This is a genomic window from Aestuariivirga sp. (assembly GCF_046294715.1).
Taxonomy (GTDB): Bacteria; Pseudomonadota; Alphaproteobacteria; order Rhizobiales; family Aestuariivirgaceae; genus Aestuariivirga.
This window is the reverse complement of the sequence record NZ_JBKBKI010000005.1, coordinates 109172-193486: the sequence shown is the minus strand read 5'-3', so window position 1 is coordinate 193486 and position 84315 is coordinate 109172. Positions and strand designations below refer to the sequence as shown.

The following is an 84315-nucleotide window of genomic DNA, read 5'->3' as shown; positions in this document are numbered from 1 at the left end:
CTCGATGCGGGTGACGATCTCGGAGGCCGGCGCCTTGAGGGCCGCCGCGGCGGCCTGCACGCGCCGGTCCTGCTCCTCGAGATAGGCGCGCGCGGCGGGGCCCGCCAGCGCCTCGATGCGGCGCACGCCGGCGGCGGAGGCGCTCTCGCTGACGACCTTGATGAGGCCGATGTCGCCGGTGCGCGAGACATGCGTGCCGCCGCAGAGTTCGAGCGAATAGGTGGGCCGGCCCGCGCCATGGCTGTTGCGGCCCATCGACACGACGCGCACCTCGTCGCCGTATTTCTCGCCGAACAACGCCATGGCACCTTCGGCGATCGCCGCGTCGACGCTCATCAGCCGCGTCTTCACCTGGTCGTTCTGCAGCACGATCTCGTTGGCAATCGCCTCCACCTGCGCGATCTCGTCATGCGACATCGCCTTGTTGTGGGAAATGTCGAAGCGCAGGCGGTTCGGCTCGACGAGCGAGCCCTTCTGCGCCACATGCGTGCCGAGCGTCAGCCGCAGGGCCTCGTGCAGGAGATGTGTGGCCGAGTGATGGATGCGGTTGCCGGAGCGGCGGGCATGATCGACGGCGAGTTCCACCGCGTTCCCGGGGGTGATCGTCCCCTGCTCCACTTCGCCGATGTGGACGATCACATCGCCCACGCGCTTCTGCGTGTCGGTGACGCGAAACACCGCGCCTTCCGCCGTGCGGATGACGCCGTGGTCGCCCGTCTGGCCGCCGGACTCCCCGTAGAAGGGTGTCTGGTTGACGATGAGCGCGCCCTTCTGGCCCTTGCCAAGGCTTTCGGCTTCCTTGCCCTCGACCACGATGGCGCGGACGATTCCCTCCGCCGTCTCGGTGTCGTAGCCGAGGAACTCGGTGCCGCCGAGCTTCTCGCGGAGTTCGTACCAGACGGTCTCGGTCTTGGCCTCGCCCGAGCCTTTCCAGGCCCTGCGGGCCTCCTCGCGCTGGGCGTCCATCGCCGCCTCGAAGGCCGCCGTATCGACCTTGATGCCGCGCGGCTTCAGCGCGTCCTGCGTCAGGTCGAGCGGGAAGCCATAGGTGTCGTAGAGCTTGAAGGCGGTCTCGCCGGAGAAGACGTCGCCCTGGCCGAGCCCCGCCGAGCCTTCGTCGAGCAGCCTCAGCCCGCGCTCCAGCGTCTTCTTGAACCGCGTCTCCTCGAGATAGAGCGTCTCGGTGATGAGCGCCTCGGCCCGCACCAGTTCGCCATAGGCCGCTCCCATCTCGCGCACCAGCGCCGGCACCAGCCGGTGCATCAGCGGCTCGCGCGCACCGAGCAGCTCGGCGTGGCGCATGGCGCGCCGCATGATGCGGCGGAGCACGTAGCCACGGCCCTCGTTCGATGGCAGAACGCCGTCGGCGATGAGGAAGGAGGAGGCGCGCAGGTGGTCGGCGATCACCCGGTTCGAGGCCTTGGCCTCGCCCTCGGCCGGAACGCCCGTCTTCTCGACGATGGCGGCGATCAGTGCACGGAAAAGGTCGGTTTCGTAATTGTCATGGGTGCCCTGCAGCACCGCCGCGATGCGCTCGAGACCCATGCCGGTGTCGATCGAGGGCTTGGGCAGTCGCACGCGCTCCTCCTTCGAGAGCTGCTCGAACTGCATGAAGACGAGGTTCCAGATCTCGATGAAGCGGTCGCCGTCCGCCTCGGCCGAGCCCGGAGGCCCGCCCCAGATCTTGTCGCCATGGTCGTAGAAGATCTCCGAGCACGGGCCGCAGGGGCCGGTATCGCCCATCGACCAGAAATTGTCGGACGTCGGTATGCGGATGATGCGGCTGTCCGGCAGGCCGGCGATCTTGCGCCACAGCGCATGCGCCTCGTCGTCCTCGGAGAAGACGGTGACGGTGAGCTTGTCCTTCGGCAGGCCGAACTCGCGCGTCACCAGCGTCCAGGCCCATTCGATCGCCTCGGCCTTGAAATAGTCGCCGAAGGAGAAATTGCCGAGCATCTCGAAGAAGGTGTGGTGGCGGGCAGTGTAGCCGACATTGTCGAGGTCGTTGTGCTTGCCGCCGGCGCGCACGCATTTCTGCGCCGTGGTGGCGCGGCTGTAGGGCCGTTTCTCGACGCCGGTGAACACGTTCTTGAACTGCACCATGCCCGAATTGGCGAACATCAGCGTCGGGTCGTTCCTCGGAACGAGCGGCGACGAGGCAACGATCTCGTGCCCCTGACGCCGGAAGAAGTCGAGGAAGGTGGAGCGGATCTGTGCAAGCCCTGTCATGTGGTGCCCGGCAATCTGATGGTTGAAATCGGGCGGTCTTTAATGGCGCCGGCGCGCCCTGTCCAGAATAAGGAGAGATCTGGGGCCAGAAGGCCCCTCATTCAACGGACGAGCGCCCTCCGTGGGGAAGCGGAGGGCGCCGTTTGCCAAGCGGTGTGGGGCACACCGTGAGCGTCCGGACGCCGGATTGGGCGGGTGGCGTCCGGAATCCTGGGGAAGATGTCACTCGTCCGCGGCGGAGTCGTCCTTCTCGGCGGCATTGCTGAGCGCCGCGGCGAGGATGCCGGCATTGGAGCGGATCGTCGACTCGATGGCATGTGCCATGTCGGGGTTCTGGCGCAGGAAGGTCTTGGCGTTCTCGCGGCCCTGGCCGATGCGCTCGCCATTGTAGGAGAACCATGAGCCGGACTTCTCGACCACGCCGGCCGTGACGCCAAGGTCGATGAGCTCACCCACCTTGGAGATGCCCTCGCCGTACATGATGTCGAATTCCACCTGCTTGAAGGGTGGGGCCACCTTGTTCTTGACCACCTTCACGCGGGTCTGGTTGCCCACCACCTCGTCGCGGTCCTTGATGGCGCCGATACGGCGGATGTCGAGGCGCACGGAGGCGTAGAATTTCAGCGCATTGCCGCCCGTGGTGGTTTCGGGCGAACCGAACATCACGCCGATCTTCATGCGGATCTGGTTGATGAAGATGACCATGCAGTTGGTCTTGGAGATCGAGGCGGTGAGCTTCCGCAGCGCCTGGCTCATCAGGCGGGCCTGTAGGCCGGGCAGCTGGTCGCCCATCTCGCCCTCGAGTTCGGCGCGCGGCGTCAGCGCCGCGACCGAGTCGATCACCAGCACCTCAACCGCGCCGGAGCGCACCAGAGTGTCGGCGATCTCGAGCGCCTGCTCGCCGGTATCGGGCTGGGAAATCAGGAGATCGTCCACCTTGACGCCCAGCTTGCGGGCATAGACCGGGTCGAGGGCGTGCTCGGCGTCGATGAAGGCACAGATGCCGCCACGTTTCTGGGCCTCCGCGATGGTCTGCAGGGCGAGCGTCGTCTTGCCCGAGGATTCAGGGCCATAGATCTCGATGATGCGGCCCTTGGGAAGGCCGCCGATGCCGAGCGCGATGTCCAACCCCAGCGATCCGGTGGAAATCGCTTCGATCTCGAGGGCCGTCGAGGCGCCGAGCTTCATGATGGAGCCCTTGCCGAACGCCCGCTCGATCTGGCTCAGCGCGGCGTCCAGAGCCTTGTTCTTGTCCATGGAATTCTCAACGACCCGAAGATTCGACTGCGCCATCGGTTTACTCCTTCATGTTCCCTGGGTCCACCGGAGGCATCTTCGGTGTCGCCGCGCCATCAGTGTTCGTAATATGTTCCATTTCCGTTCAGTCCGCAAGGGAAAAGTGGAACCCTCTTGCGCCATTGAAAACGCTGGCTTTTCATCCGCACGAAAGAGGAACGCACGGGAACGCGGGCTAACGCCGCTTCCAGGCCCCACGACACGGCGCACGCTTCCCGCCATGCGCGAATCGTCCGTCAGCTCCGGACCGTCGAAAGCACCTTTTCCAGGGCCGCGGCGACACCGAACAGGCTACGGTCGCGGCCCCAGGGTGCCATGGCCATGAAGCCGCAGGGCGCCTCCCCGGTTCCCCGCATCGGCAGCGAGATGGCGCAGCCATTGAGAAAGTTGCCCACGGTGGTGTTGCGGAGGCTCATGGCATTGAACTTCAGGTAGTCCCTGTCCTCCGCCAGTTCGGCGAGGGCGGGAGGGGTATTGAGGGTGGTGGGGAGGATTACCGCGTCCAGCCCCTCGAAGCGGCGCGCGAACAGACCGATCAGTTCCCGCCGCCGGGCGTGGTAGTCGAGGTAGTCCGCCGCGGTGATGCCTTGCGCCATCTCCAGCCTGGCCCGCACCCGGGGGTCGTAAGCCGCGCCGGCCCGGGCAATCGTGGCGCGGTGAAAGGCCCAGGCCTCGGAAGCCAGGATGCCGCCCTTGGAGTTCAGGACGGGGATTTCCTTCAGTTCCGGAAAGCCGATCTCGGTGATCCTTGCACCGGCAGCGGCAATTGCCTCGAGCGCGCTGCCGAAGGCCCTCTCGACTTCGGGCGACAGCCCGTCCATGACGAAATCCTTCAGCAGCGCGAGCCTGAGGCCCGAGGCCTCGCGCTCCGGCGCCTCGCCGTCCCAGTCGCCTGCCATGATGGCGTCCGCCCTGGCGCAGCAGGCGACCGTGTTCGCCAGCGGCCCTATCGAATCGAGGCTGAAGGACAAGGGATAGCAGCCGGTGAGCGGCACGCGGCCATGGCTCGACTTGTAGCCCACCACGCCGCAATAGGAGGCGGGCACGCGGCAGGAGCCGCCGGTGTCCGTGCCGATGGCGAGGCTCACCATCCCGTCCGCCACCGAAACGCCCGCTCCCGAGGAGGAGCCACCCGGGATGCGACCCGTGGCCCGGTCGTGCGGCGAGCGCGGCGTGCCGTAATGGGGGTTGAGGCCCACGCCGGAATAGGCGAATTCGGTCATGTTGGTGCGGCCGATCACGATCAGCCCCTGTGCCTTCAGTCGCGCGATCGCCACCGCATCGGCACCGGCCGGCGGCGCATCGGCGAGCACCTTCGAGCCGGCCCGCGTCACCTCGCCGGCGAGATCGAAAAGGTCCTTCGAGGAAAACGGAATGCCGGCCCAGCGCGAGACGGCGCGGCCCGCCCTGCGCTGCCGGTCGATCAGGTCGGCGGCGGCGCGCGCACCCTCCGCATCCACCGCGATGAAGGCCCGGGCCCCCTCGCCTGCCGGATCGGCGATGGCGGCAAGCGAGCGCTCGACGAGTTCGCGCGCGCTCACGCGGCCCGAGGCGAGGGCGGCCGCCAGCTGCTCCAGTGTGTGCATGTCCTTCATCCGGGCCTCAGCTCTCCATCGCTTCCTTGACCTTCTCGACCAGCTGCTTCAGCGAGAATGGCTTGGGCATGAAACTGAAGCCCGAATGGCCTTCGAGGTCCTGCTCGAACTGCTCGCCCGGATAGCCGGACACGAAGACGAACTTGGTTTCGATCCCGCGCTTGCGCAGTTCGCGCAGCAGCGTGGGGCCGTCCATCTCGGGCATCACGACGTCCGAGATGATCAGGTCGAAGCCGCGCTCGTCCCCGTCGATCTTCTCGATGGCGCTCTCGCCCGAGTCCGCCTCAACCACGGTGTAGCCGCGCGAGGTGAGCGCCCGGAGCGCGAAGGCGCGGACCGCGTCCTCGTCCTCCACGAGGAGGATCCGTTCCTTTCCGGTGTAGTCGGCGCGCTTGGGCGCTTCAGCGGGCTTTTCGTCCGCCGCCGGGGCCTGCGTCTCCTCGGGATAGTAGCGCGGCAGATAGATGCGGAAGGTCGTGCCCTTGCCCATCTCGCTGTCGCAGAAGATGAATCCGCCGGTCTGCTTGACGATGCCGTAAACGGTCGAAAGGCCGAGGCCCGTGCCCTTGCCCACTTCCTTGGTGGAGAAGAAGGGTTCCCATATCTTCTCGCGGATGTGTTCGGGGATGCCGGTTCCGGTGTCCTCCACCTCGCAGGCGACATATTCGCCGGGCGGCATGAGCGAGGGCATGATGCTGCGCGAGGCCTCGACCGGGACGTTGTAGGTTCGGACGGTGAGCGTGCCGCCGTTGGGCATGGCGTCGCGCGCGTTGACGGCGAGGTTGATGATCACCTGCTCGAACTGGTGGATATCCACGAGCACGAAGCCGAGGTCGCGGTCATGCGAGATGCGGAGCTCGACCTTTTCGCCCAGCACGCGGCCCAGGAGGTTGCCGAGGTCCGAGAGCGCTTCCGTCAGCACATGCACCTTGGGCTGCAGCGTCTGCTTGCGCGAGAAGGCGAGGAGCTGGCGAACCAAGTTGGCCGCCCGGTTGGCATTCTGCTTGATGTTCATCACATCGGCGAAAGCGGGGTCCGTCGGGCGCATCTTGGCGAGCAGCAGGTCGGCGAAGCCGATGATCGGGGTGAGCACGTTGTTGAAGTCATGCGCTATGCCGGAGGCCAGCTGGCCCACGGCGAGCAGCTTCTGGCTCTGCGCCAGCTGCACTTCCAGCGTCTTGCTCTCGGTCTTGTCCACCGCGAAGACCACGGCGGTGTCGTCCTCGGCCGCGAGCCTCGTGAAGGTGAAGAGCACGTTGCGGGGGCCGGGGCCCTCGACAGTGGCCTCGATGCGGTGAAGCGTGCCCTCGCCCGAAAGGGCCGCGGCGAGCGTCTGCTCGAGGCGGGCGCGCTCGCTCTCGACGATGGCGGACGCGAGGGCGGCACCCCGCCTGGCCTTCTGCGAAAGGTCGATGAAGGCGGCGTTCGCCATGCGGATCGTGCCGTCCTTGTCGACCTCGGCGATGCCGATCGGAGCGTTGTTGATGAAGCGCGAGAGGCGCGGAGCGGAGATTTCCGCCCGCCCGCCGTGGGCACCGGTGAGGCCGCGGGGGATGACGATGGTGCGCGAGGGCGATGCCTGCCCCTCGGCGTCGAAGTCGACGTGGTGGATGAGCTGCACCGGGATCAGCCGGCCGGTCGCGGCGTTCTGGATGTCGATGCTGAAGCTTTCGGTGACGGAGCCTCCCTTGCGCGCCTCGAGCCCGGAGAGGAGCCGGGCCGCGGTTTCGCCCAGCATGTCGGACAGCGTCAGATGGGCGTTCTGCGCCTCGGTGATGTCGATGCCCAGCCACTGCGCGAGGGTGGCGTTGATGTAGTCCACATGGCCGTCGCTGAGGGTGGAGAAGAAGCCGGCCGGCGCGTTGTCGAGATAGGTGATGATGAACTGCAGCCGCGAGAAGGCGAGCTCCTGGCGGGCGCGGTCTTCGCTGATGTCCTCGAGCCGCCAGACGCGGTAGCTGTTGCCCGCCACCACGGCGGGCCGCGCCGAGAGCCTCACCCAGACTGGCCTGTCCGGCGCGGCGCAGGGGGCGGGCGAGCCCGGCGGAACGCGCAGCTCGCGCATTTCGCTCTTTCCTTCCATCACCGCCTGGGAGAGCTGGTAGATGGGAACCGAGAACTCCGGAAAGCGGGTGAACAGCACGTCCATGCCCACGAGCCGCCCGTTGCCGGCGCGCTCGGCGAGCTTAAGATAGGCGGCGTTGGCATAGACGGCGCGGCCGCCGCTGTCGCTCACCACGATGGGATCGCCCAGCGCATCGGCCAGCGCGTCGAGGAAGGCGCGCTCGCCTGCGCCACCGCTCAGCCGGAACACGCCGGCCAGCAGACCGAACACGGCGAGGAGACCGAAGATCGCCAGCGCCCCGCCCCCCGCGGCGATCCAGATCGGATAGGCGGAAGCCACCGGCCTCAGCCCGAACACCACGACGACGGCGGAGAGGATGGCGAGCAGCAGCACGGCGAGCGTACGGCCACGCCCGCTGCCGGAGGCCGCCGGCACCGCAAGTTCGCCCCTGCCCGGCACGTTCCTGTCCGTCATCTCTGCCCACCCCGAATCATGGGCAGTATAGGCCAATCGCCTTGCATCGAAATCGCCCGAAGCTCCGCCGCCTCACTCCTTTACAAACCCGCAACCGGGCGTCAAAGTCCGAAATGATGCAGCTTTCGACATGCCTCATTCCCGGACGGCGGAACCTGCGCCCGTCTGGCACATTGGCTGAAGCGGGGAGAGGGTGCGCCCGATGGAGTTCCTGAACGAGAACATGCAGGTCATCATCGCCGCGGCGGTGGTGCTGGTGCTCATCTTCATCCTCATGGCGGTGTGGCGTTCGCTCAGCCCGCGCTTCGGCGGCGGCCGCCGCGGTCAGCGCCTCGGGGTCAGCGAATATTACGAGATGGACAAGACGCGCCGGCTGGTGCTGGTGCGGCGGGACAACGTCGAGCACCTCGTGCTCATCGGCGGCCCGCAGGACGTGGTGATCGAAACCAACATTTCTCAAGCGGCGATCACCGCTGCCTACTCGCCCTCACCCGGCTCGCCGGAGCAGCCCGCAACGCGCGCGCCGCCGCGGCCTCCGGTGTTCGGCGACCGGAAGCCACCGCCTTTCCGCCCGGCCGAGCCGGCTCCACCGGCCGCGCCCGTGCCGCAACAGAAGCCGCGCGAGGAGCCCGAACTCTGAAAACGAAAGAGCCCGGCCGGGGCCGGGCTCTCCGCTTCACTCATCCTGCGTCGCGCTTCAGGCGCGGGGAACGTTGCGTTCGGCCATGAAGCGGTCGAACTCCTCCTGGTCCTTGGCGCGGCGGACCTTCTCGACGAATTCGCGGAACGCCTTCTGGTCCTCCTCGAGCTTGCGGCGCTCTTCCTCGAGCCGGGCGAGCTGCTCGCGCTTGTAGGAGTCGAAGGCAGCGTTGCCGGAGCTGGCGAAGCCATAGGAGGAAGCATGAGAACGCCAGGAGGAGAAATCCGGCGCCTTGAAGCTGCCCGCCTTGAAGCCGGACCAGGGGGCACCCCCCTCAGCCGAGCCCCTCCACATCTCGCCGTTCTTCCACTTGAGGAAGATGGCGATAAGGCCGAGCGGCCAGAACACCACGAAACCGGCAACCATCGCGCCGATTTCCCAGGCCGACCAGCGCGAAAGCGTTCCGCCGCAGCGGCGCTCGCGGGTTTCCGTCCGCGGTTCGAAACCAGCAGAAGCCGTGTTTGTCATCTCAGAGCCTCACTCCCTTCAGGGTTGACGGGAATTGAGATAGGAATCGCCGGGCCTCCCTTCAATGGATTTCGCCGGGGTTGCCAATTCCCCGCGGAATGCTAACCCTCGAATTCCCTGTAATGCCGAGGAGTTGAGTGCCCATGTCCAGCCACCACAAGATCGCCATGCTCACCGCCGGCGGGCTCGCGCCCTGCCTCTCTTCGGCCGTCGGGGGCCTGATCGAGCGCTATTCGGAACTGGCACCGGAAGCTCCGATCATCGGATATCTCTCGGGCTACAAGGGTCTTCTCCAGGGCAATTCGATTCCGGTGACGCCGGAGGTGCGCCGCCGCGCCCATGTGCTGCACGCCCATGGCGGAACGCCCCTGGGCAACAGCCGTGTGAAGCTCACCAACATCCCGGATTGCGTGAAGCGCGGCCTGGTCAAGGAAGGCGAGGACCCGCTGAAGGTGGCGGCGAACCAGCTGGTGAAGGACGGCGTCACCATCCTGCACACCATCGGGGGCGACGACACCAATACCACCGCCGCGGACCTCGCGGCCTATCTCAGCGCCAACGGCTACCAGCTCACCGTGGTGGGCCTGCCCAAGACCATCGACAACGACGTGGCGCCGATCCGCCAGACGCTGGGCGCCTGGACGGCGGCAGAACAGGGCGCGCTGTTCTTCGAGAACGTGGTGAACGAACAGTCCACCTCCTCGCGGCAGCTGGTCATCCACGAGGTGATGGGGCGGAACTGCGGCTGGCTCACCGCCGCCACGGCGCGGGCCTGGCGCGAGCGCCTCGATGCGTTGGAGTTCCTGCCGGAGTTCAACCTCGACCGTCGCCACAAGGACATCGACGCCGTCTACATCCCCGAAATGCCGATCGACATCGAGGCCGAGGCGGAGCGGCTGAGGCGCGTGATGGACGAGATGGACTCGGTCTCGATCTTCGTGAGCGAGGGCGCGGGGGTGCACGAGATCCTCGCCGAGCTCGAGGCCAAGGGCGAGAAGGTGGAGCGCGACGCCTTCGGCCACGTGCGCCTCGACCAGGTGAAGGTGGGCGACTGGTTCGGCAAGCAGTTCGCCAAGAAGATCGGCGCGGACAAGACGCTGGTGCAGAAATCCGGCTACTTCGGCCGCTCGGCCGCCGCCAACAAGGCGGACCTCGAACTGATCCGCGCCATGGTGCACGTCGCCGTCGATTCCGCGCTGGAAGGAGTCTCCGGCGTAATCGGCCATGACGAGGAGAGAGGGGACGAACTGCGTGCCATCGAGTTCGCGCGGATCAAGGGCGGCAAGCACTTCGACCCGAAGACGCCATGGTTCGTTGAAATGCTGAAGGACATCGACCAGATCCCATGATGCGCGCCCTCCTCGCCCTCTTCCTCCTTTCCGGCGCCGCCTTGGCGGACGAGGCCCTGGAACAGGGCCGTGCGGATTTCGCGAAGCTCTGCGCCCCCTGCCACGGGCCATGGGGCAAGGGCGACGGGCCGCAGGCTTCCCACCTCGCGAAGAAACCCTCGGATCTTACTCTCGTCACGGCGCGCTACGGGCGCTTTCCGGAAGACCGGGTGTTCGAGACGATCGCCGGCATCGACATGCCGGAGGGCCACGGCACGCGCGAGATGCCTTCCTGGGGCGACGTGTTCGTGAGCGAGGGCGTCGGCAAGAGCACGAAGATCGAGGACGCGATGAAGGCCTCCGACGACGCCTCGCGCCGCATCGCGGGGCTCATGCGCTACATCGAGTCGATCCAGGCCGCGCCGTGACGGCCTTCCGGAGCGATCCGCGGCTGGCGCGGCATCACCTCAAGGCAAGGCCCCGGATCGATTCCCGATCGCCCATGGCCGCGATGTGGAACCGAATAGGTGGCCTTCTCGAAAGGGCCGGCCGCATCGCCGGTCTCGAGCCTGCCGCCATGCTGGCGGTGTGGACGGTCGAGTGCGGCGGGCTTGACTTCCGGCGCGGCCGGCCCGTGCTGCGCTTCGAGCCGCATGTGTTCTTCGCACGCTGGGGAACGGACAATGAAGAGGCGTTCGACGCGCATTTCCAGTTCGGCGGACGGATGGGCGTGGAGGGCGCAAGGTGGCAGGGCCACAGGTTGCGGAGCGGCGCCGACGGATGGCGGCGCTTTCATGGCGAGCAGGAGGGGGAGTATGAGGCCTTCGCGCTGGCCAGGCGCCTCGCCGGCGGAGAGATTGCCTGCCAGTGCGCGAGCTTCGGCGGGCCGCAGATCATGGGCTTCAATCACGCGCTGGTCGGCTATGACTCCGCCGAGGCGATGGTCCGGGCCTTCGGGCGCTCGGAGCGCTGGCAGGTGCTGGCCTTCTTCGATTTCTGCGCCGCAAAGGGAATTCTCGACACCCTCCGCACCCGGGACTGGAAAGGCTTCGCCACCGTCTACAACGGGCCCGGCAATGCCGAGGCCTATGCGGCGAAGCTTCAGGCGGCGCACGGCGAAGCCTTGGCGCTCTTGAGCAAAATGCAATAGTGTTATATTCATTGGAATATAACGCAAAGGAACACCCCGTGCTGACTCGCCGCCAGACGCTGCTGGCTGCCCTCTTTGGAGCAACGATGGCGCCGCCGGCCAGGGCAGCCGATGGCGTGACGGTATTCGCCGCCGCCAGCCTCAAGAACGCGCTCGACACGGTAGCGGAGGCCTGGCAGGCCGCAACGTCGAAGGTGGCGCGCATCTCCTATGCCGGAACCCCGGCACTGGCAAAGCAGATCGAGCAGGGAGCACCGGCCGACATCTTCTTTTCCGCCGACCTCGACTGGATGGACTATCTCGCACAGAAAAACCTGATCGACACGGAAAGCCAGACGCGTCTCCTGGGCAACGCGATCGTGCTGATCGCCCCGAAGGATTCAGCGGCCACGACCAGGATCGCGACCGGCTTCCCGCTCTCCGAACTCCTGGCGGGAGGACGGCTCGCCATGGCGGACGTCGAGGCGGTGCCGGCGGGCCGCTATGGCAAGGCGGCGCTCCAGCGGCTCCAGGTATGGTCTTCCGTCGAGAACAGCATCGCCCAGGCGGAGAACGTGCGCGCCGCGCTGAAACTCGTCGCCACGGGCGAAGCGCCGCTCGGCATCGTCTATGGGACCGACGCGCTGGCGGAGCCCTCCGTCAAGGTGATCGCGACGTTCCCGCCCGAGAGCCATCCACCCATCATCTTTTCCGTGGCGCGGATTGCCGCCTCCGAGAACCCCGATGCTGCGGCATTCCTCGCATTCCTGAAATCCCCCGCGGCGACGGAGATCTTCCGCGCACATGGCTTCACGGTTCCGGCAGGTCCATAGCATGGCGGACTGGCTCACCCTGAGCGGCGACGAATGGAGCGCCGTGCGGCTCAGCCTCAAGGTGGCCACGGTCGCCATGCTGGCGAGCCTGCCCGTGGCACTCGCCGCGGCCCTGCTGCTGGCGAGGCGGGAGTTCTGGGGGAAATCGCTGCTGAACGGGCTGGTGCATCTGCCGCTGGTGCTGCCGCCGGTGGTGACGGGCTATCTCCTGCTCCTCGGCTTCGGTGCGCGCGGTATCTTCGGAGAGGCGCTGGCGGAGGTGGGGATCGTCTTCTCGTTCCGCTGGACGGGTGCGGCGCTGGCTTCCGCCGTGATGGGCTTTCCACTCATGGTGCGGGCGATCAGACTGTCGCTCGAAGCGGTAGACAGGAAGCTCGAGGCGGCCGCCTCCACGCTCGGCGCCAACGGAGCGTGGGTGTTCCTCACCGTCACCCTGCCCCTCACGGCGCCCGGCATCATCGCCGGAATGATCCTGTGCTTCGCGAAAGCCATGGGCGAGTTCGGCGCGACGATCACCTTCGTCTCCAACATTCCGGGCGAAACGCAGACGCTCCCCTCCGCCATCTACAGCTTCACCCAGGTTCCGGGCGGCGACGCCGGCGCGCTGCGGCTCACCGCCATTTCGCTGGTGATCTCGCTCGCCGCGCTGATGGCCTCGGAACTGCTCGCCCGCCGCGCCGGCCAGAGGCTCGGCGCATGAGCATCGCCGTCGACATAAGCCACAGCTTCGGGCGCTTCGCACTCGACGTCCGCTTCGAGAGCGCGGGCCGCCTCACCGCCATCTTCGGCGCATCGGGCTCCGGCAAGACCAGCCTCGTCAGCGCCATCGCCGGGCTGCTCAAGCCGGAGCGCGGGCGGGTGAGCGTCGAGGGCAAGGTGCTGCTCGACACGGCGAAGGGCATCGACGTTCCGCCGCACCGCCGGCGCATAGGCTATGTGTTCCAGGACGCGCGGCTGTTCCCGCACCTTACCGTGGCGGGCAATCTCTCCTACGGCGAGTGGTTCACGCCTGCTGCGGAGCGCTATGCGGGGAAGCCGCAGATCCTGGAGCTTCTCGGCATCGGCCATCTCCTTGCGCGGCGCCCCGGCGAGCTTTCTGGCGGCGAGAAGCAGCGCGTGGCGATCGGCCGGGCGCTGCTTGCCTCGCCGCGCCTTCTCCTGATGGACGAGCCGCTTGCCTCCCTCGATGCGGCGCGCAAGGCCGAGATCATGCCCTATCTCGAAAGATTGCGCGACGAACTCCGCATTCCCATCGTCTATGTGAGCCATTCGGTGGCGGAGGTGATGCGGCTCGCCAGCGACATCGCGGTGCTGAGCGAGGGGCGCCTCCTCGCCTTCGGCCCCGCGGGGGAGATCGCCCAGCGGCTGGACCTCGTTCCGGCGGAGGAGCGCGAGGAAGGCGGCGCCATCATCGACATGACTGTGGCGGCGCATGACGAGACGTTCGGCATGACGCTCCTCGCCTCGGCCGCGGGCGAGATCCATGTGCCCGGCCGAATCGCTTCTCCCGGCGCGGCGGCCCGCGTCCGCATCAGGGCACGCGACGTGATGCTGGCGACGGCGGAACCGCAGCAGATCAGTGCACTGAACATTCTCCGGGGCACGGTGCGCGCGATCGCGCCGGCGGATGCCGCATCGGTGAACGTGACGCTCGATTGCGGTGGATCGGCCATCGTCGCGCGCATCACCCGGCAGTCCGCCGCGGCCCTCGGGCTGGAACCCGGACATGCCGCCTTTGCCGTGGTGAAGGCCGTGTCGGTCAGCGGACCCGCGGCGGAGGCGCGCTGACCGTTTTTCAATTTCGTGATGTTCGGTTGGCTATACCGCCTTGCGCCGGGCGCTGGCGATTTCCTGTTCCAGGGCGGCGAGGTGGGATTCGGTGGCGGCCGCGGCGGCGCGTTCCATCGCCCGGTAGCGCGAGATGAGGCTCAGGCCCAATGGCGTCAAGGTGGCGCCCCCGCCCTTCCTGCCGCCGCTCCGCGATTCCACGACCGGCCTTCCGAAGATGGTGTTCAACTCCTCGATCAGTTCCCAGGCGCGCTTGTAGGACATGTCCATGGCGCGGCCGCCCGCCGAAATGGAGCCGAGCGCCGCGACCTGCTCCAGGAGTGCGATCTTGCCGGGGCCCACCCTGAGATCGGGGGCGAAATCGATGCGGATGCTGAGCTGCGCCATGGAGAGGTGATCCCTTTTGGGGAACGATGATCGGCCAAAGCGAGTGCCAAATCCAGACCCGGCGCTTGACCTCGCCCGCCGGCCGGCCCGAAAAAGAGATGCCATGGCCCCCGTTCTCACCATCACCCTCAATCCCACCATCGACGTCTTCGGCGAGGCCGAAAAGGTGCGGCCCACCCACAAGGTGAGGCTCACCGATGCGACCTACGAGCCGGGCGGCGGCGGCATCAACGTGGCGCGCGTCATCTCGGCGCTTGGTGGCGAGGTCGAGGCGCTGTCGCTGGCGGGCGGCGAGATGGGTGCTTTTCTCGGGCGGCTGCTGATGGCGGAGAATGTTTCCCATCGTGCAATCCCCATCGCCGGCCAGACGCGCGTGGCGCTGATGGTGCGCGAGAAGGCGAGCGGGCTCGAATACCGGTTCCTGCCCGAAGGGCCCGAGGTGACCGCCGGGGAGATCGACGATTGTGCGGCGGAAGTCGCACGGCGGACGCAAGGCTTCGTCGTGGCGAGCGGCAGCCTGCCGCGGGGGGCGCCCGCCGACAGTTTCGCGCGCCTGGCGAAGGCGGCGCAACGGCACGCCCTGCCCTTCGTGCTCGACACGTCCGGCGCAGGCCTGAAGGCGGCGCTCGATCACGGCGGCATCTTCCTCCTGAAGCCAAGCCGCGGGGAACTGGAGAGCTATGCCGGAGGCGGCCTCGACGAGCACGGCCTCGAGGCGGCGGCGATGGCTCTGGTCATATCCGGCAAGGTGAAGATGGTTGCAGTGACGCTCGGTGCCGACGGCGCGCTGCTGGCGCGAAAGGAAGGCGTGCTGCGCCTGCCGGCGATCCCCGTACCGGTCCGCTCCGCCGTCGGCGCGGGCGACAGCTTTCTCGGCGCCATGGTGTGGGCCCTCAGCAGGGAATGGCCGCTCGAAGAGGCGTTTCGCCTCGGCATGGCTGCAGGCGCTGCGGCGACCAGCAACGCCGGAACAACGCTCTGCCGCAGGCAGGACGTGTTCCGTCTTTTCGGGGAAGCAGGCGGCAAGCATTCGCCGGAAGGCATGCCCACGCCACGGAACAAGGCATGATCTTTGCCATTCGTTCCATCTGAACGGAAATCCTCCATGCCCGCACTCCAGGGGGAACGATGACGCCGATGAGGCGTTGACCGCGGGCATGCTGCGCAAAGCCGCGCAGCCCAAGGAGGACTCACATGACGAAACTTCTTTTCGCAGCATCCGCTGCGGCACTGCTGACGGTTGCCGGCACAGTGCCGTCGATCGCACAGTCTACGACCGGCGCCTCGGCCGGAGCACCGATGATCACCTGCCGCGATCTCTCGACGATGGACCGCGAGACGGCGCGCAGCGTCGTGTTCTATTTCAGCGGCTATCAGACCGGCTCCGGCATGTCGATGTCGAACCAGGCCTCGTCTGCTGGCGGCGCTTCGGGCTCGACCGACACGTCCGGCACGGCAGCGTCCGGCACATCCTCGACATCCGCGGACGCGGGCAGCACGGGCGGCACGGCCTCGGGTTCGGACACCTCCTCGACGACGGCAGATTCGAGCAGCACGTCCGACACCGCTTCCGGCTCCGACACCTCGGCCACCACGGCTGACAGCGGCAGCGGCACGGCGTCGGGCTCCGACACCTCGTCCACCACGGCCGATGCCGGCAGCTCCGGCAGCGCAAGCACCGACACGACGGGCTCGACCTCGACTGCCGGTTCTTCCGACGCCTCGGGTGCCTCGGGCGGCGCATCCAGCGCGGTGACAGCCCAGCTTCCGGGTTTCAGCAATATCGACGTGGACCGCATCATGACAGAGTGCCAGAATTCGCCCGACCGGCAGCTGTCGGAGATGATCCAGTCCGGAGCCTCGGGCGCTTCGGGTTCGACCACCCCGTAAGGGGCGTTCATCCGTCTACGGATCTTTCACCTCTCAGGGAGCTTCAGGCCCGGACGCAATGTCCGTGGCCTGGAGCTTCTCGTGCGCCAGCGCGACCCAGAGATTGGGATCGGCAGCGGACTGGCGCTTGACGAACTTGTACCCCGTGGCCTGCCAGCTCAGGATCTCGTCGCGCCGGTTATCCAGAACAAGATCGCCGGACGTCGTCGGAATGGTCAGCACGGCGTGCCCCTCGCCATTCTCGTCCTGGACCACAGTGATGAGCAGCGACGACCGCGGAATGCCGGCGGCGGCGAGCCTCTGGCGCTTCAGGAGGACGTAGTCCTCGCAGTCGCCCGCATTGTCCGGCAGCGTCCAGAACTCGACACGGCCATAAAGCTCCTTGTCGGTCGTGGAGGAGATCTGCTGGTTTGTCGCGCTGTTGATTTCGGAGAGAAGGCGGAAGCGCTCAGAGGAGAGGATGAGGCGGCGAGACCCTGCCTCGAGCTTCTCGCAGAACGCAGGCTCCCTCGCACAGAGGTTCGCGAGGCCGCTCGGCATTTTTGCCTCTCCGAGTTCGGCGAGATCGGCCTCTCCCATATCGACGTCCGGCTCGCGGACGAACTGGTCGGCGGCCGCCAGCCCGCAAAAGCTCAAGCTCAATATCAGCAGTGCCGCCCGTGCTGCGTGTGCCCCCCGCATCAGGACCCCTCCCGGTTATTACCGAGATGTAAATAGCGCGGAGCATGCTGATTTGTCAAAAATCTTCGCTCGGCCGGACGAGGTCCGGCCGAGTTCGTTATGTCCAGTAGTAGACTAAGTTAGTTGACGCTCAACCTGCGAGTGCCAGCTTGCCTCCCTGGTGATCCTTCGGTTTTCCCGCCGGGGGCTTGGCGGGGGGCATTGCCTCCGTCCAATGCCAGTGCACCGGACCCTCCTGCTCCAAGGCCCAGGCAAGCCAGCGGTCGAACGAATGGCGCAGCTGCAACTTCGCCTCCGCCAGGGTTGAAGTCTCGCCGCACGTCTGCACGTCGGCGGGCCCGCAGTTGCAGTGAGGCCCGGTGAGGGACCACATCCAGGTGGATTTGCCTTCGCCATCCACGGCGTGGCTCACGCGGCCGATGCGCAGCCCGCCCAGAACCACGGCCGACTGGCCGCGGGCCAGGGGGCTCAGAGAGATTTCCTGAGCAACGAACCGATGAGGGTTGATCGTCGTCTGCAATTCCTGTCTCTCCTTCCAAAGGGGGTGTACCGCCCGGCAGGCGGCAGCGTTCCAGAACGGGGCAGAAGCGGGATTGTTCCTCCCGCCCTGGTGGTTGCGCTGGATCAAGGCGCCGAGGCTGCGGCGGCTCCACGTTGCACTTTCACGTCTTCGATGGAGGAGAACATGAACAGATCTGCATGGACGTCCCTCGCCACGGCCGCGGCGGTCATGGTCTGCCTTGCCGGCCCCGTCAGCGCCCAGGACCAGGACGGCGACGGGAACAGCTGGTGGCCGCGCTGGGGCATGGGCCAGGGGATGATGGGTGGCGGTTGGGGGCCGATGATGGGCTATGGCCCGGGCGACCTGCTCGACCGCATCGACGGCCGCCTGGCGTTCCTCAAGACCGAACTCAAGGTCACACCGGCGCAGGAGGCGGCGTGGAACGACCTCGCCACCGTGGTTCGCGACACGAGCGAGACCCACAACAAGCTGATGATCGAGACGCACAAGGAGATGCGCGACGGCAGCTTCTTCGACAAGCCGCTGCCGGAGCGGCTGCAGATCCAGCAGAGCCACATGGAAGCCCGGCTCGTGCAGATCAAGAGCGTGAAGGAGGCCGTGGACAAGCTCTACGCGCTTCTCGACGACGACCAGAAGAAGGTTGCCGACGACATCGTGCTGCCGATGATGGGCATGGGCATGGGGCGCGGCCGCGGCCGCATGGGCCCGGGCATGATGTTCGGGGACTGAGCAGTCTCAGAGCGAAATCATGCGGCGCGCCTCGGGGCTGCCGGGGGCGACAATGGCCGGCTGCTGCTTTCCGGGCAGCACCGCGATATCGTAGAGTTCCTGAACCACGCCTTCGATGGTGAGCGAGTGGACGATGGCGCCGCTGGCGAGATCGATGACGTAGGCGCCGCAGCGCGGCTCCACGTTGCGCTCCTCGAGAGCCGCGTCGAGAGCGAGACCCGAGAAGGTGCGGTTGCCGCGTGGGCGCGACAGGCCGGCGATCGCGCAGCCGCCGGCAAAATCGAGACCCCGCAGATAGCCCGGGCAGAAGGCCACCGGTTCGAAGCGGCTCCGGGCGGGATCGACGAAGCCGAACTCGCCCGTGCCTGAATTGTGCAGCCACAACCTGCCTTCGTGCCAGCGGGGCGAATGCGGCATGCTGAGGCCCGCGCAGACCGTCTCGCCCGTGGCGACGTCGATCACGGCGCCGCCGTCCTTCCGCCGGTCACGCCAGCCGTCGAACGTGTCGCTCAGCGCCACGACGGTCGCGAAGGCGGGCTTGCCGTCCCGCAGCGCGACGCCGTTCAGGTGGCAGCGGTCTTCGGCGGTGGTGCGCGAGATGAATTTCGGCTGCCAGAGGAGCTCGAAGCTTTTCACCGTGCTCGGGCGTGACAGGCCGTTGAACAGGGTGTTGGCGAAGACCGGCAGGCCGTCGCCGGCGATGGCGAGATCATGCGCGTCGACGTCGCCGGTGAAGTACGCGGCCTGCGGAACATAAAGGGCATCGTGACCTTCCGTGCTCGTCTCGCCAGGCGCCATGGCGTTCACGAACTTGAGGATCTGGCTGTCTCCTGCGACCCACATGTCCTCGCCCGTGACGGCGAGGCCGAGGCAGCGTCCGAGATTGCGGTTGAAGATCCACAGCCTGCCGTCCGGCCTGACGCCGAAGAAGAACAGCTTGCCCACCTGGTAGGTCGAGACGGCGAGGCTCAGGCGGTGCTGCCTCAGCCAGTCGGTGAAGCCGCGGGAAGTGGAGACGGAGAAGACGGCATCGCCCCCCTGCCCGCCCGCCGAGATCTCGGCATGTGTCTGTGCGTCCATGCGGAGCAACACTGCCGCTTGCGCCTTGCCCCAGGCTTGTATCCCGCCATGCGGAAATTGCACTGGTCAAGGCAGGCCGCGGAGGCTGGTATCCCAGACATGCGCCCTCCATCCCAGGATGAACTCGCCGCCATCGCCGGATCCTTCGGCCTCAAGCTCTCCGCGGCGGAGCTTGCCGACCTGACGCGGCTCTGCGCCGGCATGCAAGCTGCTTACGACTGCCTCGACAGGCATGAACCGGCCCGGCTTCCCGTGCTCTTCCCGCGGGACGGGGGCGAGCCTCCCCGGGGGAAAGACAACCCGTTCCATGCCTGGGCGTGGCTCACCGACATCCGCGGCGCGCCGGATGGCCCGCTCGCGGGACGACGCGTCGCCATCAAGGACAATATCGCGGTCGCGGGCGTTCCGATGCGGAACGGCAGCGCGCTGCTTGCCGGCTTCGTGCCGGATGAAGATGCGAGCGTGGTGAGCCGCATCCTCGCGGCAGGCGGCAGCATCGCCGGGAAAACGGTGTGCGAGGACCTGTGCTTCTCCGGCAGCAGCCACACCAGCACGCCTCTCCCCGTGCTCAACCCGTGGGACACGGCTCGCGCGGCGGGCGGCTCCTCCAGCGGCAACGCGGCGGCGATCGCCGCGGGCGACGTCTCGATGGCGGTGGGGGGTGACCAGGGCGGCTCGGTGCGCACGCCGGCGAGCTGGTGCGGCATCGTGGGCCTCAAGCCCACCCACGGCCTCGTGCCCTATACGGGTGCCTTCCCGATCGAGCCCTCCTTCGACCATCTCGGGCCGATGGGTGCCACGGTCAAGGATGTGGCGCTGCTCCTCTCCGTCATCGCCGGCCCCGACGGTCTCGACCACCGCCAGCAGGACGTGACGGTGCAGGACTATCTCGCTGCCGTGGATTCCCCCGTGGAAGGGCTCAGGATCGGCGTGCTCCGCGAAGGGTTCGGAAGGCCCGAGAGCGATCCGGAAAGCGACGCAGTGGTGAGGTCGGCGCTCGGCCGCCTCGCCGCGGCCGGCGCCATTCTCGAAGAGGTGTCCCTGCCCTGGCACCTCGATGCCTACCAGATCGGCTCCATCGCGATTTTCGAGGGGGCGGCGGATTTCCTCTATGCGGGCAACATCACGGGGAGCGGCTTCAACGGCCACGTCTCCGAGAAGATGGCGCGCCACTGGGCGGGGGCCTGGCGGGAGAACCCCGATGCCCTGCCCGCCATCGGAAAGTTCGCGCTGCTGTTCGGCGCCTATCTTCGCCAGAGCGGGCAGACCGGCAGCTATGCCAAGGCCCAGAACCTGCGGCGGGCGATCCGCGCCGCCTATGACGGCCTCCTCGAACGGCATGACGTGATCGCCATGCCGACCATGCCGTTTCCGGCTCCCCTCCTGCCCCGCCCCGGGGCAACGCTCGGGGAGACCGTGACGGCGGGCCTCGACATGGAAGGCAATACCGCCCCCTTCGACGCCAGCGGCCACCCTGCCATCACCGTTCCCTGCGGACTCTGCCGCGGCCTCCCCGTGGGGCTGATGTTCGCCGGCCGCCATTCCGACGAAAGAAATGTGTTGCGGGCAGCGGCGAGTTTCGAGAGGCTCGGCGACTGGAAGCAGTTCTGAAGACTAGCAAAACGCGAAAGCGACAACAGGGAGTGACGACAATGCTGCGACATCCTCACCCGCCCTTCTTCGGCATGAATCGCCGCCAGTTCATCGGCGGGGCCTCCGCGGCCGCCGCCTTCGGCGCCATGGGTGGGTTCCGCCCCGCCCTGGCGCAGGTCGAGCCGCAGCTCAGCATGATGGGCTGGGCGGACTACATCGCGCCCGAGAACATCCAGGCCTGGGAGCAGGCGAACAGCTCCAAGCTCGTCTACGACAACTATGCCTCCAACGACGAGATGTATTCCAAGCTGCAGCTCGCCCAGGGCAACAGCGGCTACGACCTCGGCATGAATACCGACTTCATGATCAAGCTCCTGATCGACAAGGGCCTGATCCAGAAGCTCGACAAGTCGCTCATCCCCAACATCGGCAACATCCTCCCGGATTTCGCCAAGCCCGATTTCGACCCGGAGAATGCCTACACCGTGCCGAAGAGCACGGGCTCGCAGGGCTTCATCTACGACAAGACGGTGATCACCCGACCGATGAAGAGCTGGGGCGATTTCCTCGAGGCGGTCGAGAACGAGGCCAGCGGCCAGACCTCGCTTCTCGACGACCCGCTGGCCATTGCGCCGCTGTTCTGGTCGAAGGGGCTTTCCTGGAACACCACGGAGGAATCCGCACTGAAGGATGCGGAAACGCGGGTCGAGAGCCTCGCCAAGCACATCAAGGCGTTCAATTCCTATCCAGTGCAGGAGGTGGCCTCGGGTTCCGTGATCCTGGCGCAGTGCTGGAACGGAAACGCCAAGCAGGCGATCGATTCCTCCGGAAACCAGAACCTGGTCTTCGTCTATCCCGAGCCCAAGTCCGAGCTGTGGCTGGACAGCTACCATATTCCGACGGGGGCCAAGAACCTGAAGGCCGCGCATTCCTGGATCAACTACGTGCTCGACCCGCAGGTGGCGGCGCGCGAGATCACCTACACGGGCTTCCTCTCCCCCGTCAGCGGGGCGGACAAGAACCTCGACGCCGCGGTGGCCTCCAGCCCGCTGATCTTCCCGCCGGCGGAGGCGATCCAGCGCGGCGAGCGCACGCAGCGCAACGAGACCTATGACCGGCGCATCGCCATCCTGACCAAGTTCAAGGCGGCCGCCGCGCAATAATCTTCCGCAACACGCAAGAGGATGCCGGACTTACCCGGCATCCTCTGCCCTTGAGGCCCTCGCGCTGATGGCAGCCGACGTCGAACTCGAGCGGGTGAGCAAGCTCTACGGCACGTTCAAGGCCGTGGACGACGTGACGCTGACCATACCGAAGGGATCCTTCATCTCGATCCTCGGATCGTCGGGGGCGGGCAAGTCCACCATACTTCGCATGATCGGCGGCTTCGAATATCCCGACTACGGCACGGTGCGGATCGGCGGGCAGGATGTCACCATGCTTCCGCCCCACCGGCGGAACGTCAACACGGTGTTCCAGAACTACGCGTTGTTTCCGCACATGAACGCGGCGGAGAACGTGGCCTACGGCCTGCGCCAGGACGGTGTTTCACCGGACGAGCGCAAATCCCGCGTGCGCGAGGCGCTCGAGATGGTGGAGATGCTTGCCTACGCGATGCGCAAGCCGAACGAGCTATCGGGTGGGCAGCAGCAGCGCATCGCGCTTGCCCGTGCGCTGGTGAAGCGACCCGCCGTCCTCCTGCTCGACGAGCCGCTGGGGGCACTCGACCGCAAGCTCCGCCAGCAGATGCAGGTCGAGCTGAAGCTGCTGCAGAGCCAGCTCGGCCTCACCTTCGTGTTCGTGACCCATGACCAGGAGGAGGCGCTGGCGATGTCGGATTCGATCGCCGTGATGCGCCATGGCCGGATCGAGCAGCTGGGCGGACCCACCGAACTCTACGACGCGCCCGCCACCGCCTTCGTCGCGAGCTTCATCGGCGCGCAGAACTTCATCGCCGGCACGCGCATCGACGACACGCTGCGCATGACGAGCGAGGACGGCAGTCTCTTCGAGGCTGGCGTAGCGGCGCCGGGGGTTGAGCGCAACGCCAGGGTTCTGGGCGCGGTGCGGCCCGAGAACGTCTCCCTCGCCCGCGACGAGCGGCAGGCCTCCGCCAACCGCGTCGCGGCCACGGTGGCGGCCAGCGTGATGCTGGGCGATGCGATGGAATACGTTCTGCGGCTCAGCGACGGCAACGAGTTCATCGCCCGCCTTCCCCGCCGCGGCGCGGAAACCCACGCGCCCGGGGCCCGGGTCTTCGCCCATTGGGAGCCCAGCTTCTTCCAGCTCTTTCCCTATGAAGACCTGCGCGAGACGCGGAGGCTCGGCGCGTGACGGCGGCGGCCCTCACAGCGCCGCCCGCCAGGCGCCGAAGGCGGCTGATGCCGCGCTGGGCCATGGCGTGGCCGGCGCTTGCCTGGTGGATCTTCTTCTTCGTCATCCCGATGCTGTGGATTCTCCTCTACAGCCTCGGCTCGAGGCCGGCAGCCGACGTGGCGGGGCCCGTCTCGCTCGAGACGCTGTCCTTGCGGAATTATGGCGAAGCGCTCACCGGCGTGTTCTTCAACGTCTTCGTCATCACCATGCGCACGGCGGGGCTCGGCACCCTGCTCGCCGCACTGATCGGCTTTCCCGTGGCCTATGCGCTTGCCATGCACGTGCCCGCACGCTGGCGCTCGATCCTCGTTTTCCTGCTGATCCTGCCCTACTGGACGAGCTTCCTGCTGCGCACCTTCGCCTGGCGCATCATCCTCGCCCCGCAGGGCACGCTATCGGACATACTGCAGACGCTCGGGCTTATCGACGGGCGCCTCCTCGTTCTCGACACCAACGCGGCGGTGCAGCTCGGCATCGTCTACAACTACCTTCCGGTGATGATCCTGCCGATCTACGTGGCGCTGGAGAGGATCGACAAGTCGCTGCTGCGCGCCAGCATGGATCTCGGCGCGGGGCCGGTGCGCACGTTCTTCCAGGTCACGCTGCCGCTCGCCGCGCCGGGCCTCCTCGGCGGATTGCTGCTCACCTTCATCCTCGCCGCGGGCGATTATGTGGTGCCCACCATTCTCGGCGGCACCAAGGGGCTGATGGTGGGCAATCTCGTGGCAACCCAGATCCTCGCCTCGCAGAATCTCTCGCTCGGCGCGGCCATGGCGGTGATCCTCATCGGCCTCCTGGCGCTGATCGTGCTCGCCGCCGCGGCGCTGCTGTGGGCCGCCGTCGGCATGCTCCGGGCCTTGCGGGGAGCGCCGCTATGACGCCGAACCGCAAGCCCATGGAGCTGGGCCGGGTGCTGCTCATCGGCTGGATGGCGGCCGTGTTCGTGTTCCTCTTCCTGCCGATCGCCGTCATCATCATCTACAGCTTCAACGGCGGCCGGAACCTCTATGTGTGGACGGAGTGGTCCGCCCGCTGGTATGGGGCCGTCTTCGACAACCCCCGCGCCACGGGCGCCTTGCTCGTTTCACTGCAGACGGCGTTCATCAATGCGATCATCGCCGTATCGCTGGGCGTTCTGGCCGGGCTCGCGCTCGCGCGGCGCAAGGGGCGCTGGACCGGCCCCTACCTCATCCTCATCTTTGTGATCCTCGGCATCCCGGAACTCGTCTCGGCCATCGGCCAGATGATCTGGTTCGACCGCATCGGGCTTTTCCACGGCATCGCGCGGCTCTCGATCGGGCACTCTCTGTTCAATGTCGCGGTGGTGGCGCTGATCGTGCGGGCACGCGCGGAAGGGCTGGGGGAGCAGCTGGAGCAGGCGGCGGGCGATCTCGGCGCTCCGCCCTGGCGCGCCTTCGTGGACATCACGCTGCCGCTGATGTTCCCGGCGGTTCTGGCCGGCCTCCTCCTCTCCTTCACCTTCTCCTTCGACGACGTCATCATCTCGCTGTTCGTGCAGAGGCCGGGCACGTCCACTTTTCCGATCTACATTCTTTCCTCGATGAAAGCGGGCCTCAAGGGCGACGTGGCAGCGCTCGCCGTGCTCATGCTGCTCGTCAGCTTCCTCGGCGTCGGGATCGCCGCCGCGCTCCTCTCGCGCGGCGGAAAGGGCAGGACGCTGGGCGGCCTGATGGGCTGACGGCCAGGCTGCGCTGTTGACCCTCCGGAGGAGCATGGGCATTCTCGCCCATGGGAACGATTTCAGCCTTCCGCAAGGTCATCTGGCTCGTGGCCCTCGGCCTTGCAGCGGCCACGCCCAGCCAGGCCGGGCAGTCTTTCGGCCTTTGCAGCCTGACATCTGCAAACCATTGTGTGGTCGATGGCGACACGATCGAGGTCAAGGGCCAGCGGATCAGGATGATCGACTACGACACGCCCGAGATCTCCGAGCCCAAATGCCCCAGCGAGGAGGCCCTGGGGCAGAAGGCGAAGCTTCGCCTGCTCAGGCTGCTCAATTCGGGCGTGGTGGAGATTCGCAAGGTCGGCACGCGCGACGAGGACCGCTATGGGCGAAAGCTGCGCCTGGTGCTGGTCGATGGCCGTTCCGTTGGCGACACCCTGATCCGGGAGGGCCTCGCCTGGCCCTGGCAGGGCCGGCGGCATCGCTGGTGCGGGGAATGACGATGGAAGATGCCGAAGAACGACGCCGCCTGAATCACCTCTTCGCGGAGATCGACACCGGCTTCCGCGAGGGCGATGCCGCCCGCCTGGCGGCGGCGCTGGGAGGTTCGCCGCGGTGGTTCGACGAACCGATGCCGCATGAACTCGGCCTCGGCCATCCGCTGGAATATGCGATCTACTGGAGCCCCGTCTCCTTCATCGAGGCGCTGATCTCGCTCGGGTCCAGCCCCAACTACGTCGACGACGCGGGGTTTCCGTCACTCCTGGCCACGCTCTCCACGACGCGGGTGGACCGGCTGGCGATCCTCGAACTCCTGCTCGCGCACGGGGCAGACCCGAACCAGCGCGGCATCAACGACTGGACGCCGCTTCACTGGGCCGCCGGCCATGGCGACGGCGACGCCGTCAAGCTGCTCCTGAAACACGGCGCCGATCCGGGCCAGCGCACCCGCATCGACTACTACGAAACGCCGGAGGAAGAAGCCTGGAGGGCGGGGTTCGGCGCGGTGGCCGATCTCCTGCGCCGGCACGGGAAGCCGTAAGAGCGCACGCCGTGGGCCTTCAGCCGAGAGGTTCCCAGCGCGTCCGGTCCGAGAGTTCGTCCTCGCCGACGGTGAGTTTCTGGTCGGGGATGGTTTCGCACTGGAGCGACCATTGCATGGGGCTCTGCATCTCGTTCGCGGGTGCCGTCACCTCGTAAACGTGGCCGGCATGTAGCCCCGAAAGCTTCCTGTAACGTGTCTTCAGCATGGCATCAGCCCTCCTGTATCGCAGGAGAGCTTAGGCCTGCCGCGGGTTGCGGCGATGACGCAGATCAATCCCGCGCCACGCCGCAAGCCGAAGCGAAGCTCACTGCCTGGTCTTGAGCGGCAGCTTGGGAGCCAGCGTCTTGCTGGCGGGATAGGTGTCGTCGCACATGCGCAGGAAGTCCTGGTATTCCTCCTCCGTGCACGGAGACTTCTGGTTCACGTAGCAGCCTTCGTGCACGTGGATGTAGCAGGACGGACGATCCCAGTGAGCACCGGCGGCATAGGCGGCGGTGGGGAGCACCAGTCCGGCGGCGATCGAGGCAAGCCTGAATTTCGAATGGGCAGACATGGCATGATCCTTTCTCAACGTGCCGTCCGCACTCTTGCTAGACCGGCCGGGCCGTCCCCGCTGTGACTGGCGTCACCCGCAACATTGAAAGAGGCGATCACCCGATTCCCTGCGAGCCGCATTGGTGATATCGTGCTCGTGACGGCGGCCTGACACCTGGAGAAGCACCCATGCATGTCTCCCTGAAACACTGTCTGGCGGCCTCGCTCGCGCTACTCGCGGCCCCTTGGGCCTACGCCGAAACGCCGCGGGCCCCGCCCCTCGCCGAGAAGTTCCTGCAACTGGCGATGAAGACCAAGCCTCCCACCTGCGTGCCTGTGCTGTGCTGGATCGAGAACACGGGCTGGTGCATGTGCGACCCCTGCACGCACGTCGTGGATTGCCGCGCGGCAACCGGCGGCAAGAGGGGGACTGTGATGACGCCCAAGCTGGACAGCGGCGCGACGATCAAGGAACAGGCGAAGTGAAGGGCAGCGCTACGTGCGCAATCGCCGCGCTGCGATGATCGGCCCCGCGATCATGCCCAGGATGATGCCGGCCACCAGCCAGTAGGCAACGACGAAGCCGGAATATCCCTCGAAGCCCGATGTCGCGGCGAGTTCAGTATAGGCAAGGCCGCCAAGAAGCCCGGCACCGCCGCCGACCACGGCGCCGAGGACGACGCCCAGGAGAATCAAACCGGCCTTACCGCTGCGGGACACAGCCATGACGGTCTCCATTTTCCAGGTGAACGGAATTGAACTTCGAGACACCGGACGGGAGGAACTCTGCCGCCAGACCTGGCCGCCGTCCAGCTTGATCTTACCGGCTGCACGTGGAGCCGAGCGTCGAAAGCTTCATCTTCTGCAGAGAAGAACGGCTCCATCTCTTTGATCTTGTTGGTGGGCGATGAAGGACTCGAACCTTCGACCCGCTGATTAAGAGTCAGCTGCTCTACCACCTGAGCTAATCGCCCGCCCTTCAAAGGACGTTCGGCCCCGCATGTCCGGGGCCGATGGCGGGCTTACTACATCGCCCGCCGCCCCTTGTCTACCCTCTTTTGAGGGCCCTGTTCACGCCCGAGAGCACGGCCTTCAGCGAGGCCACCACGATGTTCTTGTCTATGCCGACGCCGAACAGGCTCGTGCCGTCCGCCAGGCGCAGTTCCACATAGGCCACGGCGGAGGCGTTGGCGCCCATGCCCATGGCGTGCTCGCGGTAGTCGGCCACGTCGAAGCTCAGGCCCGATTCCCTGCGCATCGCGTCCACGAAGCCGTCCACCGGGCCGTTGCCGTGGCCGAGGATGGTCTTGAGGTTGCCGTCCGCCGTGATCTTGGCGATCACGTCCTGCTGGGCGTGGTCGGCGCTGGCGCTGTGCGAGACGAAGCCGTAGCGGCCGTTGCCCTCGAGATATTCGGCCTGGAAGGCGCCCCAGAGCCGCTCGGCCGGCAGTTCCACCCCTTCCCCGTCGGCGATGGCCTGCACGGCCCTGGAGAACTCGATCTGCAGGCGGCGCGGCAGTTCGAGGCCGTGCTCCTTCTCGAGGATATAGGCGATGCCGCCCTTGCCGGATTGCGAATTGATGCGGATCACCGCCTCATAGGAGCGGCCGAGGTCCATCGGGTCGATCGGCAGGTAGGGCACCTCCCAAACGGGCGAGTTGGACGCCGCCATGGCCTTGAAGCCCTTGTTGATCGCATCCTGGTGCGAGCCCGAGAAGGCGGTGAAGACCAGTTCGCCCGCGTAAGGGTGGCGCGGGTGCACAGGCAGCTGGTTGCAGTATTCCGCCATGCGCACCAGCTCGTTGATGTTCGAGCAGTCGAGCCCGGGGTCGACGCCCTGGCTGTACATGTTCATGGCGAGCGTCACCAGGTCGACGTTGCCGGTGCGTTCGCCGTTGCCGAACAGCGTGCCCTCCACGCGGTCCGCCCCGGCGAGCAGGCCGAGCTCGGTCGCCGCCACGGCGCAGCCGCGGTCATTGTGGGGGTGGAGCGAGATCGTCACGCAATCACGGTTCTTGATGTTGCGGCAGAACCACTCGATCTGGTCGGCGTGGACATTTGGCGTGGACATCTCCACCGTCGCCGGCAGGTTCAGGATCAGCTTCTTCTGCGGGGTCGGCTGATAAGCGTCCATCACCGCCTGGCAGATGTCGCGCGCGAAATCGAGCTCGGTGCCGGTGAAGCTCTCCGGGGAATACTCGTGGCGGATCACGTCCTCCATGCCGAGCTCGCGCTCGAGCTTGCGGATGAGTGTTGCGCCCTTCACCGCGATGTCGACGATGCCGGGCTTGTCGAGCTTGAAGACCACGCGCCGCTGCAGCTCGGAGGTGGAGTTGTAGAGGTGCACGATGGCGCTCTTGACACCCTTGAGGCTTTCGAAGGTGCGGCGGATCAGCTCCTCGCGGGACTGGGTGAGCACCTGGATCGTCACCCCGTCCGGTATCTTACGGTTGTCGATGAGGTAGCGGACGAAATCGAAATCGGTCTGCGAAGCGGAGGGAAAGCCCACCTCGATTTCCCTGAATCCCATCTTGAGCAGCGCATCGAACATGCGCATCTTGCGGTCGAGGCCCATCGGCTCGATCAGCGACTGGTTGCCGTCGCGCAAGTCCACCGAGCACCAGATGGGCGGCGCGGTGATGGTGCGGCTGGGCCACTGCCGGTCGGGCAGGTTCACGGGCGGAAACGGGCGGTATTTTTCGCGGGGGGAAATCATCATGGCGTCAAGACCTTCGGAAATGCCTGGCTTAGCTGGTGCGGTGTGGCGTCATCCCCCGAGAGCCAAGGCATCTGCCCGGCCGGCCCTCAGGGGCAGCTAAGAAGCAGGCGGCCAAGCGCGAGCGGCAGCGGCGTGGCTGCGGGGCTGGTCAGGATGTTCCGCGCATTGGACATGGGCTGACCCTATAGAGCAGGACGTCGAACCGTGCAACCCGGCAGTCGGGCTTGCGAATCTCCGCTTGATCCAGAGCAATTCTCCGGAACGCCCCGCGGGCGGCATTGCTCCCGGAAACTGATATGTTAGCATGCAGAAATGAACCCCCTCGAGAGGGGTTCGCCATACCGGGAGGACCCCCATGCTGAAGAAGACACTTGCCTGCACCATTGCCGTGGCCGCCTTGCTGGCCGCCGGGTCGGCCATGGCCGACACGAAGGACAAGAAGATCGCGCTTTCCAACAACTATGCCGGCAATTCCTGGCGGCAGGCCATGCTGAAGAGCTGGGACAAGGTGACGAAGCCCGCCGTCGAGCAGGGCGTGGTGGCCGCGGCCGATGCCTTCACCACCTCCGAGAACCAGGTGACCGAGCAGGCCGCCCAGATTCAGAACCTGATCCTGCAGGGCTACAATGCAATCGTGATCAACGCCGCTTCGCCGGACGCGCTGAACGGCGTGGTCAAGCAGGCTTGCGATGCCGGGATCACCGTCGTCTCCTTCGACGGCATCGTGACCGAGCCCTGCGCCTGGCGGATCGCGGTGGACTTCGCCCGCATGGGCGAGGTGCAGGTCGAATACCTTGCCAAGAAGATGCCCGACGGCGGCAATCTGCTCGAAATCCGCGGCCTCGCCGGCGTCTTCGTGGACGACGAGATTTCCAAGGGCATCCACCGCGGCGTCGAGAAGAACCCGCAGTTCAAGATCGTCGGCTCCGTCCATGGCGACTGGGCGCAGGAGGTGGCGCAGAAGGCCGTGGCCGGCATCCTGCCCTCGCTTCCCGAGGTCAAGGCGGTGGTGACGCAGGGCGGCGACGGTTATGGCGCCGCGCAGGCCTTCGCCGCGGCGGGCCGCCCCACCCCCACCATCATCATGGGCAACCGCCAGGACGAGCTCCAGTGGTGGAAGGAGCAGAAGGACGCCAATGGCTATGAGACGATGTCCGTCTCGATCGCGCCCGGCGTCTCCACCCTCGCCTTCTGGGTGGCGCAGATGATCCTCGACGGCAAGGAAGTTCCGAAGGACCTGACCGTGCCCTTCCTGCAGATCGACCAGGACACGCTCGAGGCCAACCTCGCCACCACCGAGAAGGGCGGCGTGGCCAACGTGGAGTACAGCGCCGAGGACGCCGCGAAGGTCGTCGCAGGCAAGTAAGGCCTTGGGCGCAGAAGCGATAAGGCTCGACGGCGTCGAAAAATCCTTCGGCGCCGTCCGCGCCTTGGCCGGTGTCGACCTCGTGGTCGGCGCCGGCGAGTGCCTGGGGCTGGTCGGCCACAACGGGGCCGGCAAGTCCACCCTCATGCATGTGCTGAGCGGCAACCTCACCCCTTCGGCGGGGGAATTGTCGATCGGCGGAGCAAAGCACGCCGGCCACTGGACGGCGGCTGCCGCCCAGGCACAGGGCGTGCGCTGCGTGTTCCAGGAACTCTCCCTCTGCCCCAACCTGACAGTGGCCGAGAATGTCCGGATCGTTCACCGCGCGCTCACGGGCTTTGGCTGGAAGGCCCGGGCGCGCGAGCTGATCCGCGCCAAGCTCGACGAGATCTTCCCCAGGCACGGAATCGACCCCGACGACGAGATCGCCGATCTCGCAATCGGCCAGCGCCAGATGGCGGAGATCGCCCGCGCCTTCACGGTGACGGAGGGCGCGCTGCGCCTGGTCATCCTGGACGAGCCCACCTCCTCCCTCGATGCCGTCACCGCGCAGCAGCTCCTCGCCTATATCGGCAAGGAGACGGCGCGCGGCACGTCGATCATCCTCATCTCGCATCTCCTCGGGGAAATCCTCCAGGCTTCCGACCGCATCGTGGTGATGAAGGACGGAAAGAAGGTGGCGGATCGGAAGGCTCAGGACTTCACGCGCAATTCGCTCGTCTCCGCCATGGGCTCGGAAGCGCGCGAGCACAAGCGGGGAGAGGCGAAGACTTCCGCGGGCGAAGTGCTCGTCTCCGCCCAGCCCGCCACGGGCGGCGCCGCCCTCCTCGAGGCCCGCAAGGGCGAGGTCATCGGGCTCACCGGGCTCGCGGGCCACGGCCAGACCCGCATGCTCCTGCAGATCTACTCCCGCCGCCAGGCGGCGGTGAAAGGGGCGCTCGCGCTGATCGCCGGCGACCGCCAGTCGGACGGCGTGTTCAATCTCTGGTCCATCGGCCGCAACATCACGGTGCGTTCACTCAAGGCGCTGCGCCGCGGCGGTCTCATCGATCTCGCGGCGGAGGCGAAGCTCGCCGAGGATTGGAAGGCGAAGATGGCGATCCGCACCCCGGACGTCGCGAACAACATTCTCACGCTGTCGGGCGGCAACCAGCAGAAGGCGCTCTTCGCGCGGGCACTCGCCTCCGACGCCGCCATCATCCTGATGGACGATCCGATGCGCGGCGTGGACATCGGAACGAAGCAGGAAGTCTACGGCATGATCCGCGCCGAGGCCGAGAAGGGCCGCACCTTCATCTGGTACACGACGGAGATCGAGGAACTCACCCACTGCGACCGCGCCTATGTGTTCCGCAATGGCGCCATCGTGGCCAATCTCTCCGCGGCCGACCTGACCGAGGAGAAGGTGCTCGAAGCCTCCTTCGCGGAGCATGCGGCATGAACCGCAGGCTCCTCCGGCAGGCCCTGCCCTTCCTCTCGCTCGCCGTGGTGCTCGCCGCCACCTTCTACGTGCAGCCGCGGACGATGAGCTATTTCGGGCTCAATCTGATGCTGCAATATGCAGTGCCGATCGCGCTCGCCACCATCGCGCAGATGTTCATCATCACCGTGAACGACCTCGACCTGTCGATCGGGCCGTTCGTGGGCCTGGTCAGCTGCGTGGGCGCGACATTGCTGTTCGACAACCCGGCGCTCGGCGTCATCGTGCTGCTGGCGCTGATCGGGGCCTATGGCGCGGTGGGTGCGCTGATCCATCTCCGCAACCTGCCCTCGATCGTGGTGACGCTCGGCCTCTCCTTCGTCTGGGTGGGGATCGCGGTGATGATCCTGCCCTCGCCGGGCGGCAAGGCGCCGGACTGGCTGAAGGCCCTGATGACCTTCCAGAGCCCGCTCGTGCCTTTCCCCATCATCGCCGCCGTGGTGATCGGGCTCGTCGTTCATCTCGCGCTGATGCTCTCCTCCTACGGCGTGATCGCGCGCGGCGCGGGCGGCAACCCGAAGGCGCTGAGCCGTGCGGGCTGGTCCATGCTCAGGACCAAGATCGTCATGTACATGCTGGCGGGGTTCTTCGGCGTGCTCTCGGGCCTGGCACTCCTCGGCCTCACCACCTCGGGCGATGCGCATGTGGCGGACCGCTACACGCTCTATTCCATCGCGGGCGTGATCCTCGGCGGCGGCGAATTCATCGGCGGTCGGGTCTCGCCGCTCGGTGCAGTGGTCGGAGCGCTGACGCTGGCGCTCGCCGGGTCCTTCCTGATCTTCCTCAGGATCTCGCCCGACTGGCAGATCGGCGCGCAAGGGGCGATCCTCATCATCGTGCTGGCGCTCCGGGCGCTCGTCACCTACGGGGAGCAGAAGAAATGAACGCCACATTCGGCAAGCTCCTGCGCCAGCCCTGGCTGTTCTCCTTCGCCGCGGCACTCGCCGTCTGGCTCATCACCATCGCCTACACCGGCGGCCAGGGCGCGGGCGCCATCCTCACCGCCGCCCTCTCCTTCGCCACCTTCACGATCATCGTGGGGCTCGGCCAGATGATGGTGATCACCACCGGCCCCGGCAACGTGGACCTGTCGATCCCCGCCACCATCACGCTCTCCGGTGTCGTCGCCATGAAGGTGATGGACGAGGAGTCCGGCCGGCTGCTGCTCGGCATCGTGGCGGCGCTGGGTGCGGCGAGCCTCGTCGGCGTCTTCAACTACGGCCTGATCCGGCTGCTGCGCATTCCGCCGATCATCGCCACGCTCTCCTCGAGCTTCCTCATTCTCTCGACGGCGATCTCCTATGGCCGCGGCATCCGCATCAAGCCGCCGGAGCCGCTCGCCGAATTCGCCACCGCGCGGCTTCTGGGGGTGCCCATCATGACGATCGCCGTGCTGGCGGTCTCGGTGGGCATGGCGCTCGTCCTCTCACGCACCATCTACGGGCGGAGCGTTCTCGCCATCGGCCAGAACAGCCGCGCCGCCTGGCTCGCCGGGCTGAACGTCGATCGCACGCGCTTTCTCACCTATGTGCTGAGCGCTTTCCTGGCGGGTGTGTGCGGCATCCTGCTCTCGGGCTTCTCGCGCGGTGCCGCCCTCAACATGGGCGAGGAATTCCTGCTCGCCTCGATCGCCACGGTGGTGATCGGCGGCACCTCCGTGGCGGGCGGGCGCGCCAACGTGCCGGGCATATGGGGCGCGGCGCTGTTCATGTACCTCCTGGTGACCATGCTCAACACATTCGGGGCGAGCGCCGGCATCCGCCTGATCCTGACCGGGCTCATGATCATCGCCGTGATCGTGGCTGCGGGCGGCGATGAACAGCGCTAGCGGCCGGACATTCTGCGGGCTATAGGGACGGCGGGAATAGACAAGGGTTCCGCCAGATGAAGACCGCCGCCGCAGCACTCCTCCTCCTCGCCGCCCTTGCCGTGCCGGCCGTGGCCGGCCCCTGCCAGGACGACCTTCCGAAGGTCGCGACGGCGCTTGCGGCCGCCGATCTCACGGCCGACGCCAAGACGCAGCTCCAGGACATGGTCAACCAGGCAACCGAGCTGTGCAGGGCTGGCAATGAGGAGGAGGCCGCCGACGTCCTTGCCGAGGCGGCCTCGCTCCTTGGAATGGACTAGGACGCCTCAGGTTTCGAAGGCCAGCACCGCCAGGATGATGGCGGCGAGCGCCGACATCCACACGCCCGAGACCAGCAGCTCCATGCGCGGATAGAGCGACTGGTCACCCGTTCGCATCATGCGGCCCGCCGTCATGCGGGCGAGACCATGGCACAGCGTCAGCAGCACCACGAAGGCGAGCTTCACCACGAACCAGCTGTTGGGCTCGTCCGCCGGCGGCAGGTTGAGCCAAAGGCCCACGCCGGTGATCCAGATGGCGAGAATCACCACGTCCGCGATGCGCGCCAGGATGCGGCGCAGGAAGGCCAGCGCCTCGCGCCGCTCACCCTTCTCGCCGGCGGCGATGCGGATGTTGATGTAGTTCGCAATGCTCATGCCCGTGCCCGTGGCAATCGCAATCAGATGGGCGATGAGCAGAATCGTCTTCATAAGCGCGTGGCCCTCCCCTGACCGTCGTCGCTCCAGTCTTTGTTCCCGGTCAAACTTCTAGCACACCGGACATGATTTGCACCGCCTGACCTGCGACCCGCACGGCAACCAGCTTCGCACCTGCAACATCGGCTTCCAGCCAGAGGTCGGAGGGGCGCCCCATGTCGTAGCCCTGCTCGAGTTTCCAGCGATGGGTGCCGTCGCCCAGGCTTTCTGTTCCGATCAGCTGGGCCGCCAGAATGGCCGTGGCGGAACCCGTGGCCGGGTCCTCGGGAATGCCGTCGCCCGGCGCGAACATGCGGGCGCGGAAGCCCGTGTCCGGATGCTCGCCGCCCCCGGCATAGAGATAGGCATTGCCGATCCCCATGCCGCCGACGAGCTTCGACCAATGGGGCTCGATCACACGCGCCCTGGCCAGCGCCTCGCGGCTGGCGAGCGGCACGTAGAAGAAGCGCGGGCCCCCCTGGTGCAGGCCGAGGGCATGGCGACCGAAGCCGATGTCGGAGGGCTCGAGCGCCAGGGCCCGCGCCACCTCCTCGACCGTGGGGAGCGAATGCTCCACCGTGAAGGGCACGACGGGCGCGGCGAACTGGGCGCGCGGCACGTCGCCGATGCGCGACACCTTCACCGGTACAAGGCCCGCAACCTCCTCCAGCCTTATCGTCGTCTCGAAGGAGCAGCCCTCCTTGTATTTCTTCGCCGCGAGATGAATGGCGCAGCCCACCGTGGGATGGCCGGCGAAGGGGATCTCGGCGGTGGGGAAGAAGATGCGCACGCTCGCGGTGTTGGCGGGGTCCTTCGGCTTGCGCACGAAGATCGTTTCGGACAGGTTGAACTCGCGCGCGATCACCTGCATCTGCGCGTCGCTCAGCTGGTCCGCCTCCTCCACGATCGCCAGCGGATTGCCGCCGAAGCGGCGGTTGGTGAAGACGTCATAGGTGTGGAAGGGCAGTTTCATGCGAGCACCGCGTCATGGATGAGCTTGAGCGAAATCGCGAACAGCGCCACCTCGACCAGCCGGTAGAAGAGCCGCTCCGGGATGATGGCCGTGAGCTTGTAGCCGATCAACGCCCCGGCGACGGCGACGGGCGAGAGCATCGCCGCCGCCTCCAGGTTGCCGGGATTGAACTGCCCCAGCGCCCAATAGGGCACGAGCTTCACCAGATTGATGATGGCGAAGACGATGGTGCTGGTGCCGGCGAAGATCATCTTCGGCAGCTTCTGCGGCAGCACATAGGTCTGGTACGGTGGCCCCCCGGTGTGGGAGACGAAGCTGGTGAAGCCGGCGATGGTGCCCCAGAACACGCCACGCGGCACGTCGGCGGGCTTCGGCGGAGCGTCCGCCTTCTTCAGCACCGCCATGCCGCAATAATAGAGGCCGATCACGCCGACAAGCAGCGTCACCATCCATTCCTCGGTGATCTTCGCCGTGGCCCAGCCGAGCCCCACGCCGAACACCATCGCGGGCACGAGGATCCACAGGTTCCGGGCGCTGTATTGCTTGCGGTAGGCCCAGAGGCCCACAACGTCGCTCACGATGTAGACGGGAAGCAGCAGCGCCGCGGCCGCGACGGGCGGCATGACAAGCGCCATCAGCGGCACGCCGAGCGCCCCCACCATCGGGAGACCGCCCTTCGAGGCGCCGACGAGAAAGGCCGCGGCACCCGCGACCAGGAAGAAGAGCAGGCCGAAATCCATCAGTCGGTTTCGGGCCCGAGCGCCAGCATGGCATGCTCGACGCCGAGGAAGCGGCAGAGCATCTCAACCACGAAGCCATGGTCCTCGCGCTGCGGCACGCCGGAGACGGTCACCGCGCCGATGACCCCCGTGCCCTTGAGGTGAATGGGAAAGCCGCCGCCCGCCGGCGCGTATTCCATCGGGTCGATGCCGCGCGTGGCGTCGAAGGCCTTGCGCTGCAACTGGTGCTCGCGCCCCACGCGGTAGGAAGACTTGTGGAAGCGGTAGACGGTGTTCACCTTTCGCCGCACCCAGTCCGGGTTCTCAGGGGTGGTGCCGGGAAGCGCGGTGTAGAACAGCGGCCTGTTGCCGATGCGGATGTCGATGACGAAGGGCAGCTTGCGTTCCACGGCCATCTGCCGCATGAGGCTGCCCAGCGCCCAGGCATCTGCCTCGCTGAAGCGCTCGAAGCGCAACTCCTCTTCCTGGCGCGCGATCTGCGCGATGTCGCTGTCGAGGCTCATGGGTCCCCCTCCACTCGATGTCGCTATAATGCACAAGGGCGGCTCCCTGGGAACCGCCCTCTTCGTTCCGTGCGAAGCGGAAAGGACTAGTTCCTGGCCTTGTCCACCAGCTTGTTCTTGGCGATCCACGGCATCATGGCGCGGAGCTTGGCGCCCACTTCCTCGATGTTGTGGCTGTCGTTGTTGCGGCGGATGGCCTTGAAGCGGGCAGCACCGGCGCGGTACTCCTGCATCCATTCGGAGGTGAACTTGCCGGTCTGGATGTCCTTGAGGACGCGCTTCATCTCCTTCTTCGTCTCTTCGGTGATGATGCGGGGGCCCGTCACGTATTCGCCCCACTCGGCGGTGTTGGAGATCGAGTAGTTCATGTTGGCGATGCCGCCCTCGTAGATCAGGTCGACGATCAGCTTCACCTCGTGCAGGCACTCGAAATAGGCCATCTCGGGGGCATAGCCGGCCTCGACCAGCGTCTCGTAGCCGGCCCGGATCAGCTCGACGAGGCCGCCGCAAAGCACCACCTGCTCGCCGAAAAGGTCCGTCTCGCACTCTTCCTTGAAGGTCGTCTCGATGATGCCGGAGCGGCCGCCGCCCACGCCGCTCGCGTAGGAGAGCGCCAGGTCATGGGCGTTGCCGGAGGCGTCGTGATGGATGGCGATCAGGCAGGGCACGCCGCCGCCCTTCTGGTATTCGCCGCGCACCGTGTGGCCGGGTCCTTTCGGCGCGATCATGATGACGTCGACCGTCTTCTTCGGCTCGATCAGGCTGAAATGCACGTTGAGGCCGTGTGCGAAGGCGATCGCCGCGCCGTCGCGGATGTTGGGGGCGATCTCGTCGCGGTAGATGTCGGCCTGGAGCTCGTCCGGGGTGGCCATCATCATGAGGTCGGCCCATTTGGCGGCTTCGGCCACCGTCATCACCTTGAGGCCGTCGGCCTCGGCCTTCTTGGCGGTGGGCGAGCCTGCCTTGAGCGCCACCGCTAGGTTGGTGGCGCCGGAATCCTTCAGGTTCAGCGCATGCGCGCGCCCCTGGCTGCCATAGCCGACGATCACCACCTTCTTGGCCTTGATCAGGTTCACGTCGGCATCACGGTCATAGTAAACGCGCATGGCTAAAGTCCATCCCTCTGGAAAGTGAATTGGCGCGGGAATAGCGGGGGGAAAGCCCCAAGGCAAGCGGCATTCGGATCAGCCACTCGCAGCCAGGGGCGGACCCAGTGCCATAGGGCGACGGCCAGTGCCGTGACCACACCACCGGCCAACATGTCGACCAGATAGTGCCCCCCAAAGACCGGCGTCGCGGCGAGTATGGCAAGGCTCGTGAGCGCACCCGCGGCAAGCGTCAGCCAATGGCCCCGGCTGCACCAGAGAATGATGAGACCAAGGCAGGTGTGGAAGGAGGGAAATGTCGACAGGCCTTCAAGCCTGGCCGCGTCCAGGAACACCGGCGCGCCACTTCGCAGTTCGCCAAGCTGACGATACCATTCCATCTGAGGATACAATCCAAGCGTGGATTTCACCTCATCAGTTGCGATCATCACCCAGGCAGCTGCCGCAGGAAAGGCAGCGCCGACAAGGATTGAGGCCAGGCCCGTCACGATCATGAGAAAGGCGAGTTCGTTCACCCTTTCCGGCCGGTTCAGCGCGCAGGCGCCGAAGGTGATGGCTCCGAGGCCGATCATCATCCATTCGTTGTAAGCGAAGCTCAAAAGCAGGGGCAGACCCTCCACCGAGGCAACCCAGCGAGCGTAAGAATTCCAGTCGAATCCGATGGCCTGGTCCCATCCGTGCAGCAGAGCATCTGCAGGCGGAAATGGTACCGACATGACGAGATGGTTCAGCACGCGGAAGTTTGGAAGAATGAGAACGCTGAGCGCTGGCCATTCCCATCCGCCAAAAGGCATGGAGCGATGGCGAAAAGGCGTCGGCACGCATGAGTCGATGGAAGATGCCGAGAGCGGCCACGAGCAACGCGGCGATGATCAAGGCGCTCCAGCGGCTGCTGATGGTAAAGCGGCTCGACGAGCCGATCCAAGCCAATTGCAGAAAGAACAGCGCCGTGAGGCCAAGCCACAAGCTCCAATGTGGAAAGATCGTTTCTCTGATCGCTCGGAGCATCGCCGGGAGCCGGGCTGGCAATGAATGGACAGGGCTTGAATTGAGTTCCATCGGCTATTTTCGGAGAGTTACACAACCTCCGTTTTACCAGCGCGAATGTTAACCTGGTGTAAAAGCGAACCGAGGACCGTCTCATCTTGGCCTCCTCAAAGTTCTCCGGAGCGCGCTCAGGCAGGGCTTTCGGGCGCCCTCCGGGTCTTCCACAGGCTGTAGACAACGCCCGCCGCGAGGATGCCGAAGGTGACCGAGAGCGAGATCGCGGGCGGGATCTTGTCCAGCCCGAGGAGCGGGGCCACGAAGATCTTGGAGCCGATGAAGATCAGCACCACCGCCAGCGCCAGCTTCAGGTAGTGGAAGCGCTGCACCATGGCGGCAAGCGCGAAATAGAGCGCGCGGAGGCCCAGTATGGCGAAGATGTTGGAGGTGTAGACGATGAACGGGTCGGTTGTGATGGCGAAGATCGCGCCGGCACCGAGTCCACCGCGAAGATCACGTCCGCCACCTCGATGAGGATCAGGGCCAGGAACAGCGGCGTCATGAACCAGGCAGGCCTGCCGGTGGCGGGATGGGGTTTCCTGACAAAGAACTTCTCGCCGTGGTGCTCGTCCGTCACGTTGAAGCGGCGGCGCATGAAGGCGAGCAGCGGGTTCTTCGCCACGTCGTACGCCGAAGCCGATCATGATGGCGCGCAGCACGATCACGCCCAGGATGCCCCAGAACAGCACCCGGTGCTGGTATTTCGGCGGCACCGCGAAGAAGGTGAAGATCATGGCGATGACGAAGACATTGTCCATCGCCAGCGCCTTCTCGACGGCGAAGCCCGTCAGGTATTCCATGCCGGGTTCGGCCCCCAGCGAGAACCACACCCAGCCGCCGAAGGCAAGGCCGAGGCCGATATAGACCGCCGATAGCACCAGGCTCTCGCGCGCCGAAATCTCGCGGTGCTCCTTGTGCAGCAGGCCGAGGTCGATCACCAGCAGCGCCAGCACGATGCCGATGAACATGAGCCACATCCAGACGGGCTTCGTCAGCCATGCGGCGAAGAGGAAGTCGGGAAGAAGGTCCATATGCCGTCCCTGTGTCGATGCCGTTTCGTCCGACATCACGCCAAGGGAGCTCGGCGCCAGAGGGGCCCGGACGAACAGGACGTAAGCAACCTTCCCGCAATTTCAACGGGCAGCGGGAATTACAGTTTTGAAAGGTGCTAAAGCCCCTCCCGCGCCGACCAGAGGAGCCGCAGGCCGAGACCGCCGAGGAACAGGCCGGTGATGCGGTCGATCCAGGCCTTGGCCCCGAGGTAGAAGCGGCGCACCGGGCCCGAGCCGAAGAACAGCGCGACTGCGGAATACCACCAGACCTCGTTGAAGCTGACGATCAGGATGAGCGCCAGCGTCATCCACAGCGGTACCTGTGCGGGCAGCATGGCGATGAAGATCGAGCCGAAGAACACCGCCACCTTGGGGTTGGAAACCTGTGTGAGGAAGCCCTTCACGAACGGGTTTGCGATGGCCTCTCCCGCGCCTTCGATCTTCAGTGGCTCGGCAGCGTGGCGAAAGATCATCCAGGCGATGTAGAAGAGGAACAGGGCACCCGCCACCTTCATGCCGGTGAACAGCATGGGCACCGCATGGAAGACGGCGTTGAGGCCAAGCAGCGCCGCCGCGGACCAGATCACGGTGCCAGCCCCCAGCCCCAGTGCCACCTTCAGGCCGTCGGTGCGGGATTGCGCCACGGCCGTGCGCGCCGTGATGACGAAGGACGGCCCGGGCGAGATCACCGCCAGAAGCTGGATGAGGCCGATCGAGACGAGCGGCAGGACGTCAGAGGTCGCCAATTGCAGTCCTGAATTTCTTTACTGTTTCGGCCATGCCGAACATCATCGCGTCGGCGACGACGGCATGCCCGATCGACACCTCCTGAAGGTTCGGCAGCGCTTTGACAAGGGCCCTGAGATTGGCGCGCGTGAGGTCGTGACCGGCGTTGAGGCCGAGGCCAGCCCGTTCCGCCGCCTGCCCCGTCTCCACCACCCGGCCGAACTCGCGGGCGATGTCGTTGGGGGCGAAGGCGCCGCCATAGGGGCCGGTATAGATCTCGACGCGGTCCGCACCCACCTCGCGGGCAAGCTCCGGCGCGGCGGGGTCCGGGTCGACGAAGAGCGAGACGCGCATGCCGCCCTCGTGGATCCTGGCGATGATGTCCGTCAGGCGGGCGCGGTTCGCGGCGATGTCCCAGCCATGGTCGGAGGTGCTCTGGGAAGGGTCGTCCGGCACCAGCGTCACCTGATCCGGCCGCTCCTCCTCGACGAGCTCCATGAAACGCTCGTCCGGGTAACCCTCGATGTTGAACTCTCGGTCCGGGAATTCCTTGCGCAGCATGCGGTTGAGCTCCCCGACGTCCGTGCGGCGGATGTGGCGCTCGTCAGGCCGGGGATGCACTGTGATGCCCACGGCCCCCGCCTCCAGCGCCACCCGGCTCAGATCGACGACGGACGGCCAGGGCAGGTTCCGCCGGTTCCTCAGATAGGCGATGGCATTGACATTGACGGACAATTTGCACGGCACAGGCGGGGCACTCCTTCAGATGTGCCGCTTCTAGCGCGAATTGGCCTAGAGAAAAAATCCGGTTCGGGGAAAAATCGGCAGACCAGTTTCAGAGGGAAGTCTGTTCCGTTTCCCCTCTCCCGTCGCACAGCGATGGGAGAGGGTGCCCGAAGGGCGGGTGAGAGCCTCTTCCCGCGCCCGAGGTCCTAGACCTTCATTCCCTCCGGCCCGCGGGTGATGCCCGCCACACCGGTGCGCGCCACCTCGACGAGCCCGAGAGGCACCATGAGCGAGATGAACTGCTCCACCTTGTCGCTCTTGCCGGTGATCTCGAAGATGAAGCTCGAGGTGCCGGCGTCGATCACCCGGGCGCGGAAGGCATCGGCGAGGCGCAAGGCCTCGACGCGCTTCTCCCCTGTTCCCGCCACCTTCACCATGGCGAGCTCGCGGGTGATCGAATTGCCCTGAACCGTGAGGTCCGCCACCGAATGAACCGGCACCAGCCGCTCGAGCTGGCTCTTGATCTGCTCGATCACCGAGGGGGTGCCGCTCGTCACGATGGTGATGCGCGAGACGTGCCTTTCGTGCTGCGTCTCGGACACGGTGAGCGAGTCGATGTTGTAGCCGCGGCCGGAGAACAGGCCGATGACCCGGGCGAGGACGCCCGGCTCGTTGTCGACGATCACGGCGAGCGTGTGCGTCTCGACGGCGGGTTTCACCTCCTCGAGGAAGTAGGCGGAGCCCGAAGGCTGAAGCTGTGCGTTCATTGTCGTTTTCTTTCCGTCCTCAAACCAGCATCTTGCCCTTGGCGTCGATCACGCTGCCGACATCCTCGTCGGCGATGTCCTCGCCGAGGATCATCTCGTTGTGCGCCTTGCCCGAAGGGATCATCGGGAAGCAGTTGGCGAGATTGGCCACCCGGCAGTCGAACAGCACCGGGTGCGGCGTCCTGATCATCTCCCTGATCGCGTCATCGAGTTCGGCAGGCTTCGTTGCCCGGATGCCGACGCAGCCATAGGCCTCCGCCAGCTTCACGAAGTCGGGAAGCGACTCGGTATAGGAGTGCGATAGGCGGTTGCCGTGCAGGAGCTGCTGCCACTGCCGCACCATGCCCATGTACTGGTTGTTCAGGATGAAGATCTTGACAGGCAGGTTGTACTGGATCGCCGTCGACATCTCCTGCATCGTCATCAGCACCGAGGCATCGCCCGCGATGTCGATGACGAGCGACTTCGGATGCGCCTGCTGCACGCCCACCGCGGCGGGAAGGCCATAGCCCATGGTGCCGAGCCCGCCCGAGGTCATCCAGCGGTTCGGCTCCTCGAAGCGGTAGAACTGCGCGGCCCACATCTGGTGCTGGCCCACTTCCGTGGTGATGTAGGTGTCGAGGTCCCTGGTCAGCGCATAGAGCCGCTCGATGGCATATTGCGGCATGATGACGTCGGCGTTCTTGCGGTACTTGAGGCAATCCTTCGCCTTCCATCCCTCGATCTGCTTCCACCAGGCATCGAGCGCCTTCTTGTCGAGGGAGAGCGACTTCGACTTCCACACGCGGATCATGTCCTCCAGCGCGTGGGCGACGTCCGCCACCACCGGAATGTCGACCCGCACCGTCTTGTTGATCGAGGACGGGTCGATGTCGATGTGGATCTTCTTCGAATTCGGCGAGAAGGCGTTGAGGCGGCCGGTGATGCGGTCGTCGAAGCGGGCACCGACATTGATCATCACGTCGCAGTCATGCATGGCGAGGTTCGCCTCGTAGGTGCCGTGCATGCCCAGCATGCCGAGCCAGTTCCTGCCCGAGGCCGGATAGGCGCCGAGCCCCATCAGCGTCGAGGTGATGGGGATGTTGGTCAGCGCCACGAAGTCGCGAAGCAGCTTCGAGGCGGTGGGCCCCGAATTGATGACGCCGCCGCCCGTGTAGAGCACGGGCCGCTTGGCCGTGGCGATGAGCTCGACCGCGGCGCGGATGGCGTTCTGATCGGGCTTCACCTTCGGGCGGTAGGTCTTGTGCTCGATGTTCTTGGGCCCGACGTATCGGCCCTTCGCGAACTGCACGTCCTTCGGGATGTCGACGACGACGGGACCCGGGCGCCCGTGCGTCGCCACATAGAAGGCCTCGTGCAGCACGCGGGCGAGGTCGTTCACGTCCTTCACCAGGTAATTGTGCTTGGTGCAGGGCCTGGTGATGCCCACCGTGTCGCATTCCTGGAAGGCGTCGTTGCCGATCAGATGCGTCGGCACCTGGCCCGTGATGCAGACCATGGGGATCGAGTCCATCAGCGCGTCCGTGAGGCCGGTCACGGCGTTGGTGGCGCCAGGGCCCGAGGTGACGAGCACGACGCCGCACTTGCCGGTGGAGCGCGCATATCCTTCCGCCGCATGGGTCGCACCCTGCTCGTGGCGGACGAGGATGTGCTTCACCTTCTCCTGCTGGAAGATCTCGTCGTAGATGGGAAGCACCGCGCCGCCGGGATATCCGAAGATATGCTCCACCCCCTGGTCGGCCAGTGCCTTCAGCACGATCTCCGCACCCGTCATCTCGTTCGTGGCCATCTCAAACCTCTTGGACTTTCAGTTCCGTCAAACACGCAATTCCCTTACGGGCAATAAAAAAGGCCCCCGAGGGAGCCTGATTTCCGCGCAGCACCACCAGTTCCTGGAGGCCTAAGCCTCCCCGGCGCTGCGCGGTCCTACGATAAGAATGCTGTTCATGGGGCGGGCTTTTACGTCGGAGCAACGGAAACGTCAAGGGGGCGGGCGCGGGAAGCGCCGGGCGAGCCGCCCGGAACTTTGCCCATCTGTCCGCATTCACACAGAAGCATTCGCGAGGGGAAGGTTCATGGCCGAACATCCCGAAGACGACGAGGCCTATGCCGCGGATGAGCGGCTGGCGGCCGTGCCGTCCGGCGCCATGGCGCTGGCGGGCCTTACCGTGGGCCTGCTGCTGCTGGCCTGGCTCCTCATCTATGCCTTCGTCTTCCTGCAGCGCGGCATGGTGGGGTGATGGCTGCGCGAACCGAACAGGAGGTCGTGAGATCGGAACTCCGCTGGGCGGTGGTGGCGGGCATCACGGTGGCCGTCATTTTCGCCGCCATCATCGGCGCGGCCCTGGCCTTCCAGATGAACCCCCCTTCCAACATCGAGACGATCGATCCCAAGACCCTGCATCTCTCCGGCGAATTCACCGAGGCAAATCTCGGCACGGCGGTGGACCCTGGGGGGCAGGTCGTCTCCCGCGTCATCGCCACGCAGTTCGCCTTCCAGCCGCGCTGCATCGTGGTGCCGCGCGATGCGCCCGTGACGCTGCGCTTCGCGACGCCGGACGTGATCCACGGCATCCTGGTGACCGGCACGAACGTCAACACGATGATCGTGCCGGGCTTCGTCTCGCAGGTCCACACCACCTTCACCCGAACGGGCGACCTGCTCATGCCCTGCCATGAATTCTGTGGCATGGGGCACAGCCAGATGTGGGCCACGGTGCGGGTGGTGGAGCCGCAGGACTTCAAGCCCGATGCGCAGGGGAGGGTCTCCTGTGCGCAGTCTTGAGCGGCTCACGCTTGCCCATCTCTGGGTGGCCTTCGCCGCCTTCACCGCGGCATGCTTCCTCGGCGTCTGGCAGATGTGGGTGAGGAGCCCGCTCTCCGCCCCCTTCTCCACACCCGACCATTATTTCCAGTCCGTCACCGCCCATGGCGTGTCGATGGCCTATGTGCTCACCACCTTCTTCGTCATGGGCTTCGGCTACTACGTGGCGGAGACGGCGCTGAAGCGCCCGCTGCCGGGAAAGCTCTGGGCCTGGATCGGGTTCTGGATGGGGCTCTTCGGCGTCCTGCTGGCGCTCGTCCCCATTCTCCTCAACAAGGCCTCGGTCCTCTACACCTTCTACCCGCCGATCACCGCAAGCCCGCTCTTCTACATCGGGCTCGTCCTCGTCGTCGCCGGGTCATGGATATGGTGCGTGCTGATGATCGTCAGCATGGGCGGGTGGAAGCGGGACAATCCGGGGAAGCCCGTGCCGCTCGCCATGTTCGCCACCGTGGCCAACGCCATCCTGTGGCTGTGGACGACGGTGGGCGTCGCCGCGGAGATCCTGTTCATCGTGCTTCCCGCATCGCTCGGCTGGACGCAGACGGTCGATGTCGGCCTCACCCGCACGCTGTTCTCCTGGACGCTCCACGCCATCGTCTATTTCTGGCTCATCCCCTCCTACATCGCCTTCTACACCATGGCGCCGGAGGAAGCGGGCGGCAGGCTCTACAGCGACATGATGGGGCGGCTCACCTTCATCCTCTTCCTGGTCTACTCGCTTCCCGTGGGGCTCCATCACCTGTTCATGGACCCCGAGCATTCGACCGGCTTCAAGTTCCTGCAGATGAGCCTCACCGTGCTCGTCGCCGTGCCCACCCTCCTCACCGTCTTCACCATCTCCGCCTCGATGGAGATCGCGGGGCGGCTGCGCGGCGGCACCGGCCTCTTCGGCTGGATCGCGGCCTTGCCCTGGGAGCGGCCGATGGTGCTGGCGACGGGCCTCGCCTTCTTCATGCTGTGGTTCGGCGGCGGAGGCGGGCTCATCAACATGAGCTTCGGCATGAACGCCATGGTGCACAACACCTCCTGGGTGACGGCGCATTTCCACCTCATCTTCGGCGGCACGGCGGTGATCATGTATTTCGCCATCGCCTATTCGATCTGGCCCAAGCTCACCGGCTGGCGGCCCGCCGATGCACGGCTGCAGCGGCTGCAGCTCTGGCTCTGGGCGATCGGCATGATGGTGATGACCCTGCCCTGGCACTATCTCGGCCTCCTCGGCCAATGGCGGCGCGTGGCCACCTTCGACTATTCGAACCCGCTCATCGCACCCTGGGGCAAGTGGGTGGTGCTGTCGCTCATCGGCGGCGTGATCCTGCTGATCAGCGCCCTGCTCTTCGTCTATAACCTCTGGCAGCACCACCGGCAGGAAGCCCGCCAGGCCGACACGCCGCAGCGCTATGCGCTGGCGCTGCACCAGCCCCACGCCGTGCCCGCCGCCTTCAACGGCTTCAGGGCGTGGAACTGGCTCGTGCTGTTCCTGATGATCGCGGCCTATGGCTACCCGATCGCGCAATTCCTCATCGACCCACCGCCAGCTGCGGTGGTGCACAGGGTGGACTGATGCGGCTCGAAGGCGCAGACCGTCTGATCTTCCGCTTCATCATGGGCGTGGTGGCGCTCGTCTTCGCGGCGGCGTTGCTCGGCTTCGTCATCGTGCCCACGATCCAGGGCCAGCGCGCCGGGCTCGACATCTGGACATCCGTCTGCCGCGCGCTCGGCATCGCGCCGGGCTCGCCCTCGGCCGCCACGCCCGAGAGCGTGGCGCAGGCCCAGCCCTCCTCCACCGTCGCGTGGACCACCTTCAACATCAACGCGCTGGCCCGGCCCAACCAGCAGGTGGCGCAGGATCTCGCGCAGAACCTCTGCGCCGCCTGCCACGGCGAGAACGGCGTCTCCCCCTCGCCCGATTTCCCGCATCTCTCGGGCCAATCGGCGCTCGCCATCTACAAGCAGCTCCACGACTACAAGAGCGGCGCGCGCTTCAACGCGCAGATGACTCCGGTCGCCCAGCAGCTCGACGAGGAGCAGATGCTCGCCGTCGCCAATCACTACGCCACGCTCGCGCGCGGCACGCTGGACAGGCGCCTCGACTGGACGGCGGACCCGGCGACGGACGTGCTCGTGCGCACCGGCGACACGGCGCGCGGCATACCCGGCTGCCAGTCCTGCCATGGGGCGGGCGCCGGCGGCCCGATGGACACGCCCACACTCTCAGGCCAGCGCGAGGCCTATCTCGTGGCTCAGATGAATGCCTTCGCCACCGGGGCCCGCCAGAACGACGTGTTCAACCGCATGCGGGACATCGCGGTGCGGCTCACCCCGCAGGAGATCGCCGCCCTCGCGCGCTATTACGCGACGCAATGAGCCTGAAGCCTGAGCCTCACGCCCCGAGGCTCTCCTTCACGCGCTCCTGGAAGTAATGCACCCCCTGCTCGTGGCGGGGCGAGAGGGGCCCGGCGTGGTAGTTCCCGGCCGCGTAGTTGCGGTGCGTCTTCACGCAGATCTCGTAGTCCTCTCGCACCACGGCGAGATTGCGCGCGATGGTGTCGCTCCGCTTCTCGTCGAGGGCGGGCGAGAGATCGGCGAAATAGAAGTGGTAGAGCTGTTCGGTGCGGTCCGTGCCGATGGGGTTGATGCGCGAGGTGTTCATCCCGCCCTCGAACAGCGAGAGCGTCCAGTTCGGCCACATCCACAGCCACTTGCCGCGGTAGAAGAGCCCCTCGCGCGGCGGCGCCGTCATGCGGATGAAGCCCCTGTGGGCAGTGGTCTTGAACTCCTCGAAGTTGATCGCGGCGAAGAACTTCGGGTGAACCCCGGGAATGTGATAGCCCTCGACGAAATTGTCCGTGTAGATCTTCCAGTTGGCGTCGAAGTTCACGGTCTCGGTGCGCACTGCCTGGTAGGTCTCGATGGGCTCGCCCGCGAGCTCCTGGACGAGATCGCCGAGTTGCGCCACGAGGTCCTCCTGCGGATCGATGGCGACGAAGAGCAGGCCACGCCACTCGGCAACCTGGATCGGCTCGAGCGGCCAGTCTTCTGGCTTGAAGTCCGGCTCGGTGCCGAACCACGGCGCATTCAGCAGCCTGCCGTCGTCGGCGAAGACCCATTGGTGATAGGGGCAGCGGATGGTGGCGCAGCGGCCCGTGCCCTCCTCCAGCAGCTGCGCGCCCCTGTGGCGGCACACGTTGCGGAAGGCGCGCAGCGCGCCGTCGCGCCCCCTGATGGCGAAGACCTTGATCCCGGCGATGTCGGCGGCGACATACTGGCCACGCTCGGCCACCTGGGCCGCGGGCCCGAGCATCTGCCATGTCTTGGCGAAGATTTCATTGCGCTCGCGCGGCAGCACGGCGGGATCGACGTAGAGGCGGGGATCGAGATTCAGCATGCAAGGCACTCCTTCGGGAAGGAAGAGTGCATGGATTTGCATGTGGGGGCAAGTTTCCCAATGATCCCGTCCCGGCCTCCGCCGGGGCCACGGCAGCAAAGAACCCTACTCGATGTCCTCGATCACCTGCTCGCCGCCGCCCTTCACCTTGTGGGCGAGCGAGGCCTGGATGAAATCCTCGACTTCGCCGTCGAGCACGTCGCCCGGGGAAGTTGAGGTGTGGCCGGTGCGCAGGTCCTTCACCAGCTGGTAGGGCTGGAGCACGTAGGAGCGGATCTGGTGGCCCCAGCCGATGTCGGTCTTCTTGGCGTTGGCCGCGTCGATCTTCTCCTGCTGCTTCTGCAGCTCCATCTCGTAGAGCCGCGCCTTCAGCATCTTCAGCGCCGTGGCGCGGTTCTTGTGCTGCGAGCGCTCCGCCTGGCAGGCGACGATGATGCCGGTGGGAACGTGGGTGATGCGCACCGCCGAGTCGGTGGTGTTGACGTGCTGGCCGCCGGCACCCGAGGCGCGGTAGGTGTCCACCTTCAGGTCCGAATCCACCACCACGATGTCGATGTTGTCGTCGACCACCGGATAGACCCAGACGGAAGCGAAGGAGGTGTGCCGCCGGGCGTTCGAGTCATAGGGCGAGATGCGCACCAGGCGGTGCACGCCCGATTCCGTCTTGAGCTTGCCGTAGGCGTTGTGTCCCTTGATCAGCAGCGTGCAGGACTTGATCCCCGCCTCTTCGCCCGGGTGCTCGTCCAGCACCTCGGCCTTGTAGCCGTACTTGTTGGCATAGCGCATGTACATGCGCATCAGCATCGAGGCCCAGTCCTGGCTCTCGGTGCCGCCCGCACCCGCGTTGATCTGGAGATAGGTGTCGTTGGCGTCGGCCTCGCCCGAGAGCAGCGTCTCGATCTCGGTCTCGGCCACCTTGGGCCTCAGTGCCTGGAGCGACTTCTCCGCTTCCGTCACGATGGACTGGTCGCCTTCCATCTCGCCCAGTTCGATGAGCTCGGTGTTGTCGGCGATCGACTGCTCGAGCTCCTGGATCATCCGGATGCGGCTGTCGAGATCCTGCCGCTTGCGCATGATCTCCTGTGCCTTCTGCGGATCGTTCCAGATCGAAGGGTCTTCGGACTTGGCGTTCAGTTCGGCGAGGCGGCGGAGGGCATTGTCCCAGTCAAAGATGCCTCCTCAGCAGTCCGATCGACTGCTTCATGTCGTCGACGAGCGACGAGATTTCAGCGCGCATGATACCTGCTCAATTGGAAAGGTTGCTGTGGCTCAATAGAGGCCGCCGCCCTGCCCCGTCAACCCGCCTTCGGCGGAGGGCTGCGGGCCTGCGCTCTGCGAGGGCGGCACCAGCACCACGCCCTCGCCCGGGGCCTGGGCGGCGGCGGTCACCGTCTGTTCGCCGATGATCTTGGTGGCGTCCGGCGGCTCGTCGCCCGGCTTGAAGGCTTCGAGGATCACGCCGTCCTGGCCGAAGATGCCGCGCTTGCCGGACTTGGCGTCGATCGGAATGAGCTCGATGCCGCGCGGCACGCGGAAGGGGGTCGCCGGCTTGTCGCGGAGCGCCATCTGCATGAACTCGGCGACGATCGGCGCCACCAGCTCGCCGCCGGTGCGGCCCTTGCCCATGGGCCTCGGATTGTCGTAGCCGACATAGGTGCCCACCACCAGATCGGGGGTGTAGCCGATGAACCAGGCGTCGCGCTCCTCGTTCGAGGTGCCGGTCTTGCCGGCCACGGGCTTTCCCACCGCCTTCATCTTCTTGCCGGTGCCACGCTCGACCACGCCTTCCATCATCGAGGTGATCTGGTAGGCGGTATAGGGGCTCATCACCTGCTCGCGCACGTCGAGCAGCTCGGGTTCGGGCAGGCCCGGGTTCCATTCCAGGGCGGCGCAGCCGGCACAGTCGCGCGCGTCATGGCGGTAGACGGTGCGGCCGTAGCGGTCCTGCACGCGGTCGATCAGCGTGGGATCGATCCTCTTTCCGCCGTTGTCGATCATCGAATAGGCGGTCACCATCTTGAGAAGCGTCGTCTCGCCCGCGCCGAGCGCCATCGCGAGCTGGTTCGGCAGCTTGTCATAGATGCCGAGGCGGGTGGCAAGGTCGGCGATCTTGGTCATGCCGAGCTCGTCGGCGAGACGCACCGTCATCACGTTTCTCGACTGCTCGATGCCGCGGCGCAGTGTTGAAGGCCCGAAGAACTTGTTCTGGTAGTTCTTCGGCTTCCACATCGTGCCGTCGGGCATCTTGAACTCGACGGGCGCGTCCAGCACCACGGAAGCCGGCGAATAGCCGTTGTCGAGGGCCGCCGCATAGACGATGGGCTTGAAGGAGGAACCCGGCTGGCGCAGCGCCTGGACGGCGCGGTTGAACTGGCTCCTTCCATAGGAGAGGCCGCCGACGAGCGCCAGCACGCGCCCCGTGTGCGGGTCCATGGCGACGAGAGCGCCGTCGACGTCCGGCATCTGCATCAGGTGGAACTCGTCCGCCTTCTTGCTGGGGGCCACGTAGACAATGTCGCCCGGCTGGAGCACGTCGGAGGCGAGCTTCACCTGCGGCCCGAGCGCGCTGCCGTCGACGAAGGCGCGCGCCCAGGTCATGAGTTCCAGGGGAATCCGCGCCTTCTCGCGCTCGGCCCCCATGCTGCCGTCCGGCATCGGTTTCGGCTGGAGGCCGATCACCGCCTGGCTCTCCGTCACCTCGAGGACGATGGCGACGCGCCAGGGCGCCATGTCGGCGGGGACCTTGCGGTCCTTGATGAGCTGGGCCCAGTCTTCCTCCGCCCCGAGCTCGCGCCTGGCGATCGCGCCGCGGTAGCCGCGCTTGCGGTCGAAGGCGATGAGGCCGCGGGCCAGAGCCTGCCGGGCGAAGAGCTGGAGCTTGGGGTCGAGCGTGGTCCTGACCGAGAGGCCGCCCTTCTCGAGCTTCTCCTTGCCATACATGCTGATCAGCTCGCGGCGCACCTCTTCCGCGAAGCTTTCGGCGGCGAAGAGCTGGGCGCCGAACGGGCGCGGGTTCACCTCGAGGGGCTTTTCCTGCGCCGCCTTCATCTCCTCTTCGGTGATGTAACCGTTCTCGTGCATCTGCAGCAGCACCCAGTTGCGGCGTTCGATGGCGCGCTCCTTCTGGCGGAACGGATGGTAGTTGTTGGGTCCCTTGGGCAGCGCGGCGAGATAGGCCATCTCCTCCAGCGAGAGCTGGTCGAGCGACTTGCCGAAGTAGTTCAGCGAGGCGGCGGCGACTCCGTAGGAATTCAGTCCGAGGAATATCTCGTTCAGGTAGAGCTCGAGGATCTGTTCCTTGGAGAAGGCCTGCTCGATGCGCTGGACCAGCAGCGCTTCCTTCAGCTTGCGCTCGAGCGAGCGCTCATTGGTGAGGAGAAAGTTCTTGGCCACCTGTTGGGTGATCGTGGAGGCGCCGACGATCTGCCCCTTGCCGGAGAGCTTCACCTGGGCATAGCGGTAGGCGGCGGCGGCGATGCCGGCCCAGTCGAGGCCGCCGTGGGTGAAGAATGTCTTGTCCTCGGCGGAAATGAAGGCCTCGACGAGGCGCTTCGGCATCTGGTTCGCCGGCACGAACAGGCGCCGCTCCTGGGCGTATTCGGCCAGCAGAGAGCCGTCGGCGGCATGGATGCGGGTCATCACGGGGGGCTCGTAGGTGGCGAGCTGCTTGTAGTCCGGCAGGTCCTTCGATGCGTCCCAGATCACATAGGTGGCGGCGGCGGCGACCCCCAGGAAGAGAAGAAATCCAACCGTGAAGAGCCAGCCGAGGAAACGTAGCATTCTTTGTCCGACACCCTGCTTGAGACGGTCCGCCCGATAACACACCCCTGTGGCCCGCTACAGTGAAAACCGCCGGCCGGCAGATCGTCTAGCGGGGGATTGTGGCCCTTGGGTGGCGAGGGCTTACCTCAGGATGAGTTTCCCTGACGGAATCTCACTCGGACCGGGCCGCCAGCTGCTGGCCGAAATACTTGCCCACCGCGAGGGCCATGGCGCGCGCCACCCGCTCGCGCCACTCCGGCGAGGTCAGCTGGTTCTCGTCGTGGCGGCTCGAAAGATAGCCCAGCTCGATCAGCACGGAGGGCACGTCGGGGGCCTTCAGCACCATGAAGCCGGCGGAGCGCATGGGCTTTCCCGTGAAATCGGTCACGGGCTTCATTTCGGCCACGGCCTTCCGCGCGAAGACGAGGGAATGGGTCTTCGACTCGCGCTGCACCAGGTCGATCAGGATGTCCGTCACCTCTTCGCTCTCGGCCTCGAGATCCACGCCGCCGATGATGTCGGCCCGGTTCTCCTTGTGGGCGAGCGCCTCCGCCTCAGCGTCGGAGGCCTTTTCGGAGAGGGTGTAGATCGTGGCGCCGCGCGCCTCGGGGCCGCGCACCGTGTCGGCATGGATGGCGATGAACAGGTCCGCCTGGTTGTTCCGGGCGATCCGTACCCGCTCCTTCAGCGTCAGGAAGCGGTCGTCGTCCCGCGTCATCACCACGTCGACATTCCCTTGCCGCTCGAGGAAGTCGCGAAGCTTCAATCCGAAGGCGAGTACGACGTCCTTCTCCCGTGTCTTTCGCAGCCCGATGGCGCCGGGGTCGATGCCGCCATGGCCCGGGTCGATCACCACGAGCTTGCGGCCATCGGGCCGCAGCCGCTCCGGCTCTCCGGCGGAAGAAGCCGGCGCTTCGCTGCCGGGCCTGGGGCGCGGCATCGGTGCGGCGGCCTGCTGGGTCTCCCTTGCCGCGGCGGCCTCGGCAATGGCGGCCTCGGCGGCGGGCCGGTCCGCCTCGAGCTTGCGGGCGAAGGCCTCGGGCGTGGTCTTGACGAGATCGACCACGATGCGGGCCGGCTGGCCCGCCTGGGGCTTCAGCAGGAAGGACCTGTCGATCAGCACCGGCCCCTTGGTATCGAGCACGATGCGCGAGCGGCCCTCCTCGACCGGCCCATAGCGCCAGGCGGCCACCAGCCCGCGGCCGGCCTTCCCGGCGTCCGCCGGAAGGTCGAACGCCACCTGCGGCAGGTCGATCACCACCCGGTAGGGATCGGGCAGCACATAGGCGGTGAATCCCACGGGGTCGGACAGATCGGTCACGAAGCGGGTCCGATCGGCATCGCCTGCCACGCGGCCCGCGGACGCGACGGGCAGATCGGACGCACTCGCCATGGGAAGGCGGTAACCGCTCAGCAGGAACAGCAGGGCGAGCGCCAGGCGCGGCAGAAGGCGGCCTGCGGCGTTCGGAAAGAATATGGCTTGCGCGGGTTGCATTCGGTGCCGGCACTGCGATTGAGGGGACGGGCCGAGGCTAGGACGGCGAGGGTTAATCATTGGTTGCCGCGGGCAGGCCTGAGAGGAATGCTTGCAATTCTGCACCCCTGCTCATAAAAGGCCCAGGTCACCCGAGCGTCAGGGCCGCGAATCTGCGGCGGAAATGACCGGGAGTCAGATTTCGCGTGAGGCGGGGTTCCGGAGGCCTGAGGCCTGCCCCTCCCGGCGCGGTATGGTGCGTGATTCCCCGGGGGAATCCGCCAGTTAGGAACCGTTCCGGACACCGGAACACAAGGACAATCTCGGGCATGACCCACGCCGCGATGAGAGCGCTACAGGAGGACCGGAGGTTACCGGCACCCGTGGCAGGATCGTCTCCATCGTCCGGTCCGTCAGACATGCCCCTTTCGCGCAGCAGCACACAGTCGTCATTCGGCCATCTCCTCACCGGAGCGGAGAACCTATCGGCCCTGCCGTGCTGGCGCAGAGGAATGAGCCCATGGGCAGCAAGATGCTCATCGATGCAAGCCACCCCGAAGAGACCCGCGTGGTCGTCATCAAGGGGAACCGCATCGAAGAATTCGATTTCGAAAGCGCCGCGCGCCGCCAGCTGAAAGGCAACATCTATCTCGCCAAGGTGACGCGCGTGGAGCCCTCGCTCCAGGCGGCCTTCGTGGAATATGGCGGCAACCGGCACGGCTTTCTCGCCTTCTCGGAAATCCACCCCGACTACTACCAGATTCCCCTCGCCGACCGCATGGCGCTGATCCAGGCGGAGGAGGAGGAGCACGCCCGCGAGGACGAGGAGGACGAGGAGGAAAGCGGCCACCGCAGCCAGCGCCGCGGCCGTGACCGTGACCGCGGCCGCCGCCGGCAGGAGTCCGCTTCCGCCGCCACGGGCGAGGAGAATGGCGAAGGCGAGGTGCCGGAGTCGACCGAGGAGTCCGAGGACGCTGCGGCCCCGCTCGAGGCCGAGGACATCGGGGAACCCGCCAGCGAGGAAAGCCCCGAGGTCGCCGCGCTCGAGAACGGCGAGCCCGCCCCGGAAGCCGAGGAAGGCGAGGCCCCCGAGGTGAGCGAGACCCCGCGCCGGGCCGAACCCATGGCCACCACCCATGACGACCCGACGATTTCCGAGCCCGTCGAGGAGGGAGAGGACGAGGACGGCGAGGACGGCGAGGGCGAGGACGAGGAGCCGGAGGACCACGCCGAGGCGCGCGCCGCCGACACCGAGGGCGAGTTCGAAGCCGAAGCCAGCGCCGAGGCCGAAGCGGCGGCTCCTGCCCCGTCGATCGAACACGGCATGCCGGGCGAGCTCGGCAACGGGATCGAGGAAGTTGGAGAGGATCCCGAAGCCGCCAAGGTCGAATCGATCGGTGCGGAGGACGCGCTCGAGGAGGTGCCGCAGCGCCGCCGCAAGGTGCAGCGCAAGCAGTACAAGATCCAGGAGGTCATCAAGCGCCGCCAGGTGATCCTGGTTCAGGTCGTCAAGGAAGAGCGCGGCAACAAGGGCGCGGCGCTGACCACCTACCTCTCGCTCGCCGGCCGCTACTGCGTGCTGATGCCCAACACCGCCCGCGGCGGCGGCATCTCGCGAAAGATCACCGATTCCGGCGACCGCCGGCGGCTGAAGGACATGGTGAAGGAGATCGAGGTGCCGCAGGGCATGGGCCTCATCGTCCGCACCGCGGGAGCCCAACGCACCAAGACCGAGATCAAGCGCGACTACGACTACCTGCTCCGCCTGTGGGAGAGCGTGCGCGACCTGACGCTGAAATCGCAGGCCCCCGCCCTCGTCTATGAGGAGGGAAGCCTCGTCAAGCGCGCCATCCGCGACCTCTACACCAAGGACGTGGACGAGGTGATCGTCGAGGGCGACGATGCCTATCGTGAAGCGAAAGACTTCATGAAGATGCTGATGCCGAGCCACGCCAAGAACGTGAAGCTCTACAAGGACACCCGCCCGCTGTTCTCGCGCTTCCAGGCGGAGAGCCAGCTCGACGCCCTCTATTCGCCGACCGTCACGCTGCCCTCCGGCGGCTACATGGTGATCAACCAGACGGAAGCGCTGGTCTCCGTCGACATCAACTCCGGCAAGGCGACGCGCGAGCACAACATCGAGGATACCGCCCTCAAGACCAACCTCGAGGCGGCGGACGAGATCGCCCGCCAGCTCCGCCTGCGCGACTTGGCCGGCCTCGTCGTGATCGACTTCATCGACATGGAGGAGAAGCGCAACAACCGCAACGTCGAGCGGCGGCTGAAGGAAGCGCTGAAGAACGACCGCGCCCGAATTCAGGTGGGCCACATCAGCCACTTCGGCCTGCTCGAGATGTCGCGCCAGCGGCTGCGGCCCGGGCTGCTCGAGGGCTCCTCGCGCACCTGCCCGCATTGCGAGGGCCGCGGCATCGTGCGCTCGATTTCCTCCTGCGGCCTCTCCGTGCTGCGCGCCATCGAGGAGCACCTGATCGCGCGGAAGCCCGAGAACCTCACGGTGAAGTGCACCCGCGAGATCGCCTTCTATATCCTGAACGAGAAGCGCGACAACCTGCTCTCGATCGAGACCACCTACGGGATCTCGGTGTTCATCGTGCCGAGCGACGAGCTGAAGGGTTCGCAGGCGCTGATCGAGCGCGCGCCAGACCGAAACCTGCCGCCCCGCAAGGTGATTGCACCGCCGGTGCGGATCGATTCCGCCTTCGAGGACGAGGACGAGGCCGAAGAAACCGAAGCCGAGGCGCTGGAGTCCGAGGCCGAGGCCGAGGCCGATGAGGAGTCCGAGGCCGAGGAGAACGGCGAGACCGGCGAGCGCCAGCAGCAGGCCAATGGCGAGCGCGGGGAAGGCGGCAGGCGCCGCCGCCGCCGGCGCGGGCGCCGCGGCGGGCGCGGCCGCGAGGATCAGCCGGCACCGGGCGTCCAGGCGGGCACCGGCGAAGACCTGCCAGGCCTCGGCGAACAGCCCGAGACTTTCTATGACGAGGAGAGCGAGGCGGAGACATCGTCCGAGACGAGCGAGGGGGGCGAACCGCCATCCGAGTTCGACGCCGCCGGAGAGACCGACGAGACCGAAGCGGCGGGCGAAGAGCGGGGCCGGCGCCCGCGCGAGGGTCGCTCGCGGCGCGACCGCTGGGGCCGCAACCGCAACCGAGACCGCAATCGCGGCGAAGGCCGCGCCGAACCGGCGGAGAGCCGGGAGGAAGCCGCCGGAAGCCCTGCCCTCGAGCTCCAGGAGCCGGCCGAACCGGCCCTTGAGGAGCGGAACGCAGCACCGGTTGCCGCGCCCGAACCGGTCCGGGAAATCCCCGTGGCCGCCGAGGCGCCGGCTTCTGCCGAGCCGCCGCGCCGCTGGCAGCCGCCTGCCCCCACGGTCACGACGCAGCCCGCCGAACGCAAGTCCGGCTGGTGGTCGAAGCGGTCCTGAGGGGCGAAGCCTCAAACTCGCCTCATTCTGCCGCGATGCACCACCAGAGAGGCAGGATGATGCAGAGAACGGGTGTGTTGTTCAGGGCTACGGCGTTGGTCATGGCGGTGCTGACCGCCATGACCGGCATTCTCGCAACCTCGGCAATGGCCCAGCCGAAGAACATTCCGCTGATCCGGGACGCCGAGATCGAGGGGCTCCTCAGGCTCTACACCCGGCCCATCTTCAAGGCCGCCGGCATCAATCCCAAGGCGGTGAAGGTCTACATCATCGACGATTCGCGCATCAACGCCTTCGTGGCGGGCGGCCAGCGCATCTTCATCAACACCGGTCTCCTGATGCAGTCCAAGACGCCGAACGAGGTGATCGGCGTCCTGGCGCACGAGACGGGCCACATCGCAGGCGGCCACCTGGCGCGCATGGGGGTGGAGATCGAATCGGCGAGCTACACCGCCATCATCGGCATGCTGCTCGGCCTCGCGGCCATCGCGGGCGGCGCGCTCGCCGGCAACGCCGAGGCGGCCCAGGCGGGCCAAGGCATCATGGCAGGCTCGCAGGGCCTGGCGCAGCGGAACTTCCTCGCCTACGCGCGCGGCATGGAATCTTCCGCCGACCAGGCGGCCCTGAAGTATCTCACCGCCACCAAGCAGTCCGGCCAGGGCATGATCGAGCTGTTCGAGAAGCTCTCGCGCCAGTCGATCGCATCGCTCCGCAACATCGACCCCTACGTGATGTCGCATCCGATGCCGCTCGAGCGCATCCGCAACCTCGAGCAGTCGGCAAAGAAATCTCCGTACTTCAACGCCAAGGACCCGCCGGCCCTGATGCTGCGGCACGAACTGGTGCAGGCGAAGCTTCTCGGCTTCACCGGCGGCGCCCAGGCGGTGATGCAGCGCTACCCTACCTCCGACCAATCCCTTCCGGCCCGCTATGCGCGCGCCATCGCCATGTTCCGCAAGGGCGACATCAAGAACGCGCTATCCGTGATCGACGGGCTCACCGCCGAGCTTCCCGAGAATCCCTATTTCTGGGAACTGAAGGGCCAGGCGCTGCTCGAGAACGGCCGCGCCGTTGAAGCCGTGGCGCCGCTGCAGAAGGCGCTGAAGCTGCTGCCCAACAACGGGCTGATCCAGTTCATGACCGCCCAGGCGCTGATCGATACCGAGAAGCCCAAGAACGCCGAGGCGGCGCTGAAGCTGCTGCGCCAGGCGCAGCGCTCGGACGGCGAGTCCTCCGCCCTCTACAAGTACATGGCGCGCGCCTACGCCCAGACCGGCGACATTCCGAGGGCCGAACTCGCCACCGCCGAGGCGGCCCTCCTCCAGGGCGACCGCAAGCTCGCCATCGACAAGGCGAAATCGGCCCAGAAGCGGTTCAAGACGGGAACGCCCGAATGGACGCGGGCTAACGATGTTTTGACTTTCGCCAGCCGGGATTGAATGGACGGCGCGACGGGATTCCGGCAATTTCCGCGCGAACAACAGAGGGACTGCTCTTCATGACCACCCGCTTCCGCCTCGCCGCCTGCGCGGCCGCCCTGCTCACCCTGGCGCCCGCGGCAATGGCCCAGTCCTCCTTCACGGACGCCCAGAAGGCGGAGATCGGCGAGATCGTGCGGCAGTACCTGATGGAAAACCCGGAGGTGCTGCTCGACGTGAGCCGGGCCCTCGAGGCGAAGCAGCAGCAGGCCGAGTCCGAGAAGCGGGAGAAGACGCTGGCGGCAAGTGCCGAGCAGATCTTCCGCTCGCCCCACGATTTCGTCGCCGGGAACCCCGAGGGCGACGTCACCATGGTCGAGTTCTTCGACTACAACTGCGGCTGGTGCAAGAAGGGCTTCCCGGAGGTGATGAGCCTGATCGAGAAGGACAAGAACCTTCGCGTGGTGCTGAAGGAATTCCCGATCTTCGGGGGTGATTCGGATTACGCCGCCATGGCCGCCATCGCCGCGAAGAAGCAGGGCAAGTACTGGGAACTCCACACCGCTCTCCTCGCCCACGAGGGCAAGGTGACGCGCGAGGTGGTGGACGAGCTCGCCAAGGAGAAGGGCCTCGACCTCGAGAGGCTGAAGGCCGACATGGACTCGCCCGAGGTGGCGCAGGTGATCGCCGACACCCACAAGCTGGCCGAGCAGCTCGCGATCAACGGCACCCCCGCCTTCATCATCGACAGCACGGTTTCGCCGGGCTATCTGCCGGCCGATGCGCTGGCCGCCGCGGTCGAGCAGGTGCGGGCGAAGGGCGGCTGCCAGCTCTGCTGAGGCTCCCTCTCCGGTGCTTCCAACGGCCGCGCAACCCGCCTATAAGCGACGGACTCCGTAACGGAATCGCCGGGTGCTCATGAAACCTGTCTACGTGCTGAACGGGCCGAACCTCAACATGCTGGGCCTTCGGGAGCCCGCCATCTACGGTTCGGCGAGCCTGAAGGACGTCGAGTTGCGCTGCCATGCGCATGCGGCCTCGCTCGGCCTCACCGTCGATTTCCGGCAGTCGAACAGCGAGGGCGAACTCGTCTCCTGGGTTCAGGAGGCGCGCGGGAAGGCTTCCGCCATCGCCATCAACGCCGGGGCCTACACCCACACCTCGGTGGCGCTGCACGACGCGCTGATGGCGGCGGAGCGCCCGGCCGTCGAGCTTCACCTCTCCAACGTCCACAAGCGCGAGGCTTTCCGCCACACGAGCCTCATCGCCCCGGCGGTGAACGGCGTCATCTGCGGGTTCGGCGTCGACAGCTACGTGCTGGCAATCACGGCACTCCATTCTCTCATCACGGCAAGCAAGAAGGGTTGACCAATGCCCCCCACGAAGAAGCCAACGCCCAAGGCCCCTGCCCGGGGCGAGCCGCAGGACCCGGACCTCGGCCTCATCGCCAGCCTCGCCGAGATCCTCAACAGCACGGGCCTCACCGAAATCGAGCTCGACCGCAAGGGCACCAAGGTGCGCGTCTCGAAGTCGGTGACGGCGGTGGCGCATGTCGCCGCACCCGCGCCGCACGCAGCCGCACATCACGCGCCGGCGCCTGCGCCGGCTCCAGCCGTTGAGGCCGCTCCGCCGGCGAAGACGGGCGGCGATCATCCGGGCACGGTGAAGTCGCCGATGGTGGGCACCGTCTACCTGGCCCCCTCGCCGGGGGCATCGCCCTTCATCGAGACCGGCGCCACGGTGAAGGAAGGCCAGACGCTGCTCATCATCGAAGCCATGAAGACGATGAACCAGATCCATGCGCCGCGCGGCGGCAAGGTCACGCACATCTTCGTCGAGAACGGCCGGCCGGTCGAATACGGCGAGCCTCTCGTGGTGATCGAGTAGCGGGATGTTCGACAAGGTCCTCATCGCCAACCGCGGAGAAATCGCGCTGCGCGTGCTGCGCGCCTGCCGCGAGCTCGGCATCCAGACGGTGGCCGTTCATTCGACGGCTGATGCCGACGCGATGCATGTCCGGCTCGCCGACGAGAGCGTCTGCATCGGCCCGCCGCCGGCGCGCGACAGCTATCTCAACATTCCAGCGATCGTGTCCGCCTGCGAGATCACGGGAGCCGAGGCGGTCCACCCGGGCTACGGCTTTCTCTCCGAGAATGCGCGCTTCGCCGACATCCTTACCGAGCACGGGATCAAGTTCATCGGCCCCTCGGCGGAGCACATCCGCCTGATGGGCGACAAGATCACGGCCAAGCTCACCGCAAAGGAGCTCGGCATTCCCGTGGTGCCGGGCTCCGAAGGCGGCATTTCCGACCTCGAGGAGGGAAAGCGGGTCGCCCGCGACATCGGTTATCCCGTGATCATCAAGGCGACGGCCGGCGGCGGTGGCCGCGGCATGAAGGTGGCGCGCTCGGAGTCCGACCTCGAGATCGCGATGAGCACGGCCCAATCCGAGGCCAAGGCGGCCTTCGGCAACGGCGACGTCTACATCGAGAAATATCTCGAGAAGCCGCGCCACATCGAGATCCAGGTGCTGGGCGACGGCAAGGGCCGCGCCGTGCATCTGGGCGAGCGTGACTGTTCGCTGCAGCGCCGCCACCAGAAGATCTGGGAAGAGGCCCATTCGCCCGCCCTCAACGCCGCGCAGCGCGACGAGATCGGCACCCGGGTGGCCCGCGCCATGGAGAAGCTCGGCTACGAAGGCGTGGGCACCATCGAGTTCCTCTACGAGAACGGCAAGTTCTTCTTCATCGAGATGAACACGAGGCTGCAGGTGGAGCACCCGGTGACGGAGGCGATAACCGGGCTCGACCTCGTCCAGGAGCAGCTGCGCGTCGCGTCGGGCGCCGATCTTCCCTATGCGCAGGAGGACATCACCTTCTCCGGCCACGCCATCGAGTGCCGCATCAATGCCGAGAACCCGACGACCTTCGCGCCTTCGCCCGGCCGGGTCGACGCCGTGCACTTCCCCGGCGGGCTCGGCTGCCGGGTCGATTCGGCCCTCTATGCCGGCTACCGCATCCCGCCCTATTACGACAGCCTCATCGGCAAGCTCATCGTCTCTGGCAAGAGCCGCACCGAGTGCATGATGCGGCTTCGCCGCGCCTTGAGCGAATTCGTGGTCGAGGGCATCGAAACCACCATTCCGCTGTTCCAGCAGCTCCTCGCCGAGCCCGACATCATCGACGGCCACTACGACATCCACTGGCTGGAGCACTATCTCGCGCGCCAGGCCTGATGAGCACGATCACGCCACAGATCCTGCTTCGCGCCTATGCGGCAGGCATCTTCCCGATGGCGGAGAGTGCCGAGGACAACGCGCTCTACTGGGTGGAGCCGGAGGAGCGCGGCGTCATCCCGCTCGATGGGCTGAAGATCTCGCAGTCGCTGCGCAAGAGCGTTCGGCGCAAGCGCTTCGAGATCCGGATCGATCATGACTTCCAGGCGGTGATCGCAGGATGCGCGGCCAAGACGGCGGAGCGTTCCTCGACCTGGATCAACAGCCGCATCAAGTCTCTCTATTCGCAGCTCCACCGCATGGGCTGCTGCCACAGCGTCGAATGCTGGCAGGGCGGCCAGCTGGTGGGCGGGCTCTATGGAGTCAGAATAGGAGCGGTGTTCTTCGGGGAAAGCATGTTTTCACGCGTGGCGGACGCCAGCAAGGTGGCGCTCGTTCACCTGGTGGCACGGCTCAACTTCGGCGGCTTCAAGCTGCTCGACGCACAGTTCGTGAACCCGCATCTCGAACGGCTCGGCGCCATCAAGATGCAGAAGCTCGAGTACCACAGGGTCATGGAGCCGCTGCTCGGGCAGGAGGCGGATTTCTTCGCATTTGATGGCGACGATGACCCGGAGACGGTGCTGGCCTGGGCGGCGGGGCCTCAGTCGGCGGGAACCTCATCCTCGTCCTCCTGCGCCTGACCCTCCGCCGCGGAGGTATCGGGCACCGTCTCGACCACGGGAGGGGGCGCATTGGGATCGCGGCAGCCGGTCAGCCAAACGTCATAGGTGGCGTGCTCCACGGCGCTGAGGCCGGGGCTCTCGGCGAACATCCATCCGGAGAACAGGGGCTTGCGGCTGTTGTCCGCCTCGACCTGGTCGACCTGGACGAAACTCGTCGTCTTGGGCTCCTCGGTGATCGGACGTGTGTAGCAGACGTTGGGCTTCACGATCAGGGCTCCGAAGCGGCGCTCTTCGCCGATCGGGATCTCGAAGGTGGTGGTGACGCCGGTGATCTTGTCGAGCCCCGCGAAGCTGGCGATAGGGTTCGAGATGCGCTCGCTCTGCGCAAGCGCGGGGAGCCCGGCCGAGGCCGAGAGGCAGAGGAGGATGCCGAGACGCCTCATGGCTTCACCGCCTCCACCCTGAGCCGCACATAGTCGGCCGTCCAGTTGCCGTGCGCATCGCAAAGCGAGGGCCGGAGCAGATCCATCACCTCTGCCAAAGCCTCTTCTGCTTGATTCTCAAACTGTTGGAAGAACGGCTTGCGAAAAAGCATGAGCCATTCTGCCATGCCTGTCCTGAGCACCACGGGCCGCGGGAAGAGCACGATGCGCCGCACCGCCAGCCCGCAGGCTTCGAGCAGCGCACCGTAGTCCTCCACGGTAGGGAAGTACCAGGGATGGGCGAGCGCAATGTCGCCGCCCCGGCGCCGGCCCACGGCCCGCATCGCCGTGACGATCGCCGCCACGTTGCCGTGCCCGCCGAACTCGGCGACGAAGCGTCCTCCCGCCTTGAGCGCACGGGCAATGCCTGAAACCACTGCGGCGGCGTCGGTCATCCAGTGAAGGGCGGCGTTGGAGAAGACGGCATCGAAATCCGGCCCGAAGGCGAGCGATTGGCCGTCCATCAGCCGCGCATCGAGGCCGCGCGCGGCGGCAGCGGCGATGAAATCCCCGCTCGAATCGACGCCCACCACCTGGGCCCCCGCAGCGGCAATCTCCGCCGTGAGCACGCCATCGCCGCAGCCGACATCGAGGATGCGCTCGCCCGGCCTGGGTGCGAGCCACTCCACGGCGCCGCCGCCGAGGTCGGAGACGAATCGTGCGTGGGCATCATAGGTGCCCGCAGACCAGCGCTGCCGGGCGTCGGGACGGGGATCGTCCATCACGGGGCCGGTGCCTCCGGCGCCGGGGTTTCCTCCGGAGCCGGGGCTTCCGGCGCGGCACCCGCACCTTCCGCCGCACCGCCCTGGCCACCGCGGCCCTCGAACATGGCCTGGCTGATGAGCGACCAGATGTCGACGGCCCCTTGCGTGTTGGAGATGACGCCGCCATCGGCGAGCATGGTATCCGCCCCGCCCTGTTCCAGCGCGATGAATTTGGAGCCGAGCAGGCCCTCGGCCGTGACCTTGGCGGTGGCGTCCTCGGTGAGCTGCACCTTCGGATCGATCTCCATCACCACATTGGCCAGGAAGTTTTCAGGGTTGAGGGTGAAGTCCACCACGGAGCCGATCTTGACGCCGGCGGCGCGCACGTCGGTGCCGACGCTCACGCCCTCGGCATTGTCGAACTCGGCGCTGACGCGCCAGGCGCCGGAGGCGTGGCCCTGGCCAGACGTCTGGTAGGCGAAGAAGAAGAAGGCTGCGGCAATCAGGATCACCGCCGCGCCGATCAGGGTCTCCACCGTCGAACTCTTCACGCCGCCCCTCCTCCAGTCATGTGGTGCCGGGCTCTATCGGATGAGCCCAGCCGAAATATGGCGGGAACTACTCCGGCCGCCAGGCGGAATAATCGGCAGCGCGCGGCGCGGGCGTGGCGCCGGCCAGGATCGAGCCCGCCGGCCGGTAGGCCTCGGCGGTGCCCGTCTGATTCGGAACATGCGGCTTCTGCCACTCGCGCGGCCGGTATTCCTCCTGCGAGGGCGGCGTGTCGACGCGGTGATGCATCCAGCCATGCCAGCCCGGAGGGATCGTGGAGGCCTCGGAATAGCCGTTGTAAACCACCCAGCGGCGCTCCCTGATCGATTCCGGCAGTGCCGAAGGGGCGCGGTAGTACTTGTTGCCGAACTCGTCGGAGCCGACATATTCGCCATGGCGCCATGTGTAGAAGCGGGTGTTGAGCGTCTGGCCGTTCCACCAGGTGAAAAGCTGCTTCAGAAATAGCATTTCGTCTCGTCCGTTGGGTGGGCGACAGGGCCCCTGAAATTGCGGCGGAATATGGCGGAACGGGCGTTTCCCGTCCAGTGCCGATTTGAACTCCCGCCGGCTCAGGGGGCGGTGGTGATGAGGTCCTGCGCGGCGCCGTCGCGCTCGTGCCGCGCGATGACGCTGACCCCCGCCAGCGCGGCGATGCTGCGGCGGAGTGCCCCGATATCCTCGTCCGATGCGAGGCGCAGTGCGGGGATTGCATAGAGGTCGAAGCCGTTGCTCTTCACCTCGCGGGTGAGGCTCACGAGATAGATGGGCTTCGCGGCCGAGCCATCCCCGGCGGCGAGATCGGTTCTGTAGAGGCGCAGCACCTCGCGGCCTTCCCCACCCCCGCCCTGCGCCATGCGCGTCAGGGTCAGCGCTGCAGTGAGGCCCTCATGCAGCGCCGGACGCGGCGGCAAGTCCTCGAGCGTGGCATTCGGGTTCAGGTAGGGCAGGCTTTCGCGCCAGGACCAGGCCGGCGCCGGCAGCCAGCCCTGCGGGCTCAGCCCCTCCTCGAGCCGCGCCGGGTCACCCGCGTATTGCGCCAGGAAATGTTCCTCCGGCCTGCCGGCGAGGTCGATGCGGCGGGCGGGAAGCTTCTCCCAGCCGCTGTCCACCCATTCCCGGAGCGGCACCACGACCTGCCTGGCGGGAAGGGCATAGATGACGCTGGCATGGGAGTAGCCGGTGGCCACATGGGCCGAGCCCACCACGGTGAAGACGAGGATCGCGGCGCCGAACAGCCCGAGCGGCTTGATGCGGCGCGGCGGCACCGCCTCGATGGCGACCCCGAAGGCCGCCATCATCACGGTGCCGAAAAGGAGGCCCGCCATCACGTCCGAGAGCCAGTGCGCCCCGAGATAGACGCGTGAATAGGCGATCGCCACGACGACCACGGCGCAGATGCCGTAGACCGCCGCCCTGCCCCAGCGCCCGAGCGAGTGGCTCACCAGCACGGCGAGGATGCCGAAGATCACGGCCGCCATGGTGGCGTGGCCCGAGGGAAAGCTGAAGACGGAGGCGCCGAAATAGTCGAGCTCCACCGGCCTCGCCCGCTGGATGCCGTACTTCACGGCAAGCTCGAAGAGCTTGGCGGCGATGATGGCGAAGCCGGCCGCATAGGCGGCGCGATAGGCCTTGTGCCAGACGAGCCAGCCCAGGATGGCGAGCGACAGCGCCAGCATCACCAGCGTGTCGCCCATCATGGTGATGACCGTCATGATCTCGTCGGCGGGCGCGTTGCGGGTTTCGCGCATCATGGCGTGCACCGAGAGGTCGATGTTGGAGACGGCGTTGCCGGTGGCGGCGCGGAAGGCGAGATTGGCAAGCGCCGCAAGCCCGGTGAAGATGATGGCGGCGAACAGCACGATTCCCACCGAGCGCGGGTTGTCCGGCGATATGGCGCGGGCGAAGCGCCGCCAGGAGCGGCTCGGCCGCCGCCGTGCCCAGTCCGACACGCGCTGCAGGAGGTGGTTCAGGTAAGGCAGCACGCCGGCGGCGGCGAGGCGGATCACGTAGCCCGCCAGCGCCAGGATGAAGAACATGACGAGGAGGACGACGAGCAGCCGGCCGCTGAGCTCACCAGCGAACGCCAGGCCCTGGCCGATCAGCACGCCAGGCACCACATGCGCGAAGGACCAGGCGATGCCGGAGGTGACGTTCACGAAGATGAAGAAGATCTGGTTCATGCCGAACATGCCGACGATGCCCGGCACGACCGACTTCACCCCCGGCACGAAGCGCCCTATGGCGATCGACTTGCCGCCATGCTCGCGCACGAAATCCTCGCCCTTGGCGACGAGCTGGGGGTATAGGCTCAGGGGCCACATCGTCTTCAGCCGCTCGCCGAAGAGCCGGCCGGCCCAGTAGGAGACCTGGTCGCCGACGATGCAGCCAACCGCCGTGGCGATGATGACCGGCCAGAAGCCGAGGTGGCCGGTGCCGACCAGCACGCCCGCCCCCACCAGCACGGCAGTCGAGGGCACGAAGAGGCCGATGATGAGCAGCGCCTCGCCCATGGCGATGAGGAAGATGATGACGAGGGCCCATTCCGGATTGGCGGAGAAGTAATCCAGATAGGGCTTGACGTAGTCCATCACGGGCGTCGGGATCCTTCGGGCTGGCGGGCGCGGCAAGCCAGACCGTACCCCCGCGCCCTTCCTTAAGGGTGCGCGGGCTACGGCGGCGTTAACGCCGGGCCAGCCCGGCGCGGCCACAGATAAGGAGGCCGCTGCGGCAATTGCAAGGCTTACAACCTCGTTTGAACCGTTGGAGCCGCGGCGCGGCTGGTCCATAGTGCGGCCCTCGATGACGGAACTCTCCCTGACCGCAACTTCCCTCAGCAAGGCCCGGAAATGGCTGGGCTTTGCCGGCCTGTGCGCCGGCATGTTCATGGCGGTGCTCGACATCCAGATCGTCATCACCTCGCTCGGCGTGATCGAGGAGGCGCTCGGCATCGGCGCCGACCGGATGAGCTGGGTCCAGACCTCCTACCTGATCGCCGAGATCATCACCATCCCGCTCACCGGGCTCCTGATGCGGGTCTTGTCGATCCGTAGGCTGGTGATCGTGGCGATCACGCTGTTCACCGCGGCATCGGTCGGCTGCGCGCTCAGCACCGGCTTCGCCTCGCTGGTGGGTTTCCGGGTGCTGCAGGGCATGGCGGCGGGCGTGCTGATGCCGGTGGTCTTCACCGCCGTCTTCCTGCTGTTCCGGCCAGGAACGGAGCAGGCGATCGCTACGGTGATGGGCGGCGTCCTCGCCGTGATCGCGCCCTCGACGGGGCCGGTGATCGGCGGCCTCATCACCGAGAACCTGTCCTGCCACTGGCTGTTCCTCATCAACGTGGGGCCCGGCCTCATCACCCTGCTCCTCGCCTCCACCTGCCTGCCGAGCGAGCCGATGCAGCCCAGGCTCCTGCGCTCGCTCGACTTCACCTCGCTCCTGTTTATCGCCGTGTCGCTCGCGTCGCTCGAGATCGGGCTGAAGGAAGCGCCCGATCGGGGCTGGCTCTCGCCCGTGACGCTCGCCCTCTTCGCCCTGTTCGCGGCGCTGATGGCACTGACCGTCAGGCGGCCGAATCCCGCCGTCGATTTCAGCCTCTTCCGCGACCGCCATCTCGCCTATGGCTGCGCCCTGTCCTTCATCCTGGGGATCGGGCTCTATGGCTCGGTCTATCTGCTGCCCGTCTTCCTGTCGCTCGTCCGCTACATGGGGCCGGTGGAGATCGGCATGATCGTGCTGGTGACGGGGCTCGCGCAGCTCGTCTCGGCACCGCTCTCCGTGGCGCTCGACCGGCTGGTGCCGCCGCGCCTCCTCAGCGTGATCGGCTATGGCATGTTCGCGGCGGGACTGGCCATGAGCGGCTACGAGACGCGAAACTCCGGCTATGACGAGCTGTTCTGGGCGCAGGTGGTGCGCGGCGTGGCGCTGGGCCTGTGCATCGTGCCGGTCACCCGTTTCGCGCTCGGCTTCCTGCCGCTCGAGCGGGTGAGCGACGCAAGCGGGCTCTACAACCTGTGCCGCGCGCTGGGCGGGGTCATCGGCATCGCCCTCATCGACACCGTCCTGTTCAGCCGGAGCGCCGAACATGCCGACCGCATCAAGGAGATGATGGCGGCCGATCCGGACGCCGCCGCCCGGCTGATGGCCATCGGACCGGACGAACTGCCAGACGCCGAGGACCCGCTCGGCATCCTCGGCATCATGGACACGATCCAGGAGACATCCGTCACGCTCGCCGTCAACGAGGCGTGGATCATGATGGGAGGCCTCACCGCCCTCGGGGTGATTCTGCTGTGGGCAATGGGCCCGATTCGGGGTGCCGGCAAGGACATCCCCTAAGGGCAGATGGCCGCCCGCGGCTGTTCCGGGCGGAATTTAAAGCTGTGGATAGCGGGGGAACCGGGACCTGCCGGCGAAACCATCTTCCGCAGAGTCGCATTGACTCGGGCGTCAGGCCGGGGGCGGAAGGAGGTGATGGCCTGTGTATAGCGCGCATAAGCCTAGGGAAGTCTTGAGCTTCTCCGCAGAATCGGAGGAAGGTGTGGTTATCCACACAGGGCCGACAGCTGTGGACACAACATATAGTGTTAACCACTTGTTAAAACACTAGGCATTGACGCCCTGAACCCTTCGGTACTAATCTTCGGATCAAGGCTGAGGGGTTGGCGGAGGGGCCGAGGGGGTCGGTCTCCTCCATCGCGGAAAACTCAAATGAAGAGCCTCGTGCACCTGGAAACTCGCGCTTCCGGGACAGGGTGAGTGTTGGGCAACTGGGTGTGACGGAGCAGCTCGGGCGGATTGGGCACGCTCGTGGCAACGAAATGGAAGAGGGACATAAAGATGCGCATTGAACGCCGCTACACGAAGGCTGGACAGGAGCCCTACGCGGAGATCGACTTCCGCCGGGCGACCAGCGAGATCAAGAACCCGGACGGTTCTGTGGTGTTCCGCCTCGAGGACATCGACGTCCCCGCCTCCTGGAGCCAGGTGGCGACCGACATCCTGGCGCAGAAATATTTCCGCAAGGCCGGCGTGCCGAAGGCGTTGAAGCGCGTCGAGGAGGAGACCGTCCCCTCCTGGCTGTGGCGCTCGGTGGCCGACGAGGAGGCACTCGCGGCGCTTCCCGAGAAGGAGCGCAGCACGGGCGAGCGGTCCTCGAAGCAGGTGTTCGACCGGCTCGCCGGCACCTGGACCTATTGGGGCTGGAAGGGCAGGTATTTCGATACGGAAGAGGATGCGCGCGCCTTCCACGACGAGCTCTGCCACATGCTCGCCACCCAGAAATGCGCCCCCAACTCGCCGCAGTGGTTCAACACCGGGCTGCACTGGGCCTACGGCATCGACGGCCCGGGCCAGGGCCACTATTACGTCGACCCCGACACGGGCCGGCTCACCAAGTCCAAGTCGGCCTATGAGCACCCGCAGCCGCATGCCTGCTTCATCCAGTCGGTCGCCGACGACCTTGTGAACGAGGGCGGCATCATGGACCTGTGGGTGCGCGAGGCGCGGCTCTTCAAGTATGGCTCCGGCACCGGCTCCAACTTCAGCCACCTGCGCGGCGAGAACGAGAAGCTCTCGGGCGGCGGCAGGTCCTCCGGCCTCATGAGCTTCCTCAAGATCGGCGACAGGGCGGCGGGCGCCATCAAGTCCGGCGGCACGACCAGGCGGGCGGCGAAGATGGTGATCGTCGACGTCGACCATCCGGACGTCGAGGAGTTCGTCGACTGGAAGGTGAAGGAGGAGCAGAAGGTCGCGGCACTCGTCACCGGCTCCAAGACGGTGAAGAAGCATCTCCAGGCGGTGATGAAGGCCTGCGTCAACTGCGAGGGCCCGGGCGAGGACTGCTACGAGATCGACAAGAACCCGGCGCTGAAGCGCGCGGTGAAGGACGCCCGCAAGGCGCTGGTCTCCGACAACTACATCAAGCGGGTGATCCAGTTCGCCAGGCAGGGCTACACCGAGATCGAGTTCGACACCTATGACAGCGACTGGGACGGCGAGGCCTACCGCACCGTCTCGGGCCAGAACTCCAACAACTCGGTGCGTGTCACCGACGAGTTCCTGCATGCCGTGGAGCGCGGCATGGACTGGCAGCTCACCTCCAGGCTCACCGGCAAGGTCACCAGGACGGTGAAGGCCGCGGCGCTGTGGGACAAAATCTCCTATGCCGCCTGGGCCTCGGCCGATCCGGGCATCCAGTATCACTCGACCATCAACGACTGGCACACCTGCCCGGCCTCCGGCGAGATCCGCGCCTCGAACCCGTGCTCGGAATACATGTTCCTCGATGACACGGCCTGCAACCTCGCCTCGCTGAACCTGCTGCAGTTCCGCGATCCCGTCACCGGCCGCTTCGACATCGCCTCCTTCGAGCACGCGGTGCGGCTGTGGACCGTGGTCCTCGAGATCTCGGTGATGATGGCCCAGTTCCCCTCGAAGGAGATCGCCAGGCTTTCCTACGAGTTCCGCACGCTGGGCCTTGGCTTCGCCAACATCGGCGGTCTGCTCATGACGGCGGGAATTCCCTATGACAGCCATGAGGGGCGCGCCATCTGCGCGGCCGTCTCGGCCATCATGACGGGCATTTCCTATGCCACCTCCGCCGAGATGGCGAAGGAGCTCGGTCCCTTCGCCGGCTTCCACAAGAACCGCGAGCACATGCTGCGCGTGATGCGCAACCACCGCCGCGCCGCCTTTGGCGCCGCGGTGGGCTACGAAGGCCTGCGCACCATTCCCGTGGCGATCGACGAGTCCGACCTTAAGGATCGCGACCTCGCCTCGGCCGCGCGCCGCGCCTGGGACCTCGCGGTGACCCTCGGCGAGCAGCACGGCTACCGCAACGCCCAGGCGACCGTGATCGCGCCCACCGGCACGATCGGCCTCGTCATGGACTGCGATACCACCGGCATCGAACCCGACTTCGCGCTCGTGAAGTTCAAGAAGCTGGCGGGCGGCGGCTACTTCAAGATCATCAACCAGGCGGTGCCGGAGGCGTTGCGCACGCTGGGCTATGGCCAGGGCGATATCGAGAAGATCATCGCCTATGCCGTGGGCCACGGCTCTCTGGCGGAGGCCCCTGCCCTCAACCACGCGGCGCTCAAGGCCAAGGGCTTCGGCGAGGAGCAGATCACGCGGATCGAGAGCGGGCTCGCCTCCGCCTTCGACATCAAGTTCGTGTTCAACAAGTGGACGCTGGGCGAGGAATTCTGCCGCGGCACGCTGGGCCTCACCGACCACGAGCTCAACGACTATGGCTTCGACATGCTGGCCCATCTCGGCTTCTCCAAGGCCGACATCGAGAAGGCCAACATCCATGTCTGCGGCGCCATGACCCTCGAGGGCGCGCCCGGCCTCAGGCCGGAGCACCTTCCCGTTTTCGACTGCGCCAACCCCTGTGGCCGCCTCGGCAAGCGCTATCTCTCGGTCGAGAGCCACATCCGCATGATGGCGGCGAGCCAGCCCTTCATCTCGGGCGCCATCTCCAAGACCATCAACATGCCGAACGACGCCTCGGTGGAGGACTGCGCCAGCGCCTACATGCTCTCCTGGAAGCTGGCGCTGAAGGCCAACGCCCTCTACCGCGACGGCTCGAAGCTCTCCCAGCCGCTCTCGGCCCAGCTCATCGCCGACGAGGAGGAAGAGGCGGAGGACAGCGCCGAGGCGCTGCTCGCCAAGCCGCAGGCCGCGCGGGTGGAGACGGTGGTCGAGAAGATCGTGGAGCGCATCGTCGAGCGGGAGCGCTCGCGCCTCAAGCTGCCGCACCGCCGCAAGGGCTATACCCAGAAGGCGGTCGTGGGCGGGCACAAGGTCTATCTCCGCACCGGCGAATACGACGACGGCAAGCTGGGCGAGATCTTCATCGACATGCACAAGGAGGGTGCGGCCCTCCGGGCGATGATGAACAACTTCGCCATCGCCGTGTCGGTTGGCCTGCAATATGGCGTGCCGCTGGAGGAGTTCGTGGACGCCTTCACCTTCACGAAGTTCGAGCCCGCAGGCATGGTGCAGGGCAACGACTCGATCAAGAACGCCACCTCGATCCTCGACTACGTGTTCCGCGAGCTCGCCGTGTCCTATCTCGGCCGCAGCGACCTTGCCCATGTGGAGCCTTCGGAGCTTGGCTTCGATGCGCTGGGCAAGGGCGAAGGGGCGGAGAACGCGCCGCGCGTGCCCGCCGCGCGCGTGCTGTCCTCGGGCTTCGTGCGACGGCCGAACCTCGCCTCCTCCAACGTGGTGGTGATGTCCTCCTCGCAGCCGGTGCCCGCACCCGTGCAGGCGCTGCAGATCAGGGCCGAGGCGCAGGGCGCGCTGGCGCTCGCCGAGGGCCCGGCCGTTGCCACGCAGCTGCGCCAGGAGATGGCGGTGTCGGTCGAAACCGCCGTCATCACCGCCAATGACCGCAGGCTCGAGGCACGCATGAAGGGCTATGAGGGCGAGAGCTGCTCCGAATGCGGCAACTTCACCATGGTGCGCAACGGCACATGCCTCAAGTGCGACACCTGCGGCTCGACGAGCGGCTGCTCGTAACGACTTCGAACGAGACCGAAGACGACGGGAGGCCGGAGAAGTTCCGGCCTCCTCTTCGTTTGAGGATGGCTTTCGGAAGTGCTCCGGCAGCACGCGAAGAGCCTCGGGAGGGCCACGCATCGGCCTCTCGGAGGCGGAGTCTGCAAAAAATTATCCACAGCATCCTTCCTGCAACAGTGTGCCCGCTTGACAGCGGAGGCCGCCTTGGCGATGGGCGAAACGCCCGGTCATCCGCCCACGGAGTGTTCGAAGGAGTGCCTTGATTCATTGAGTTTTCGGTGCATCGCCGGGCTTTCATCCGTATAAGGACGTTCGAGGGCTTTTCGCGAGCGTTTACCGATTGTTAGACAGAATTTCAGAGCATACCAGATGTTGTCGGCATATTGCCGAATCACACAAGCGGGTGCACTAAACATATCGATGACGGTCAAGTTCGGAACTTTCATGCCAGCTTGTCCGTCAGTGTGAGGCTTACCTGCGTTGTGGGGCACTAACAACACTAGGAGAGACAGCAATGGCTGCTGCGAAGAAAGCTGCGAAGAAGCCTGCCAAGAAGGCCGCCAAGAAGGCTGCCAAGAAGCCGGCGAAGAAGGCTGCCAAGAAGGCCGCCAAGAAGCCCGCGAAGAAGGCCGCCAAGAAGGCCTGAGGCTCGCGAGACTACAGGACTGGACCCCGGACGGCGTGAAGCCTCCGGGGTCAGTTCTTTACCGGCAACGAAAAAGGGCCGCACCCAGGTGCGGCCCTTCGCATTTCAGGCGAGACCTCCCGCCTCACTGATAGACATAGACCCTGGCACCGACCTTCACGCGCTCATAGAGATCGATGACGTCGGCGTTCATCATGCGGATGCAGCCCGAGGAGACGGCTCCGCCAATCGAGGCGGCGTTGTTGGTGCCGTGGATGCGGTAGAGCGTGCCGCCGAGATAGAGGGCGCGCGCGCCCAGCGGGTTGTTGGGACCGCCCGCCATCTCGGCGGGAAGGATGTTGCCCTTGGCGGCCTCGCGCTCGATCATGTTCTGCGGCGGGCGCCAGGTCGGCCATTCCGCCTTGCCGGAGATCCGCGAATTGCCCGACCACTGGAAGCCCTCCCGGCCGACGCCCACCTTGTAGCGGCGCGCCTCGCCCTCACCCGTGACCAGGTAGAGCGCGCGTTCGGGCGTGCGCACCACGATCGAACCCGGCGCGTATTTCGCGGCGGGAGCCCAGCTGACGTCTTCCCAGGTGGTGACGTCGCGGGCGGCACCACCGGTGGAAGCGCGCTGAACACCGGCGCGCGGCTTGCCGAACAGGCAGTTCAGGAAGCCGCGGCAGTCGCGCGCGGCCTGGCGCCGGGCTTCGGCCTTCTTCGCGGCGGCGGCCTTCTTCTCGCGGGCCTTCCGGGCTTCGGCGGCCTTCTTCTTCTCGGCCGCCTTCTTGGCCTCGGCCTCCTTGCGGGCGGCTTCCTTCTTCTTCTTGACCAGCAGCTGTTGCTGCTCCGCCGTCGCGGCCGTCGCCTGCGAGGCCGGCGCATCCAGCGCCAGAAGCGGTGCCGCGGCGATCACCAGCAGCATCAATGTCTTCCGCATCCCTTCACCCATCCCTTCTCTCTTTCCCCACGCCAGCACTGTTATCCTGCCCCTGCCGTACAATCAATGCCGCGCCGTTCACGAGGCGTTCACATATGTTAAGCGAGATATTTCCGTCCAGCCCCAAGGAGCATCCATGAAACTCTTCCACAAAATGTTTATGATCGCTTTCCTCGGCTCGGCAGCCGCTGCCCTGCCGGCCGGGGCCTGGGCGGACGAGCCGCCGCCCGCCGTCAGGGCCTTCCTCGACAACATCGAGCGCCAGGCGGCGAAGCCGGGCTATGACTCGCTCGTGGTCGACGGCAGCGGCAAGGTGACGATCACCAATCTCACGCTGGCGCAGCAGGGTTCGGGGGCCGAACCCGGCTTCACCATGAAGACCGCCCGCGTGGAATTCTCCGGCATCGCCGAGGAAGCGCCCTCCCTCTACAGGGTGGGCAGGGCGGATTTCATCGACTCCAGCATGACGATCGGCGGCGCCGGCATGAGCTTCAACCTCGCCATGCCGCAGGCGAGTGCCGAGGACTGGTACATCCGCGCCCTCGGCGACGCGCCGACGCCGCAGGAAGAGCTTCTCGCCTCCGGCACCTTCGCGCGCAAGATGAACAGCGGCAGGATGACGGTGACGGTCGCGGGGCAGACTCTCTCCATCGACGGTCTCGACAGCAGCTGGGCCGGCGATGCCCGGACCGGCTCCGGCCTCTTCACCATGAAGGTCAACAACATCGCCATTCCAGAAGGTGTGCTGGCCGCCGTGGACCAGGCCGGCCTGCTGAAGCAGCTCGGATACTCCAGCCTCAACCTCGATCTCGCCACCGAGGGCGACATGAAGGTCGAGGGCGAGGATCTCTCCTACAGCTTCGACCTTGGGCTTTCGGCGCGCGACATGGCGACGGTGAAGCTCGGAGGCTCGGCGAGCAAGGTGCCCCTCACCGTCTATTCGGAGCTGATGAAGGCCCAGAAGGACGGCAAGGAACCCGATTTCACCGCGCTCATGCCCCAGATCCAGAACATTACGGTGAACGGCGCCTCCTTCCGCTTCGAGGACGGCTCGATCGTCAAGAAGGCGCTGCCGCTCGCCGCCGCCATGCAGGGCATGGACGAGAAGACGCTGGTCGCCAGCATCCCGGCGGGACTGCAGATCATGCTGATGCAGCTGCAGAACGAGGCCTTCGCGAAGCAGGCGGTGGAGGCGGTGACGGCCTTTCTCAACGACCCGAAGTCGCTCACGCTGAAGCTCAGCCCGGCATCGCCGGTTCCGGTGGCAGAGATCATGGCGATGGACCCGAACAAGCCGGGCGAGGCGATCACGAGGCTCGGCGTCTCCGTGACGGCGAACGACTGAGCGAAAAGACCCTGCCGGGCGGGCGCAGAGGCGCGGGACGCCTCACGCCTCCGGCAGGTTCAACCTGATGTGCAGCTCGCGGAGCTGCTTTGCCGTCACCTCCGAAGGCGCGCCCATCAGCAGGTCTTCGGCCTGCTGGTTCATCGGGAACAGCACCACCTCGCGGATGTTAGGTTCGCTGCAGAGCAGCATCACGATGCGGTCCACGCCCGGCGCGATGCCGCCATGGGGCGGGGCGCCGTACTGGAAGGCACGATACATGCCGCCGAACTTCTCGAGCAGCACGCTCTCGGGGTAGCCCGCGATCTCGAAGGCCTTCTTCATCACCTCGGGGCGGTGGTTGCGGATGGCGCCGGAAGACAGCTCGACGCCGTTGCAGACGATATCGTACTGGTAGGCGAGGATGTCGAGCGGGTCCTTCGTCTCCAGCGCCTCGAGGCCCCCTTGCGGCATCGAGAAGGGATTGTGCGAGAAGTCGACCTTCTTCTCCTCCTCGTTCCACTCATACATCGGAAAGTCGACGATCCAGCAGAACTCGAAGCGGTCCTTCGCGGTGAGGTTCAGCTCCTCGCCGACCTTGTTCCGCGCATCACCGGCAAACTTGTAGAACTTCTCCGGCCGGCCCGCGACGAAGAAGCAGGCGTCGCCCACGCCCAGGCCCAGCTGGCCACGGATCGCCTCGGTGCGCTCAACGCCGATGTTCTTGGCGATGGGGCCGGCACCGCCTTCCTCGCCCTCGCGCCAGAACACATAGCCGAGGCCCGGCTGGCCCTGGCTCTGGGCGTATGAGTTCATGCGGTCGCAGAAGGCGCGGGAGCCGCCCTTCGGCGCCGGGATGGCCCAGACCTCGACCTTGGGGTCCGATGCGATCATGCCGGCGAAGACCTTGAATCCCGAGCCGGCAAAATGCTCCGTCACCGCCTGCATCCTGATGGGGTTGCGGAGGTCCGGCTTGTCCGAGCCATACCAGCGGATCGCATCCCTGAAAGCGATGTGCGGAAACTTTTGGGTGACGGGCAGCCCGCCGCCGAACTCCTCGAACACACCGCGGAGCACCGGCTCAACCGCGTTGAAGACGTCCTCCTGGGTGACGAAGCTCATCTCGATGTCGAGCTGGTAGAATTCGCCGGGCGAACGGTCGGCACGGGCATCCTCGTCGCGGAAGCAGGGCGCGATCTGGAAGTAGCGGTCGAAGCCCGACATCATGATCAGCTGCTTGAACTGCTGCGGCGCCTGCGGCAGCGCGTAGAACTTGCCGGGATGAATGCGCGAGGGCACGAGGAAGTCACGCGCCCCCTCGGGGCTGGAAGCCGTGAGGATGGGCGTCTGAAACTCGAAGAAGCCCTGCTCCACCATGCGGCGGCGCAGCGAATTGATGATCTGGCCCCGCTTCATGATGTTTTTGTGGATACGCTCGCGCCGGAGATCGAGGAAGCGGTAGCGCAGCCGGATGTCCTCCGGGTATTCGGTGTCGCCGAAGACGGGGAGCGGCAGCTCGGCCGCCTGGGAGAGAATCTCGATTCCGGTGGCGAAGACCTCGACGAGACCGGTGGGCAGCTCGGTGTTCTCGGTGCCGGCGGGCCTCGGCCGCACCTTGCCGTCCACCCGGATCACCCATTCCGAGCGGAGCTTCTCGGCCGTCTTGAAGGCAGGCGAATCGGGATCGGCCACGACCTGGGTGACGCCATAGTGGTCGCGCAGGTCGAGGAAGAGCACGCCGCCATGGTCGCGGACGCGATGGACCCAGCCTGAGAGCCGGACGTCCTGGCCGGCATGTTCTGGGCGGAGCTGGCCACAGGTGTGGCTGCGGTAGGCGTGCATTCGAGTCCTCGCGTGAAAATCGGAATTCGGGCGCTAGAGCGCATGGAGGGGGCGCTTTGTCAAGGTTTTGACGCCCCTGCCGGTTTGCGGGCGTCCCACGAAAATGACGCAAAGGCGGCACAGTCGAAACAACTCCCGCGGTTAAGCGTTGGCACAGGGTTTCGGAAGTCGGAAGGATGCGGCGGCGGATCGCTGGGGCGTTGATGGTGGTGATCGCTGGAGCGGGTCTCTTCGGAGCGCCCGGGGCGTTCTCCCATGAGCCGGACGGCACCCTGCTCAGCCGCCGGCAGACCGTGGCACTCGCCAACCGCATCGTTCCCCGGGGCAAGGATCCCTCGGGCTGGGGGCGTGACGTGTTCGAGGCGCTGAAGCGGAATGGGATCCGTACCACGCGGCAGAATGTGTGCAGCGTGATGGCGGTGATCGAGCAGGAATCGACCTTCACCGCCAATCCGGAGGTGAAGGGGCTCGGCCGGATGGCCGAGAAGGAGATCGAGGAGAAGGTCAGGTCCATCCCCCTGCTACCCGCCGGCGCCCACGCCGGCGTGCATCTCTTCCTCGCCACCAGGCCTTCGCCCGAGAAGAGCTATCTGAAACTCATCCGCGCGGCGAAGACCGAGCGCGACCTCGACCTCGTCTTTCGCAACATGGCCTTCTACCTGTTCCGCGAATATGCGACGACACGGCTTCTCAACACGCCCGCGGTCGCGGGCCGCGTGGATGCGGTGAATCCGGTGAGCACGCTCGGCTCGATGCAGGTGTCGATCTCCTATGCCGCGGCGGAGGTCGAGAAGGCCAAGGGCCGCCGCCTCACCGCGAGCGCGATCTGGAAGCTGAGGGACGAGCTCTATACGCGCGCGGGCGGCGTCAATTACGGCACGCGCATGCTGCTCGGCTACCACGCCGGCTATGGCTCCCGCCTTTATGTCTTCGCCGATTTCAACGCCGGACGCTTTGCCAGCCGGAACGCCGCCTTCCAGCACATGGTGGCGGAGCTTTCGGGTGACCAGCTCGCCCTGGACGGGGACCTCCTCATCTACGGCAAAGGCGAAGCGCAGACGGAGCCGAGTGCAACGGAAAAGGCCGTGCGCCGCCTCGGCCTGGGGCTCGGCGAAAAGGAGATCCGCGCCGATCTCCTGCAGGGAAAGGCCTTTGGCTTCCGGGACACGGCGACCTATCACCGCGTGTCCGCGGCCTACGAGAAGAAAATCGGCCGGAAGGCGCCTTATGCCATGGTGCCGCAGATCAGGCTCAAGAGCCCAAAGATCACCAGCAACATGACGACCGAGCGCTTCGCCCGTGCGGTGATGAGGCGCTACGAGAAATGCCTCAAGCTCCGGTGAGCCTCAGTCCGGAATGGAATCGAGGAAGGAACCGGCCTTCATGAACTTCTTGCGCTCGGCTTCCAGGATGTCGCCGAACTCGCCCAGGTCGCCGCCGGAAAAGAAGCCCCCGGTCACCACCACCCGCGTGTTGCTGAGGCCCGTCTTCTTCACCAGAGCGAAGAGCTTCGCGGCGTTGTCGGGGTGGAGGCGCACGCAGCCGTGCGAGGCCCGCCGCCCCAGGCTCTTCACGTGGTAGCTGCCGTGCACGGCATGGCCGCGCGAAGTGAAGAAGATCGAGTGCGGCATCGGCGCATCGTCCCACTCCGCGGAATAATGTTCCTTCTCCATGCGGAAGGGGCGGAAGGAGCCGCTCGGCGTGTCATAGCCCCGGGCGCCGGTCGAGACCTTCCAGCGGTAAAGCGTGTTGCCATCGAGCTTCACCGTCATCTTCTGGCTCACCTTGCTGATGGTGATGACGAGGCGCGGCTCCGGGCGCGGCTTCTTCTTTGCCGTTGCCGCCTCTGCGGCCTGCGGCAGCATCAGCGCGCCGAGCGCCAGAAGAAGGTTCCGTCGTGAAGTCATGTCAATCCCCGCTGCAACGTGGCGTTGCCGATCCATGGGAATCATGCCCGATTTGCGGCCGGGCGTGAAGCTCGCCAAACGCGAGTGAATTGCACTCTCTGGTCCGCTCCGCTATGGAGCCGCCCCATGAACAAGCATGTCCCCAAGATCGGCCTCGTCTCGCTCGGCTGCCCCAAGGCGCTGGTCGATTCCGAACGCATCATCACGCAGCTGCGCGCCGAAGGCTACGTCATGTCGCCCGGCTACGAGGATGCCGACGTGGTGCTCGTCAATACCTGCGGCTTTCTCGACAGTGCGAAAGCCGAGTCGCTGGCCGCCATCGGAGAGGCGATGGAGGAGAATGGCCGGGTCATCGTCACGGGATGCATGGGTGTCGAGGCGGACACCATCATGAAGGCGCATCCCGGCGTTCTCGCCGTCACCGGCCCTCACCAGTACGAGGCGGTGGTGGGTGCCGTGCACAAGGCCATCCCGCCGGCGCATGATCCCAAGTTCGACCTTGTGCCCCCGCAGGGCCTCCACCTCACGCCGAAGCACTATGCCTATCTCAAGATCTCGGAGGGCTGCAACAACCGCTGCTCCTTCTGCATCATCCCCTCGATCCGCGGCGACCTCGTTTCCCGGCCCGTCGCCTCGGTGCTCTACGAGGCGGAGCGGCTGGTGAAAGCGGGGGTGAAGGAACTGCTCGTCATCAGCCAGGACACTTCGGCCTATGGCGTCGACATCAAATACGCGGCGTCCAAGTTCCACGGCCGCGAGGTGAAGGCGAGGTTCTACGACCTTGCGAGGGAGCTCGGCGATCTCGGCGCCTGGATCCGCATGCATTACGTCTACCCCTATCCGCATGTGGACGAGGTGATCCCGCTGATGGCGGAGGGAAAGATCCTTCCCTATCTCGACATTCCCTTCCAGCACGCCGCACCTAACGTGCTGAAGGCGATGCGTCGCCCGGCGAACCAGGAGAAGGTGCTCGACCGCCTGTCCGCATGGCGCAGGATCTGCCCGGACATCGCCATCCGCTCCACCTTCATCGTCGGCTTCCCGGGCGAGACGGAGGAGGATTTCGAATACTTCCTGCAATGGATGAAGGAAGCCCGCATCGAGCGCGCTGGATGCTTCAAGTACGAGCCCGTTTCGGGCGCGAAGGCCAATGAGCTGGGTCTGCCGCAAGTGCCTGAAGAGGTGAAGCAGGAACGCTGGGAGCGGTTCATGGCGGCCCAGCAGGAGATTTCGGCCGAGATCTTCCAGTCGAAGGTCGGCCGCGAGGTCGACGTGCTGGTCGACGAGATCGACGAGGAGAACGAGGAAGCCATCGCCCGCTCCCCCTGGGACGCGCCGGAGATCGACGGCAACGTTTTCCTCCCCGGCGAGACGGACTTGAAGCCCGGCGACATGGTGCGGGTGAAGATCGTCGAGGCGGAGGAGTATGACCTGGTGGGCGAACGGGTTCAGACGTCGCGGCCTTCGGCGAAGACGGCGTAGAGAACGCTCAGCATGGTCGCGCCCACGATGGTGATCAGCCATGCGCCTGCAATCTCGAGGACGAGCCCGCCGGCGGTGAGTGCGCCCTCGCCGGCAAGGGAGAGCAGGTAAAGGGCTGCCGCCTCGATCAGCAGGAATGGCAGGCCGATGCCGGCCAGCACCATGATGAAGAAGCCCAGTAGCCTGACATTGTTGCCGCCGCTGTCCAGCCAGGCCTGGAAGAACCCGTAGCCGCTGCGGTCCACCGCAACGGCAGGCAGCTTGATGGCCAGGCGGAGCACCACGAGGCCGACCAAGACAACGGCGGTGATGACGGTTGCGCCGGCCGCCATGAGCCCCAGCCGCTCGCCTCCGGCAGCTGCCGCATTGCGGGCCACGATCGCGATGGGAAGGATCGCCGCGCCAAAGATGACGCCGCCCCCAATGTAGGTCAGGACGATGTTCCAGACATAGCGCCAGACCGGCGCATCCAGCCTCAGCAGATCCATGACCCCGGGGGCTTCTTCCTCGAGCACGTAGCGGTGCCAGTTCACGGCGATCGAGGCGAAGGCAACCGTATAGACCGAGGAGTAAAGCAGGTAGAGCCAGAGGGCGTCCCAGGCCTGGCCGATGAGTGCGGTGCTGTCGGCTGCAAGTTCGTCGGTCAGCACCGGCATCAGGAGGAGTGCGACCAGCCGCACCCCAGCAGCGACCAGCAACCAGGGCCAGGACATGCGCAGGGCCTGATCGATGTGGGTGGCCACTGTTCCGAGCACATAAAAGGCAGCCGGGATCGCCCGGAAACTGGACATGACGGTTCCTTGTCAGGATTGCACATCCACAATGATCGGAAATTGCAATTAAAACGTGTTTAACGCCCCTCCTCTTCGGGCGAGAAGGCGAAATGCCGGTAGTGGCTGGCCGGGACGGTGGCCACAAGGAAGATCGACAGCCAGCCGAGGATACCGATGAAGACGAAGGCTACGGCCTTCACCCATGGTTCGGGAAAAGCCTGCTGGGCAAAGAAGGCCCCTGCCCCGAGGCCGCCGGCGAGCGCCAGCGTGAAGAGCAGCCAGAAGGTGAAGCCGAGATAGGCGAAGCGGTTCTTTCGCGTGGTGCGCCAGGCGGCCTTCAACGTGTAGCTCTTGTCTCCCACCGCGATGGCGGCGAGCCAGCTCGACAGGCGATAGAGGGTGAACAGCGCAGAAAGCCCGAGAAGAACGGCGACGGCGATGGCAAGCGGCTGTGCCGCGGGCCCGAGTTGCGGTGCGAGCGCGGGAGCCGCCAGCGCCGCGACCCCATAGGCCGCGCCGGCATAGAGGCCCATCACCATGATCATGAGCAGCAGGCCGAATACATAGCGCCAGACCACCCGGTCGAGCCTTACCCAGCCGAGGCCGCGCGGGCGCTCGTCGAGCAGCACGCGCCGATGCCAGTTGACGGCAATGGAAAAGGTGGCGAACAGCGCCGCGGCGGCGAAAACTGCCATCACCGCGATGTCGAGCGGCCTTAGCCCCGAAAGATCCGGGGCCGCGCCACCGAAAACGGCGAACCACGCCAGTGCCAGCACCGGCAGGAACAGCACCGCCCAGGTCAACACCAGCCGCAGGCCGAAGAAGAAGTAGCGCAAGGCCATGCCGATGGCGAACTCGATGGCGCCCATGGGCGGCAGAGTCTTTCGGATGTCATCGGTCATGGCGTGGCGAGGCTCTGAAGGGGCAGCGAGGGAAGAAGATAATAGGCTGCCACGGCCACCGCCATGGCGGCAAGGTTGAAGGCGAGCAGAAGCAGCCCGAGCCTCGTGCCGCCGGCCACCCAGCCATAGACCGACTTGGCGATGTTGTTGACGCCGATGGTGAGCAGCACCGCCGCCACGCCCACCGCCGTCGCCGGCCCCATGTTGGCAACCGACAGCGTCAGGGCGTCGACGTCGGCCAGCCCGGAAATGGCCGCTACCGCCATGAGGCCGCCATCCCCATAGATGCTCTGCGCCACGGCGGCGGCCAGCATCACCGCCGCGAGTATGGCGCCGAAGCGAAGCACTTCGGAGAGAAGGAACGGGTTGCGGTGGACGAGTTCCTCGGGCTTCTCGCCTCCCGCGCGCGCTTCGCGGCCGATGAGGAGCAGCGCGGCAAGGAGCTGGAACAGCGCCGCCGCGATGAGGGGGATTGCAAGCGCCGCAGCCAGCGACAGGTTGAGGGCGCCCGCGAGGACGAGGACGCGCGCCATCATCACCCCGCCTGAAGCCAGTATGCCGCCGGTGAGGAGCTGAACGCGCCCGGCATTGGCACGCGCCAGCCTGGCGAGCGAGAGCGTCACCACGGTGGAGGAAACGAGCCCTCCCACCGCCGCCGAAAGCACGATGCCGCGCGAAGGCCCGATGAGCTTCACCGCCACGTAGCCCGCGAAGGAGACGGCGGCGATGAGGATGGTGACCAGCCAGAGATCATGCGGGTTGAGGGCGTCCCAGGGATCAAGGGCGCGGTCCGGCAGCAGCGGCAGGGCGATGAAGGTCATGGCGGCGAGCAGCAGGCCGGAGCGGAGTTCGTCCCAGGTGATGCGGGCGAGGAAGCCGTGCAGCTGGGTCTTGTAGGCGAGGAGCCCCACCGTGGCGACCCCCGCCCCCGCCGCGACGGCCATGTTTCCCAGCACGGCCAGAGCCCCAAGAACGAAGGTGAGGAGTGCGGCCACCAGCGTCGTTGCGCTGTAGTCGCCCTCGCGCTCGTGCTCGCGCCAGATGAAGAAGGCCAGAACGAGACTGGTGGTGATGAAACCTGCGGAAATTAGAAGCCTGTCGCCGCCCAGCGAAAGCAGGCCGAAGACGCCGCCTAGCATGCCGATGAGGGAAAAGGTTCGAAGGCCCGCGGCGCGCCTGCCCTCGCCCTCGTCACGCTCCTTCCACCCGCGCTCGAGCCCGATGACGAAGCCCAAGGCCAGCGCGAGGCCCAGGCGGGTGGCGAGTTCGGACGTTTCCATGGCAGGGAGACTATCGCATCAAGGCCGGTCTGCCGAGGGGCCGAAAGCGGCCCTCACAGCGGGATGTTGTCGTGCTTCTTCCAGGGGTTCTGGAGTTCCTTGTGGCGCAGCATGTTGAGGGCGCGGGCGATGCGGCGCCTCGTCGAGTGCGGCATGATCACCTCGTCGAGGAATCCGCGCTCGGCGGCCACGAAGGGGTTGGCGAAGCGCGCCTCGTAATCCTTGATGCGGGACTGGATCTTGGCCGCGTCCGACAGTTCCGAGCGGTAGATGATCTCGGCGGCACCCTTCGATCCCATCACTGCGATCTCGGCGGTGGGCCAGGCATAGTTGACGTCGCCGCGAAGGTGCTTCGAGGCCATGACCACATAGGCCCCGCCATAGGCCTTGCGGGTGATGAGGGTGATCTTCGGGACGGTGGCCTCGGCATAGGCGAAGAGCAGCTTGGCGCCGTGCTTGATGAGGCCGCCATATTCCTGCGCCGTGCCGGGGAGGAAGCCCGGCACGTCGACGAGCGTCACGATCGGGATGTTGAAGCAGTCGCAGAAGCGGACGAAGCGCGCGCCCTTGCGGCCGGCGTCACTGTCGAGCACGCCCGCCAGCA

General features: G+C 66.3%; 81 protein-coding genes, 1 tRNA gene and 1 pseudogene (1 of these 83 running past the window's edge). 41 read left to right on the top strand and 42 right to left on the bottom strand.

Annotated features, from left to right (window positions below; genetic code table 11):
• From alaS to ACK4HL_RS05975, 4 genes are all read right to left on the bottom strand, one after another.
• The coding region (gene alaS, locus ACK4HL_RS05990) for an alanine--tRNA ligase (protein ID WP_409757162.1) at window positions 1-2229 on the bottom strand (2229 nt) is incomplete at its 3' end.
• A 222-nt stretch (window positions 2230-2451) separates the two neighbouring features.
• Window positions 2452-3522 carry a recombinase RecA gene (gene recA, locus ACK4HL_RS05985; RefSeq protein ID WP_409757160.1) on the bottom strand — a complete coding sequence of 357 codons (1071 nt, stop codon included), beginning with the start codon at window positions 3520-3522 and terminating at the stop codon, window positions 2452-2454.
• A gap of 239 nt (window positions 3523-3761) precedes the next feature.
• Entirely contained in the window at window positions 3762-5120 is a 1359-nt protein-coding gene (locus tag ACK4HL_RS05980) for an amidase (RefSeq protein ID WP_409757158.1), read from the bottom strand.
• Between the two features lie 7 nt (window positions 5121-5127).
• Window positions 5128-7659 (bottom strand): response regulator, encoded by a 2532-nt coding sequence (locus ACK4HL_RS05975; protein ID WP_409757156.1) that lies wholly within the window; start codon window positions 7657-7659, stop codon window positions 5128-5130.
• Between the two features lie 202 nt (window positions 7660-7861).
• Between ACK4HL_RS05975 and ACK4HL_RS05970 the strand changes: the two genes are divergently transcribed.
• The gene (locus ACK4HL_RS05970) at window positions 7862-8299 is read left to right on the top strand and encodes a hypothetical protein (RefSeq protein WP_409757154.1); all 438 of its coding nucleotides are present in this window, start codon (window positions 7862-7864) and stop codon (window positions 8297-8299) included.
• Between the two features lie 57 nt (window positions 8300-8356).
• Here the strand turns inward: ACK4HL_RS05970 and ACK4HL_RS05965 are convergent, their stop codons facing one another.
• The gene (locus tag ACK4HL_RS05965) at window positions 8357-8827 is read right to left on the bottom strand and encodes a DUF2852 domain-containing protein (RefSeq protein ID WP_409757152.1); all 471 of its coding nucleotides are present in this window, start codon (window positions 8825-8827) and stop codon (window positions 8357-8359) included.
• Between the two features lie 143 nt (window positions 8828-8970).
• Between ACK4HL_RS05965 and ACK4HL_RS05960 the strand changes: the two genes are divergently transcribed.
• From ACK4HL_RS05960 to modC, 6 genes are read left to right on the top strand one after another with little or no spacing between them, the layout of a single operon-like run.
• Window positions 8971-10176: a pyrophosphate--fructose-6-phosphate 1-phosphotransferase gene (locus ACK4HL_RS05960; RefSeq protein ID WP_409757150.1), complete on the top strand. Its 1206-nt coding sequence runs from the start codon at window positions 8971-8973 to the stop codon at window positions 10174-10176.
• Complete coding sequence (locus ACK4HL_RS05955) at window positions 10173-10583, top strand: c-type cytochrome (protein WP_409757148.1); 411 nt, start codon at window positions 10173-10175, stop codon at window positions 10581-10583. The genes ACK4HL_RS05960 and ACK4HL_RS05955 overlap by 4 nt, the downstream gene beginning before the upstream one ends.
• Complete coding sequence (locus ACK4HL_RS05950; RefSeq protein ID WP_409757146.1) at window positions 10580-11305, top strand: N-acetylmuramidase domain-containing protein; 726 nt, start codon at window positions 10580-10582, stop codon at window positions 11303-11305. The genes ACK4HL_RS05955 and ACK4HL_RS05950 overlap by 4 nt, the downstream gene beginning before the upstream one ends.
• Before the next feature lie 41 nt (window positions 11306-11346).
• On the top strand, window positions 11347-12117 hold the full coding sequence (gene modA / locus ACK4HL_RS05945) for a molybdate ABC transporter substrate-binding protein (RefSeq protein ID WP_409757182.1): 771 nt from the start codon (window positions 11347-11349) through the stop codon (window positions 12115-12117).
• 1 nt (window position 12118) lies between these two features.
• A complete protein-coding gene (gene modB / locus ACK4HL_RS05940) occupies window positions 12119-12817 on the top strand; it encodes a molybdate ABC transporter permease subunit (protein ID WP_409757144.1) in 699 nt (232 codons plus the stop codon).
• Window positions 12814-13905 carry a molybdenum ABC transporter ATP-binding protein gene (gene modC / locus ACK4HL_RS05935; RefSeq protein WP_409757142.1) on the top strand — a complete coding sequence of 364 codons (1092 nt, stop codon included), beginning with the start codon at window positions 12814-12816 and terminating at the stop codon, window positions 13903-13905. Before modB ends, modC begins: the two co-directional genes overlap by 4 nt.
• 30 nt (window positions 13906-13935) lie before the next feature.
• Here the strand turns inward: modC and ACK4HL_RS05930 are convergent, their stop codons facing one another.
• Entirely contained in the window at window positions 13936-14292 is a 357-nt protein-coding gene (locus ACK4HL_RS05930) for a winged helix-turn-helix domain-containing protein (protein ID WP_409757140.1), read from the bottom strand.
• 103 nt (window positions 14293-14395) lie between these two features.
• Here ACK4HL_RS05930 and ACK4HL_RS05925 point away from each other — a divergent pair, with 103 nt between their 5' ends.
• A complete protein-coding gene (locus ACK4HL_RS05925) occupies window positions 14396-15361 on the top strand; it encodes a 1-phosphofructokinase family hexose kinase (RefSeq protein WP_409757138.1) in 966 nt (321 codons plus the stop codon).
• 125 nt (window positions 15362-15486) lie between these two features.
• Window positions 15487-16182 carry an HdeA/HdeB family chaperone gene (locus ACK4HL_RS05920; protein ID WP_409757136.1) on the top strand — a complete coding sequence of 232 codons (696 nt, stop codon included), beginning with the start codon at window positions 15487-15489 and terminating at the stop codon, window positions 16180-16182.
• Between the two features lie 33 nt (window positions 16183-16215).
• On the opposite strand, the gene ACK4HL_RS05915 is transcribed toward ACK4HL_RS05920, so the two are convergent.
• Both ACK4HL_RS05915 and ACK4HL_RS05910 read right to left on the bottom strand, forming a co-directional pair.
• Window positions 16216-16863, bottom strand: coding sequence for a transglutaminase-like cysteine peptidase (locus ACK4HL_RS05915; RefSeq protein WP_409757134.1), 648 nt, complete (start codon window positions 16861-16863; stop codon window positions 16216-16218).
• A gap of 130 nt (window positions 16864-16993) precedes the next feature.
• A complete protein-coding gene (locus ACK4HL_RS05910; RefSeq protein ID WP_409757132.1) occupies window positions 16994-17383 on the bottom strand; it encodes a hypothetical protein in 390 nt (129 codons plus the stop codon).
• Between the two features lie 165 nt (window positions 17384-17548).
• On the opposite strand from ACK4HL_RS05910, the gene ACK4HL_RS05905 reads away from it, so the two are divergent.
• Window positions 17549-18115 carry a Spy/CpxP family protein refolding chaperone gene (locus ACK4HL_RS05905; RefSeq protein ID WP_409757130.1) on the top strand — a complete coding sequence of 189 codons (567 nt, stop codon included), beginning with the start codon at window positions 17549-17551 and terminating at the stop codon, window positions 18113-18115.
• Window positions 18116-18121: 6 nt separating this feature from the next.
• Here the strand turns inward: ACK4HL_RS05905 and ACK4HL_RS05900 are convergent, their stop codons facing one another.
• On the bottom strand, window positions 18122-19195 hold the full coding sequence (locus ACK4HL_RS05900; protein ID WP_409757128.1) for a TIGR03032 family protein: 1074 nt from the start codon (window positions 19193-19195) through the stop codon (window positions 18122-18124).
• 99 nt (window positions 19196-19294) lie between these two features.
• Here ACK4HL_RS05900 and ACK4HL_RS05895 point away from each other — a divergent pair, with 99 nt between their 5' ends.
• The 7 genes from ACK4HL_RS05895 (at window position 19295) to ACK4HL_RS05865 (ending at window position 25887) form a co-directional block, all read left to right on the top strand.
• On the top strand, window positions 19295-20806 hold the full coding sequence (locus ACK4HL_RS05895) for an amidase (RefSeq protein WP_409757126.1): 1512 nt from the start codon (window positions 19295-19297) through the stop codon (window positions 20804-20806).
• 41 nt (window positions 20807-20847) lie between these two features.
• Window positions 20848-21951, top strand: a complete 1104-nt coding sequence (locus ACK4HL_RS05890; RefSeq protein WP_409757124.1) for a spermidine/putrescine ABC transporter substrate-binding protein — start codon at window positions 20848-20850, stop codon at window positions 21949-21951.
• 67 nt (window positions 21952-22018) lie between these two features.
• Window positions 22019-23122, top strand: a complete 1104-nt coding sequence (locus ACK4HL_RS05885; protein WP_409757122.1) for an ABC transporter ATP-binding protein — start codon at window positions 22019-22021, stop codon at window positions 23120-23122.
• The gene (locus ACK4HL_RS05880) at window positions 23119-24042 is read left to right on the top strand and encodes an ABC transporter permease (RefSeq protein WP_409757120.1); all 924 of its coding nucleotides are present in this window, start codon (window positions 23119-23121) and stop codon (window positions 24040-24042) included. Before ACK4HL_RS05885 ends, ACK4HL_RS05880 begins: the two co-directional genes overlap by 4 nt.
• Window positions 24039-24863, top strand: coding sequence for an ABC transporter permease (locus tag ACK4HL_RS05875; protein WP_409757118.1), 825 nt, complete (start codon window positions 24039-24041; stop codon window positions 24861-24863). Before ACK4HL_RS05880 ends, ACK4HL_RS05875 begins: the two co-directional genes overlap by 4 nt.
• A gap of 50 nt (window positions 24864-24913) precedes the next feature.
• The gene (locus ACK4HL_RS05870) at window positions 24914-25345 is read left to right on the top strand and encodes a thermonuclease family protein (RefSeq protein WP_409757116.1); all 432 of its coding nucleotides are present in this window, start codon (window positions 24914-24916) and stop codon (window positions 25343-25345) included.
• A 2-nt stretch (window positions 25346-25347) separates the two neighbouring features.
• Entirely contained in the window at window positions 25348-25887 is a 540-nt protein-coding gene (locus tag ACK4HL_RS05865; RefSeq protein WP_409757114.1) for an ankyrin repeat domain-containing protein, read from the top strand.
• Between the two features lie 19 nt (window positions 25888-25906).
• Here the strand turns inward: ACK4HL_RS05865 and ACK4HL_RS05860 are convergent, their stop codons facing one another.
• A complete protein-coding gene (locus ACK4HL_RS05860) occupies window positions 25907-26095 on the bottom strand; it encodes a hypothetical protein (protein ID WP_409757112.1) in 189 nt (62 codons plus the stop codon).
• Window positions 26096-26194: 99 nt separating this feature from the next.
• Complete coding sequence (locus ACK4HL_RS05855; RefSeq protein ID WP_409757110.1) at window positions 26195-26443, bottom strand: hypothetical protein; 249 nt, start codon at window positions 26441-26443, stop codon at window positions 26195-26197.
• 170 nt (window positions 26444-26613) lie between these two features.
• Here ACK4HL_RS05855 and ACK4HL_RS05850 point away from each other — a divergent pair, with 170 nt between their 5' ends.
• Window positions 26614-26910, top strand: a complete 297-nt coding sequence (locus tag ACK4HL_RS05850) for a hypothetical protein (protein ID WP_409757109.1) — start codon at window positions 26614-26616, stop codon at window positions 26908-26910.
• 9 nt (window positions 26911-26919) lie between these two features.
• Here ACK4HL_RS05850 and ACK4HL_RS05845 read toward each other — a convergent pair whose 3' ends face one another.
• The 3 genes from ACK4HL_RS05845 to leuA form a co-directional block, all read right to left on the bottom strand.
• Window positions 26920-27150 (bottom strand): hypothetical protein, encoded by a 231-nt coding sequence (locus ACK4HL_RS05845; RefSeq protein WP_409757107.1) that lies wholly within the window; start codon window positions 27148-27150, stop codon window positions 26920-26922.
• A gap of 172 nt (window positions 27151-27322) precedes the next feature.
• Window positions 27323-27398: transfer RNA gene (locus ACK4HL_RS05840), tRNA-Lys, on the bottom strand.
• A 74-nt stretch (window positions 27399-27472) separates the two neighbouring features.
• Window positions 27473-29143, bottom strand: coding sequence for a 2-isopropylmalate synthase (gene leuA / locus ACK4HL_RS05835; RefSeq protein WP_409757105.1), 1671 nt, complete (start codon window positions 29141-29143; stop codon window positions 27473-27475).
• Between the two features lie 355 nt (window positions 29144-29498).
• Between leuA and ACK4HL_RS05830 the strand changes: the two genes are divergently transcribed.
• The 5 genes from ACK4HL_RS05830 to ACK4HL_RS05810 are packed head-to-tail and all read left to right on the top strand — an operon-like array spanning window position 29499 to window position 34116.
• On the top strand, window positions 29499-30509 hold the full coding sequence (locus tag ACK4HL_RS05830) for an ABC transporter substrate-binding protein (RefSeq protein ID WP_409757103.1): 1011 nt from the start codon (window positions 29499-29501) through the stop codon (window positions 30507-30509).
• 4 nt (window positions 30510-30513) lie between these two features.
• The gene (locus tag ACK4HL_RS05825) at window positions 30514-31950 is read left to right on the top strand and encodes a sugar ABC transporter ATP-binding protein (RefSeq protein WP_409757101.1); all 1437 of its coding nucleotides are present in this window, start codon (window positions 30514-30516) and stop codon (window positions 31948-31950) included.
• Entirely contained in the window at window positions 31947-32873 is a 927-nt protein-coding gene (locus ACK4HL_RS05820; protein WP_409757099.1) for an ABC transporter permease, read from the top strand. The genes ACK4HL_RS05825 and ACK4HL_RS05820 overlap by 4 nt, the downstream gene beginning before the upstream one ends.
• Complete coding sequence (locus ACK4HL_RS05815; RefSeq protein WP_409757098.1) at window positions 32870-33817, top strand: ABC transporter permease; 948 nt, start codon at window positions 32870-32872, stop codon at window positions 33815-33817. Before ACK4HL_RS05820 ends, ACK4HL_RS05815 begins: the two co-directional genes overlap by 4 nt.
• Window positions 33818-33873: 56 nt before the next feature.
• Window positions 33874-34116, top strand: a complete 243-nt coding sequence (locus ACK4HL_RS05810; protein ID WP_409757097.1) for a hypothetical protein — start codon at window positions 33874-33876, stop codon at window positions 34114-34116.
• A gap of 6 nt (window positions 34117-34122) precedes the next feature.
• Here the strand turns inward: ACK4HL_RS05810 and ACK4HL_RS05805 are convergent, their stop codons facing one another.
• From ACK4HL_RS05805 to ACK4HL_RS05780, 6 genes are all read right to left on the bottom strand, one after another.
• Window positions 34123-34545 (bottom strand): hypothetical protein, encoded by a 423-nt coding sequence (locus ACK4HL_RS05805; protein ID WP_409757096.1) that lies wholly within the window; start codon window positions 34543-34545, stop codon window positions 34123-34125.
• 49 nt (window positions 34546-34594) lie between these two features.
• A complete protein-coding gene (locus ACK4HL_RS05800) occupies window positions 34595-35503 on the bottom strand; it encodes a PhzF family phenazine biosynthesis protein (protein ID WP_409757095.1) in 909 nt (302 codons plus the stop codon).
• The gene (locus ACK4HL_RS05795) at window positions 35500-36246 is read right to left on the bottom strand and encodes a sulfite exporter TauE/SafE family protein (protein WP_409757180.1); all 747 of its coding nucleotides are present in this window, start codon (window positions 36244-36246) and stop codon (window positions 35500-35502) included. The genes ACK4HL_RS05800 and ACK4HL_RS05795 overlap by 4 nt, the downstream gene beginning before the upstream one ends.
• Complete coding sequence (locus tag ACK4HL_RS05790) at window positions 36243-36746, bottom strand: heme-degrading domain-containing protein (RefSeq protein ID WP_409757094.1); 504 nt, start codon at window positions 36744-36746, stop codon at window positions 36243-36245. The genes ACK4HL_RS05795 and ACK4HL_RS05790 overlap by 4 nt, the downstream gene beginning before the upstream one ends.
• Window positions 36747-36832: 86 nt before the next feature.
• Complete coding sequence (ilvC, locus tag ACK4HL_RS05785) at window positions 36833-37852, bottom strand: ketol-acid reductoisomerase (RefSeq protein ID WP_409757093.1); 1020 nt, start codon at window positions 37850-37852, stop codon at window positions 36833-36835.
• Between the two features lie 2 nt (window positions 37853-37854).
• Window positions 37855-38586 carry a phosphatase PAP2 family protein gene (locus ACK4HL_RS05780; protein ID WP_409757092.1) on the bottom strand — a complete coding sequence of 244 codons (732 nt, stop codon included), beginning with the start codon at window positions 38584-38586 and terminating at the stop codon, window positions 37855-37857.
• 16 nt (window positions 38587-38602) lie between these two features.
• On the opposite strand from ACK4HL_RS05780, the gene ACK4HL_RS05775 reads away from it, so the two are divergent.
• Complete coding sequence (locus ACK4HL_RS05775; protein WP_409757091.1) at window positions 38603-38884, top strand: hypothetical protein; 282 nt, start codon at window positions 38603-38605, stop codon at window positions 38882-38884.
• 143 nt (window positions 38885-39027) lie between these two features.
• Here the strand turns inward: ACK4HL_RS05775 and ACK4HL_RS05770 are convergent.
• The 5 genes and pseudogenes from ACK4HL_RS05770 to ACK4HL_RS05750 all read right to left on the bottom strand — a co-directional run bounded on the left by ACK4HL_RS05770 (window position 39028) and on the right by ACK4HL_RS05750 (window position 43956).
• Window positions 39028-39927 (bottom strand): annotated as a pseudogene (locus ACK4HL_RS05770) (TerC family protein).
• A gap of 137 nt (window positions 39928-40064) precedes the next feature.
• Complete coding sequence (locus ACK4HL_RS05765; protein WP_409757090.1) at window positions 40065-40694, bottom strand: LysE family translocator; 630 nt, start codon at window positions 40692-40694, stop codon at window positions 40065-40067.
• A complete protein-coding gene (locus ACK4HL_RS05760) occupies window positions 40681-41421 on the bottom strand; it encodes a pyridoxine 5'-phosphate synthase (protein WP_409757089.1) in 741 nt (246 codons plus the stop codon). Before ACK4HL_RS05760 ends, ACK4HL_RS05765 begins: the two co-directional genes overlap by 14 nt.
• A 185-nt stretch (window positions 41422-41606) precedes the next feature.
• Window positions 41607-42167, bottom strand: a complete 561-nt coding sequence (gene ilvN / locus ACK4HL_RS05755) for an acetolactate synthase small subunit (RefSeq protein ID WP_409757088.1) — start codon at window positions 42165-42167, stop codon at window positions 41607-41609.
• A gap of 19 nt (window positions 42168-42186) precedes the next feature.
• A complete protein-coding gene (locus ACK4HL_RS05750) occupies window positions 42187-43956 on the bottom strand; it encodes an acetolactate synthase 3 large subunit (protein WP_409757087.1) in 1770 nt (589 codons plus the stop codon).
• 286 nt (window positions 43957-44242) lie between these two features.
• Here ACK4HL_RS05750 and ACK4HL_RS05745 point away from each other — a divergent pair, with 286 nt between their 5' ends.
• The 4 genes from ACK4HL_RS05745 to ACK4HL_RS05730 are packed head-to-tail and all read left to right on the top strand — an operon-like array spanning window position 44243 to window position 47361.
• Window positions 44243-44407, top strand: coding sequence for a hypothetical protein (locus tag ACK4HL_RS05745; RefSeq protein ID WP_409757086.1), 165 nt, complete (start codon window positions 44243-44245; stop codon window positions 44405-44407).
• Window positions 44408-44433: 26 nt separating this feature from the next.
• Window positions 44434-44952 carry a cytochrome C oxidase subunit II gene (locus ACK4HL_RS05740; protein WP_409757085.1) on the top strand — a complete coding sequence of 173 codons (519 nt, stop codon included), beginning with the start codon at window positions 44434-44436 and terminating at the stop codon, window positions 44950-44952.
• Entirely contained in the window at window positions 44939-46558 is a 1620-nt protein-coding gene (locus tag ACK4HL_RS05735; RefSeq protein ID WP_409757084.1) for a cbb3-type cytochrome c oxidase subunit I, read from the top strand. Before ACK4HL_RS05740 ends, ACK4HL_RS05735 begins: the two co-directional genes overlap by 14 nt.
• Window positions 46558-47361 carry a c-type cytochrome gene (locus tag ACK4HL_RS05730; protein WP_409757083.1) on the top strand — a complete coding sequence of 268 codons (804 nt, stop codon included), beginning with the start codon at window positions 46558-46560 and terminating at the stop codon, window positions 47359-47361. Before ACK4HL_RS05735 ends, ACK4HL_RS05730 begins: the two co-directional genes overlap by 1 nt.
• A 16-nt stretch (window positions 47362-47377) precedes the next feature.
• Here ACK4HL_RS05730 and ACK4HL_RS05725 read toward each other — a convergent pair whose 3' ends face one another.
• The 4 genes from ACK4HL_RS05725 to ACK4HL_RS05710 all read right to left on the bottom strand — a co-directional run bounded on the left by ACK4HL_RS05725 (window position 47378) and on the right by ACK4HL_RS05710 (window position 53639).
• Window positions 47378-48382 carry an aromatic ring-hydroxylating oxygenase subunit alpha gene (locus ACK4HL_RS05725; RefSeq protein WP_409757082.1) on the bottom strand — a complete coding sequence of 335 codons (1005 nt, stop codon included), beginning with the start codon at window positions 48380-48382 and terminating at the stop codon, window positions 47378-47380.
• Window positions 48383-48487: 105 nt separating this feature from the next.
• Window positions 48488-49619, bottom strand: a protein-coding gene (gene prfB, locus ACK4HL_RS05720) for a peptide chain release factor 2 (protein WP_409757081.1) whose coding sequence is annotated in 2 segments (ribosomal slippage) — window positions 48488-49549 and window positions 49551-49619 — 1131 coding nt in all. Because the reading frame shifts where the segments join, the coding sequence is not laid out codon by codon here.
• Between the two features lie 32 nt (window positions 49620-49651).
• Window positions 49652-52162 (bottom strand): penicillin-binding protein 1A, encoded by a 2511-nt coding sequence (locus tag ACK4HL_RS05715; RefSeq protein WP_409757080.1) that lies wholly within the window; start codon window positions 52160-52162, stop codon window positions 49652-49654.
• Window positions 52163-52316: 154 nt separating this feature from the next.
• Window positions 52317-53639, bottom strand: a complete 1323-nt coding sequence (locus ACK4HL_RS05710; protein ID WP_409757079.1) for an N-acetylmuramoyl-L-alanine amidase — start codon at window positions 53637-53639, stop codon at window positions 52317-52319.
• A gap of 499 nt (window positions 53640-54138) precedes the next feature.
• Between ACK4HL_RS05710 and ACK4HL_RS05705 the strand changes: the two genes are divergently transcribed.
• From ACK4HL_RS05705 to aat, 7 genes are all read left to right on the top strand, one after another.
• Window positions 54139-57060, top strand: a complete 2922-nt coding sequence (locus ACK4HL_RS05705; RefSeq protein ID WP_409757078.1) for an Rne/Rng family ribonuclease — start codon at window positions 54139-54141, stop codon at window positions 57058-57060.
• A 146-nt stretch (window positions 57061-57206) separates the two neighbouring features.
• Window positions 57207-58499 carry a M48 family metalloprotease gene (locus ACK4HL_RS05700; protein ID WP_409757077.1) on the top strand — a complete coding sequence of 431 codons (1293 nt, stop codon included), beginning with the start codon at window positions 57207-57209 and terminating at the stop codon, window positions 58497-58499.
• A 59-nt stretch (window positions 58500-58558) separates the two neighbouring features.
• Window positions 58559-59317 (top strand): DsbA family protein, encoded by a 759-nt coding sequence (locus ACK4HL_RS05695; RefSeq protein ID WP_409757076.1) that lies wholly within the window; start codon window positions 58559-58561, stop codon window positions 59315-59317.
• Window positions 59318-59396: 79 nt separating this feature from the next.
• Complete coding sequence (gene aroQ / locus ACK4HL_RS05690) at window positions 59397-59846, top strand: type II 3-dehydroquinate dehydratase (RefSeq protein ID WP_409757075.1); 450 nt, start codon at window positions 59397-59399, stop codon at window positions 59844-59846.
• A gap of 3 nt (window positions 59847-59849) precedes the next feature.
• Complete coding sequence (accB, locus tag ACK4HL_RS05685) at window positions 59850-60365, top strand: acetyl-CoA carboxylase biotin carboxyl carrier protein (RefSeq protein ID WP_409757074.1); 516 nt, start codon at window positions 59850-59852, stop codon at window positions 60363-60365.
• Window positions 60366-60369: 4 nt separating this feature from the next.
• On the top strand, window positions 60370-61713 hold the full coding sequence (gene accC / locus ACK4HL_RS05680) for an acetyl-CoA carboxylase biotin carboxylase subunit (RefSeq protein ID WP_409757073.1): 1344 nt from the start codon (window positions 60370-60372) through the stop codon (window positions 61711-61713).
• On the top strand, window positions 61713-62396 hold the full coding sequence (gene aat, locus ACK4HL_RS05675; protein ID WP_409757072.1) for a leucyl/phenylalanyl-tRNA--protein transferase: 684 nt from the start codon (window positions 61713-61715) through the stop codon (window positions 62394-62396). The genes accC and aat overlap by 1 nt, the downstream gene beginning before the upstream one ends.
• Here aat and ACK4HL_RS05670 read toward each other — a convergent pair.
• The 5 genes from ACK4HL_RS05670 to ACK4HL_RS05650 all read right to left on the bottom strand — a co-directional run bounded on the left by ACK4HL_RS05670 (window position 62357) and on the right by ACK4HL_RS05650 (window position 66701).
• Window positions 62357-62821 carry a DUF2155 domain-containing protein gene (locus tag ACK4HL_RS05670; RefSeq protein WP_409757071.1) on the bottom strand — a complete coding sequence of 155 codons (465 nt, stop codon included), beginning with the start codon at window positions 62819-62821 and terminating at the stop codon, window positions 62357-62359. The genes aat and ACK4HL_RS05670 overlap by 40 nt on opposite strands.
• Window positions 62818-63582 carry a class I SAM-dependent methyltransferase gene (locus tag ACK4HL_RS05665; RefSeq protein WP_409757070.1) on the bottom strand — a complete coding sequence of 255 codons (765 nt, stop codon included), beginning with the start codon at window positions 63580-63582 and terminating at the stop codon, window positions 62818-62820. The genes ACK4HL_RS05670 and ACK4HL_RS05665 overlap by 4 nt, the downstream gene beginning before the upstream one ends.
• Complete coding sequence (gene mlaD / locus ACK4HL_RS05660; RefSeq protein WP_409757069.1) at window positions 63582-64115, bottom strand: outer membrane lipid asymmetry maintenance protein MlaD; 534 nt, start codon at window positions 64113-64115, stop codon at window positions 63582-63584. Before mlaD ends, ACK4HL_RS05665 begins: the two co-directional genes overlap by 1 nt.
• A gap of 67 nt (window positions 64116-64182) precedes the next feature.
• Entirely contained in the window at window positions 64183-64581 is a 399-nt protein-coding gene (locus ACK4HL_RS05655) for an NADH:ubiquinone oxidoreductase subunit NDUFA12 (protein WP_409757068.1), read from the bottom strand.
• 101 nt (window positions 64582-64682) lie between these two features.
• Entirely contained in the window at window positions 64683-66701 is a 2019-nt protein-coding gene (locus ACK4HL_RS05650) for a VTT domain-containing protein (RefSeq protein WP_409757178.1), read from the bottom strand.
• 211 nt (window positions 66702-66912) lie between these two features.
• On the opposite strand from ACK4HL_RS05650, the gene ACK4HL_RS05645 reads away from it, so the two are divergent.
• Together ACK4HL_RS05645 and ACK4HL_RS05640 are read left to right on the top strand one after the other, a co-directional pair.
• On the top strand, window positions 66913-68448 hold the full coding sequence (locus ACK4HL_RS05645) for a DHA2 family efflux MFS transporter permease subunit (RefSeq protein WP_409757067.1): 1536 nt from the start codon (window positions 66913-66915) through the stop codon (window positions 68446-68448).
• A 501-nt stretch (window positions 68449-68949) separates the two neighbouring features.
• Window positions 68950-72636: a vitamin B12-dependent ribonucleotide reductase gene (locus ACK4HL_RS05640; RefSeq protein ID WP_409757066.1), complete on the top strand. Its 3687-nt coding sequence runs from the start codon at window positions 68950-68952 to the stop codon at window positions 72634-72636.
• A 227-nt stretch (window positions 72637-72863) separates the two neighbouring features.
• On the opposite strand, the gene ACK4HL_RS05635 is transcribed toward ACK4HL_RS05640, so the two are convergent.
• Entirely contained in the window at window positions 72864-73067 is a 204-nt protein-coding gene (locus ACK4HL_RS05635) for a hypothetical protein (protein ID WP_409757065.1), read from the bottom strand.
• Window positions 73068-73150: 83 nt separating this feature from the next.
• Here ACK4HL_RS05635 and ACK4HL_RS05630 point away from each other — a divergent pair, with 83 nt between their 5' ends.
• Window positions 73151-73282, top strand: coding sequence for a hypothetical protein (locus ACK4HL_RS05630; RefSeq protein WP_409757064.1), 132 nt, complete (start codon window positions 73151-73153; stop codon window positions 73280-73282).
• A gap of 124 nt (window positions 73283-73406) precedes the next feature.
• Here ACK4HL_RS05630 and ACK4HL_RS05625 read toward each other — a convergent pair whose 3' ends face one another.
• A complete protein-coding gene (locus ACK4HL_RS05625; RefSeq protein ID WP_409757063.1) occupies window positions 73407-74201 on the bottom strand; it encodes a L,D-transpeptidase in 795 nt (264 codons plus the stop codon).
• A 136-nt stretch (window positions 74202-74337) separates the two neighbouring features.
• Between ACK4HL_RS05625 and ACK4HL_RS05620 the strand changes: the two genes are divergently transcribed.
• Window positions 74338-75546, top strand: a complete 1209-nt coding sequence (locus ACK4HL_RS05620; RefSeq protein ID WP_409757062.1) for a hypothetical protein — start codon at window positions 74338-74340, stop codon at window positions 75544-75546.
• A gap of 42 nt (window positions 75547-75588) precedes the next feature.
• On the opposite strand, the gene aspS is transcribed toward ACK4HL_RS05620, so the two are convergent.
• Window positions 75589-77367, bottom strand: a complete 1779-nt coding sequence (gene aspS, locus ACK4HL_RS05615) for an aspartate--tRNA ligase (RefSeq protein ID WP_409757061.1) — start codon at window positions 77365-77367, stop codon at window positions 75589-75591.
• A gap of 176 nt (window positions 77368-77543) precedes the next feature.
• Between aspS and ACK4HL_RS05610 the strand changes: the two genes are divergently transcribed.
• Window positions 77544-78710: a DUF1615 family protein gene (locus tag ACK4HL_RS05610; RefSeq protein ID WP_409757060.1), complete on the top strand. Its 1167-nt coding sequence runs from the start codon at window positions 77544-77546 to the stop codon at window positions 78708-78710.
• Window positions 78711-78713: 3 nt separating this feature from the next.
• On the opposite strand, the gene ACK4HL_RS05605 is transcribed toward ACK4HL_RS05610, so the two are convergent.
• Entirely contained in the window at window positions 78714-79274 is a 561-nt protein-coding gene (locus tag ACK4HL_RS05605) for a L,D-transpeptidase (protein WP_409757059.1), read from the bottom strand.
• 126 nt (window positions 79275-79400) lie between these two features.
• Between ACK4HL_RS05605 and rimO the strand changes: the two genes are divergently transcribed.
• Window positions 79401-80756, top strand: coding sequence for a 30S ribosomal protein S12 methylthiotransferase RimO (gene rimO, locus ACK4HL_RS05600; RefSeq protein WP_409757058.1), 1356 nt, complete (start codon window positions 79401-79403; stop codon window positions 80754-80756).
• On the opposite strand, the gene ACK4HL_RS05595 is transcribed toward rimO, so the two are convergent.
• The 4 genes in view from ACK4HL_RS05595 to ACK4HL_RS05580 are tightly spaced (at most 59 nt apart) and all read right to left on the bottom strand, a layout consistent with a single transcriptional unit that may run on beyond the window.
• On the bottom strand, window positions 80723-81547 hold the full coding sequence (locus ACK4HL_RS05595) for a hypothetical protein (RefSeq protein WP_409757057.1): 825 nt from the start codon (window positions 81545-81547) through the stop codon (window positions 80723-80725). The two genes, rimO and ACK4HL_RS05595, sit on opposite strands and share 34 nt — an antisense overlap.
• 59 nt (window positions 81548-81606) lie before the next feature.
• On the bottom strand, window positions 81607-82431 hold the full coding sequence (locus ACK4HL_RS05590; RefSeq protein WP_409757056.1) for a hypothetical protein: 825 nt from the start codon (window positions 82429-82431) through the stop codon (window positions 81607-81609).
• Entirely contained in the window at window positions 82428-83711 is a 1284-nt protein-coding gene (locus tag ACK4HL_RS05585; RefSeq protein ID WP_409757055.1) for an MgtC/SapB family protein, read from the bottom strand. The genes ACK4HL_RS05590 and ACK4HL_RS05585 overlap by 4 nt, the downstream gene beginning before the upstream one ends.
• 53 nt (window positions 83712-83764) lie before the next feature.
• Window positions 83765-84315: the end of an acyl-CoA carboxylase subunit beta gene (locus ACK4HL_RS05580; protein WP_409757054.1), read on the bottom strand. The gene runs 982 nt beyond the window's last position; only the last 551 of its 1533 coding nucleotides appear in the window; the start codon falls outside the window, past its right edge — the gene reads right to left on this strand; its stop codon occupies window positions 83765-83767.

What these genes read in the sequence shown, in the direction of transcription:
- ACK4HL_RS05905 (WP_409757130.1), top strand. Translation starts at nt 17,549, where the DNA reads ATGAACAGATCTGCATGGACGTCCCTCGCCACGGCCGCGGCGGTCATG.
- ACK4HL_RS05830 (WP_409757103.1), top strand. Translation starts at nt 29,499, where the DNA reads ATGCTGAAGAAGACACTTGCCTGCACCATTGCCGTGGCCGCCTTGCTG.
- ACK4HL_RS05655 (WP_409757068.1), bottom strand. Translation starts at nt 64,581, where the DNA reads ATGCTATTTCTGAAGCAGCTTTTCACCTGGTGGAACGGCCAGACGCTC.
- ACK4HL_RS05815 (WP_409757098.1), top strand. Translation starts at nt 32,870, where the DNA reads ATGAACGCCACATTCGGCAAGCTCCTGCGCCAGCCCTGGCTGTTCTCC.
- ACK4HL_RS05925 (WP_409757138.1), top strand. Translation starts at nt 14,396, where the DNA reads ATGGCCCCCGTTCTCACCATCACCCTCAATCCCACCATCGACGTCTTC.
- ACK4HL_RS05820 (WP_409757099.1), top strand. Translation starts at nt 31,947, where the DNA reads ATGAACCGCAGGCTCCTCCGGCAGGCCCTGCCCTTCCTCTCGCTCGCC.
- ACK4HL_RS05800 (WP_409757095.1), bottom strand. Translation starts at nt 35,503, where the DNA reads ATGAAACTGCCCTTCCACACCTATGACGTCTTCACCAACCGCCGCTTC.
- ACK4HL_RS05930 (WP_409757140.1), bottom strand. Translation starts at nt 14,292, where the DNA reads ATGGCGCAGCTCAGCATCCGCATCGATTTCGCCCCCGATCTCAGGGTG.
- accB (WP_409757074.1), top strand. Translation starts at nt 59,850, where the DNA reads ATGCCCCCCACGAAGAAGCCAACGCCCAAGGCCCCTGCCCGGGGCGAG.
- modB (WP_409757144.1), top strand. Translation starts at nt 12,119, where the DNA reads ATGGCGGACTGGCTCACCCTGAGCGGCGACGAATGGAGCGCCGTGCGG.
- ACK4HL_RS05705 (WP_409757078.1), top strand. Translation starts at nt 54,139, where the DNA reads ATGGGCAGCAAGATGCTCATCGATGCAAGCCACCCCGAAGAGACCCGC.
- modC (WP_409757142.1), top strand. Translation starts at nt 12,814, where the DNA reads ATGAGCATCGCCGTCGACATAAGCCACAGCTTCGGGCGCTTCGCACTC.
- ACK4HL_RS05855 (WP_409757110.1), bottom strand. Translation starts at nt 26,443, where the DNA reads ATGTCTGCCCATTCGAAATTCAGGCTTGCCTCGATCGCCGCCGGACTG.
- ACK4HL_RS05750 (WP_409757087.1), bottom strand. Translation starts at nt 43,956, where the DNA reads ATGGCCACGAACGAGATGACGGGTGCGGAGATCGTGCTGAAGGCACTG.
- ACK4HL_RS05730 (WP_409757083.1), top strand. Translation starts at nt 46,558, where the DNA reads ATGCGGCTCGAAGGCGCAGACCGTCTGATCTTCCGCTTCATCATGGGC.
- ACK4HL_RS05620 (WP_409757062.1), top strand. Translation starts at nt 74,338, where the DNA reads ATGAAACTCTTCCACAAAATGTTTATGATCGCTTTCCTCGGCTCGGCA.
- ACK4HL_RS05875 (WP_409757118.1), top strand. Translation starts at nt 24,039, where the DNA reads ATGACGCCGAACCGCAAGCCCATGGAGCTGGGCCGGGTGCTGCTCATC.
- rimO (WP_409757058.1), top strand. Translation starts at nt 79,401, where the DNA reads ATGAACAAGCATGTCCCCAAGATCGGCCTCGTCTCGCTCGGCTGCCCC.
- ACK4HL_RS05745 (WP_409757086.1), top strand. Translation starts at nt 44,243, where the DNA reads ATGGCCGAACATCCCGAAGACGACGAGGCCTATGCCGCGGATGAGCGG.
- ACK4HL_RS05980 (WP_409757158.1), bottom strand. Translation starts at nt 5,120, where the DNA reads ATGAAGGACATGCACACACTGGAGCAGCTGGCGGCCGCCCTCGCCTCG.
- ACK4HL_RS05895 (WP_409757126.1), top strand. Translation starts at nt 19,295, where the DNA reads ATGCGCCCTCCATCCCAGGATGAACTCGCCGCCATCGCCGGATCCTTC.
- ACK4HL_RS05625 (WP_409757063.1), bottom strand. Translation starts at nt 74,201, where the DNA reads ATGCGGAAGACATTGATGCTGCTGGTGATCGCCGCGGCACCGCTTCTG.
- ACK4HL_RS05590 (WP_409757056.1), bottom strand. Translation starts at nt 82,431, where the DNA reads ATGACCGATGACATCCGAAAGACTCTGCCGCCCATGGGCGCCATCGAG.
- ACK4HL_RS05850 (WP_409757109.1), top strand. Translation starts at nt 26,614, where the DNA reads ATGCATGTCTCCCTGAAACACTGTCTGGCGGCCTCGCTCGCGCTACTC.
- ACK4HL_RS05610 (WP_409757060.1), top strand. Translation starts at nt 77,544, where the DNA reads ATGCGGCGGCGGATCGCTGGGGCGTTGATGGTGGTGATCGCTGGAGCG.
- ACK4HL_RS05650 (WP_409757178.1), bottom strand. Translation starts at nt 66,701, where the DNA reads ATGGACTACGTCAAGCCCTATCTGGATTACTTCTCCGCCAATCCGGAA.
- ACK4HL_RS05665 (WP_409757070.1), bottom strand. Translation starts at nt 63,582, where the DNA reads ATGGACGATCCCCGTCCCGACGCCCGGCAGCGCTGGTCTGCGGGCACC.
- ACK4HL_RS05670 (WP_409757071.1), bottom strand. Translation starts at nt 62,821, where the DNA reads ATGAGGCGTCTCGGCATCCTCCTCTGCCTCTCGGCCTCGGCCGGGCTC.
- ACK4HL_RS05595 (WP_409757057.1), bottom strand. Translation starts at nt 81,547, where the DNA reads ATGTCCAGTTTCCGGGCGATCCCGGCTGCCTTTTATGTGCTCGGAACA.
- ACK4HL_RS05630 (WP_409757064.1), top strand. Translation starts at nt 73,151, where the DNA reads ATGGCTGCTGCGAAGAAAGCTGCGAAGAAGCCTGCCAAGAAGGCCGCC.
- ACK4HL_RS05725 (WP_409757082.1), bottom strand. Translation starts at nt 48,382, where the DNA reads ATGCTGAATCTCGATCCCCGCCTCTACGTCGATCCCGCCGTGCTGCCG.
- ACK4HL_RS05645 (WP_409757067.1), top strand. Translation starts at nt 66,913, where the DNA reads ATGACGGAACTCTCCCTGACCGCAACTTCCCTCAGCAAGGCCCGGAAA.
- ACK4HL_RS05915 (WP_409757134.1), bottom strand. Translation starts at nt 16,863, where the DNA reads ATGCGGGGGGCACACGCAGCACGGGCGGCACTGCTGATATTGAGCTTG.
- accC (WP_409757073.1), top strand. Translation starts at nt 60,370, where the DNA reads ATGTTCGACAAGGTCCTCATCGCCAACCGCGGAGAAATCGCGCTGCGC.
- leuA (WP_409757105.1), bottom strand. Translation starts at nt 29,143, where the DNA reads ATGATGATTTCCCCCCGCGAAAAATACCGCCCGTTTCCGCCCGTGAAC.
- ACK4HL_RS05970 (WP_409757154.1), top strand. Translation starts at nt 7,862, where the DNA reads ATGGAGTTCCTGAACGAGAACATGCAGGTCATCATCGCCGCGGCGGTG.
- recA (WP_409757160.1), bottom strand. Translation starts at nt 3,522, where the DNA reads ATGGCGCAGTCGAATCTTCGGGTCGTTGAGAATTCCATGGACAAGAAC.
- ACK4HL_RS05790 (WP_409757094.1), bottom strand. Translation starts at nt 36,746, where the DNA reads ATGAGCCTCGACAGCGACATCGCGCAGATCGCGCGCCAGGAAGAGGAG.
- ACK4HL_RS05865 (WP_409757114.1), top strand. Translation starts at nt 25,348, where the DNA reads ATGGAAGATGCCGAAGAACGACGCCGCCTGAATCACCTCTTCGCGGAG.
- ACK4HL_RS05965 (WP_409757152.1), bottom strand. Translation starts at nt 8,827, where the DNA reads ATGACAAACACGGCTTCTGCTGGTTTCGAACCGCGGACGGAAACCCGC.
- ACK4HL_RS05640 (WP_409757066.1), top strand. Translation starts at nt 68,950, where the DNA reads ATGCGCATTGAACGCCGCTACACGAAGGCTGGACAGGAGCCCTACGCG.
- ACK4HL_RS05860 (WP_409757112.1), bottom strand. Translation starts at nt 26,095, where the DNA reads ATGCTGAAGACACGTTACAGGAAGCTTTCGGGGCTACATGCCGGCCAC.
- ACK4HL_RS05960 (WP_409757150.1), top strand. Translation starts at nt 8,971, where the DNA reads ATGTCCAGCCACCACAAGATCGCCATGCTCACCGCCGGCGGGCTCGCG.
- aspS (WP_409757061.1), bottom strand. Translation starts at nt 77,367, where the DNA reads ATGCACGCCTACCGCAGCCACACCTGTGGCCAGCTCCGCCCAGAACAT.
- ACK4HL_RS05955 (WP_409757148.1), top strand. Translation starts at nt 10,173, where the DNA reads ATGATGCGCGCCCTCCTCGCCCTCTTCCTCCTTTCCGGCGCCGCCTTG.
- ACK4HL_RS05975 (WP_409757156.1), bottom strand. Translation starts at nt 7,659, where the DNA reads ATGACGGACAGGAACGTGCCGGGCAGGGGCGAACTTGCGGTGCCGGCG.
- ACK4HL_RS05805 (WP_409757096.1), bottom strand. Translation starts at nt 34,545, where the DNA reads ATGAAGACGATTCTGCTCATCGCCCATCTGATTGCGATTGCCACGGGC.
- ACK4HL_RS05605 (WP_409757059.1), bottom strand. Translation starts at nt 79,274, where the DNA reads ATGACTTCACGACGGAACCTTCTTCTGGCGCTCGGCGCGCTGATGCTG.
- ACK4HL_RS05715 (WP_409757080.1), bottom strand. Translation starts at nt 52,162, where the DNA reads ATGCTACGTTTCCTCGGCTGGCTCTTCACGGTTGGATTTCTTCTCTTC.
- ACK4HL_RS05585 (WP_409757055.1), bottom strand. Translation starts at nt 83,711, where the DNA reads ATGGAAACGTCCGAACTCGCCACCCGCCTGGGCCTCGCGCTGGCCTTG.
- ACK4HL_RS05870 (WP_409757116.1), top strand. Translation starts at nt 24,914, where the DNA reads ATGGGAACGATTTCAGCCTTCCGCAAGGTCATCTGGCTCGTGGCCCTC.
- ACK4HL_RS05845 (WP_409757107.1), bottom strand. Translation starts at nt 27,150, where the DNA reads ATGGCTGTGTCCCGCAGCGGTAAGGCCGGTTTGATTCTCCTGGGCGTC.
- ACK4HL_RS05890 (WP_409757124.1), top strand. Translation starts at nt 20,848, where the DNA reads ATGCTGCGACATCCTCACCCGCCCTTCTTCGGCATGAATCGCCGCCAG.
- ACK4HL_RS05775 (WP_409757091.1), top strand. Translation starts at nt 38,603, where the DNA reads ATGAGAACGCTGAGCGCTGGCCATTCCCATCCGCCAAAAGGCATGGAG.
- ACK4HL_RS05900 (WP_409757128.1), bottom strand. Translation starts at nt 19,195, where the DNA reads ATGGACGCACAGACACATGCCGAGATCTCGGCGGGCGGGCAGGGGGGC.
- ilvN (WP_409757088.1), bottom strand. Translation starts at nt 42,167, where the DNA reads ATGAACGCACAGCTTCAGCCTTCGGGCTCCGCCTACTTCCTCGAGGAG.
- ACK4HL_RS05885 (WP_409757122.1), top strand. Translation starts at nt 22,019, where the DNA reads ATGGCAGCCGACGTCGAACTCGAGCGGGTGAGCAAGCTCTACGGCACG.
- ACK4HL_RS05700 (WP_409757077.1), top strand. Translation starts at nt 57,207, where the DNA reads ATGGCCCAGCCGAAGAACATTCCGCTGATCCGGGACGCCGAGATCGAG.
- ilvC (WP_409757093.1), bottom strand. Translation starts at nt 37,852, where the DNA reads ATGCGCGTTTACTATGACCGTGATGCCGACGTGAACCTGATCAAGGCC.
- ACK4HL_RS05810 (WP_409757097.1), top strand. Translation starts at nt 33,874, where the DNA reads ATGAAGACCGCCGCCGCAGCACTCCTCCTCCTCGCCGCCCTTGCCGTG.
- ACK4HL_RS05695 (WP_409757076.1), top strand. Translation starts at nt 58,559, where the DNA reads ATGACCACCCGCTTCCGCCTCGCCGCCTGCGCGGCCGCCCTGCTCACC.
- ACK4HL_RS05710 (WP_409757079.1), bottom strand. Translation starts at nt 53,639, where the DNA reads ATGCAACCCGCGCAAGCCATATTCTTTCCGAACGCCGCAGGCCGCCTT.
- aat (WP_409757072.1), top strand. Translation starts at nt 61,713, where the DNA reads ATGAGCACGATCACGCCACAGATCCTGCTTCGCGCCTATGCGGCAGGC.
- aroQ (WP_409757075.1), top strand. Translation starts at nt 59,397, where the DNA reads ATGAAACCTGTCTACGTGCTGAACGGGCCGAACCTCAACATGCTGGGC.
- ACK4HL_RS05920 (WP_409757136.1), top strand. Translation starts at nt 15,487, where the DNA reads ATGACGAAACTTCTTTTCGCAGCATCCGCTGCGGCACTGCTGACGGTT.